We start from the raw sequence: 115,343 nt of genomic DNA, 5'->3' as shown, positions 1-115,343 counted from the left end.
TGCTAAAGCATCTGGTGCGATTGTGGTTACAGTACCCTTGAGTGTGCCGTAATCTGGATAAGGACAAGCCGAAACCTGCATTTGAACTTGTTGATTTGCTTTTACCTTGTCGATATCTTGCGCGGGTACTCTCGCTTTGATTTGCATTGCTGCATCAAGCGGCGCAATCTGAGCGATCGCTTCACTAGGTTGTACAATTTGTCCAGGGTTGCGTAATTTAAACTGCAATAAAATACCGTCGCTTGGGGCGCGAATTACAGTCTTAGTTAATTCATTGTCGGTTTGTTGGAGTTGTTTTTGGGTGGTATCTAGTTGTTTTTGGAATTCTGTGCGCTGCTGAAGTAAGGTTTCTCTTTCCTTTTTCAATGCTGCTAAATCTGCTTCTTTCTTGGCTTGTTCTTGCTGAATACGTGCAGATGCTACCGCTACAGGCGAATCACTGGGATTCAGTGCAGTTTTCACTTTAATTAAGTTGGTTTCAGCAATTGTCAGAGCTTGGTCTTTTTCTTCTAAGCTATTTTTGGCATTAGCTTTGGCTTGTTCTAACTTAGTTTCCGCCGCTTTGACTGCTTGTACTTTTTCTTCTAAGCTATTTTTGGCATTTTCTTGAGCTTGGGCGAGTTTCGCTTGCGCTGAAATCACCCCTTGTTCTTTTTCTTCCAGAAGATTTTTAGTGTTGGCTTTGGTTTGTACTAACTTAGCTTCTGCTTCTTTGACAGCTTGCGCTTTTTCCTCAAATAAATTGAGTGGTACGGCTCCTAGTGCTACTATCGACTGCAAGCGATCGCGTTGTAACTTAGCCATTTGCAAAGCGGCTTCTGCTTCTTGCACAGTAATCTTTAACAACTGATCACGCTGCAATCTATCTTTTTGCTTTTGAGCGATATGCAAGGCGATTTCAGCGGCTTGCACAGTTGATTGCAATAATTTTTCCCCCTGTAAGCGATCGCGTTGCACTCTCGCTAACGCCAAAGCGGCTTCTGTTTCTTGCACAGTGGTAGTTAAAAGTTTTTCTCGCCGTAATCGGTCTTTTTGTAATTTCGCTAAAGTAAAAGCTGTTTGTGCTTGCGTCATTTCCGCAAAAGCTTTAATTCGCTGATCTTGATAGTTGCGTTCAGTACCATTTAACTCTGCTTGCGCCGCGAGAATCGTCCGGTTCATTAGTTCAGTTTGAGCCGCAAGTTGAATGTTAATTTCACTCAGTTGAGCCTCAATTTGACCTAGTTGTAATTTACTCTTTTGAATGTTGGTTTGTAGTTGACTTTTTTGATTTTGCAGCCGCGAATCATCAATGTAGGCGATCGCTTGTCCTTGTTTAACAATCTGACTATCTTTCGCCTCAATTTTCTGCACAGTTCCAGTAATAGCAGACTCAACAACTTTTAGTTCTCCTAATGGTCTAATTGTTGCCGGAACTTTCACTGTGACATTGTACTTGAGTATCGAAGATAAAATCACTCCCAGCACCAAAATAGTGATCATTATGCTCCCAGTAATGTTTACCCATTTACCAATACTGGGGAGAAATTCATTCACATCAAATACAGGGAGTTGTTCTGGATTCAGGTCATTAAAACTATTGTCAGCATAGTTTTCCTGAGCGCGTAAGAAATTCACTGTATTGCACCTTATTTTTGCAATTGATCTATAAGCTGAACCTTGATGCAGTAACTCCAAAATATTTATTTTTTTGCCTTCATCCTCTGTTATTGACAGTTAATTCTGTCTTTGTGTATTTCAAGCATGAGGAAATCGCTATATATTTGGTAATAAATCAAAAGGAATAATTAGACAATTCTGCACTGAGAGCATAGCGAAAAACTCAGAAAATTTCAGCTTTTACCTAGAATGCGATCACTTAAAGTAAGTTTTGCATAAATTCCCTTGATCAAAAGCAGATAACATCATCACAAATAATCCTTTATAATCAGTTATGGGGGAAGAGAAAAGTGTGTGCCAAACAAGCACAGCAATCACTTTTCTCACATCTCTAACGTGGGCAACGCGGAGAGAAAACAGAGGAGAAGACTCAGACTCCCTCAAAGACCTCACTTACGTTGAGCGAGTAATAACTATCTCCTCTCCCCTCTTCTTAATTAAGGCAAAATCATTGCCAAAATTGATTTTCAAGCTAGAAAAAAGCTATTTCTATTTGGCACTATCAAACTGCTCATAACTACAGCGATCGCACAGATGGCTGTGCGGTATCCAGGACTTACGCACAAAGATTAGCTGTTGAGATTGGGTGTAAAGGCTGTGAACATCTATACCCCTACACGCTTCCTCAAACCTTTGATTTTTCGTTTCACTACGTAAATCCTAATATCAAAAATTGGTATTGCATCAATGCGAGATGAGTTCAGATGTTAAACTGCAAAACAAATTTCATCCCTTGATTCTACAAAACCCCAAAATTTCCGCAATTTGGCTTTTGTAATACCGTGATAATTATTCAGCATAAAAATCGCAGATGATCGCCAACTCTGCGCCAGTAACAATTAATTCTAGTCGTTGATCGGATAAATCGCTCAACAACTCTGATAAAAATATTGGATGTGACATGATTGTTAGCCTCACTTACAGTTGGTGGGTTGACCACCTAAGTAACCAACTATAAGCACTGTTTGTCAGGAAATCATAAATCTATAGATAGAAATCAAAACAATAGTTTTACTACTCACAGTAGATATAAAAAAATCTTTTATGTGTTTAGGATATCCTAGTATTTTGCGAGTAAAAATAGTAAATTTTAGTGAATAAGTACAGTTTTTTGGCTTATTCCCATTCAATTAATTCATTATTCTGGATTGTCGATCAGACATCCTATCTCAACCTAGTTAGCTGACAATAGTTGCATTAATACAAAGGCTAAACCGGCACTACCTAAAGGAACGGTTAAATTATCAACACCTAACAAGGAAACAGCTTCTAAACCAGTAGCTGCGATCGCCACAGCCAATGACACCACCCAAATTTGCCAGATATTTCCTTGTACCCCCAGCAAAATCAAACTACTCACCATATAGCTGGCTAACGTCATAGTCAAAGAGCCTTCCCAGCTTTTATTTACCCCAAAAACTTTATACTTATGTTGACCAAAGCGTTGACCTACCAATGCTGCTAAACCATCTCCCCAAGTCATTACCATAATTCCAATCGCCGCATATTGTGGTTGTTGCAAATGCCAAAACCAGGCAACTAAAATACCAAAACTCACAGCATAAAAAAATGTTCCTAAACTTTGGCGACCAACGCTGTTAATCCCCGGCAGAATCGGCAATCTATAAGATAACAAAGTCACAATACTCGCTAAAATCGAAGCTGTAATACCTACTTCAGCCGGGATATCTAGCCACCAAGCCAGCAGTATCACATTGCCAGTACCAATATGAACTATTTTCCTGACTATTTCTGAATCATCAGTAGCAAAGCGACTTACCACCCATGAAAGCAGGAGGATAAGCAACACCCAAACTGCAACTATGGTAATTTGCAGCCACAAAGGTGGAATTGATGTTAAACCAGGAATCAGAATTAACAAGAATGTTACACGCTAGACATTTTTACCCTTATTTCTAATTTATAAGATTTGGGCAACAGGAATGAAACTATTATTTATTTGGCTAATTCGGGGTTACAGAATGTTTATCTCGCCGTTGTTTCCCCCAACTTGTCGCTTTCAGCCAACTTGTTCTATTTACGCCATCCAAGCAATAGAGAGGTTTGGAGTAGTGCGCGGTGGCTGTATGGCAATTTGGCGCATCTTGCGTTGTCATCCATTTCACCCTGGCGGTTATGACCCAGTACCAGAGGTAATACCATCAGTCACGCACGCAGATTGTTGTAATCATACTCTGGTAAATTCCGAGGATGAAACTCAACAAGAAAAGCAAAATCACTAAAAATGTTTTGGAGTCATCCGCAATATCTACAGCATTCCTATTTGATTTGTGAATTTACTGGTAAAGAAAGTCAATAATATATTTTTTCACCAATGATTTAGGATTGCTAGAGATTTTCTTTTCTGTATTTATACTTGAGTATTTCTCCCAGAAATTAGCTGTGAAAAGTACTGATAAAATATAGTTTATCGATGCTTATTTAGTGTAAATACATAAGTTTTATAAGTACTTATAATTCATCGTTCTGAATATAAAAAAGTGAATAATTTTACCAATATTAACTAGACGAATACATGGCAAATCTCTTACTAATAGATTTATGATTCAATTAGTGATAGAAAGCCATGAAAAATTCATTGTTCCCTAATTTACTTACTGCGACAGCTTTATTAGCTGGCTTGTGGGTATCTGCTGCACCAGCAAACGCGGTTAACATTCAAAGCAGAAATGAAGCGCCAGCTGATTTTAAAGATAATATCCAAGACTTCAAAGATTTTGTGGGCAAAGAATCTCGCTACTTATCACCTGAGACAATTGGAGCGCAGAAAGTTGATTTATCTCAACTAACCCTGAAATATGCTCACGATACTAAAGTCTTCTTCATTGGTGAAACTGCTGGTGGTTATCGCAACCGTTTAGATTTTAAAGCAACTTATGGTGATACAGTCACCACGGGAAAAATATTTGGCGATACATCTTGTAGTACCAAAGATAGTGCTTTTCAAAATTTTAAAGATTTCTGTGCAAATCCTAACGATGCTTTAGCTAATAAAACCCAACAAGACAGCCCATTAAAAATTGGTGACTGGGTGAGCTTAGGTCAATTCCAAGCTGGTACTACACTTGATTTCTTATTGCATTCTAATGACATCAATGGAGGTATCTACGGCAAAAACCAACAAGGGCAAACTGTTAAAGGTGTATTTGGGTTAAATGAAGCTACCAATCCAGATGGTTTACAACACGTAATGAGTTATGTGTACAAGAACTTCTTAGTCTTGGGTTATGAAGACTTATGGGGAGGTGGCGACAAAGATTATAATGATGTCGTTTTTGCCATAGATATTGGTTCTAGAAATGCCCATGAATTAACAAAAGGTGTTAGTGTTCCAGAACCTTCTGCAACCTTAGCCTTGGCTGGTATAGGTGCAATTGGTTTACTCAAAACTCGTCGCCGTTCTCTAAAAAAAGCTAACAGCTAGTAGCCTTTTGGATTGTTAACAACTTGATTAATAAGCTTTTGAGGCTTCAATTCGTCACAACCATGTTTCCAATCGTTATAAGTTAATAACTTGATGCCTATATCAAGGGCGCATCTATCAATATCGATTTACAAGCTACAATTTCGTTACTCACTACTGTTTCAGAGTCAGTAAATAACATTTCTGTTCTGAGTTATCAAAAGATACTAAATTTTCTGTGTACTTTTTCAAATATTTTCGTATCTGCCAGTATACAATTCAGGCGATCGCTTCATCAAAGAGAAAGCGATCGCTTCTTTTCATATAGATTAATAGTTGGCTGTTTCAGGCACTATTGAGCCACAAGTATGTCATCCAAATTAACTGTTTTCAAGCTGACTTGTGAAAAATCTACATTACTGAGATCAGTTTTGAACAAAATGGTTTTCTTGAGACTGGTGTAGCTTAAATCTGCTTTGTTCAAGTTGGCTCCAGTGAGATTTGCACCGTTCAGATTTGCTCCTGCTAGGTTAGCACCACTCAGGTTAGCGTAGCTCAAATCTGCACCACTTAAGTCTGCACCACTGAGGTCAGCATTGCATAAATCTGCTAAACGTAGGTCTGATTTCTGTAAAGACGCTTTATGTAAGTCTACGTTACTCAGGTTGGCACGAATTAAGTTAGCAGCTTTTAAGTTTGTCCAAATTAGGTTCGCACCACTAAGATTAGTTCTCCACAGATATGATGCTGCCAAATTTGCTGCAATGAGGTTGGCTCCACTCAGGTTGGAATGAGAGAAGGTAACATTTACCAAGCTGGCGCTATCCAAATTAATCCCAGCTAAACACACCTCACTAAGATTAACTGAATGCAGGCAAATCTGAGTGAAATTTCTCTCTCCTGTCTGATAGCGTCTGAGAAGTTCATCAGCATCCATACAGCCCGCTTTCCAAATGATCATTTATCTAACTTGATGTAGTTGAAATTGGTCAATAACTGTACACCCGAACCGACTTTGCAATTAAAGTCTGAGGCAAAATACTTGAGCGCATTTAATTACCCTCTGTAAAGAAATATAACAAAAACGTTACAAAACTACAATAAGTTCTCAGTTGTTGCTTGATAGTTCCTCTTTATATGAGAGATATAACAGTCCGATTTGATTTTTGAACAAATCTATGTAGGGGCAAACAGCCGTACTCTACAGGAAGCACAAGCCTACGTCCCTACTAGTAGTCTGCCAAGAGAAATTTGCGTGCTGGACAGCAGAGGGGCAGGGGAGTAAGTACCTTCATTCCCCCCTGCTCCCCTGCTCCCCTGCTCCCTTGCTGGGTCTACACGGCAATATTGGGTTGGTGAACTACTACTTCTCAGGATTGTTTATATTTCCGTCAAATTTCTTTAACGCAAACAGCGAATGGCGACTAATAGCCCTCTAGCTTTATTTAATGTCTCTTCATATTCTTTTTCTGGTTCAGAATCAGCTACCAAACCTGCACCAGCTTGAACACTAACGATGTTGTCTCGTAATACCATTGTGCGAATTGCGATCGCACTATTTAATTGTCCTTCAAAATCGTAATAGCCATACACGCCAGAATAAACACCGCGGCGACTCGGTTCTAATTCGTTAATAATTTCCATTGCCCGAATTTTGGGTGCGCCGCTAACAGTCCCTGCGGGGAAGCAAGCTTTGAGTAAATCCCAAGCAGTTTTATTTGGGGCTAATTTACCTACCACATTACTCACGATGTGCATCACATGAGAGTAGCGCTCAACTACCATCAATTCATCAACTTGAACGCTACCGCTTTGACAAACTCGCCCCAAATCATTCCGTCCTAAGTCAACTAGCATGACGTGTTCGGCAATTTCCTTGGGGTTCTGGAGTAAATCTTCGGCAAAGGCCGCATCTGTTTTGGTGGTTTTACCTCGTGGACGTGTGCCTGCAATGGGGCGGACTGTGGCGATAATGCCCTCATCTGGGTCACGTTCGGCTTTCACCATAACTTCGGGACTGGAGCCAATAATTTGCCAATCTTGGAAGTGGAAATAAGCCATGTAAGGCGAAGGATTAATTTGCCGCAGCGAACGGTAAAGGGCAAAAGGGTCGCCTGTGTATTCTGTAGAGAGTCGCTGGGAAATAACAACTTGGAAGATATCACCTGCTTTGATGTAGTCTTTGGCCTTTTGGACGCTGGCGCAGAATTCTGGGCGGGTGAAGTTGCTGGTGTACTCTAATTCGGTGTTTTCTGCTTTTTGATTACCGGGAGGTGTCCATTCCAGGATTGTTTTTTGCGGCGACACTGGTAGAGACAACTTACTGACCAAATTAGTAACGCGATCGCAGGCTGTTTGATACGCTGCTTGTAAATCTACATTCGGGTCACGTAAATCAGAATATGCGATCGCCCAAATTTTCCGCTTTACTTGGTCAAAAATAATTAATTGGTCTACCTGCATCCATAAACCATCGGGGATATTGCGTTCATCTTGGGGATGGACGGGGACACGCGGTTCAATCCAGCGAATCAATTCATAACCCCAAAACCCAAATAATCCTCCAATTCCTGGCGGTAATTGGGGTAATTTGATGGGCTGATAAGGCTCAAGACATTGGGCTAAAGCCGTAAACGGATCACCAGCAAACACAACTTGCGAACCATCTCGGTGTGTTTGGGTTGTTGTTTCTCCTCTGGCTTCTAACACCCACAACGGATCGCAACCGACAAAACTATAGCGTCCGATTTTTTCACCGCCTTCCACCGATTCCAACAAAAAGCTGTAGGGCTGTCCAGCACAAACTTTGTACCATGCAGAGACTGGTGTATCTAAATCTGCTACCCATTCTTGATACACCGGGACAAAGTTACCTTGCGAAGCTAATTGAGAAAAATCAGAGAAATCGGGAAAAATCATAAACTGTTATGGCATGGACGATTGGGGACTGGGCAGGATAAAGATTTCCGCATCAAGGCTAAGGCATGAAATTAATTTCATACTTTACACTTCATACTTTATACTTTTTCTTACCCAGTCCCTGAATTTACCTATGTTCTAGGCATCGTAGGTTTGTTTACCGCTGAACTTGAGTGCTGAGGGGCTGGGGTTTTGGCCAATGCGACGGGGTACGTGACGTACTTTCTCACGGCCTGGGTTAACTTTTTCAGGGAAGACACCATCTGCTGGGTGAATGAAGGTGGTTTCTCCATTAGGCAAAATCCGGTAGATTTTGTAGTCTGTGATTTTGAACTTGCGGAGTTGACCGCCCAAAGCAATGCCGTATTCTTTACGAGCCAAGTAAAGCAAGTTTTCGCCTTGGTTCATAGTAGCAGCGCCACCTGTAGGTAATTCAAATACCTGTGCCTTGGGGCTAGTCCAAGTGATAGCGTACTTTTCTTCCTCTTTTGCTTTGGTGAGCAAACCGCCAGTACTACCAGCGAACAGTGGGGTTTTTCCAGAAAGTGTTTCTGCCATAGAGCATTCTCTCAAGGTTTTTAGGGCATCGTAACACCGCCATTACGATCATATTGCGATCGCGTCATAGTCTGTAACAGTTGTTTGTCATTCGTCATTGGTTATTTGTTATTTTTCATAACTATTGAGAAATGACTATTGACAAATGACTATTTACTCTTCATCTTTGTCCGCTTCTCTTCCTGGCTACCCAAAACAATGGGAATAGTGAAATGAAACTGGCTACCTTGGTCTTTGCCTTTAGACTCTGCCCAAATTTCACCACCCCAACCATTGACAATTTGCCGACAAATTGCTAAACCCAAACCTGTACCGCCAGCGGTACGCCGTAGCGCCCCTTCTTCTTGATAAAAGCGGTCAAATACTACTTCCAAGCGATTTGGCTCAATACCGCGCCCTGTATCCGCCACAGTGACTTCCAGCATCTGAGTGGCATTTTGGATGGCATAAAGGGAAATTTCCCCCTCAGATGGCGTAAATTTGCAGGCGTTGTCGATGAGTTTTGCCAATACTTCCACTAACCAATCACCATCAGCTTTGACTAAGGGCAGGTTATCGGGAATTTCTGCCTTGATTTTGGGAGGATTTTCCATTGTGGGGCGGGTACGAATGCGGCTGAGTGCTAAATCCACACACTCTTGTAAAGTGAGTGATTCGGGGTGCCATTCCACACGGCCGCTTTCTAAGTTAGATAGAGTGAGAAAATCCTGGACTAGTTTCCGCATCCGTTCGGAATCGGTCAGGGCTGTATTTAACATTACCTGCTGTAATTCCAAGGGCATATCCGGTTCGCTGGCGAGGCTTTCTAAGCACACTTGAATGGTAGATAACGGGGTACGCAGTTCATGTCCGGTAATGGCGATTAAGTTGCTGCGGGTACGATCAAGGGCTTCTAGTTGTTGGTTGAGTTCTTCGAGGTTGGCGTAAGCTTCGGCTTGAATTAAAGCGGCTCCGATTTGGGTGGCGATCGCTTTGACCAAATCAAATTCCCCTGGTTGCCACTGGTGGGGTGGTACGCTGCAATAGTGTAATTCAACAATCCCTAGCAGTCGTCCCTGAGATAACACTGGTTCCATCAACCAAGAACGAATACTAAATTTTTTGGCAATTAAGGAAAGGGCTGTGGAAGTACTGATCCGCAAGTCGTTCAGGGTGTCAGCCACACAAACGCCCTCACCTTGCTGCACAACTTCCTGAAATAACAGATTATTATCTAAATCCCAGGTTTGCCCATAAACAGATAAAACGTCAGCCGTCAAAAATTCATGTTCAATCGTGGCTTGGGCTTCTGTAGCTTGAGCGCGGTAAATTAAACAACGACTTGCCCCTAAGTGTTGCCCTAATTCTTGGGCAGCGATTTGCAATACTTCATGGGGATCAAGCGATCGCCTAATTGCCGTACTAATAGAATTAATTAAACGTTCTTTGCGGGCTTGGGCAATAATTGAGCGATAAGCTTTGTGCAATTTATACTGACTAGCTTGCAAATAAGTTACCAATCGCTGCACAAATGGGTCTGTATCGATATCACAAGCAAATTCGGGTTGTCCGATTTGCGAATAAGTTCTTGGCTCCCCAATCCCAAATCGTTGGCGTGCCTCCTTGATTTTTTTTGCTAAGTCTGGTCGATAAACTATAATCCTGTCTAATAACAATTGTGCAGCTTTAATGCTGACTCCTCTCTCCGATGTCCAAACTCCCTCAAACCTGCGTGCTGTATCTATATCGAGGCCTGAACTAAACTCTGGTACTTGTTGATTTTTGGCAATGGAACCCAGGCTTTCTCGACATACCAAGCAAGTAGCATAATTATCAGCAATCACTACTAAGTGCCACTCTTGAGTTAAAGCATCATCTGGTTCAAAGGCAACTTTTTCATAGTATTCTGAGCTATTGGCAAAGTCCGTTTCTGGTGCAGATAAAACGTATATTTGATTACTGCGTTGTGCCAGTCTTTGATACCGATGAGCTTCTTGGCGATAAAAGCGCTCTCGTTGAAAGCTGGCAATTACCAAAGGCCTGTCTAAAGTTGCCGCCAAAACTTGATCTTCCATCGCGTGGGAGAGGGCGGTTAGTGAAGCTTTGAAATATAGCTGGGGCCGCAGGTAAGGAATGAACTGTAGCAGATCACTCAGCACGGAAGTCGAAATGCTCATGAATATTGTTTAAGGAGCCACTTTCACAGAAAAAATCCACGTCACAGCTGCATTGTACAAATTACAATGAACTCTCAAACTAGACCAGACCTTGCATTATGTAAAGAATCCTAAACAGCGCTGTTAAAAGCTAGTCGCAGCAATTTGTTTTCACTCCACGTTGCTAAAAGTCAAAACACTTTTTTTGTGTATTTTTCAGCTTTTACTCTTCAGATGGCAAGTTACTCTGCCTAACTGTCGGAGGAGTGTCTGTAGTTTTCTTGACAAATATCCCGGTCTAGAATGAAGGCAAGACCAATAACGGTTATCAATTCCGTGGGCATCTTAGCGTAGTTAGGCACGGACGTGGCATAGCCATACACTAAAGATGCTTTGGTCTTCACTGAAATGTTGTTTCTTGATCTACATTTTGCCCATTGGGATGATTTAAATCCTCAGCTACTACGCTCAATATACATTCTCGGTCAGATCTGCTCTTTCGTTAACTGAAAGTTTATCAAAACAGAAATCAGGAGTGGTATGGGCGAACGGACGTACCCTGCGGCAAGGGAAAGTCTAGGCTCTTACAGAATCCAAAATTGACTTTTGTGTTCATACGCCCAATAAATCTACTATTTAGTTTTGTTTCAACAGTAGCGTGTCTTTTTCCCAAGAGATTGATTCTGTACGGCAGTTGGCTCAAGTTTGCCCACGGGACTGCCTCTGCCTGAGTTCTGAGTTCTGTATTCTGATTCAATTCTGTAGCTTGGTCTTCAAAATAGAAGAAACAGCGAGTAAAGCGAGAGTATATACCAGGGTTGATTTAATATCAGTAAAAATCCTTTATTATCAGCCTTGACTTTCACCCAAGACAATATAAATTTATAAAGATTTGTTATGTAAATTTTGTCTCATAAGTTTTCCATAACGTCTTTTTTCCATTTCTGAGCAGTATTTTTTTGCTTGGATTTTACTGCTGTTGAATTCATCAAAGTTACTCTAATTACGACAACATAGCCCTGTATACGGAATTTTGGCTGATGACACCGGATTTGCTAATCACCCAAGAAAAAATTTCATTAGACGGAAAGACTTTTATTCCAGCAGAACAGTTACCTATGCCAGAGTGGCCTTGTGTTGTGAGTGAAAGACCACAACCAACGCTGACGGTAAAAGATGATGATTTATTCCTAGTTACAGATACGATAGGGAACATTTCTGGCTGTTCTCTGAATGAAGGCAACCCTAGTATGGGATTGTTTTGTTGTGATACGCGATTTCTCAACCGTCTGGAATTGCAAATTGAAGGGCGATCGCCTATACTCCTGGGCAGCACTGCGGAAAAAGGATTTTCTCTTTCTGTTTTGTGTACTAACCCCAGAATTGACAATCGCCTCAAAGCTGATAACATCGGGATTCGCCGCGAAATTGTCCTCAATGGCGCACTATTTGAAGAAATCGAAGTATCAAACTACAGCACCACTACTGTCAGTTTTGAACTCAGCATTAGCTTTGACGCAGATTTTGTCGATTTGTTTGAAGTGCGAGGTTATGGCCGAGATAATCGAGGTAAACTTCTCCGTTTAGTAGAACCCAAACCCGAAGATAGAACCACCTTGAATGGTGATAGTGGTGGTTCTGTATCACTTCATGCTGAGACCCACAAAGCCGAATTCTTAACATTAGCCTATCAAGGTCTGGATGGCTTAGTGATGGAGTCTCGTATCCAATTTCAGCATCGTCTACCAGATTACTTTAAAGGTTACACGGCCGTATGGCAGTTAGAGTTAGCAACTCATGAAACTCTCAAAATTGGCTACCGCATCAATTTGTTAACTAACAATACCTCTAGTTCTACTGTCAGTGCGGCTTTTACCCTAGGACAGGCCAAAGCCGCAGAATTGATGGAAGAACAAAATTGGGTGCAACAAATTACCCGCATTAGTTCAGATAAAAGTATCCTCAATCACATCATTGACCGCGCGGAACAAGATATGTACTTATTACGCCAGTCCTTTGGCAAGTACAAGACTGTTTCTGCTGGTGTACCTTGGTTTTCAACGTTGTTTGGTCGAGATTCCATCATTACGGCTTCCCAAACATTAATATTAAACTCTCAAATTGCTAAAGAAACCTTGCTGCTACTGGCAGCATACCAAGGTAAAACTGAAGATGAATGGCGCGAAGAAGAACCAGGGAAAATTCTCCACGAATTACGTTTGGGAGAAATGGCTCGTTGCCAAGAAATTCCCCATACACCTTACTACGGTACAGTTGATGCGACACCTTTATGGTTGATGTTGTATGGAGAATACTACATTTGGACTCATGACCACGAAACCTTAGAACAGCTTTGGCCGAATGCTATAGCTGCGATGGATTGGATTGATAGTCATCTGCAAGCAACTGGCTATCTGAGCTACTATCGTAAATCTAAACGTGGTTTAACGAATCAAGGTTGGAAAGATTCAGGTGATTGTATTGTTGATCGTAAGGGAGATTTGGCTAATGGGTCAATTGCCCTGTGTGAAGTCCAAGCTTACGTTTATTCTGCTAAGATTCGTCTAGCTGAAATTGCCAGAATGAAGAAGCGGCTTGATTTAGCAGACCGTTGGCAAGAAGAAGCCAGAAATCTCAAGATGCGTTTTAATCGTGACTTTTGGATAGAAGACCAAGATTTCTGCGCTTTGGCTTTGGATGGTGAAGGTAAACAGGTCGATAGTGTTACATCTAACCCCGGTCATTGTTTACAATTAGGCATCTTTACCCCCGAAAAAGCTTACAGTGTGGCAGAAAGGTTACGCGCACCAGATATGTTTAATGGTTGGGGGATTCGGACTTTAAGCAGTTTATCGCCTGCATATAATCCGATGGGTTATCACATTGGTTCGGTGTGGCCTCATGATAACTCTTTGATTGCGATGGGTTTGCGATCGCTCGGTTTAATCGATCAAGCCTTGGAACTTTTTCAAGGCATCTTCGATATGACGAGTCAGCAGCCATACCAACGTCCACCAGAACTTTTTTGCGGTTACGAACGCAATGGTGACAATGCCCCTGTACAATATCCTGTTGCTTGTTCACCGCAAGCTTGGGCTACTGGTAGTGTATTTCAATTGCTGCAAATGATCGTCAATTTAGTACCAGACGCACAAAATAACTGCTTACGAATTATCGACCCCGCTTTACCAGAGTCGATTAATCAGCTGTCATTTCACAATTTGCGAGTTGGCACGACAATTCTAGATTTAGAATTTGAGCGTTCTGGTAATACTACGGCTTGCCGCGTAGCTAAAAAACGTGGCAATCTCCGGGTAGTTATCGAAGCGTAATCTTTAATAATCAAGTATCAATGATGAAGTATAAAATCTTTCTTCTTAGAGACTTTATACTTTATCTACTATTTTTCGTGATTTTCACTCTTGTGTCCGGGAGAAGCTTCGTAAATAGCATCTAGCTGTTGTCTAGCATCTTCAACGTTAATTGAGCGCATAACTAACAGTGGTTCTTTAATAATATTGCCAGCGCTATCTAACAATTCTGGATGGGGGACTGATTTTTTGGCAGAAAGATAACCTTGATTACCTATTGCAGAAGATCTGACTGGATAATTTCGTTCTCGGTCAAAACTAAACATGACTAGATTGCGAATTAAATTAGCAACCGCGATACAAGCAAGAATCGTAAAAGCAAGAATGTAGAGTAGGTGCAACATAATATGGTTTTCCTCCAGGAGCAGCAAGTTTAAAAACCCTATACTGAAAAGCTTCGCTGATGCTAGGAATCTCAGCGGGTGTAAATGTTTAACGCACTTTTGGTGAGTTTATTATTGATTAATATTGGAAAAATTTATCAAAGGCTATTCAATTTACGGTAGCATAGGATACATTATTTGTTAATAAAAAATTTATTAAGGATTATATAGTATCTATGCGAATCTCGTCATATATCGCTAGAGGCAATTAGTCACTACACTTTAATTTTCTTTTTCTTGGTGGAAACGCATCGCTACCTTCCAGCATTCCGTAACCAATTGATGCCAAGGCATTAAAGTTGTCATATCAATTCCGACTTGTTGATTAGTGGCAGTAAATAGCATTTTTGCTGTATTTAATTCTGCTTGTGCTTGCTTGACTCGTAACAGCAGGTCAGATTGTTCTTGGTGACTCATAAATGAGAGTTGCTCAGTTTCTAAAAGGTTGCGCGATCGCGTAAACCAATATTGAAAGTCTTGTAACAAAGGCTCTAATACAGTTTTTAGCAACTCAGTCCCTGGTAAATTTGAGTCTTGCATAGATCTGAAGGATACTTCTATTTTTCTAATTAATATTAACGTTTTTTACAAAACTTAATATTATTGTATGCTATGTCTTTAGAAAAAAAGTTAAATAAATCTGTCGTTGTAGTTACAAAATTTAAATTTTAACAATCAAGACATAATACCTTTACCCTGGGAAGTTAAGGCTAAAGACTGTAGACAAGAGAAAATGCTATCTGCAAGCTAAGATCAAGTTTCATACTTCAGACTTCAGAGAATGCTAGAGTGCATCCAGTGCAGCTAAAAGTCTGTCAAGCTGAAAGATGACCAGATGTTATATTTGGGTAAGTTTTTCGGCACTTTAACGAATAAATTACTTTTTGCAATCACTTCGCCAATGGTTCAGCAGCCAATGTCGCCTAATCAAGATATACATCAAGCAGAACAACCAGAAAAAATTAAGCTACCCCGTACCAGCGAATCAGAGAATTTAAAAAAGATTCGCCATACAACTTCTCATGTGATGGCAATGGCAGTGCAGAAGCTGTTTCCCAAGGCGCAAGTTACAATTGGCCCCTGGATAGAAAATGGATTTTATTACGACTTCGACAGTCCAGAGCCATTTACTGACAAAGACCTCAAAGCCATTCAAAAAGAGATGGCGAAGATTATCAATCGCAAATTGCCAGTAACTAGAGAAGAAGTCAGTCGGGAAGAAGCCGAACGCCGCATTAAAGAAATCAACGAACCTTATAAGTTAGAAATTCTGGCAGATTTAAAAGAACCCATCACTATTTATCACTTGGGTGATCAATGGTGGGATTTGTGCGCTGGGCCTCATGTCGAAAATACCAAAGATTTGAACCCCAAAGCCATTGATTTAGAAAGTGTTGCGGGTGCATATTGGCGCGGAGATGAAACCAAAGCGCAACTACAGCGTATTTACGGTACTGCGTGGGAAAGTCCAGAACAACTAGCTGAGTACAAACGCCGCAAAGAAGAAGCACTGCGTCGTGACCACCGCAAACTCGGCAAAGAACTGGGATTATTTATCTTTTCTGACTTAGTTGGGCCGGGTTTACCTTTGTGGACTCCCAAAGGTACTTTATTGCGTAATATTTTAGAAGACTTCCTCAAGCAGGAACAACTAAAACGTGGCTATTTGCCTGTAGTCACTCCCCATATTGCCAGAGTGGATTTATTTAAAACCTCCGGCCACTGGCAAAAATATAAGGAAGATATGTTCCCCTTGATGGCCGAGGATGAAGCCGCCGCCGCACTTGAGCAAGGCTTTGTCATGAAGCCGATGAACTGTCCCTTCCACATCCAAATATATAAGAGTGAATTGCGTTCCTATCGGGAACTACCTATGCGCTTGGCAGAATTTGGCACTGTTTACCGCTATGAACAATCAGGAGAATTAGGTGGTTTAACTAGAGTGCGCGGCTTTACTGTGGATGACTCCCACTTGTTTGTCACTCCAGAACAGCTAGACAGCGAATTCCTCAATGTAGTGGATTTGATTTTGTCGGTGTTCAAGAGTCTGCAATTGAAGAACTTCAAAGCTAGACTCAGTTTCCGCGACCCTGCAAGTGATAAATATATCGGTTCTGATGAAGCTTGGGAAAAAGCTCAAGGTGCGATTCGCCGCGCTGTGGAACAGCTAGGAATGGATCATTTTGAAGGTATTGGCGAAGCGGCATTTTACGGGCCAAAACTCGACTTTATCTTCCAAGATGCGTTGGAAAGAGAATGGCAATTAGGAACTGTGCAAGTTGACTACAACTTACCAGAACGCTTTGATTTAGAATACGTCGCTGAAGATGGTTCCCGCAAGCGTCCGGTAATGATTCACCGTGCGCCTTTTGGTTCTCTAGAACGGCTGATTGGCATATTAATTGAAGAGTATGCAGGTGATTTCCCCTTGTGGTTAGCACCTGTGCAGATTCGCTTGCTATCTGTGAGTGATGCACAGCTAGATTTTGCGAAAGCTGTAGTAGCGAAAATGCTGACTTTGGGTATCCGTGCCGAAGTTGACACCAGTGGCGATCGCTTGGGTAAATTAATCCGCAACGCCGAGAAAGATAAAATACCAGTAATGGCAGTGGTAGGTGCAAAAGAAGTTGAAACCAACTCTTTAAGCATCCGTACCCGCGCTTCGGGAGAATTAGGTGCAATTTCTGTAGATGAAGTGATACAGAAATTGCAAGATGCGATCGCTAATTTCGATAACTTCTAACAATTACAAGCCTGGGTGTTACCCAGACTTGTAAACGAAACTGTATTAATTAAAAGGTGATTCGCTCAATTGATAAATATAGCGATCACGCCTAATAAGCTATATATAAGTTATGCTGCAAATTAAGAATAAAATTATCATCCCCGATAGCGAACTCGAAATTAGCGCGATTCGTTCTCAAGGAGCAGGGGGTCAAAATGTCAATAAGGTTGCTACAGCTATCCACTTACGCTTTGACATTGAAGGTTCATCACTACCCGCTTTCTATAAACAGCAACTTCTCAAACTAAACGATCAACGCATAACTCAAGATGGAGTTGTTGTCATCAAGGCTCAAGAACACCGTAGCCAAGAGCAAAACCGGGAAGAAGCTTTGCAACGACTCAAGCAACTCATACTCAGCGCAGTCGTATTGCCCGAAATACGCAAACCAACCAAACCTACTCGCAATTCTCAAAAAAAACGTCTTGACAGTAAAACTAAGCACGGACAAATTAAGTCCTTGAGAAGGCAGATTATTGATTAAAATTTGATGCAACTAAGAGGCTTCTCTATGGCAACTTGAGATGAATTTCTCTTGCGATTTTGGTATAACTAAAGTATAACTATAGGCGATTACAGTCAAAAAACCTATGAAAACTGCTATTTCGCTACCAGATTCAGTTTTTGAAGAAGCAGAAGCACTTGCTGCACAGTTAGGAATATCACGCAGTGAACTTTATACAAAAGCGTTGCAAGCGTATCTGCAAAAGCACAACCGGAATCAAATTCTGAACAAGCTGAACCAAGTTTATTCTCAAGAATCTGCTGAACTAGATTCAGTGTTGGCACAGATGCAATTTATGTCGCTGCCTCAAGAGGATTGGTAATGTATCGGGGTGAAATTTGGTGGGCGAACCTACCTGATCCTGTTGCTTCTGAGCCTGGTTATCGTCGTCCTGTGTTGATAATTCAAGATGATACATTTAATCAAAGCCGGATCAGTACAGTCATAGTTGCTGTTATCACCTCAAATATTCAATTGGCAGCAGCCCCAGGAAATGTATTGTTATCGCGTGAAGCATCAGGCTTACCCAGAGATTCTGTTGTTAATGTATGTCAACTCTTGACTATCGACAAAAGCTTTTTGGTTGAACGAGTTGGAGCATTACCAGACTACTTGCAAGAGGAAGTAGACGAAGGACTAAGAACAATTTTATACCTATAGCCAAGCTTAAAATGCTCGGTTGAGTGCCATAAGTATTGAACAAATCAACCAGTTACATGGGATGCTGGTTGATTGGTTAGGTGAGTTATTTGCAGATGTCTGTTATTTCTTCTGTTACAGTTAATGTCCCTGCTACAACAGCTAATTTGGGGCCGGGTTTTGATTGCATCGGCGCAGCTTTGACGCTTTGTAACCAGTTTAGGTTTACACGCTTAGACGAAGGTGGTTTAACTATTCATGTCACGGGTGCAGAAGCTGAACGAGTGCAAACTGATGAGAGTAATTTACTTTATCAGGCGTTTTTGAAGTTATATCAATATATAGATAAAACACCGCCACCTGTGAAAATTGAGATTGGTTTGGGTGTTCCACTGGCGCGGGGTTTAGGTAGTTCAGCGACGGCAATCGTTGGTGGTTTGGTGGCGGCGAATCAACTTGCGGGTGAACCTCTATCTCAAGTGCAGGTGATGGAAATTGCGATCGCAATGGAAGGACACCCTGATAATGTAGTTCCAGCATTAATCGGTGGATGTCGTCTAGCGGCTACTAGTGAAGCTGGTTGGGAAATTTGTGATGTTCTTTGGCATGAAAGTATTGTGCCTGTTGTGGCGATTCCCAATTTTGAGTTGTCTACCTCAGAAGCACGGCGTGTTTTACCCACTGAGTTTAGTCGGGCAGATGCAATTTTCAATACTGCTCATTTAGGATTATTGTTACGTGGTTTAGAAACTGGTAAGGGAGAATGGTTAAAGGCAGCTTTGCAAGATAAGTTGCATCAGCCTTACCGTAAAGCTTTAATTCCTGGTTACGATGCGGTGAATACGGCGGCGGTGGCTGCTGGTGCATTCGGTATGGTGATTAGTGGTGCAGGGCCGACGCTGTTGGCTTTAGCGGATGTGGCACATTCTCAAGCTGTAGAGTTGGCAATGGCTTCAGCTTGGAAAACCGCAGGTATTGATGCTGTTGTGCGATCGCTTGCTTTAGACACCCAAGGCGCAACCATTTTATAAAACTCTTTTACTCAGCACTTTAACTATGGATCAGATTCAGTCCGAGATAGCAGTACTCAAGTCTCACATTCAAGTTCTTCAGCAAGAACGCGCTGCTCTGACTATTAATAATGAGATATCTGGCGATAATACACCTTCAGCAATTATTGAAGCTTACCGCCGCAAAGCTAGAGAAAATGCTCAACTGTCAGTGGAACTCAAAGGTATAGATGATGCGATCGCTGCTTTGACAAGCCAGATACAACACAAACAAACCCAATTAACTCGTTGGCAAGTTGAATCAAACGAACTGACGATACAGCAGCAACTGGAAGAAGCGAAAAAAGTAGCACAGGTTCATGCCGAACGCGTTAACGAACTAGCAGCAGAATTAGCCAGCGAAATCCGCCAGTTAAAAGCGACTGCTGATTATCTCAGTCCTTTATATTGGCAGGTTTATTACAAACCTTTCATTACCGGATTCAAGACAATCTCTGTTCCCTATGTTCGTTCTGATGGGGAAGTTTGGACAATTGTCAACCGTATTGTTTAGGATTAAACCCAAAATCTTTAGGGTAACATCCCTGCTTCAACTTACTTTTAGTTAAGGAATGTAACGGCGGCTGATGCCGCCGTTTTTGTTGACGTTACAAAAATTTATACCTAGAATGGACTAGCCATGAAATTGGATAAGTATTTATTCCTGTTTATGGTCAAAATCGCAGAATTGATGAGTATATATTCTCATCGATAACCAAAATTTAATTTTCTGGAGATAAATAACGTTTACAAAAGTAACGATTCCTTAATATAATGTAATTAAAAGCGAAAACAAAAAACGATTGTCAGAAGTGATGAATGCTATGGAATTTCCTTGGCTAACTGCCATAATTGCTTTGCCCTTGGTGGCTGCCCTAGCCATCCCCATAATTCCAGATAAAGAAGGAAAAACAGTCCGCTGGTATGGTTTAGGAGTTGCGATCGCGGATTTTGCCTTAATGATTTATGCTTTCTGGCATAACTACGATTTTCAAAGCTCAACTTACCAATTCGTCGAAAAATACTCTTGGGTTCCACAAATCGGTTTAAATTGGTCTGTAGCAGTTGATGGCTTATCGATGCCCCTCATCTTGTTAACAGGCTTAATCAACACATTAGCAATCTTCGCGGCTTGGAAAGTAACCAACAAGCCGCGATTGTTTTATGGGTTGATGTTGGTGATGTACAGCGCCCAGTTGGGTGTATTTCTAGCCCAAGACTTGCTATTGTTCTTCCTCATGTGGGAAATCGAGCTAGTTCCCGTCTACTTGCTGATTTCTATCTGGGGTGGTGCAAAACGTCGTTACGCTGCTACCAAATTTATTTTATATACTGCTGCTGCTTCAATATTTATTCTTGTAGCTGGTTTTGCGATGGCATTCTATGGAGATACCGTCACCTTCGACATGGCATCTCTAGGAATGAAACAATATCCTAAAGCCTTGGAATTATTAGTTTATGCAGGTTTATTGATTGCCTTCGGTGTGAAGTTACCAATCTTCCCCTTGCACACTTGGCTACCTGATGCTCATGGTGAAGCATCTGCACCTGGTTCCATGATTTTGGCTGGTGTGTTGTTGAAGATGGGTGGTTATGCCCTAATTCGCTTCAACATTGAAATGTTGCCTAATGCTCATGTTTACTTCGCTCCAGTTTTAGCAATCTTGGGTGTAGTCAACATTGTTTATGGTGCTTGTTGCGCCTTTGCTCAAACCAACCTCAAACGCCGCTTGGCTTACTCTTCAATTGCCCACATGGGGTTTGTGCTGATTGGTTTAGCTTCTTATACAGAAATTGGTATCAGCGGAGCCATGTTACAGATGGTTTCCCACGGTTTGATTGCTGCTAGTTTATTCTTCCTGTCTGGTGTAACTTACGAACGCACCCACACCTTGATGATGGATAAAATGGGTGGCATTGGTAAGGTAATGCCTAGAACCTTCGCACTGTATACTGCTGGTGCAATGGCTTCTCTCGCCTTACCAGGAATGAGTGGCTTCGTTGGCGAATTGATGGTGTTCCTGGGTATTGCTACCAGTGATGTTTACAGTTCCAGCTTCAAGATTGTAGTTGTGCTACTGTCAGCAGTCGGTGTGATTTTGACACCAATTTACTTACTGTCTATGCTCCGCCAAGTATTCTACGGCAAACAAAGTGAAGAGTTACATTTAGATGCTGTAGTTGCTGATGTTAAACCTCGTGAATTGTTCATCACTGCTTGTCTGCTACTTCCCATCATCGGTATCGGGTTCTATCCCAAACTAGTAACGCAGACTTATGATGTAAAAACAGTAGAAGTAGCTACTCACGCGCGTCAAGTCTTACCAGTTGTGGCTCGTCAACAGCCCACAAGTCTGTACTCCCAAATTTTTACAGCGCCAACCTTGGCTAATGCTCCAGTTGAAAGTTTAGTTAATATTTCAAAGTAAGATTACATCCTAATCAGGGTGCTAAAAATAAATTTTAATTAGAGGGGAATATGGGGGTGATTATCAAATCACCCCTTAAATTTTGGCTAAAAATACTCTACAATTCCCCGCGTCAAAAAATTTAAAACTTTAAATTCCCAGCAGCAACAGCTAAGGCACCCCAAGCAGCAATCAAGGCGACACCTCCTAATGGAGTAATTGCGCCTAAATATTTAATACTAGTTAAGCTCAAGGCGTATAAACTGCCTGAGAAAATAGCAATGCCAATAATAAATAGCCATCCACTAGCAATTAAAGTAGTTGGAGGTGATTCGAGGCGACTGATGAGGAGAGCAACTACTAAAAGTGCTAGAGCATGATACATTTGGTAGCGAGCGCCAGTTTCAAAAATTAACAGCGATCGCTCACTAATATGCTCTCGTAAAGCATGGGAAGCAAAAGCCCCAGCCGCAACTGACAAACCACCTAAAACGGCAGCTACACTCAAAAAAATCTGCGTCATGAGACTTACTTATCAACAGATTTAGACATCAAAATGATATGATACAGCCCCTTCTTCATTGACTTTAAAATTTGCATTGAATTCTTTAGCTTTTTCGTCTAAAAATTCCCGCGCAATAGATGCTGGTAGTTGTGACTGCATTGCAAAGCCTAAGACGGTAACTCTGCCATGATTTTCTTGTAACATTTGATAGAAAATTGATTGTAAGCGATCGCTTACTTGTTGCTGAAGTACTTTTTGTTCACTCTTACTACGACGGTATAAAGATAAACTCAACCAACCACCCAAAACCATTGTCGGTACACCAAAAATAAAACTTTGGCTGGCGGTAGTATCCAGCATATAAAGAGCTTCTTTATTCACAAAATCCTTACCGGAATCTGTATCATCCCCTGATGGAATTGGCTTGAGCATAGTATTTCTTTCACTTACCGCAGAGACAGATAGTGTCAAAAACATGAATCCGAGTGTCAGTAGCCAACCCGCAGCCAATTTTTCAGCAGTCTTCATAACTCGATTTTAAATTGAGGCTTTGCTTGTGATTTTAACCGCACTTTCATCAACGTTCCAGTTTATCAGGGCTTACACACAAAAATTGTCTGTTGAGATGGGGTGTAGGGGTATAAGGAATACCTACACCCTTCCCTAAACCCTTGATTTTTCTTTTTTTGCGTAAGTTTTACACAGATTGAACTTGCAGGCGATCGCGTAAAATTTCTTGAATTAAACTATGTACAGTTTCTTTGCTTAAACTACCATCTACTCGCACAATGCGGGATGGGTGCGCCGCAGCTAACTGGCTATATCCTTGTTGAACACGGTGATGAAAGGCGATGGTTTCTTGTTCAATGCGGTCTAAACCTGCTGCGTCTTTGCGTTTGCGGCTGAGTCCCACTTCAACATCCACATCTAACCAAATAGTCAAATCACTTGTTAAGCCAGATGTTGCAATGTAGTTGAGTTGTTCAATTAAACTCATATTCAAACCCCGACCGTAACCTTGATAGGCAACAGTAGAATCAGTGTAGCGATCGCATAATATATATTTTCCTACTGCTAAGTTGGGCTTAAGTTCTTGTTCAACGTGTTGGGCGCGGTCAGCCGCATATAATAAAAGTTCAGTCACATCTGCAACTGGTTTATCTTCAGACTTCTCCAGCAATAAACGCCGCAAATGCGAACCTAACTCTGTTCCCCCTGGTTCACGAGTAACAACTACCGAAATTCCCAAACTTTCTAACCACTGACCACAAAGCTGCATTTGTGTTGTTTTGCCGCAGCCTTCCACCCCTTCAAATACAATTAATTTGCCACTCATGCTGGTTTACTTATGTCCTTTGTCCTGCGTCACTGGTAAGATTTAATTACGAATTTGTATTAGTTATTTTGGCAATTTTTAGATAACGCCCATAAAAAGAGCAAGATCATTCAACCCCTGAAACAGAATGAATGAACCTTGAATTGCGATCGCAGCATTTTCCCCTCTATATTTAACTAGTTCTTCATCCATACCATCTTCGATTAAAACGGTGGCGATCGCATCAATCCAGGTATGAAACAACGCTTCAGAGTTATTGTGCAACTCATCACCCACTGAACCTAGTAAAAAATTGCCGAGCAAAAGGTTTCCTGTCCACTCTCATAAAATTCACTTAGGAGTGCATTATGCCACGCAAGTTTGGAGAAATTGCTTTTACACCTGAAGTTCAAGCCGCGCAGTTACAACGGGGTTCACGGCAAACCTATGAACGCTATATTGCTAATGGCCCTGCTAACGATTCAATTACTCCACAAATTGCGGAATTTATTGCTCATCTTGATGGATTTTATTTGGGAACAGTTAGTTCTAATGGCTATCCTTACATTCAGTTTCGCGGTGGAGCGCCAGGCTTTCTCAGAGTACTGAATGAAAAAACTTTGGGTTTTGCTGACTTTTCTGGAAATGTGCAGTACATCACAGTGGGTAATTTATCAGGAGAAGCAAAAGCATTTCTGTTCTTAATGGATTACCGTCATCGCAAACGTCTTAAAGTTTGGGGAACAGCTGAATATATTGAAGGTGATGCAGCTTTAATTGAGCAACTGCGTATCCCTAACTACCCAGCAGAAATTGAAAGAGTAATTTTGTTTCATGTTGAAGCTGTGAGTGAGAATTGTCCCCAGCACATTCCCATTCGCTATTCAGTGAATGAGGTAGAAGCAATGATGACTCCTTTAAAAGCGCGAATTACGGAGTTAGAGAAATTGTTAAGCGATCGCAATTCTCCATCAGTCTGATAGCAAAAACCAAGCTAAACGCAATTTTAATTTTTTTTGCCAATATGAAAAGCTGAGATATATGAAAGTTGTAGACTTCCACCAAAGTCATTATTTATTATTTGACTTAATTCAGCAAATAAGATTTTTTTGGTGTCTGCATCTAATTGTATATATGGTGAATAGGTATTGAGTAGGGTTAAATATTCATCGGTACTATACACTACATCAGAAGTAACTTGCCCAAATTGTATATCTTTAAATTTCCCTGAATCAATCACTATACTCCCGAATCCCTTGAATATTTCTTGTTGAGTTTCCCAACTTTCATAACGGTCAAGAGATGGAGCGTGTTTTTGATAAACTTCAGATAATCTTTGGTAAACTGCATAACTAGGTTGTAATTCTTTATTCCAAAATAAAAGTAAATGACCATTATCTTTTAAAATATTTGCAGCCTTGGGATATCCTACTTCTGCTGGTATCCAGTGAAAGGAACTTGCAGCTAAAACAGCATCAAACTGCTCAGGTTGTAAATTCCATTCTTCAAAAGATGAGTTTTGAATTTCCACATTTGGATAAAGTTGACAATTTTGTTTAGCTAACTCAAAAAAATCTGGATTTGGTTCTAAACAGAGCATTGAATAACCTAATTGAGCAAATGAAGTTGTTGCTGTTCCAGGGCCACATCCTACTTCTAAAATTTTGGCATCTGGAGATAATTGAGCAGCCTTAATAACTTGTTCAATAAAATTTTGTGGATAGCGCGGTCTGGCTTTGTTATAAGCTGCTGCTGCTGGAGAATACCAGTTTTTTCGTACTTCCAGGTCTTTATTTGAAAAACTGGCTATTGTTTGTTTGAAGTTTTCCATAGTTCCCACTAATAGTAATAATACAATCAGCAATTTAAATTATTCAGTATATAATAATAAATTCAACTAATTACTGAAATTTTCCTAAAAACTTCAGTATAGCTTGAGTAACTACTTCTGTTGATTCAATTAAAAAACCATGACCGCCATCTTCAATTACTTGCAGTTCAGCTAAAGGAATATTTTGAGCAAGTTTTTGAGAAAATGTTACGGGAGTGAGTATATCTTGTTTACCGACCATAACTAAAGTTGGACAATGAATATTTTGCATTCTATCGGTTGTGTCATGGTTAATAATTGCTCGGCTTTGATGGTAGATTCCATTTGCTGTAGGCGTAAAAGGATAGTTAATTACCCATTCAATTAGTTGGTCTACTATTTCTGGTATAGCATAAAAATTATCAGTAAATATCCAAGGTAATATGAGTTTCTCATATAGTTTTAAGTCTATTTTTGTAGCAACATCACCCCAGCTTTCAACTAGTTGATTAAATCGCTCATTACCTTTAGCTAAAGAAGCAAGTAAAACTAAACTCTTAGCTTTTTCAGGATACAGCAATGCTAATTCTTGGGCAATTTGACCACCCATTGAATGACCTATGATGTGTGCTTGCTTTATACCCAGAACATCCAGTAGTGCTGAGGTATCTGTCGCCATTTGCTGAGTGCTATAAGGGCTGTTGGGAATAGAACTTTGCCCAATACCTCGATTATCAAAACGAATAACTTGATAGTGCGAAACTAAATGTGGTAATAATAGCGACCAATAAGAGCGATCGCACATAAAACCAGCAATCAATAACAAAGGTTCGCCACTACCTTTAACTTCGTAAAATATGTCAATTTCGTTAACGTGAACTTTGGGCATTACTAATTCATCATAATCTGGTTTACAGCAGCTTCAAAAACTTGAAATCTGCTTTAAGTTATTTTCCCAGATAATTGCATCTGATGAAATTGCAAATTTTCTAATCTTCACGAATTTACACGCATTAACCCAAAAAATGTATAAGATTTAGCATCAAATTAAAACACGTACTTTTCCTCAACTTTGTTTAGTTTTGAAAATCCTCAATCTTAAATTTATGAACCTTCCGCAGAAATAATGAAAACTGGGAATTACGAGATTTTACGGAAGACTTACGTAGAAAAAACAGGCTAGTTTAAGTGAAAAGAAGTAAGTAATATCAACAACTTAAAATTCAGCGTTCAGCCCAGGTAAATCAGATTGTGCAGAATACAAAAACTACAGATCAATAAATAGATCGGCTAAGTTTTTGCTTACTAATTTTCCCAGTTTATTAATCAAAAAGGAGGTAATAGTGATCAAAGCTGTTGAATATTCCACCCTCAAACCTTACCTGGCATCTCATATTAATGCTGACTTAGATGCACAAAGCATTTTAACTTATCCCATCTCCCAAAAAACCTTAGCAATTGAAGCCAATAGCTATTATTTTGGGCATCCAGAATGGGCAAAAAACTACTTTGAAGCTTGTCATCGTAACGATATATTTAAGTCTCGCTGGCAAGCAGCTACAGGTAGTTGGGATAACAAAATTGTGGTAGACATCGGTTGTGGCCCTGGTAATCTCTTTGCCACACTAGGAGGAAAGCCGAAATTACTAATTGGTGTAGATGTGAGTTATGGCGGGCTGGAAATGGCGCAAAGTCTTGGCTATACACCTGTATTAGCAGATGCTCACAATCTTCCTTTTATTTCTGGTTTTGCTGATATTGTGGCGGTCAATGCGACATTACATCATTGTGATCAAATGGATGTAGTTTTAGCAGAAGCAGCACGTTTAGTTCGTCCTGGTGGGATATTAATCACAGATCACGACCCTCATCGCAGTGCTTGGAATTTCCAAGGGTTAGGGATGTGGTTATGGCAGTTGCGTCTGGGACTTTATCGGCTAATTAAACGAGGTGGACACGCTTCAGCCGCAGAACAAAGTTGGGGATTAGCAACTGAGGTTCATCATCGACCGGGAGATGGAGTCACATCAGAACTTTTTCACACTATTCTGGAGCCACTCGGTTTTAGTGTGAAAACTTATCCTCACAACCATCAGCTGGGTACAGAAACTTTTCAAGGTAATTATGGCCAGTCTGAATTGAAGTATCGCTTTGCTCAATTATTGTCAGGGATTAATCCTAATTCATCACAAGCAGCCCTATCGTTGATGTGTGTTGCGACGCGACATACTGAGTCGAAATACTAATCCCTAGTCTCTAACCTCTAGCCGCTTCTTCTTGTTTGCCTTTTTTAAATAACCAAGTTGCGAGTATGGCAAGGGTAATTCCGGCAATTATAAAACAAGGTACATAGCCAAAATTATCTACCACTCTCCCAAATACGGCTGCACCAATTCCCTGACCAATAAATAAGTTAAAAGCAAATAACGATACTGCTGTACCCCGCGCTTCTGGTGTAAGTTCGGTGGCTTGGGTTTGCAGGGTGCTGTGCATCATATAAAAAGCCAATCCCATCAGGGTGCTAAAGGGAATAAATAATAACCAATTGTGCAGTAATGCGATCGCTAAAAAGCAAACGCACATTAACCAGCCACCAACTCCCATCAGTCCAATTTCACCTAGCCGCTGCACTAACCACTTAACGCTGCGGCTATAAATTAATCCACCCAAACCAAAACTACTTAACATAAACCCAATGGTTACATAAGGTAAGCCGTATCTATCGCGGAGAAATGCACCAATGTAGGCAAATGCGCCCATCAAGCAAAAGCCTTCAATAAATACCGCGATAATCACCGTTCGGGCAGTTGGTTGAGTTAGTAATTGGTAATATGGCTTAAATGTTGCCAGACTGAATCGCTCTGTAGAACGATTTCCATCTTTAAAATGACGCGTTCCCCGCCATAGTAACCCAGCGATCGCTAAAGAAACAATCCCGAATAATAAAAAGATATCGCGCCAGCTAATATACTCGCCAAATATCCCGCCCAAACTACCACCAAGAATTTGACCTAGTACCAGCGCACTCAAATATTTACCAATGGCGGCTTGACGTTCTGTATATGGGAAATTGTCACCGATATAAGCTAATGTTACAGGAATAATCCCGGCGGCAAACATCCCTGTAAGAAACCGCAGTAAGGTAAGTAAGGCAATATTCGAGACAAACGCACAAAGGGCTGTACCTACGGCAAAGGCTGTTAAGGCGGCGGTAATCACTTTTAATTTACCGATGCGATCGCCCAACGGGCCGTAAACTAACTGAAATAATCCATAGGGAATTGTATACGCTGAGACAATTACCGCCGCACTACCAACACCAACATTAAATTCGTTAGCAATAATATGCAGTAATGGATCAATCACCCGCACATCGGCAATCACCATAAAAGCAGCCGCACCCAACAGTCCTAAAGAGACAGGTGTCTTACCTGTTTGCCCTATTGCTAACCTACCCACTTAGTTCTCCTGTGTAAAAAGTGCTGGGTAAAGTGAGTTAGATAAACCTCTCCACACCTCTAGCCGATTCGGGTAGAGGTGTGGAGAGGGGTTTTTCAATCCTTCGCACTTACATTAATGTTGTATTCAAAACTACTCAGCGATTTCATAAAGATTTAATGTGTAACTGTATTTGCTGATTGGTTAAACAACAAATTTCGAGATTTTTCCACATCTAAAGCTTGATTTTTGAATGCTTCGGCTTTCTCGTAAGCCCGAATTGTTGCAGGACGAGCTTTAATTGCTTCAAACCAGCGCTGAATATTGGGAAAATCTTCTAATTTTTGACCTTGGCGTTCATGAGGCACAATCCAAGGATAAGCAGCGATATCTGCAATGGAATAATCACCAGCAATGAATTCTCTATCTGTCAGTTGCTTGTTTAATACTGCATATAAGCGCCCCGTTTCGTTGACATAGCGGTTAATTGCATATTCAATTTTTTCAGGAGCATAGTTGCTAAAGTGGTGATTCTGTCCCGCCATTGGCCCCAAACCCCCCATTTGCCAAAACAACCATTGCAGTACTTCTACCCGTTTTCTGAGTTCAGCAGGAATTAATTTCCCGGTTTTTTCGGCTAAATACAACAAAATTGCTCCAGATTCAAAAACTGAGACTGGCGCACCCCCACCTACTGGTTCATGGTCAACGATCGCCGGGATACGATTGTTAGGAGAAATCTTGAGAAAGTCTGGTTGAAATTGCTCTCCTGCGCCAATATTAATAGGCACAATTTTGTAAGGTAATTCAGCCTCTTCCAGAAACATCGTGATTTTATGACCGTTGGGCGTTGTCCAATAGTAAAGTTCAATCATGATTTGATTCTCCTGGGTTATTGGTCATTGGTGCAACGTGCAACTTTTTCTCAAACCTAACCCCCAACCCCTTCCCTGGTAGGGAAGGGGAGTAAGATTCAAAGCCTCTCTCCGTTTTGGAGAGGGGTTTTAAGAATAAGTTGCACATCGTATGAAGTCAGAATTATGAAATTTCAAACCTCATATTTTTTCTAACCTTGATATGGATTACCAACTTTATCTACAAATACGTTGTAAGAAAATGGTAAGCGGCCGGGATTTAAGCGAGGTTCTGCGGCATAACCTACAGGAACGATAACAGCGATCGCTAAATTTGGATCATCTGTTGCACCAATTACTTCTTTAACTTTGTCTTCAATCCAGCCATTCATAAAGCAGGTGGATAAGCCCAAGCTTTCGGCTGCTAATACTAAATGGGTAGAAGCAATAATGGCATCTTTGATGGCATATTCCCGGCGTTTGTCTCCTAAACCAGCTTGGAATTGTGGAATAGAATTTCTAAAGTAGTTGACTGTGCCTTCATTCCAAGCTCCAGTTTGCAATCCCTGGTCTAAAATAGGAGTCAAATCTTGTTCCCCAGCACTGGAATCAGCTGCGAACACAAAAGTTACAGGTGCTTCGATAACTTGTTTCTGATTCCAAGATGCTGCGGCTAAGGCTGCTTTTTGCGCTTCATCTTGTACCAGAATAATCCGCCAGTCTTGGATGTTAAAGCTGCTGGGTGCTGCTACAGTTAACTCTACTAGTTGTTTGAGTAATTCTGGCTCGATGGGATCTGTTTTAAAAGTTTTGATAGAACGACGCTGAAGAATAGCGGTAGGTACATCAAGAGCTTTTGTTTGAGTGATTGGATTCATGCGATTTCCCCTGAAAGGTAGGTTACAGGCATTATATATTTGGCTACCTGCTGACTAGCAGATTTAACTATTGATAAATATTTGGCTATTCGATGTGAACACTTATCGTTGGGAGAAGGCAGGAGTAAGACATCGGTAAATGATAAAAATGAGACATCAAAAGACTTTTAACTCTGTTACCTGCTATATTACTCAGCACTAAATTGACCGAATTACGCCACCATCAACCCGCACAGCCGCACCATTAGTTGCCGAAGCAAGGGGACTGGAAAGGTAAGCTACGAGTGTGGCAACTTCTTCGTTAGTTGCAAAGCGTTGGATAAGAGAACTTGGACGAACTTTTTGAAAAAATTCCGCCTCAACTTCGCTGGCGCTGATTCCCTTTTCGTTTCCCATTTGGGTGATAAATTCTTCAACGCCTTCTGAACGGGTTGGCCCTGGAAGCACGGAATTTACTGTGACTGCTGTACCGACAGTCATTTCTGCTAAACCTCGTGCTAGGGAAATTTGAGCCGTTTTAGTCACACCGTAATGAATCATTTCTACGGGGATTTGAAAACCAGATTCGCTAGAGATAAAAATTATTCGTCCCCAGTTTTGCTCTAGCATTTTTTGCAGATATTTGCGACTCAAACGAACTCCGCTGAGTAGGTTCACTTCCAATATATGCAGCCAATCTTCGTCAGTAATCTCGAAAAATCCTTTCGGCTCGTAGATTCCCAGATTGTTGATGAGAATATCAATTTGAGGAACCTGAGCAACAATTTGCTCAATGCCTGCTTTGGTCGCTAAATCGGCAACAATACCTGTAACTTTCGCGTCAGGATTGGTACGTTTGATTTTATCAACTGCTTGGGTAACTCGTTGTTCTGTGCGACCATTGACAATTACTGATGCACCTTCTTGTGCTAAAGTTTGGGCGATCGCCAAACCAATACCTGTGGTCGAACCACTCACTAAAGCCGATTTATTTTCTAATTTCAAGTCCATATCGTTTCACAAATGATTTAGGACTGCTATATAGCCAGGAGCATTCAAATGAGGACAGAAACAGTAATGTGTTTACCTTCTGCCTCCTGCCTGAGTTTAGTATAATTTTCAACTAGCTTGTTTAAGCTTCAGGGTGAGCAAATGCCCACCCATAGCTATTACTGCTGTGAAATATGCTGTGCTAAAGTCTTAGTTAATGTAGATTTTGGCACTGCGCCGACAACCGTATCCACTTGCCGCCCACCCTTAAATATCATAAGTGTAGGTATAGTGCGAATTCCGTAATGGCTGGCGACAGTGGGATTTTGATCTGTGTTCACCTTCACTACTTTTACCTGTCCTTCGTATTCGGTGGCAACTTCATCAACAACTGGCCCGACCATTCGACAAGGGCCGCACCAAGGGGCCCAAAAATCTACTAAAACTGGTACCTCACTGTCTAAAACTTCTGGCTTGAAAGTGGCTTCTGTGACATTTGTAACAGATGACATAGTTGCCTTCCTGTTTTAATTCGTTTATTCGATTTTATCGAATAATTAAAATATACGCTAGTTCAAGAGATAATACAAGTATGAGATTTTTATATCACCCAGACAAAAAAGATATATCACTATCAGCGGTATTGTATGCGTTAGGCGACCCAGTGCGGCTAGAGATTGTGCGGTTGTTAGCAACCAAAGGGGAGCAATGCTGTGCCGATTTTGATTTTGCAATCGCCAAGTCTACCATGTCCAACCACTTTAAGATTTTGAGAGAATCGGGTGTAGTCTTGACTCATAAAGAAGGAACCCAGCACATTAATCAATTGCGGCGCGAAGATTTGCAAATGCTATTTCCTGGTTTATTAGAAGCAGTATTGCGATCGGCACAACCGTTGTTTTTGTGTCAAAAGTCAATGGTTAATAGTCAATAGTCAATGGTCAATGGTCAATAGTCATTTGTGTTTCTCCCCTGCACCCTGCCCTGTTTCCCCTTCCTCCTCAGCCTATGTCATCATAGTTAAGGTGAACACACTCTGGAGATAAGACCACGGTTTACGCACGCCCTTTAGCACGGTTAATCGAACAGTTGCAACGTCTGCCAGGAGTAGGCCCCAAATCAGCCCAGCGACTGGCTTTGCACATTTTGAAGCGACCAGAAGCAGAAGTAGAGGCTCTGGCGCAAGCGTTGGTTGACGCAAAAAAACAAATAGGCTTGTGTTCAGTCTGTTTTCACTTATCTGCGGAGCCAGTTTGTGAAATCTGCCGAAATCCTAACCGCGACAATCAAACTATTTGCGTTGTAGCTGATTCGCGGGATGTGATTGCGCTGGAAAAAACCCGCGAATATAAAGGTAAATATCACGTTTTAGGTGGAGTGATTTCCCCAATGGATGGAATCGGCCCAGAACAGTTGAATCTCCAACCTTTGGTGCGGCGGGTAGGCCAGCAAAAACCCCAGGAAGTGATTTTAGCAATCAGTCCGAGTATAGAAGGGGAAACCACCACACTGTATATTGGTCAACTACTTAAACCCTTTACAAAGGTGACACGGATTGCCTTTGGTTTACCTGTGGGTGGAGATTTAGAATACGCCGACGAAGTAACTTTGGCTAGAGCCTTAGAAGGACGGCGAGAGTTAGATTAATTTTTCGGCTCAGATTGAAACTTCATTTGACTCAGGACTCATGCAACTGGCACACCTATTTTCTGGTAAAAGAGTCAATGGTCAAAAATCAAGGTTTTTTCGGACTATTGACCATTGACAGCCTAAACGACAAAAATATAACACTTGTGTAAGTCTCATAACTATTGACTATTACCTAAAAGTTGATTCCAGGCTGTAACTACTCGTTGTAACTTTGTGGATAGGTTATTTTGTGAAATATCGTTATATTGCACTGTACCTACTCTGCTGCTCAGAGTGTAAGTAATATAATCTGCGGCATTGGCGGGTGCTGGATAACTCACATTTCTAAATTCCCATTTGGTGCGTTGTAGCAATTGTTCAAATTGTTGCACCTGTTGGCGAGAAACACGGCGTACACTGCGTTCCGAATCATTAGCATCACCGATGCGTACACGAATCAAACTCCCGTCATTAAGTAAGACTGTTTCGTAAGTTCTCCCAGCAAAACCACCGCTAGAGATTTGACGGAATACTACACCTTGATCTAAAGGTGGTGGTAATTCACTCTGCGGGATAGATACAAGCTTAGAGGTATCATCTGTCGCTTGGTTGTTGTTAATTTCACTCCAAGCTTTAATGACTAGTTGTAAATTTTGCGGTAGGTTATTTTGTGCAATATCGTTGTATTGCACTGTACCCTGACGGCTGGTGAGAGTGTAAGTAATATAATCGGCTGCGCCAGTGGGTGCTGGATAATTCACATTTCTAAATTCTCCTCTGGTGCGTTGTAGCAATTGTTCAAATTGTTGCACTTGTTGGCGAGAAACACGGCGCACACTGCGTTCCGAATCGTTAGCATCACCAATGCGTACGCGAATCAAAGTCCCATCATTACGTAATACAGTTTCGTAAGTTCTCCCAGCAAAACCACCGCTAGAGATTTGGCGGAATACTACACCTTGATCTAAAGGTGGTGGTAATTCACTCTGCGGGATGGGTAGAGGTTTGTTTGTATTTGTTGAATTCTGATCTTTAGCCAGCTTGATGCGCGCACCATCGCTATCTGATAAGAACACCCAGCGTTGATTTGCTGCACCTACGGTTACTTGCCAACCAGAGACGAGAATGGGATCACAAGGATAGGGAGGAGTAGAGCGATCGCAACCATCTGACCAATCTGTTGCTTTAAAATTTATAATAGATAGCGATCGCGCTGATAATCCTGAAACTTCTTGCGCTTGTTGTAAAACTGCTTCTCGAACTTTTCTTGGTAATTCGTTTTGTGATGAATTATTTGACGAAGCTAAACGTAAAGAACGCCCATTATTATTAGTATGATAAGTCCACTTTTGTCTACCATTAGATACTACGACTAGCCAACCAGGAACTAATGCTTGGGTACAAAATTCCTTTGGTTGCGGTAGTTCTAAACAACCATTACGCCAAGTCTTTTGACTATAATTAACAATTTGCAATTCTCCCCTAGATGTTCCAACTCTGCTGGCTAAATCTCTTAGCACCGCATTAGTGACTGACGGTGGTAAGCGATTTGGTTTACTTTTATCTGCGTAAACTTCATTAGTAGTTGCAGGTAGAAAGTTTGTTGGGTTAGCTATGGCACTTTTGATCAGGGTTAACCCACTAGCAATAGACAAAATACTAGTCAAAACTAAGGCGGTAAAAATTCGGGCTTGATTGGTTGTTTGCGGATTTTTTAGCATAGGTTTCATCAATAAAATGCCTCTATTCGTCAATATTTAAGGCATTAAAAACTGAGATATAGTAATTAATGACAAAAAATATACAGTCCCAAAATTCTATGTAGTTGGGATTCTTCAAAAATCTGTCTTGTGAAGCAGATATGAAGAGAGACGCTAGTATACAGATGGTTTGTTCCTATATTTTTACCAAAAATTAACAATCTTAAAAATATGTTTAAAAATAAATATTTAATAGTTCAGACTTAGTTAAGCACTCACTGCTTGATTTTCAATTAATTGACTATGATAAATATCAAACCTAATAGTAGTTGCTGCCCAGTTTTTTAAATCAGGCGCTAACCAAACTAGCTGGCTCAGAACTTCATTATTAACCCACAGTACTATAGGAAAATGCAAATTTTTGCGAAACTCATCTCGCATGAGATTTGTACTGATCAGCATTTGCGGTATTGCTACAACAGATTCTAAACCATGCACCATCAAAGCTTGAGGTTGCGAAATACCGATAGTATTTGTGATGGTTGTATAAAGTGTTTCATCTGTAGGCATTAATCTCATTTCTTGAATTGCTACAGATGACAATTCTTGTAAAAGTTTTAGTATCTGCTGTTGTTTAGCAATAGAGTCGCAACAGGCTAATATCAAAGAAAATTCTCCCCCTGCAACCTTAATCGCCCTTGCTAACCTCTCGGCCGCTGCGAGATTATTGCCTAAATCTTCTGGTGAGTTATTAGGAATATTCATTACATACCTTGCACTTGCTCTTCAAGAGGGCTTATTTATATAGTGAAGTTACTTGTTTATTTGTTACTTATATTACAGTTGTTGCGATGACAATTGGGATAAGTTTTCTTATTGTAATAAATAGCATAATCCTAAATGTCCAATATTAGGTAAATAAGTCAAGATTTGTATACATAGAATTTATCTAACTTTGTGTAACTATAACTACAATGCTATTGAAGTAACAGAAATAGGTAAATACAAAGATTAATGGCACTAAAAAAATCTGAGATCCTTGTGAAGGATGGGTATAAGGGTATAGGAGTGTAAGGGAAAACTGTTATATGTTAAGTCTTTGGCTATTAAATTTTGCGTAGCAGATGTCTAAGCAACTTCTACCCAGATATAGCAGTCATTTTTCCATGTTTTCTTTTGTCTGTAACCAAATATGAAAAAATTTGTTAAGTGGTGTGTTGAGTTATTTGCCTGGAATCTGTATCACAACCGGAAACAAGCTTTTTTCGCCGTTATAGTTATTCTCAGCACGATCGCTACAGTCTTGCTTTCGTTCCCGATTGCGGCGCAAAATCTGCCGACGCGTTCAGAATTAAGGGGCGTATGGTTAACAAATATTGATAGTGAGGTGTTGTTTGAACGTAACCGTCTGAAGAATGCTTTGCAGCGGCTGGATGAATTAAACTTTAATACAGTTTATCCGGCGGTATGGAATTGGGGATACACATTATATCCCAGCAAAGTAGCTGCTAAAGTAATTGGGCGATCGCTTGATCCGACACCAGGGTTACAAGGACGCGATATGCTCAAAGAAATTGTTGATGAGGGACATAAACAAGGCTTAACGGTAATTCCCTGGTTTGAATTTGGGTTTATGGCTCCCGCAGATTCTTTATTAGCTAAAAATCGCCCCCAATGGCTGACAAGCCGCAGCAATGGCACAAAAATTGTCAAAGAAGGTATACATGATAGAGTTTGGTTAAATCCCTTCCACCCAGATGTCCAAAAATTTATCCAAGATTTAATCGTGGAAATTGTCCGTAACTACGACATTGATGGGATTCAATTTGATGACCATTTCGGCTTGCCTTCAGAGTTAGGCTACGATGCTTATACAGTTGCACTTTATAAAAAAGACCATCGGGGAAAAGCACCATCGAAAAATCCCAAAGATCCTGAATGGGTGCGTTGGCGGGCGAATAAAATCACCGACTTTATGAAGCGGGTGTTCACAGCTATTAAAACTACAAAAAAGAACTGTTTAGTTTCTGTTGCGCCTAATCCTCAGCGTTTTTCTTACGAATACTTTTTAGCTGACTGGCAAAAATGGGAACGTCTGGGACTTGTGGAAGAATTGGTGTTGCAAATATATCGAGATGACTTGAATGTGTTTATCAAAGAATTAGAGTATCCAGAAGTGAAAACTGCACGCAGTCATATTCCTGTAAGTATTGGAATTATAACTGGGTTAAAGAACAAATCAATTCCATTTGCCCAAATTCAAAATCAGGTGCAGAAAGTCCGCGATCGCAACTTTGCTGGTGTCTCCTTCTTTTTCTACGAAAGTCTGTGGAATCTCAGCCAAGAATCAGCCTCAGTGCGCCAAGCCAGCTTACAGAAGATGTTCCCCACACCAGCAAATTATCCAAATTTATTGGCGGGCTGGAAACCGTAAACAAGGCAGTCTAAACTAAGTCCGCCTACTCGGACTCACACACAATCATATCGTGTCCGGTAAAAGACTTATCATCAAGATCGCAGGGGTAAGAAGAGTGTTGTCTTTCTGCACAGATATGCTGAATCATAACTAATTTGCCGGACATGATATCAAGTGTAGGGAGTCGCATTAATTCAGCGAAAAAGATTAAATTATCCCAATTTGAAAAATGATGGCGACAAATGGATTTCTGAACAGCTTACCAGTAAACGCTTTCTCAATCCACAATCCAAAATGGTATTAGATATCTTCGTTATTAAATAGTTCTAATAAGCCAATCGTCCCAACAAAAAAAGTATAAACCCCATAATTTAATGGTATTTTCTTCTTTGAATGTGCATAAAAAACTGCGATTCCTGCTTCTAAGAAATGGATAATGAGCGCAAATCTTTCTGTTGCCAAGATAATATTTAAACTAGGCAGTGTGAATATCTTGTTTAAAGGTATATAAAGATTTGCTAATTCTAAGCCAAGTGCGCCACTAATCAAACAAATAGATATAAGTTTTATTGTCAAAAATATCCTAGGTGATAAACTTTTATAAATCATCTCTACAGCTAAAAAACTTGACATTGATTAAGTTTAGCTAGTTTCAGCGCAGAATTTAGCAATTTTAAGAAGTTATAGGTGAATATTTAGCCTCAAGATGCTGTAACAATGCTACCCAAATGCTTGAGGATTTTTAAAACTCCAGATAAATTATTCAGGTACTGAGATCGCGTAGCAAACAGATCGGAAGTAGCATACTGTTTATCCAAAGTTTTGACAAACAAGAAGCTGCTACCGTTAGCTATCATACCGTACAGAGGTTGTTGTGATTTGGAATGACTTGCCATGTAAGCTAATGTTTGAGGAATCGCTAGTTCTACATCAAAGGTTGTCTTTTTTGACTCAATTAGGACAATCCATAATGTACCTTGCAAAACTAAAATATCAATTCTTCCCCGTAAAATCTCATCATTATCTCCCTGTGCTTCAATCTCAACAGATACCTCTGTTTGAAATCTGTAGGGTGCTTGGTAGAAAAGAGCCAGTTCAAGTAATGGTGACAGAACAACCATTTTGATAGTTTCTTCTAAAAGACTTCCATAGGAGATTTGATAGAGATAATTTTGTCGAACTTGCTCTAATCTCGCCTGCTCTGTTTCACTTAATTCAGGTAAATCAGCCCTCCATTCGGTAAAAAATTGATTATCCTTACTTAGAGTTAACCCCAGTTTCTCTTCGACTTGGCGAAGGGTCGTAATTTTTTCTGCAATGGCTAAACTCGTAGTCATAGTGGAATTTGCGCTAGTTGCCTATTATTAGGATAAGTTAATTGCTCTCACCTGCATGAATACTCAAACAAGCTCCAATTCCCCAGATATTTATTCTATTTTGAGCCAAACTCAACGCCTGCGAGTTAGCGATGGAGAGATTAAGCCCATTTTAGATGGTTGTATCCATACTTCAAAGTTACTCATACTTATTTGGTCACAGTTGGGAGATTTTGATAATTTAGAATACGCTTGGTGGCTGCAAAGAGAAAAAAAACAGATCGAAGCTAGAGGAATTACAATTCGTGCTATTGGTATTGGCGATCGCAATTCAGGGATCAAATTTTGCAAATATACAGGCTTCCCTCAAGAATGTTTGTTTGTAGATGCAAATGCTGAAATTCATCGGCTTTTAAAGCTTTATCGCGGGTTGTCTATACAGTTTCCTTTGCTATCAAATTCACAAAAAGCTTGGCTGAACTTATTGCTAATGTGCGCTGGGGTGGGTAGTCCGGGAACGCTGAAGGAAGTTTTTCGAGGTTATAAAGGTGATAAAAAAGCTCCGCAGTTAATTGCTGATGAGGAAGTTGTGAAGGGTACACCTTTACCACCAATTAAAGGTTCGTTTTTCAAAGCGGCTGGAGGAAAAGGTTTCCAGCGTCCATTTGAACTAGCAACCCTACGCTTGCGAAACATGACCGAAGTTTTGAGTAACTGGAATATTTATGTACCAGATTCATCTTATTTGACACAACGCGGCGGAACTTTTCTATTTGATGTGCAAGGAAAATTAATTTATGAACATCGCGATCGCTCTATTTTGGGTTTTGCGGAAAGTATGAGCAACCCTTTATCTTTTCTGTACGAGTAGTTTACTCTGACTACTTTACTTGTTGGAATTCCTTGAAGCATCAGGGCGAAAGCATCTTAGTTACTAATAAAAACTAAAAGAAATTCAAAATGATTACGATGGCAAAGTTAATTTAGCCGACCCTACTCGCTTGATTTTGGTACGCGAACTACAATAAGGAGTTGAACTGCATATAGCAGTTGTTTAGCACGTTTTATGAGATTGAGAGATAAAGAAATATTTACTTAATTTGGGCAGTTCAGCAAAAAAGTGGTATTGTAATTCTTGTTAACTACGGTAAATCGGTCGATTTAAAGTAGTTAAAGATTGATGATTACAGATATACCTGCCTAAACTCCTAAAAATTGTGAGCAAGGAGTCAATTGTGGTCAATTCTTTAAAAGAACACCGCTTTACGCACAAACATACATATCCTACTGATAAGATATTGGCGATCGCAGCTTCTCTTGTAGGACTGCTCGCTTCTAGTTGCAGTCAACAAACAGCCACCAATATCTCAGCTAAATCAGATACCGCCTCAAACACGGTGACTACCAAAATTACAGAGAAAAATAATGTTATTCGCTTGGGATATCAAAAAGGCGGGATTATTCCCCTAGCGCGTCAAAGAGGTGAGCTAGAGCGTCAATTAACAACACAAAATATTAAAGTTGAATGGAGTGGGCCATTTGACCGATGTGCGACGCTTTTAAGTTCTCTCAATGGTAATCGGGCTGATATTGGCGGCTGTGGTGATATTCCTACCCTTTCTGGAATCGCTGCGGGACAACCTCTTTGTATTGGTTCCGTCCAGCGTCCGAGTCCCGATTCTTTAAGTAACGCCATCTTAGTGCGGGGTAATTCTGCTATTCGTAAACCGGCTGATTTAATAGGTAAAAAAGTTGCAGTTAACCAAGGTGGTGCAGGCGAATATCTATTATTAAAAGTTTTGGAAAAAGAAAAGATTCCCAAAGAAAAAGTCCAGCGAGTTTACCTATCACCAAATGACGCTGCACCAGCTTTATATCAAGGTTCTGTTGATGCTTGGGCAGTTTGGGAACCGTATATTTCTCTTGCAGAATTAGAACATAAAGCTAGAAGAATTACTACTACACATCCTGCACCTACTTACAGTATTTTGGTTGTTCGTGGTGATGCAGCAAAAGAAAATCCTGTAGCCGTGAAAGCTGCTCTGACTGCTTTGAGTGAGGATGGTGAATGGCTAAATCAAAATACTAATGCAGCATCAGATTTTTTGGTCAAAGAGTTAAAACTTTCTGATGTTGTAGCCAAGCAAGTTACTAAAAATCGTGGCCCTGAATCTTACGTATTTCCGAATAGTGAAGATGTCGCCAAACTTCAGAAAACCGCTGACTGGTTACTAGAACAAAAAATTATTCCACAACGGGTAGATGTTGCTACAGCAGTGTGTCCGTTGGGAACTACTGCTTCTAGGTAGGAAAAAGAGCAGGGGGGTAGAGGGGAGCAGAGGGGCAGAGGAGCAGGGGGGCAGGGGAGTAAAAAACTATTGACCATTGACTATTGACCAATGACAAACGAGGTTTAATATGTCTGTTGAATTTATTGGCATGATTGGTACGCGAGATGCGTCGGAATTACATAGCCCTACCGTATCAATTACGGGGGGAAGCATAGACTTAAACTATGTGCGTAACTTTGCCAAAGTCCATGAAGATGGTGGCTTTGACCGAGTGCTGGTTGGTTATAGCTCTACAGGCCCGGATGGTTTTAATGTTGTTAGTTATGTGGCTGCTGCAACCGAAAGGCTTAAGTTTTTACTTGCACACAGACCGGGTTTTGTGTCTCCTACTTTAGCCGCACGCAAATTAGCTACATTAGATCACTTTAGCAATGGTCGTGTTGCTGTACATATCATTACTGGCGGGAGCGATGCTGAACAACAGCGTGATGGTGACTGGCTCGATCATGATACTCGCTATCGTCGAACTGATGAATATCTTGATGTTGTGCGACGAGTTTGGACGAGTACAGAACCTTTTGATTATGCAGGGGAATTTTACCAATTCAAAGGGGCATTTTCCGACGTTAAACCCATACAGCAACCACATATTCCCATATATTTCGGCGGTGCTTCTGGTGCGGCTGTGGGTGTAGGGGCAAAACACAGTAATGTCTATGCTTTCTGGGGAGAACCCATCGCGGCGATTAAACAACGCATCGCCGAGGTAAAAGCCGCAGCACCGCCAGGAAAAGATTTACGGTTTAGTATTTCCTTGCGTCCGATTTTGGGCGAAACCGAAGCAAAAGCCTGGGAAAAAGCCCATTATATTCTTTCACGGATCAATAAAACTCGTGCAGAAGCAGGTATTCAATTATCTCCTGATGCTGCACGACCTGAAGCTGTTGGTTCTTTGCGGTTGCTGGATTTTGCTAAGGAAAGGGAAATTCACGATAAGCGTTTATGGACACCGATCGCAGCTGCTACTGGTGCGCGTGGTAATACTACTGCTTTAGTAGGGACTCCAGAACAGGTAGCAGAGTCATTATTTGATTACTACCAAGCGGGAGTCACAACAATATTAATTCGTGGTTTTGACCCAGTAGAAGATGCGATCGCCTACGGTCGAGATGTGATTCCTTTGGTACGTCAAGAAGTCCAACGACAAGAACGACAAACAGCAATCGTAGCTTGAGAAATCCCCAACTATGCCCCACACAACACTTCTTGAACCTTTACAAGCAGACCAATGGTTTGTAGATAGTCCTGATTTGCGTGAGTTTGTGGCGATCGCGCAAGAAATTAGCTCACGCACAACTCATCACCGCGCCGAAACCCTCAATGCTTTAGAGCCGCACTTTGCAGCACTGCTGAAAAAAAAGAATTGGCTACCCAAACCTTTTGACCAACCAAATCCTGACAGTGGTTTAGGCGGAGGAATTGGACAATGGTTGTTATATCGTTCCCAGGAGCGATCTCTAACTATCTTCAGTTTGGTGATTCCTCCTAATGCAATCACGCCTGTCCACGATCATTTATCTTGGGGACTTGTCGGTTTATATCAAGGTAAACAGGAAGAAACCGTATATCGTCGTCTCGATAGCGGCGAATTAGAGAAACAAGCCCAGTTGAAAGCAGTAGGAACCTATCAAGTAAAAACTGGGGATATTTATCATTTATTACCTCCAGACAACGATATTCACTCTGTCAAAGCGACTACTGTCTTTGCTCCATCCATTTCAATTCATGTTATGGGGAATGATACTGGTAGCATTTGGCGAAATCATTATCATCCCGAACAAAATAGCGTGCGGTCTTTTCGTTCTGGATATTCTAATGTACCTGTGAAATAAGAAAGAGAAAATCATGCCAAATTTTACTAGACCCCAACAGCCAGTCTTTGAACGGGTGGAAGAAGAACGCCTTTATCGCAAACAACGCCTGGCTGCTGCATTTAGGCTATTTGGTCGTTTTGGCTTCAGTGAAGGAATAGCTGGCCATATTACCGCTCGCGACCCTGAATTTACCGACCATTTTTGGGTGAATCCCTTGGGTAAGTATTTTGGTCACATCCGTGTTTCTGACTTGCTTTTAGTTGATAGAGAAGGGGAAGTTGTCAAAGGTGATGCGCCCGTGAATCGCGCCGCCTTTGCGATTCATTCCCAGGTACATGAAGCGCGACCCGATATAGTTGCAGCGGCTCATGCTCATTCGCTGCATGGCAAATCTTGGTCGAGTTTGGGTCGTCTGCTTGACCCTTTAACCCAAGATGCTTGTGCTTTTTATCAAGACCATGTTTTATTTAATGACTACAAAGGAGTGGTTTTAGATACTTCTGAAGGTAGGAGAATTGCTGAAACCTTGGGAGATAAAAAAGCTGTCATCCTCAGAAATCATGGCTTTTTGACTGTGGGACAAACAGTGGACGAGGCTGCTTTTTGGTACATTTCCTTTGAGCGATCGGCTCAAGCTCAGTTGTTGGCAGAAGCGGCTGGTAAACCACTGCCAATTGATCATGAAACGGCGGCTTTCACTCATGGTCAAGTGGGAACACATTCGGGCGGTTGGTTTAGTTTTCAGCCTCTCTATGACCGGATTGTGAGGGAAGAACCAGATTTGTTGGAATAGTTGCGAATACCTTTTTTAACGCAGAGGCACGCGGAGGTTGGCGCGAAGGTACGCGGAGATGTTATTAGAAAATTTGTCTTTTTTTATACTTAAGAGTCGACGTGTTTACTAATTGGTTACGGCAGAATTTTATCTTGCCTCTGGGGTGTTTGTTAGTAGCAACAACGGCTTGCTCAGAGGTTAAGTCTACCAGTCCAACAACGATCGCAGTAAATCCTAGTCCATCTGAAGTGGGAGTATCGAATACAACTCAATTACGGGTTGCTAAGTACAAAGGTGGCTGGGATTTAAATTTAAAGTTAGCTGGACTAGATGATTTTCCATACCAAACTCAATTTACTGAGTTTACTGGCGGTAATTTGATGGTACAAGCCATCAATGCTGGTGCAATTGATTTGGCTTCAGCTAGTGAAATTCCGCCGATTTTTGCGATTGAATCGAAAGCATCTGTCAAAATTATCGCTACTCTTAAAGGGCCAACGGTTGGTCAAGTTGTACTTATACCCAAAAATTCAACAGCCAAAACCATCGCTGATCTCAAGGGTAAGAAAGTCGGTTACGTTAAAGCTACAACCGCCCACTACTTTTTAATTAAGATGTTGGAAAAAGCCGGGCTGACGATGAAGGATATCAATGCAGTTCCTTTATCCATACCTGATGGACTTTCGGCTTTTCGGAAAGGCGAACTGGATGCTTGGGCTACCTACGGTTACTCTATCCCCCAAGCGCAAAAAGAAGGGGCGCGAGTGTTGGAATCTGCCAAAGATATTTTAAGCGGTAACTTTGTGATTATTGCTTCGCCGAATGCGCTCGCTGATTCCCAAAAAAAAGTGGCGATCGCTGATTTCTTATGTCGTTTGCAAAAATCCCAAAACTGGCGCGAATCTAACCTCAAGCAATGGTCTAAGACCTATGCAACTAACATTAATGTCGATGAAGGTATTGTTTATCAAGATGCCCAGCAAGGTCTAAAACAGCGTCGTCAAGAATTACTCCCGGTTTCTGACGCAGCTATAACTTCTCAACAAAAGGTTGCTGACACATTTTTCCAAGCGGGTGTAATTCCCGCAAAAGTTGATGTCAAACAACTCTGGGACAGCAGTTTTAACGAAGATATCGCTAAATGCCAGTAGAACTAGGGCGTAGGAAGGGGTATAGGGGAAAGAATGAACAGAAATTATTTCTCCCTTGAACCCTGACACTCTACACCCTTACCCCCTCCCAATCCAGGAGTCAAAAGCCAAATGTCAAAACCACCTGTGTTAGAAGCATCCGCCACCGCAACAACAAAATTCTTACCCAATCTATTTGAGCTTGTAGATTCTCTGGCTGCGGATTTTGCCACCCGCGCCGCCACCCACGACCGCGATAGTTCCTTTCCCTTGGAAAACTTTGATGTCCTGCACAAAGCAAAATTATTAAGTCTGACTATACCAGTAGAATTTGGTGGGCTGGCTGTAGGATATACCACAGCCTGTAAGGTGATTGAAAAGATAGCCAGTGGAGATGCTTCTACGGCCTTGGTGTTGACAATGCACTACTTACAACACGCAAACGCCGCCCGACACCGACGCTGGCATCCGGCTGTTTATGAAAAATTGTGTCGGGAATCTGTGGAAGGGATTGCTTTGCTAAATGCTGCCCGTGTCGAACCAGAATTAGGTACACCAGCCAGAGGTGGATTACCTGCAACGATCGCCAAACGCACACCAGATGGTTGGTCAATCACTGGTCACAAACAATACACTACGGGCAGTCCGATTTTACGTTACTTCGTAGTTTGGGCGCGAACAGATGACGATGAACCCCAAGTCGGGAGTTTTTTAGTTCCCCGTGACATTCCAGGGGTGAAGATTGTAGAAACTTGGGATCATTTAGGAATGCGGGCAACAGGCAGCTATGACCTAATTTTAGCAGATGTCTGCATTCCCCCAGAGTACGCCTTAGATGTCCGTCCGGCAAAGGCTTGGTCACAACCCGATCCCTTGATGCTGGCAGCTGGTAGTTTACTGTTAAGTGCGTTGTATCAAGGGGTAGCAACAGCCGCACGAGATTGGTTGGTTGAATATTTGAATGAGCGATCGCCTACTAATTTAGGCGCAAGTTTGGCAACTTTACCCAATTTTCAAACCGCCGTTGGTGAAATCGAAGCATTACTATACGCCAACCATCGATTAATTTACAGTCTGGCAGCAGATATTGATAGAGGGGAACACCATGCGAATGTGAATTTGTCAGCACAAACAGTTAAATATTTGGCTACAGGTAATGCTATTAAGGCTGTAGAAATTGGGTTACAACTAATAGGAAATCCTGGTTTATCTAAAAAAATACTCTAGAAAGACATTATCGAGATGTGCTGTGTAGCCGAATTCATACACCCCAAAATGATGTAATTTGTTCGGCTTTAGGAAGGTCAGCATTAAGCATAACAGCAGGTGATAGGTGACAGAGTTATTTTATTGTCTATTAAATCTCTAATGATTTTCAAGAGAACTCCTGCACAAATAATTGAACAATCGGAATATATATTTTTCTGCGTTCTTCTTTGCGCCTTTGCGCCTTTGCGTGAGCTTTTAAATAATATTGTCAGCGACACCAAAGTATTTACGTAAGAGATCTAATAAAAACTTATTTTTGCACATCCTAAAAATATGTTTCATGGAATCGAAAGAGAATTACTAAATGGAGAATCAGGGTTACTGGCTCAATACTCTCAGCCTCCCCCTGAAAGTGAATTATTAGCGACGCAAAAACATGATATTTGGGAATTACCACCACAACTATCTACTCATTGTGAACCTGTTCCACAACAGGAGATAAAACAGTTGAGTTTTTTTAGCCAACTAAAAAGTTTTTATCTCAAAGCGATCGCTAATAAAAAAGCGAAAAGAGTTCTTGAATTATTGATTCTGAAAAACCAACATGACAACAACGACTGATATTGATTTTGCCGCACGGGAGGCGTTGCGCCTACTCGGCCCTGACCCTGAAAATTGGGTGTTTGATCAGCCAGGCATTGACCATAATGTCACGATAGTCGGTGGTAGTGGCAGTGGTAGCACTTTCGCATTTGCTTTGCGGCGTGCTGGTATTGGTGGTGTGACAGTCATTGACGAGGCTGAAGACGAAGCCCATGCAGGTGTATGGCTCACACGGGCGCGAATGAAAAAGCTCCGCACACCGAAAAACCTGCCAGGGCCAGAACTAGGCATTCCCGCACTTTCGTTTCAGGCTTGGTACGAAGCACGACACGGTGCAGAAGCATACGTCGCAATCGACCGCATTCCGCGAGTCTTATGGGCTGAATATCTCAGTTGGTATCGGCATTTCTTGAACATTCCAGTGAGATATCAGACGAAGTTGATACGCATTGAGCCGGATGTCGGTTTCTTGCGGCTACATCTGGAAGTGAACGGTGTCAAACAAGTAGAAACCACACGCAAGATTATCTTCGCCAATGGTGTAGCTGGTACTGGTGGCGCAAATATCCCGCCTGTACTAGCATCTCTACCACGCCACCTCTATGCACATACGTCCGAGCTAATTAACTTCAGTGAGTTGCGCGGTAAAACTGTAGCAGTTTTGGGTGCGGCGGCTTCGGCTTTTGATGCAGCAGGTGTGGCGCTAGAATCAGGTGCTAAGGCAGTACATCTGTTTGCCCGGCGATCGCAAATTGCATCTCTACCTGTGATTCGTGTGCGGGGTTATCCTGGCGCTTACTACAACTATGCTCAACTACCTGATGCTGCTCGTTGGTTTCAAGCTTGGCGGTTTAATCAAGTTGGCTCGACACCACCACCAGATGCTATTGCGCGGGTAACTGCTTTTTCTAACTTCCACCTACATTTATCTGCCCCGTGGAAATCTGCTCACAACCAAAACGATCGCATTGTGGCGCAAGTGAATGATGATGTGTTGGAGTTCGATTTTGCGATCGCTGGGACTGGCTATTTTGTTGACCCAACTAAGCGCCCAGAGCTTGCCGATTTTGCTCATCATATTGCCCTTTGGCGCGATCGCTATGAACCTCCAACAGAGCAGCATAACGAGCAACTCAGTACATACCCTTATCTTGGTAGCGCCCACGAATACCAAGAAAAAGTCCCTGGTACGGCTCCTTATCTCAAGGATATTCATGTTTTCAATCCGGCTGGTTTCGTCAGCTTTGGTCTACCTATCGGTGATGTCCCCAGCATCCGCCGGGATGTACCAGCCATAGTAGAACGTATCAGCCATGACTTATTCTTTGCCGATTGGTCACAACACGAAGCCCGGATTACTAGTGACAATGTTGCACCAGACTTCGAGTCATCACTGTATGCAGATGCAGTCTGGAAACAGCCAGTGAAGGCGGGAGTCAGTTAAATCTGCATAGCGTTTGTAATTCTCACAACAGGTATGAACTATGAGCCTAAATAACCAAGTTATAGATAAACCCCTTGCTTACGGCTTACCATCGGTAGAAGCTAATCTCAGCTATCTTTTACCAATGGCAGAAAAGCCTGTCAACTACACCTATGAACCACCATCAGGGGTTCCCCGCACCAACAGTACTTTCCACACTTATCCGGTAACTATTCATAATGCGCGTTCTATCTCAGACAAAATCTCCCTAGATGAAGAAGGTTTTGCTTTTATTGCCCACAATACACAAGTCCGCGACTTTTATGACGAAGACGAAATCCGCCACATCTATTACCCAGAAGCGGAGCAATTATTAAAGCAACTGACGGGTGCAACTCAAGTAGTGATATTTGATCACACTCTACGTAATGCTGCTCAATCAAAGCTTGGTGAGAACAACATTAAAGAACCTGCCAAGCGCGTACACAACGATTTTACTGCCACATCTGGCTATACAAGGGCTTATTGGGAGTTGGCAGCGCGGGGTATAGAAGACATTGATGGGCTATTACAACAACGGTTTGCCATTATCAATGTTTGGCGAGGCATTGCTAACACCATTCAAGAATCACCATTGGCGGTGTGTGATGCTCAAAGCATTGCACCAAAAGACCTTGTAGCTGGAGATTTAGTGTATCGCGATCGCATTGGTGAAACTTACGCAGTTACTTATAACCCAGAACACCAATGGTTCTACTTTCCCCAAATGCAGAGAAACGAGGTACTTTTTATCAAATGCTTCGACTCTGCGGAAGACGGACGCGCACGTTTCGCCGCCCATACAGCTTTTGCAGATCCCAGCAATCCTTTAGATGCAACACCTAGGGAAAGTATAGAGTTGCGGACATTCGTTTTTTATCCTGATTAAGTTTCACTGAAATTTCTTAACAATCTATACTACGGTAAATTGATAGATTTAAAGTAGAATAGACTTAGTGACAAATGTTTCTTTGGATTTAATCAAAACTTGCCAAAGAAAGCTGTCGAATACCAACATTCACCCATAGATCAAACTTTGGAGAATAGACATGGGCTACAAGCATATTGAAGTCAAACCAACTTCTGGTTTCACTGGTGCTGAAATCAGCGGCGTGGATCTTTCAACTCATCTGCACGATGATGTAGTTGCCGAAATTCGCAAAGCACTATTGAAGTGGAAAGTCGTATTCTTTCGCAACCAAAATATAGATCATGCGGCACAAGTCGCCTTTACATCTCGTTTCGGCGAAGTGACTTATGCACATCCCCATGAAGATGAGCCGATAGAAGGCTTTTCCCAAATCTTACCAATTGACCGCAGTCGCTTTGAGCGTCGCAACGGTCTACGGCGTACCAGCTATGAAAGCCGTTGGCATACTGATGTGACTGCGGTTGTTAACCCTCCTGCGGGTTCAATTTTGCGGGCGGTGAATGTTCCCAGCTTTGGTGGTGACACACAGTGGACTAACTTGGTAGCAGCTTATGAAGGTTTGTCTGCACCCTTACGCGCCCTAGCAGATGGATTGAAAGCCGAGCATAGATTTAATGCACGTTTGCGGATACCCAGCAATAGCAAATATGCCCAACGGATTGCAGCTAATCCACAGGTTTCGATTCACCCAGTAGTGCGGGTTCATCCTGAGACTGGTGAACGCGCACTATTTGTGAATCCTGGCTTCACCTCCCACATTCTGGATGTATCGCCCCAAGAAAGCGAACTACTTCTGGAGTTGTTCTTCAACCAAATCACTAAACCTGCTTACACCACCCGCTTCCGTTGGAACAATGGTGATATTGCATTCTGGGACAACCGCGCTACTTCCCATTTAGCACCCCAGGATTTAGATCATATAGAAGTTGAGCGCGTACTCTATCGCACCACCATTACAGGCGATGTTCCTGTTGGGCCCGATGGTTTTAAATCGCAAGTGGTTGAAGGTGAGCCATTAACAAGTGATTTACCAACAGTCCTGAAGCAAAAAGCTGAGAAGGTGTTAGCAGAACCAGCGCTAAACTAAGCAATAAATCCAAGCGATCGCCCAAAATAATCACGTTTAAAATACGGCAGACTTAAGTTTGCCGTATTTTAATTTATTCAAGAGAGACGTTGAAAGCTTTGCAGTAATTCTTGTCCTACACCCCTTAAAAGAATCCTCTCTGCGGCAAGGGAGTACCATTGATCTCATAGTCTCCAATTGCACGCGCCTTAAAGTGATTGGGATTGTGTGAGGACAAAGTACGAGCATTGCGCCAGTGACGATCATAGTTTGAGCTTTTCTTCGTTGTCGAAGCCCCACCAACTTCAAATAGTAAAGTAGCCGAACGTAATGCCAAATCATCAACAATCAATTTGGCTTTAGCTGCATTCAAAGAAGTTTCTAACGCTACAGCCGTCTCTGCCTCTTCGCCTTGGGCTTTAGCCGCAGGCAGGCGATCAAGTCCATCCGCCGCAGCTAAAACGATCGCTTCCGCAGCAAAAGCATTAGCCGCAATTTGTCCGACGGTTTGCTGCAAGATGGGATCATCTGCTGCTTGCTCAGATACGGCATGGTAAAAAGTTCGAGGACGGTTATGGACGAGGGTTGTAGCATCACGCAGCACGCTACGAATAATACCAGCGTTAATAGCAGTCAAGAATAATTGCGGGATGATATTGTATGGCAGATTATCTTTGTCTGTGTCTGTCTCAAAAAACACTTCACTTGCCTCAACACGGACATTAGTAAAGTTAGTTGTTCCTGTGCCTGTAAGCCTCTGCCCAAAGCCATCCCAATCGTCTATAAGCTCAATGCCCTCGCGGTTGGTCGGAATAAGAATAAATGCCGTTGTGCCATCTGGTACTAGTACACGCACAAAAATCAAGTCTGCATAAAGGCTGCCTGTGCTGTAATACTTCGTGCCATTCAGACGATAGCCGTCGCCATCGGGCGTTAATTTTGTATTCACGACTTGACCACCGCCAGCCCGTTTAACTTCTAATTCGGTGGAAGCGAGTCCAATAATTGCCCCATCAGCCACGGCTTTGAGCCAACGGCGATTCCTTGAAGTGCGTTCTGAACGCAAAATTCGCTCTGTGACAGAAAAATGATTCCGCACAATGTGAGCAACGTTAGGATCAGCATCGCCTAACTTAATCACCACCTCGAATAATTCCCGCGCCGTGCTACCACCGCCACCTTCAGCAACGGGGATTCGCAATGCACCCAACCGGGAACGCCGAATTAATTCAACCACATCAAAAGGCAAGATGCGATCGCGATCGCGTTCACTTGCTCCCAAAGCAATAAAATCAAACAATGCTTGCAATTCGGGAGAATTGGCAGTAACAGGAGATGAAAATTTGAAGGTGGAATCTATAATTTTTTCTTCGAGTTGGGTCATGGTTTTTCTCTCTAGTATTTTAAAAATGGCTGTCTTTAGCTGACAAACGCGCTCGTTGTTTGGAAAAAGCGGTTAGCCGGACGCGCCAGTCCGAGATTTTCCCGTAAGGTTGCCCCTTCGTACTCGGTGCGGAAAATCCCGCGTTGTTGGAGTTCTGGCACAACCTTGTCAACGAAATCATTCAAACCTTCCGGCAGATAAGGGAACATAATGTTGAAACCGTCCGAGCCTTCCTCAAATAGCCATTGCTCCATCTCATCGGCAATGGTTTGAGGTGTGCCAACAAAAGCCAACCCGCCATAACTACCAACACGTTGCGCCAGTTGCCGAATGGTTAGATTTTCACGCTGCGCTAAGGCTATGACTCTTTCCCGTGAAGAGTGACCAGCGTTGGTTGGAGGAATTTCTGGTAAAGGGCCATCAGGGTCAAAACCGGAAACATCATAGCCCAGCGCACCATTTAAGCTGGCAATACCACTGTCATAATGTACGAGGCTATCTAAATAAACGCGCTTGGCTTGTGCTTCGGCGACGGTTTCCCCAACCACAACTAAAGCACCGGGAAGAATTTTTATACTATCTGGGTCACGTCCAATTGCTTTCCCCCGTCCTTTGATGTCTGCAAATAAAGCTTTGCCAGCCTCCAGATTACCAGCTGGTGCAAACACAGCCTCGGCGGTTTCGGCGGCTAATTGCCGTCCTGCTTCGGATGCGCCCGCTTGAACAATTACAGGCCAGCCTTGGACGGGTCTAGCAATGTTTAATGGCCCCCGCACTGAGAGATATTTTCCCTGATGATTCAGAACGTGAAGTTTATCGGGTTCAAAATAAATCCCGGCTTCTACATCCCGAATGAACGCATCGTCAGCAAAGGAATCCCAAAGACCTGTAACAACATCATAAAATTCTCTCGCTCGGCGGTAGCGTTCATTATGCTCTATCTCTTCTTCTAAACCAAAGTTGAGTGCTGCGTCTGGATTAGCTGTAGTAACAACATTCCAGCCAGCGCGACCACCACTGATATGGTCGAGAGAAGCAAAGCGGCGAGCGATGTGGAAAGGCGCGTCATAAGTTGTGGAAGCTGTAGCTACTAGACCGATGTGTTCGGTGACAGTAGAGAGGGCAGAAAGCAGGGTAAATGGCTCAAAGGAAGTCACCGTATGACTGCGTTTGAGGGCGTTAATGGGCATATTCAGCACTGCTAAGTGATCCGCCATGAAGAATGCGTCAAACTTGCCTGCTTCGAGTTTTTGGATAAATCGTTTTAGTGCTGGGAAGTTGAAATTAGCGTCAGGTATAGCCCCAGGATAACGCCAAGCACCTGTATGGATGCTGACTGGGCGCATAAAGGCACCTAATTTTAATTGCTTCGTTCTGCTCATTATCCCTCCGTTGTTATGTGTTAAAATGCACAACTCTCTATGTAGAAACTCAATCCCTCAGTGCAGGATGAGATACATTAATGATTAATTTGTATAAATAATTTGTTATTTGGGAAATGAATCTTTTCTCAAGAATAAATCGCATAAGTACTTCAAACAGAACCAGAGGTTTTGACGTTTCTGCACAGATTACCTGGAAATGATATGAGGAGTAGGAAAAGATTTTTGGATTCAATCTAAAATCTAAAATTATTAGCTCCTATTTTTTTTCGCGGTGGCGATCGCTTCACTTTCTTCTGTTAACGCTCTTACTCTTGGTATAATCTCCGCAGCAAAACGCTCCATTTCTGTAGCGAAAGGTTGAAATTGCAGCATGAAAGTATCAATTCCTACTTTGGTAAATTCAGCAATGCGCTGGGCTACGGTTTCATAACTCCCAACCAAACCAGCCGCAGTCCCGCCATTGCTACCTACACCTGGGTATTTCGCCATATTTTTGAACATGACCACTTCAGAATCTACGCCTTTGAGTAGTTCTGTGCGATCGTCTTGTGCAAGTACCATTGCTCTTAAGTTCTGATACTCTGCTTCGGCTTCTGCGTCTGTCAGTCGAGCAATTACAAAGGCTGACATTGCGAAGCCTATAGGTTGAGAACGAGAGTGAGCTTTTTGCCGCACTTGAGCGATTGTTTCGCGGATAACTTCTATCGGACGACCATTTAAAAAGAATGTGTGCGCTTCTTTTGCAGCGAGTTCTTGCGCTGGTTCTGACTCTCCTCCTACATACACACGCGGATGGGGTTTAGCGACAGGTGGAGGATTCAACTTCAAATCATTGATGTGAAAATAGTCGCCGTGGAAGTTGACTGTTTCTCCACTCCACAAAGCTTTGACAACCCTAATCCATTCATCAGAATAGCGATAACGTTCGTCGTGAGGCAAAAAATTGATCCCTGGTTTTTCCATTTCTGGCCTAAACCAAGCACTAACTAAATTAATTGCAAAACGTCCTTGGCTAATTGCATCAATGCCTAACGCCATCTTGGCTAAGATGGCAGGATGAAACAGTAAAGGTTTGACAGCAGCAATAATCTCGATAGTTTCTGTGGCTTCTGCAAGGGCGGCGGCGGTTGTCCAAGTTTCTAGCTGGTCAAGTTCTTGATTTCTGGGATTGATAATGTGTTGCGCTATTAAAGTTTTCGTAAATCCGCATCTTTGCGCTAACCGAATTAAATTCTTGGCTCGTGAGTAACTAGCATCACGAGGTTCAAGGGGATGGTTCATTACGCCGCAGTTGCCGTAAACGGGAATCCATATCCCATAGCGTGGTTCAGACATAGCTTTCTAGAACCTTTGTAGGCGGTACTAAAATTTAATTTTGTACCTGTAATTATTATACGGTAAACCTACCAATTTATCGTATAATAATATGAGATTGGCATAGATGAGGAAAAAAAACAAGAGGATATTGCAATTTTGTATAGTTCATGACAATTGGAGGTAAAAGTGTCAGAACCACGCTACGGGATTTGGTCGCCAGTTGGAGGTAACTTTGGCCCATTGAATACGCCGGATGAGCCGATTGATGCTAGCTATGAGCGCACGCGATCGCTAGTATTAGAAGCAGAACGTTTAGGATATGTCACAACCTTAGTTGCCCAGCACATTGCCAACCCCCGCAGTTTAGATTTAGAACAATTAGAAACTTGGACAGCTTGTGCAGCCTTAGCAGAAGCCACAGAAACTATCGAAATTATCGCTGCAATTAAACCTTTATTATTTCACCCAGCAGTATTAGCCAAGATGGCTTTAGGTATTGATGCAATTAGTCAAGGACGTTTTGCCATTAACTTAATTAGTGCTTGGTTCCGTCCAGAAATGGAGCGTACTAATATTCCCTTTCCGCTTCACGATGAACGTTATCGCTATTCAGGAGAATGGTTACAAGTAGTAAGAGCCTTGTGGAGTGGAGAAAAGGTTAACTTTGAGGGTGAATATTTCAAAATTCAAGATTTAAATTTTCGACCCTTTCCTGTTGCTCAACCTTATCCGCAGATTTATCTTGGCGGCGCATCAGAGCCAGCGCAGATATTAGCAGCACAACAAGCTGATGTTTACTTCATCAACGGTCAACCAATTGCAGATGTTCGCAAAGTAATTCAACAAGTTCTCAGCCGTCCCCGTTCCTTACCCCAACCCGTGCGTTTTGGTTTGTCAGCTTTTGTCATTGCGCGTCCCACCGATGAAGAAGCACAAGCAGAACTAGAACGACTGATGGCACTGCAAAAGCTAGAAGAACAATATAAATTAAGTGTTGCCAAAGGCGTTGACAAAGAAGCGGTTATGTTTCAACTCTTCGCTAAAAATCCTGCTGTTGGGGGAAATGGTGGTACAGCCGCAGGTTTAGTTGGCAGTTATGATAAAGTCGCCACTCGCGTTGCAGCTTTTGTTGATGCAGGTATCGATACTTTTATGCTGCAATTTAATCCCTTTGTGCAGGAGATGACACGTTTTGCCGAAGAAATTATGCCGCGGGTGCGACACTTGCAAAAAGTTGCTTAGGAATTTCTCAGCAGACAAAAGTAACAAGATTAACTTGCAATACGTAATGTTTGATAAACTAATAGTTAGGGTATCATACTATCTGTAATTCGTTGTATGTAAAGTGATGTGCAACTTATTTTTGCAACCCCTCTCCAAACCTCTCACGCCAGTTGCTACAACGGGGGGAACCCCCGCAAAGCACTGGCTCCCCGAAGCGGAGAGAGGCTTTGAATCTTGCACCCCTTCCCTCGTAGGGAAGGGGTTGGGGGTTAGGTTTGAGATAAATTTGCACACGGCGTTACGTACTCTTTGTGTATGTTATGCAGACTCTATTTTCTGCATAATTAGTCCGACAAAACAGCACTCATCACAAACAAATCAGCGGCTACTGCTAAGGCAATATCAAAAAGGAGAAAGAAATTGCTCACAGAAAATGAACTACAACTAAATGCTGACGTGCTGGTGATTGGTGGTGGCCCTGCCGCAGCATGGGCAGCATGGTCAGCAGCATCTCAAGGTGTCAAAGTCATCATTGTTGATAAAGGTTTTCTGGGTACAAGTGGTGCTGCTGCGGCGAGTGGTAATGGCATCATGGCTCCTTCTCCAGAGAACTGGGAAAAAGTTGTCTCGGAGCGTTTTCGTGTAGGAAAAGGCCTCGCTAACTTGCGTTGGATAGAGCGTGTAGTTGAAAAAACTTGGCTGAGTTTGCCTTTATTGGAAGATTGGGGTTATCGTTTCCCAAAAGAAAATGGGGAATCTGTGCGTCAGAGTTATTATGGCCCAGAATATATGCGGGTAATGCGGAAAAACCTGCTGCGTTCTGGAGTGCAAATTCTCGACCAAAGCCCGGCTCTAGAGCTTTTAGTGGCTGAAGATGGTTCTGTGGCTGGGGCAAGAGGTGTACAGAGACAACATCATCGTTTTTATACAGTTCGTGCGGGTGCTGTAGTATTGGCGAATGGCGGCTGTGCATTCTTAAGTAAAGCATTAGGTTGCAATACTAATACAGGTGATGGAATGCTAATGGCGGTAGAAGCTGGTGGAGAACTCTCCAGTATGGAAGCTTCTAATCACTATGCAATTTCGACTGCTTTTAATGCCACTGTCACACGGGGTGTTCCTTTTGGTTGGGCAAGTTATAGCGATGAAGAGGGTAATGACCTTGGTGGTTATATCAATGGTCGTCGTGATCCTGCATTCCTTCCAAATGCCCTGATGAAAGGCTCTGTTTATGCTCGTTTAGATAGAGCTACACCGGAAGTCAAAGCTGTGATTGAAAAGTCTCATTTCATCGCTTTTCTACCTTATAAAAAAGCTGGGATTGATCCCTATACAGAACGAGTACCTGTCACATTGCTTTTAGAAGGGACAGTCCGGGGTACAGGTGGTGTTCGGATTATCGATGATAGTTGCGCGACAAAAGTACCTGGACTATATGCGGCTGGGGATGCGGCATCGCGGGAATTTTTAGCTGGTTTAGCTTCTGGTGGTGGTGGCCCCAATGCGGCTTGGGCAATCTCTACAGGGCAGTGGGCAGGAGAAGGGGCGGCTAAGTTTGCTAAGAATTTGGGCGCACGTGCAAATGAAAGAACTGCACGTGCAGCGGGACAAGTGGGAATGCGATCGCACTCCTCCACGTCTGCAACATTCGATAACGAGGCAATTGTGCGCGGTGTGCAAGCTGAAATGTTCCCATTGGAGAAAAACTACTTGCGTTCGGAACAGAAACTTCTAGACTCCCTCGCCAAATTAGAAACGCTGTGGCAACAAGTACAAGGTAATCCCAAACAGGATAGCGTACGCGATATCGAATTTTCTCGGCGTGCGGTTGCTCTGACTGCTGTCGCCAGATGGGCATATTTTAGTGCCTTACATCGCACAGAAACCCGCAGCGAACACATTCGTATAGACTATCCCCAGACCGATACCCATCAGCGTTATTATCAAGCCACAGGCGGCTTAGATAAGCTTTGGGTAAGACGCGATTGGATTACGGATGCGCCTGCTACGCCAGCAGTAGAAACCATTCAAGCCACACCCGTTGTATCAAAGTTGTAGCCAAAATAAAATCATGATTGAGCTTGTCAGCCATAAACTCTGTATTAATTGCAATCTGTGTGTTCAAGTTTGTCCGACTAATGTCTTTGATGCAGTCCCTAACCAACCACCTGTAATTGCTCGCAAAGAAGACTGTCAAACTTGTTTTATGTGTGAGGCATATTGTCCGGCGGATGCGCTTTATGTTGCACCCCAATCTCACACTGAAATTGCAGTCAATGAGGATGATTTAATTGAAAGTGGCATTATGGGTGAGTATCGTAAGATATTGGGTTGGGGATATGGCAGAAAAAATAATAGTGAATTAGATACGGCGCATAAACTACGCCAACTGCCGCGCCCTTATCAAAGTTAATAGCTATGTCAGTAAGTTGGGTTGAACGAAGTACAACCCAACTTATTATTATATTTAACTGAAAAGCTTATTAAGAAACATAATACGGTAGGTTTGTTAAACTATTGTAAATCTAAAATTTTTCAGCACAATTGATAGTTGCTCCTCATAAAAAGTTGGCAGGAGAAGTTGCGAAATATGCAATTAATCGGAACTAAAAAGTCTCAAAATTATCTTGATATAGCTAGGTCTTTAGCAAAGGAATTTGCGGAAACTGCTGTAGAGCGAGATGCAAAAGGGGGAACACCAAAATATGAACGCGATCGCCTGCGCCAAAGCAACTTGCTAAAATTGATCGTACCGACAGAGTACGGTGGTTTAGGAGAAAGCTGGATTACCGTTCTTAGGATTACCCGTGAGTTTGCCAAGGTTGATAGTTCTATTGCTCACGTCTTTTCTTACCACCATCTAGGTGTAGTAGTTCCTCACATATTTGGTTCAACAGAGCAGAAACAGCGATATTATGCAGAAACTATTGACAACAATTGGTTTTGGTGCAATGCCCTCAACCCTTTAGATAAAAGAACGACGCTGACACCAGAAAATAATTATTTCCGTCTTAACGGCATTAAAAGCTTTTGCTCTGGCTCCCAAGATTCGGATATATTACCAATCACTGCTACTGATCAAGAAACTGGTGAATTGAAAATTCTGGCAATTCCTACCCAACGCCAAGGTGTGACTGTTCATGATGATTGGGATAATATGGGGCAACGTCAAACAGACAGCGGTACTGTGACATTTGAAAATGTGCTGGTATACCCAGACGAAATTCTGGGTATTAGAGATAAACCCAGCCAACCCTTCACCACTATTCGCGCCTGTTTAACTCAATTGAATCTCGCTAATATCTATTTGGGAATTGCCCAAGGAGCATTTGAAGCAGCTAAAACCTATACTGGCACTAATACAAAACCTTGGCTGACATCAGGTGTAGAGAGTGCCACCCAAGATCCTTATATCCTCCAACACTATGGCAATATATGGGTTGATCTGCAAGCAGCTACTTGTCTACTTGACCAGGCGGGAGAATTATTACAACAAGCTTGGGATCAGGAATGGTCACTCACCGCAGAACAACGGGGAGAATGTGCGCTGTTTATTGCTACTACCAAAGTTGTCGCCACTAGAGTTGGTTTAGACATCACCAACCGCATCTTTGAAGTTATGGGCGCACGCGCTACTAATGCCAAATATGGTTTTGACCGTTATTGGCGGAATCTCCGCACATTCACTCTCCATGATCCAGTTGATTATAAAATCCGAGACATAGGAAATTGGGCGTTAAACGATGAACTACCAAAACCTAACTTTTACTCTTAGAGGTTGTTGGCAAAAAGGAAATGCGATCGCTCATCAATCGCAAAGAATATATAATTAGCACTTCAAGGGGAAAATGCTCAATTTGAGGCAAAATCGGTTCAAGCTTGTGATTTTTGATTGTGATGGAGTCTTGGTGGATAGTGAACCAATCGTCAATCGCATTTTTGCACAAACGCTCACCGAAGCTGGATTTCCGATTACCTATGCAGAAGTAACTCAAAAATTTATAGGCAAATCCCTACAAACCTGTTTAGAGATTATTGAGGAATCTTATAATAAACCCTTGCCGAAAAACTTTGTCGAACGTTGCAAGGAACGAGAAATAGCCGCATTGCAGCAAGAATTAACAGCAGTTTCCAGTATTACCGAAGTATTAGAGCAAATGACATTACCAAAATGTGTGGCATCAAATAGCAGCCACCGTCATATTCAACTGGTGTTAAATTTAACAGGAATTTTGCATCAATTTGACGGTAGGTTATACAGCGCCCATGATGTTTCGCGCCCCAAACCTTTTCCCGATGTGTATCTCCATGCAGCCGAGCAAATGAACACAAATCCAGAACATTGTGTTGTGATTGAAGACTCTGTAACAGGTGTGCAAGCAGGATACGCAGCAGGGATGACGGTTTTTGGTTATGCCCAACATAGTGATCGCACTGCGCTGACTGCGGCTGGAGCTAAGATAGTTTTTCATGATATGCAGCAGCTTTCTCAACTGATATCCGAATATTAATATTTGGTTATCTAAACACTACAATTCTCTAGGATTTGGTCGCCAGCGTAAAATGTAAGCTTCTAAAACACGCACTCCCCAATCAAGGAAAACGCTAATGGATGCCAAAATTACCAATATTGCCCAAGCTTGATCAACATTTAAAGTTCCCTGGGCTGACATTAATAAATAACCTAAACCCCGTGTTGAACCGATATATTCAGCAACTAACGCCCCAACTAAAGCCATACCCAAACTTGTGCGAATTCCGGCAATTACCCAACTCAAAACTGAAGGTAAAACAACCACATACAACATCTGCCAACGATTTGCACCCATAACTTGAAAAGCCGAAACCAACTCGCGTTCAATACTTTGGAGTCCCTGATAAGTTGTAAAAAATATGGGGAAAAAAGCGGCTAAAGCTGCTAATAATACTTTTGAGAGCAATCCAATGCCGAACCAGACAATAAAAAAGGGAGCTAAAGCAATCCGAGGTAGAGAATTAAATATCTGAACATAGGGAAGCGTGATTTTTGCTCCTGATGGCGAATAAGCGAGGATAATTCCCAGACTCACACCGCCAGTCATTGCTAAAGCTAGTCCAGTCATCGCCTCTTGAAATGTCACAAAGATATGTTGAAATATACTCCCGCTAGACAATAATTTCCATACCTCTTGAACAATTGCACTCGGCTTACCAACCAATGCTGGTTCAATAAACTGCGGAATGTTAAATGCTCCTGTCCCAATTTCCCACACGAGCAAAATTACCGCCAGAGGTGTGAGTTGTATAGCTAGTTGTTGTAAGCGTTGCCAACCTTGAATTTGATGGGGTTGAAAACTGGGTGTTTTTGGCTGTTTATTGGTAGCAGAGAGCGTGGATTGTTCGAGAGGGAAAATTTTATGGCGGGTAGTTTTCATTTTATGTTTTAAAGAGTGCGAAGCCTCGGTCTTGTTGTTGTAATACTTGTGTGGTTAACTCTGACCACATCTCACGCTGGATTTGCTGAAATCTCGGATCGGTACGAATGGCAATCGCAGATCGTTCTGTGGGTAAATCAATCTTAAATTCCTTGACAATTCTGCCAGGACGCGCGCTCAGGAGAAATACCCGCTGAGAAAGAGCGATCGCTTCATCCAAGTCATGAGTTACCAAAACAAAGGTGCATCCGGTATCACGCCATAATCGCAGAAATTCATCTTGTAACAGAGCGCGTGTTTGAGCATCTAAACTACTTAACGGCTCATCCAGTAACACCACATCTGGTTGATAAATCAGCGTGCGAATTAGTAATACACGCTGCTGCATTCCGCCTGATAATTCTCTAGGAAAACTATTTTCAAATCCCGACAACCCATATTTTTCGAGCATTGTCAAGGCTTTTTTCCTTCTTTCAGTTCGAGATATACCTCGAATTTCTAGAGGTGCGGTGACATTATCTATAACTGTCCGCCAGGGTAACAAAGTTTGCTTTTGGAACAAGTAGCCAATTTCTTTGATTCCGCTGGTGTTAAAACTACCATTGACATCTGTACCCGGACTAGTTAAACCCGCAATCACATTTAATAAGGTACTTTTACCGCAACCACTAGGGCCAATTAAGCTAACAAACTCACCACGATTAATAGTCAAGCTAACATTCTGTAGTGCGTCAATGCGCTTATTTTTACTCCAATAAGAAATGCCGAGATTTTGAGTAGTGATTGTCGGGACTGACATATTACGTTGCTCCTTAAGCTCGATGACCGGCAAATTTATCAAATACCCCTTCAGCATAAGGAACCATTTTCTTAATAATTCCCGTATCAAAAAATACTTTTTGGTCAGCCAAATAAGCAGCTTCACTGATAGAGGCATTTTTCGGCACTGAGCGTTTGAGTTCGGTATTCAGACCTGTAAGGATAGCGTCTAAATTTTGACTATCAAAACGTTTACCGACTACTTTGAGAATGTCTTCTGGTGCAGTTTGGTGCATATATGTAAAAGTGCGATTGACAACTTCAACTAATCTTTTAATAGCTTCCGGCTTTTCGGAAGCAACGCGCTCATGACTAAGCCAAGCACGAGTCATCGCCTCATTAGCACCAAAATACTTTTTATGCACATCTGGATCTAAAGCATTGAGTAATTGAAAGACTGTGCCTTCTTTGATTAATTTATGGAGGTCAGGCGCACCGGCGATCGCTGCATCTACTTGCTTTGTTTTCAGCAATGTATAAGTAGATGCTGTTGTACTTTGAACATATTCCACATCTTGATCATTCAAACCATTTTGCCGCAGATATTTGACGAATACTGCCCAACTCCAAGTGCCAATTTCACCCGCGGAAATTTTTCTACCTTTGAGGTCAGCAACACTCTTAATTTGAGAGCGCAAATCAGAACGAACAATTAAGGAAGTATCAACAAGATTACGACGATTGGCAACGACATTTAACGGCACTCCCTTCAAGCGAGAAAGATAAACGTGCAGAGGTGCTTGGGCGCTAAAATCAATTTCTCCTGCAATCAACGCATCTCGCATTTTGGCGCTACTTTGAAAAGTAATGACTTCAGCATTCAAACCAGCGGCATTAAAATAACCTAAATCCTGGGGAATCCAAACATCAATTGAGTTAATACCACTTACAGCCCCCAATTTAATGCTGATAGTTTCTTGATTAGCAGCAGGTTTAGTTATGTTATTACAGGCTTGTGTAACTAGAGCGGTTGTGACTCCTAAAGAAGCATATTTTAAAAAGTCTCTACGTGTGTGCATTTGCTTATTCAAGATTTATTTAAATTACAAGCAAGTAATATTAATGTGGGAATTTGGATTTAAGGCGTTGCTGAATTAGGGGATAAAATCTTAGGTAATCAAATCAGGATTTACGCAACTGGCAGATATATTTTCTGGTACAAGAGTCAATGGCCAAAAATTAAGGTTTTTTTGGACTATTGACCATTGACTATTGACAGCCTAAACGAAAAAAATCTGACACTTGCGTAAGCCCTAAATTAGTCTTACTTTTCACTCAGCAATTTTCGCAGTTGTTCAATTAGCTGCAATAACTCGGTTATCAACAATCTGCTGGAAAGTTGCATCAGGTTGAATCAGTCCCCACTTCACCATCCAGTTGTAGGTGCGGTGGAAATCAGTTTCCGAGTATGGTGCTGGGTCACTGTAGCGCAGGCGGTTGCGCCGGAAGTCTGATGGTTCGAGTTTGACAATCTCTTCCGATACGTCATCAATCAGATATTTTGTATAGCGGATAGGGTCTGTTTGCAAATCTTGAACAGCGCGACGAATAGCTTTATTAATCGCCTCGAAACTTTCTTCGTCTAGGTCGGGACTAGCAATTTCTAGACCGACATAGTGAGCCTCAGCGATAATCTTGTAGCCCAGTTTTTCGGCAACTGTAATCCAGGGTTCCATGACTGCAACTGCATCAACTAGCCCATCACGCAAAGCTACAAAGCGGTTGAATTGTTTATGTTGTCCACCGCCTTCGATGTGTACTACTTTAATCTCCTCTGGAGCCAAGAAGCCTTCAAGAGTTTGGATCGCGATGTAGTGAGAACCGTGGTGAAAGTTCACACCAACTGGTACGTTAGCTAGGTCTTGGGGGATGTTGTAGGGTGAATCTGGACGGACGATAATTGCTTGGCTGGCGATCGCCGCCCGCTTGGCTATCACCTGTCCACCACGGGAACTGTCGTATGTCCGGCGTACTTGTCCCCACTCACACGCGCGGTAAAGGGTGCTTTGTCCTTGTTCAAATAAAGAAGGGCCGCCAAAAGAACTTACTTGGCGATGATCGTCAATTAGGGTGATATTGGCTGGGCGATCGCCATAGTTGCGTTTGACAAACTCTATCTCTATTCCTAAGTCAGCAAAATATCCTTGATCACGAGCTACGTGGTAAGGCAAAGAGAACACCGTCCCACTAATCTCGGTGGTAATCTTCTTGAGTGCCAAATTTGTGTTACTCAAGGTTTATCTCCCTATTTTGTATAAGTAAGGTTTATTCTCCGGTAAATACACGTATTTGGTCAAGATTAAAAATATTTATTTACAGTATCAACTGGAGTCTCAAAAGCGATCGCACTGCTCAATACTTTAATTATTCGCCACTTGATGTTTCCCCAAGTGGATTAACCGCCCCATTTGGGGTAATTGCTGGATGAACAGTATCGAACCAATAATACAAACTACACCGCCAGCAATCAGTGTATTCGGAGCATTAAAGTAATATGCCGAAGTGCCTGCAAGCAAGTTACCGAAAGGCGACATCCCCATAAAGCACATAGCATAGAAGCTCATCACCCTACCCCGTTTGCTATCTTCCACAATAAATTGCAGCACCGTATTACTAGCAGCTACCTGAAGGGTAGAACTCCAACCAACTAAAACTAAAGCTAATTGAGAAATCCAAAAAACTTGAGATAAAGAGAAAAATATAAAGCCAATCCCCATAATTGCTGGAGAAAAGGCAATTAAACGCTCTAAACCTGCCACCTTTTCCCGGAAACTCAGATAAACACAGGCAAACACTGAACCCATTGCGGCTGCGGCTGTGAGAAAACCCAAGGTTTCTGCTCCTCCACGTAGAACTTCGACTGCAAAGATGGGTAGCAGTGTTGTATATGACATCCCGACTAAGCTGGCTACTGCGAGTAATGACAAAATAGACCGCACAGGCAAGAAATGATAAGCATATTGAAACCCTTCTTTCAATTTCTGCCAAGGATTAGTCATCTGTATTTCTACTGTTTTAGATGTAATCTGCATTGCAGATATCGCCCAAATAGCCACAATATAGCTGAGAGTATCATACAAAAAGCAATAACCTGCGCCAAACTTGGCAATAAAAATACCACCAAGGGCAGGGCCAATTAGCCTCGCAGTATGAAGAAAAGCTGCATTGAGGGCGATCGCATTTGCCATAAGTTCACGACTGACCATATCACTAACAAAGGCGTGACGTACAGGCACATCTAACCCTTTCAACAAACCTAACAATGTACTAAAAGCCAGCAATGTCCAGAAATTTGCCCAGCCGAGAAATGTCATCACCGTCAAAATTACAGATAGGGAAATTCCCACAATCTGAAGTAGCAGCAACAGGTGATGGCGGTTGTAGCGATCGGCTAAAATACCGGAAATTGGCGCTAGGGCAAATACTGGTAATTGTCCAAAAAATCCTGCTAATCCTAATAATAAAGCCGAATCAGTTAATCGATAAATCAGCCAGAGAATCGCTACTTGCGTCATGAAACTGCCAGTCATCGACCAAGCTTGTCCAGCAAAATAAAGGCGATAATTACGCGATCGCAAAGCAGGTAGATCAAGATTCAACTTAAATCTATATTTAGATAATAATTTCATTAATTTATAGCAAATTGACTAGAAAAACACTCTGCGTTACTCTGCGCTAACCTCCTCACACCTTTGCGTTTAAAAAAGGAAACAGGAAGAAACAAGACAATAGCCCAATTCCTTCCTAGCCCAAAGGTTGAGAAATTCCTCAATTCCCAAAAATTACACTGTCACCAATTCCCGATTTGCTACTAACGACTCAGGCTTGACCCAAATCTGATCTAAACCACCACTCCGCAGGCGATATTGCTGATTGGGGTCTTGTTGTGGATAATCTATGCGTTTGTGCATCCCTCTAGTTTCTTGGCGTTGCAAACCACTGTTGTACATCCAGCGTGCAGTCGCTACCATTGCTGCCGCTTCCCGCGATCGCACAATTTGACTATCATCTGGTGTATGACTATGGCGGATTTCTTGCCATAGGTGATCTAATCTGTCTAAAGATGCACTTAACCCTGCATCACTACGGAAAAGGTTGCGGTCATAAGGGAAAACTTCAGCTTGGGTTGCGGCGATCGCTTCATCGACTGAGAATTTATCATGACCTTCACCACGCAATCCCGCCGCACCAACGCCTTGGACACTGCGCTGAGAGGCTTGTTCTCCTAAACTAATTGCATAGTTAGCCGCAGATTGTCCCGACCAATAACCAGAAGACATTGCCCAAGCTGCATTATGACTACCACCACCTGTAAAACCACCACAGATTAATTCCCGTGTGGCTGCATCTCCCGCCGCATACAATCCAATGACTGAGGTAGCACAAGTGTAGTCAGCAATGCGAATTCCCCCAGTACCTCGGACAGTTCCTTCTAAACGTAAAGTTATGGGGAATCGTTGAGTAAAAGGGTCAATACCAGCGCGATCGAAGACAACAAAGAAGTTCGGTTGAGAGGCTCGCATCCAAGCTTTTGTCTCTTCATCCATATTTTGGTCGAGACGTGCATACACAGGCTGATTTAGCAATGTTTTGGCAATAACAGAGCGACCACGTTTAGAACCTGCACCTTCAATTACTGTGCCATCTTCATAAGTGAAAGAAGCCCAATCATAATATCGAGTCTTGGTGACAGAAGAAAACGCTGGAGAAATTGCGTAAGCATTAGAAAATTCCATTCCAGAGAAGTCAGCACCCGCCTCAGCTGCCATTAAATAACCATCTCCAGTCAGGACATTACAACCCAGAGCCTTACTCAAGAAAGCACAGCCACCGGTGGCAATGACGACTGCACCGGCTTTAACTGTCCAAGATGTGCCAGATTGACGATTAATTCCCTTAGCCCCAGCTACAGCGCCTTCTGCATCTACGAGCAATTCTAAAGCAGGGCTGTGGTCTAGAATTTTCACCCCTGCTTGTTTAATCCGTTTCCGCATGAACCGCATATACTCTGGCCCTTGCAAGGAACGGCGGATAACTTGGCCATTAGCATCAACACTGAAACGATAACCCTCATCTGCAAGAGAATTAATGTTGTCGTAGGTGCGATCTAATACCCTCGTCATCCAGTGCCGATCTGCTAAAAAGCCTCCCATTGCTTCCCGACTGGCCATTGCTGCTTCCCGTTGTTCTGGCTCTGGTGGAATATACCAAACACCATTGCCAGATGCGGCGGCTGCACCACTTGTACCGCAGTAACCTTTGTCTACTAATACAACTTTTGCACCATTGCTGGCTGCACTCCAAGCAGCCCAAGTCCCAGCCGGGCCACCGCCAATCACTAATACATCGGCGGTTAAATTAATCTGAGAAGCATCTTGATTGATACTATTCATGAAATTGACTCCTATACGAGTAGAAAAGGGGAAAGATGGAACTTCCCCAAAGATGTGAGATGAAAACTGGGTAAACCTTTTAGGGATTTGCCCATCTTTAAATCTCAAAATCCGACCTCAACAATTTCTGATTAGCAAGAAACTGCTCTGTGGAACTTATGAGTTTCAATCCTGCCGCTGTCAAAGGTTCGGTGGGACAATGGTCTAACGGATAGGATTTTTTAACGAGATTTGAGAAAACTCGAAAGACTTATTTGTCAGGTCACACGAGGTTTTTCGATAAAATACTAATTATTGACCGATTTAGTAGGATTTAATTTAGCAGTATTACATTACACCCCAGAAAATTCAAGTCCTTAGCGAATTAAATATATGGAAATCTAATTATGTGTACTACGAATACTTAGAAAAGCTAAATAGGATAGATCTTTTGCTGGACAAGATTATTCGTCACGCGATCGCACCCACACATACTAATCTCGATATAGAGGTATCAAATTATGGCTCATGCTTGCTGTGGCCCTGGTTATGCTTCCCCAGAAGCAGCTATCCAGGCAGAAAAGGAAAAAGTGCTTTATGTAATTGCCGTGTATACAGGTACAGGCATTGAACAACCAGATTATTTAGCGACTGTAGACGTTGATCCGCAATCTCCAACCTACTCCCAAGTAATTCATCGTTTACCCGTGCCTTATATTGGTGATGAGTTACATCATTTTGGTTGGAATGCTTGTAGTTCTTGTCATGGTGATGCCAGTAAATCCCGCCGATTTAGTGTAATTCCTGGACAAAAATCTAGTCGAATTTACATTGTTGATACAGCACAGACCAAAGCACCAAAACTCTATAAAGTTATTGAACCAGAAGAAATTAAAGCAAAAACCAACTTAACTGCACCTCATACAGTACATTGCCTAGCCGATGGTCATGTGATGATCTCAATGTTAGGTGACAGCGAAGGTAACGGCCCTGGTGGTTTTTTGTTACTAGATGAAAATTTTGACATTGCTGGACGCTGGGAACATCAAGCCGAGGGTATGCGGTTTAACTATGACTTTTGGTATCAGCCCCGTCATAATGTCATGGTTAGTAGTGAGTGGGCTGCACCCAAAACATATTACCCAGGCTTTGACCTCAACGATGTCACATCAGGTAACTATGGACAGCAGATACATTTTTGGGATTGGTCAACTCACGAAATTATTCAAACTGTTGACTTAGGAGAAGAAGGTTTAATTCCCTTAGAACTACGCTTTCATCATAATCCTGATAGCACACATGGATTTGTGGCCGCCGCACTCAGCAGTAATGTTTGGCATTGGCACAAGTCTAATGGCCATTGGCAAGTAGAAAAAGTTCTGGACATACCATCAATAGAAATAGAAGGCTGGCCGATACCTGTGCCATCTTTAATTACTGATATCTTAATTTCTCTGGACGATCGCTATATTTATTTCTCCAATTGGCTGCATGGAGATATTCGTCAATACGATATTAGCGATCCTGCTCATCCTCGTTTAACTGGTCAGGTTTGGTGTGGTGGTTTGCAAGGGTTAAGTAGCGAAGTCCAAGGCCATAAATTAGCTGGTGGCCCGCAGATGCTACAGCTGAGTTTGGATGGTAAACGGCTTTATGTCACTAATTCCCTATTTAGCAGTTGGGATAATCAGTTTTACCCTGATTTGTCGAAAAGTGGCTCATATTTATTGCAGATTGATTGCGACACTGAAAATGGCGGTATGAAAATTAACGAAGATTTTTACGTTGACTTTGGTAAAGAACCTGCTGGCCCTGCTCGCGCTCATGAAATTCGCTATCCAGGCGGTGATTGTACTTCCGATATTTGGTTGTGATAGTTGATAGGTTACAGCTAATCAGCTGTTAAGCACCTAGTTTGCAGTTTAGACCGCAGGGGAGCAGAGGTGCAGAGGAGAGGGTTTAAGTCATTTATTGATTTATTCAATAGTGCAGCTTAAATGCTGATTGGCTTAGGGAATAGAAATGCCTCGTTGGTGGAGAGGCTACATCAGGACTGATGCACATAGGTTATTTGTGAGGATTTGGTCTAAGGGCGTAGGGGTTGTAAATACTCTACCCCTTATTTAAACTCTTGATTTTTTGAAAATTATATGACATCATGCTTAACACAATACAAACTACATTAATCCGATAGATTTTATGTAGTTAATTTCCGCTAGTGGCGATTTCTGATTTTGCTGACGATTTATTAGGTGGTTTGATCAGAAAGCCGTTCATGCTTAGTGTTGAATTTGAGCAACATCACGCATGATGAATTTTCCTCCTAGTTAAACATTTGCATTCCAACCATTTGTCCACCTTAAGAAAAGTTTGTTTGGAGAATTTTGTATGGCAGCTATAGCGTTGAGCGTATCTACTGTTAAACCTCTGGGCGATCGCGTTTTCATCAAGGTTAGTGAGTCCGAAGAGAAAACATCTGGAGGTATTTTTCTCCCTGATAGTGCTAAAGAAAAGCCCCAGGTGGGTGAAATTGTTGCGGTCGGCCCTGGTAAACGCAACGACGATGGCACTCATCAAACTATTGATATTGCTATTGGCGATAAGGTTCTTTACTCCAAGTATGCTGGCACTGACATCAAGTTAGGTACAGAGGAGTATGTCCTCTTGTCTGAAAAGGACATCTTGGCAATTGTTTCCTAGTCGATAGACCTGATTTATTCATCATTCTGACTCCGCAACAGTGAATGACGAATAACCCATGACACTCGCAAATGATTAACTGACAAACTTACACAGAGAATTGAGATCACTATGGCTAAACGCATCATTTACAACGAAAATGCTCGTCGTGCTTTGGAAAAAGGCATTGATATTCTGGCTGAAGCAGTAGCAGTTACCCTTGGCCCGAAAGGTCGTAACGTTGTTTTAGAAAAGAAGTTTGGCGCTCCGCAAATTGTCAATGATGGAGTCACCATCGCTAAAGAGATTGAATTAGAAGATCACGTTGAAAACACAGGTGTAGCCCTAATTCGTCAAGCAGCATCTAAAACCAATGATGCTGCTGGAGATGGGACGACAACGGCAACTGTTTTGGCTCACGCTATTGTCAAAGAAGGATTGCGGAATGTAGCGGCTGGTGCCAATGCCATTGAAATCAAGCGTGGTATTGACAAAGCCACAGTTTTTCTCGTGGACAAGATTAAAGAACACGCGCGTCCTGTAGAAGACTCAAAAGCGATCGCTCAAGTTGCTGCCATCTCTGCCGGTAACGATGAAGTTGTGGGCGCTTTGATTGCCGAAGCCCTAGATAAGGTTGGTCGGGAAGGAGTGATATCTCTAGAAGAAGGCAAGTCAGTCACCACCGAACTAGAAGTTACAGAAGGGTTGAACTTCGACAAGGGTTATATTTCTCCCTATTTTGCCACCGATGCCGAACGGTTAGAAGCAGTGCTAGATGAGCCTTTCTTGCTGTTAACTGATAAAAAAATCGCCTTGGTGCAAGACCTCGTACCCGTACTTGAGCAAGTAGCCCGTGCTGGTCGTCCTTTGGTAATTATTGCCGAAGATATTGAAAAAGAAGCTCTCGCAACCTTAGTTGTTAACCGTTTACGTGGCGTACTAAATGTAGCGGCTGTCAAAGCACCTGGATTTGGCGATCGCCGCAAAGCTATCCTAGAAGATATTGCGGTTCTCACAGGTGGGCAGTTAATTACCGAAGATGCTGGTCTGAGACTGGATGCGACTAAACTTGATCAACTCGGTAAAGCTCGCCGCATCACCATCACCAAAGATAGCACCACCCTCGTAGCTGAAGGTAACGAACAAGCTGTGAAGGCACGGGTAGAGCAAATCCGCCGCCAAATCGAAGAAACAGAATCTTCTTACGATAAAGAAAAACTACAAGAACGTTTAGCCAAACTGGCCGGCGGGGTTGCAGTTGTAAAAGTAGGTGCTGCCACTGAAACCGAACTCAAAGACCGCAAGCTACGTCTAGAAGATGCCATTAACGCCACAAAAGCTGCTGTAGAAGAAGGCATTGTTCCCGGTGGTGGTACAACACTCGCACATCTAGCTCCTGAATTAGAAAGCTGGGCGAAGTCTACCCTGGTGAATGAAGAATTAACAGGAGCATTGATTGTGTCTCGCGCCTTAGCTGCACCTCTCAAGCGGATTGCTGAGAATGCAGGTCAAAATGGTGCGGTAATTGCCGAACGAGTCAAAGAGAAAGACTTCAATGTAGGTTACGACGCAACTACCGGCGAGTTTGTCGATTTGTTTGCAGCGGGTATTGTTGACCCTGCTAAAGTAACTCGTTCGGCCGTGCAGAATGCTGCGTCAATTGCTGGGATGGTACTAACCACCGAAGCCATTGTAGTTGACAAGCCAGAACCCAAAGATGCTGCGCCTGCTGCACCCGGTGGCGGTTTAGGTGGCGACTTCGATTACTAATCATTCATCGAAATTAACTGCGCGATTTTTCGCCTATTTGCTCAATCTCAAGAGGTGATCACGACATCTGAATGATCACCTCTTTTTTTGATGTTGAGTAGTCGTTTTTATTCAGCTAATTTAACGTGAGTTTGACAGATTTAAAAAACCCCTCTCCAAACCTCTCCCCTGCAAGGACAGAGGCTTTAAAAGCGTAATTTCTCGTTGATATCTCATATATACTCCCCTTTCCGCGTCGGAGCGAAAAGTTGAGCCAGTGCGTTGGACGGGTTCCCCGGCATAAAGCAACTGGCGTTGCGCGTCCGGGTTTCCCGGCGCAAAACTTTTCAAGACACAGGGGTTGGGGGAGAGGTCAAAAAATCACATTAATTTCACTTTTCCAAAGATAAGCCACTTGTTTCGCCAGCTATCCAACGGCTCACTACTGGTAATTGTGCAGAAAACCATAGCGCACCTAAGATAAACAAACTGCCACAAACAATCAAGGCATTCGTCGCACCAAAGTTATGTGCTAAAGTTCCGGCTAAAAGATTGCCAAAGGGCATTGTACCTACCATTGCTAGGGCATAAAAACTCATTACTCTTCCACGCTTATCTTCGGCAACTAAGGTCTGGATAATCATATTACTACTTGTAATGTTGAGAATAGAAAAGCAGCCAACAAACACAAGTACGATTATCGATAGCCAAACTTGACGCGAGAGTGAGAAAGATATCAAACTCATTCCAATTAAAACTTGAGCGATGATAATCAAACGGTCTAAGCCTACAATGCCTCGTCTGACGCTTAAATAGACACAAGCAAAAAACGACCCAATCGGTGCTGAAGTGCTGAGGTGAGCCATTGTTGTTGCATCTCCATTGAGAATCTTAGCTGCAAAAACAGGCATAAGTGCGACATGAGACATCCCAACTAAACCATGTAACGCTAACATCAACAAAATTGCTCTAATCGGTTGAAATTTGGAGACATATTCAAAGCCCTCTCGCATTTTCTGGAGAGTATCACCCAGGTTAGTCATAGTCTGCATCGGTCTAACTTTCAGCCGCATTGCCAATAGGGTAAAAATTGCTGGGATGTAGCTGAGAGTATCGTAGAGAAAACAATATTTCACCCCTAGAGTTGCAATTAAAATCCCACCCATAGCTGGCCCCAATACCAGAGAAGAGCTTAACATGACGGAATTTAAAGCGATCGCATTGCTCCAATCAGCGCGATCATCTACGGTTTCGGTAACGATTGTATGACGCACTGGCATATCTAATCCCTTGAGAAAACCGTTGAGAACACTCAGGATTAATAGGATGGGAAAGGTAATCCAATTCGTAAAGGTCAGAATTGTTAAAGCCAAGGACACACTAATTCCCAACATCTGCACCAGCATTAACAAGTCACGACGACTCCAGCGATCAGACAATACGCCCGAAAAGGGAATCACTAACAACGTAGGCAAAAATTGTATAAACCCGGCAACTCCTAACAACCAAGCAGATTTAGTCAAATCGTATACTAACCAAGGAATAGTCAACTGCTGGGTCATAAATGTCCCAGACATTGATAGTAACTGTCCCCCGAAAAATAGACGAAAATTCCGCCAACGAAAGGCGGGTAGATGGTGGTAAATGGCCTTACTGATGCGATCGCCTAGTTGTCCCTGCCAAATTTTCATAGGGGAAACTTCGATATGTTTTACTAACTATTAGATTAACTAACAGTTATTATATGATCATTGCTGATTTGCCTGAACTTAGAGGTGATTGTTCGACTAAGCGCAAAATTTCGTAAGTTCGCAGTACATTGAGGGCTAAAGGTGTTCAAAACCCTTAGCCCTATACCCAGTCTCAAATTTGGGCGTAAATCCTATTTAGTTTGATGTAGTTTCGTCAGAAAGTGTCGTGATAATTTCTGACAATTGCCGATCGCGATCGCGTTCTTCTGGTGTTTCCTGCCCTAAAGAAGTATCTTTCACTAAACGATAAACATCAGCTGCACCATAAAATATGCGTTCAGTCAAACCTAATTCTTTGAAGGTTTCGGCAATCTCCTCCATTTCCCCAACCCAACGATGTGCTTTTGGTGTCATAGATGGAATGGAACGAGCAAGTATATGAGCAAGTTCCGGCTGACTACTAGATACTTCACTCCATAGTTCTTCATCTAAGCCTAAGCGATGGGCAGCAATTAATAATTCTGTACTAATTGCTGTTAGTCCTTTGGTGAGGGCGGCATAAGACATCTTCAAACCCGAAGCTTGACCAATTCCATCGCCAATGACCCGGATATCTAAGCCATAATTACTTAGTTGTTGAAATTCCACGGCTTGTTTGCCAGAAGCATAGATGCGCGTGCGTCCGGGAACTCTGGGAGGTGGGCCGATGATGGAAGCATCGACGAAAGTTGCTCCAGATGATTCGATGATTTGAGCGATAGTTTTTACCTTTTGGGGTGCGTAGACGCTTTGCGGCTTGTCGTCAGACATCGCATTACCATCAACATAAAGAATCTGTTTCCCTACATTACTTATCACCGCAGCTACTTGCTGGGCTACCTCTGCGGCGGCGGCGGGAACCAAAACGGATAACACTATATCAGATTCAATTACCAACTGTGTAAGAGAACCCACATCCTCTATATTCGCGGCGGCGGCTAACTGGCGAGTTCTTTGGCTGCGATTTTCTAAGGCTGCAATCGTCCTTAATCCATTTTGGTTTAAAACAGATGCGATCGCTTGTCCCATATCACCAGGACTTAAAATACCGACTGTTTGAATTGGCATAAAAAGCTTGATAATGCTTTATATTCAGCTTTTAACTGATTTTGGTGATGAGTTATTGAATAAAATACGGTATATCGATATAATTATCGTATTTAATTATTAATTAGAAACTTATCACAATTCATTAGTCGAACGCAAGGTGAAATGAATAATATTTTTCCCAATTAAATGCGTGTTAAAATCTACCACCAATTCTGACAATACATGGTGAAAAAGATCATTTTGTTCCTTATAGCTATACAGTCATACGTTTCACTTTAAGTTTGATACAAATAGACCGCAGGGGGCAGGGGGCAGGGGGAAAGAATGAAAAACCCATAAATTTGTATCATTTTTTTCGGGAAATGGTATCAGACTATAATCAAGCATTGCGCCAAGCTTTAGTAAGGCGCAAAAAAACAAATTTATGTAACTATTAAAGTATGCTTGATTAAGCAAGGTGTAATTAAGAACAATTAATAATTTTTTGTTGCTTTAATGGCAACATTATCAACACACCATTAGGTCTACAATATGCGTCCCTAATTGGTTCATTTTGTTTGATAGAGTGATGCTGTGTCGAATGCTCTCCATTTTATGTCCCAGGTATTGCTCCCTCAATCGCTTCACCTAGATTTACCCCTGACTGCTCTTGCGCCTATGCAGGATGTCACAAATCTCTGGTTTATGAAGGTCATTAATCAGTACGGCAGTCCTGACTACTTTTTTACCGAATATTTCCGCGTCAATGAAACCTCACGACTCAACCCTAGCATTCTGGCATCAATCACCGAAAACGATACTAGTCGCCCTGTTTTCGCTCAAATGATGGGTGAAAGCATTCCTCATTTAGTCAAAACAGCACAAGAACTCTGCGGTTATAATATTGCGGGAGTTGACTTGAATATGGGCTGTCCCGCACCGAGAATTTACCGCAAAAAAGCTGGGGGTGGATTGCTGCTTTCACCCGAAAAAGTGGATCGAATTCTGGGTGAATTGCGGCAAGCAGTTAATGATCGACCTTTTACCGTCAAGATGCGTTTAGGTTTTGAAAATACCGATACTTTTTACCAAATTCTAGATTTAATCAATCGCCACAACATAGATTTGCTGAGTTTACATGGTCGCACAGTTCTAGATCGATACCACGGGCGAGTGAATTATGATTTGATTGCCGAAGCCGTCAGACGAGTTAATTGTCCAGTGCTGGCTAACGGAAATATCTACTCGGCGGCACAAGCACTATCGGTGCTGGCTCAAACAGGTGCGGCTGGTGTGATGGTGGGACGCTGGGCAATTGGAAATCCTTGGATTTTTGAGCAAATTCGGCAAGCTTTGCGCTTGGAAGCGATCGCACCTGTTCCTTTAATCGAGGTACGCAAATACATCGATCGTTTATGGCAAACCCCAGCAGCGCCAAATATCCCAGAGCGTGCGCGTGTAGGATACCTCAAAATGTTCCTCAACTATATCGCCTTGAGTGTTGACTCTGAAGGTGTTTTCTTGCGGCTGATGCGACAGACTCAGACTCAGGCAGAACTGTTTAATTTATGCGATCGCTTTCTTGTTGTTGATACTACGCAAACTTTTGCTCTAGCGCCTTATTCTGGTGTGTAATTATGACTGCTACAGTTGACTCTAAATCATTCTTGAGTGCGATCGCCTTTGGCATTGGCGCAGCAATTATCAGCCCACTAGAAATTTCTTGCCTCCATCCACGGATGGGTAGGGGTACAAAATTGAGTTTGGAGTGAAATCCCTGTGTTCGAGTCAGTGCAACCTTTCGGAGCTACAATCAATTAAAATATTGTTAGCATTTAAGTGAAAGTGCCAAACGATTCTGCAATTTTTATGACTGTAACACCCCAGACAGAGAAAGATAAATTACAGGCAAGTACTAGTATAGAGATAAATCAAGAAATAGCAGCAGAAAAAATTCTCTGTCCTCATTGTCTGCGTACTGCTACAAATGGGATTAAATGTAAAGGTATTTGTGTCGCTGATAGTGATTATTAGAGCCTATTGATAATTAAAAATTTGGCTATTTTTTTATATTAATTTTTAAGTTAACAAGTGTTTTTCAACGCAGAGGAATCAAGAGGTAAACGCAAAGTTACGCGGAGTTTTTAGTGGCGGGGGCTAATTAATTTAGTTCACGCCACTAAAAATTTTTTGAAGATTCTTCAGACTTCAGGTTAATCACCCAATGCCTAAACGCCCAGCTAAACCGGGAGTTAAGGGCAGAAGAGTGGCAATCATTAAGAATAGTGCCAAAAGACCTAAAGCGGCTCTGGCATCATCGGGTTCGCTGATTTCGTTTAGGCTGGGGCGTTCTAAGTCTCTTTGTAAAAACACAATGACAATTGCCCAGTACATCGCCAAGGTATTACCAAGCGAAACTAATGCCAACAAAATTAAAGTGGCAAATGTGGCTCTTCTGGCAGTTTTGCGCCCATAAATGGCTTGGACGATGCGTCCACCATCTAGAGAACCGGCTGGCATCAGGTTTAACGCAGTGATTACTAACCCCAGCCAACCAATGATGACTAAAGGATGGACGTTGACTAAGGGTGATTGTAAAGCTGAACCGAGGACTACTCGCGCCAAGCTGCCGACTAAAATAGAACCTTGGAAAAACTGATTAGGTAATTGAAATAAACTGCCTGGGTGGGAAAGTAATAACCCCGCAATCAACATGATTAAAGAGACGATACCGCCAGCGGCTGGCCCTGCCAAAGTAATATCGAATAATGCAGTACGGTTGGGCAAGAGAGATTCAAAGCGGGTAATTGAACCAAAGGAGCCAATCTGCACAGCAGGTAAAAAGAATGGCCAGCTAAGACGGACTTGGTAACGCCGCGCAATTACCCAATGACCGATTTCGTGGGCAATTAAAATTACAAATATGCCGAGGCCAATGGGTAAGGCTTGGGTGAAGCGTGCTGGGGTGGCAAATAAATCGAAGTTTAAGAGTAACCCGGCAGTTTCTAAACATGTAGCCAGAGTGGCAATGAGCAAAATTCCGGCAAAGGCTTTTTGCCCTGTTGTAGTGGGACGGGGATCGTTACGGCTGGGTAATACAATCACCACAGGTTTACCGTCTGTGTTTTCGACTAAAAACAGGCGATATTGTTCACCCAGGCGATCGCGTAACTTCTCACTGAGGCGGTTGTGAACCTCTTGGGGTTCGCCGCGCAGATTACCTTTAAAGATAGCGCCGTCTTGATAGGCGATCGCTTCTGTGGCGAAAAATGTATCAATGCCAAAAATGCTTCTAATGGCGCTTAAATCTGCTTCGGGAATTGATAAAACTTCTTTGAGTTCGCCGTTGGCTGCTGTTTGGGCAGCATTACCTTCTGCGGAGGAATTAGCTGCAAGCCTTTCTGTTGCTCGTTGCTTGAGAATGGCATCTTGCCCAGCCGCCCGTAGTTGTCTACCAAGGTAGATATATAATCCCGCAGAAGCTACCACCAACAACAATATGCCGACTATGTTGAGGTAAATTCCCGCAGCAAACAAACCAAAGAATAGCAGCCAGGGAGACATTAACACCACTGACTGCAACCAGGCTAAGATTCCCAGTTTTCCAAAAGGTCTGGCGCGATAAAAGCCCCAGCCTAAGATGCCGAAAGCTACTAATAAAATTGTCCCAATTATAGGAGTTTCTGAGGAAGCAAACATTTCCAAACCCTTAGCTGTGAACGATCAAGCCTGAGTTGGTCAGGTGTGAAAAGCAGGAGGCAGGAGGCAGGGGGCAGAAGGCAGAAGTATGGCAAAAAAGTATGACTATTCATGTCATTCATGCTTTCTGTCTGACTCTTTATGCTTCTTGCTATACATTTAATGTATAACGCCACCTGTTTTTCGCCCAAATCACTTATAGGGTGATAGAAAAGTTTTAGTAGGGAGACAATGTGTAATTTCTAGGTATTACACATTGTCTCCCTACGCCCTCCGAGCCTTCAGACTTCTAAGATTCTCGTCCGGTTGCCCAGGTGTCACGCCATTTGACTGTGCCTTCTTTGGCGACTACCCAACGGCGGGGTGTGGTGTTTTCGCGTAGGGGCGATCGCCCTTCGCGCCAGAGGGCATATTTATAACTAATCAATTTGCCTGCACTTTCATCAAAGGGAATCTCGGCAAACCAAGTATTGGCGTTGATATATTCTAGGGGATAAGCTTTGCTAATATCCCAATTGCCTAATTCTGGGCAGTCGCCTGTAACAACTATGGTTTCACCAAGTTGGGTATTTACGCCATTTAATTGCACCCGAATGATGGTTTGTCCTTTGATTCTTTCGCCAACGTGGCTGATGACAATTACTCCCCGTTCTTCTATGTGCAGGTCGTAAATTTTGCCGTCTTTGACTTCGTATTTATTGCGTGTTACCACACAAGTGTGTTCGCCGTCGGGTAGTTCTGTTTCGATTTCTGGCAATGTGACTTCGCCACCTCGGTTGAGGGCGACAAAGCACAGGGAATCACGATAGCGGCGGACATAGCAATAAACATCGGGGGTAATGTATTTTTGCCAATGGCTACCCATTGAGATAGCCGGGTTCAACCGTCGTAAGCCAGACAGTAAGCGGAGGTAACGATAAATTTCTGTGTCGTTATCCCATTTTTCCATCATGGGGCGGTTGTAGGGGTCATTACCGCCATCGGTATCGTTATGGAGATACTGTTCTGTACCGTAATAAATACAGGGGATACCACGGGATGTCATAATTAAGGCGATCGCCACTCTCAACATCGCTGGGTCTGGGTTGAGCGATTGAAAGCGCGGCATATCGTGGTTATCGATGAAGGTGATTAACTCCGTTGCACTGTTGTAGTGATAGTCTTCATCGAAAATGTATTGAATGGTGTGAAACCCATTTTCGGAACCTTGGGCGAGGGCAGCGCGAATGGCTACGCACAAGCCAAAGTCTAGCATTGTCATGCCGGAATTATTGGCAAATTCCAAAGAGCGATCGTCGGTGGGGCCGCTATAAATCCATTCGCCAAAAATAAATACATCTGGTCTGTGATTGTACATATCACCTGTGAATTCTTGCCAAAACCAGATGGGCATGTGTTTCACAGTGTCTACCCGTAGCGCATCTACACCTCTATCTAGCCATTGCTTAATGGCTGATTTGATGTATTCCCGATATTCACTGTTATTTTCATTGAAGGTGGCTAAACCAGCTAATTCACAGTTTTGGACTTGCCAATCATCTTCCCAGTTCTGCACTTCACCATAATGGTGATACCAGTTATTAACGTCGTTATTGAAGTCGGCGATTTTTACACCGTCGTCATACAATTCACCTTTGCTACCGCTAGTATCTGGGGTACTGTGGTTACAAACAATATCCAGCACCAGTTTCATGTTGCGTTTGTGCAACTCTTCAATTAAGCGGTCAAATGTTGTATTTTTAGTTTCTTGGGTTTCATTTAACGAAGGGTTTTCGTCTTTAGCAATATACCGGGGATTTATACGTTTAAAGTCTTTTGTCCAATAGCCATGAATGGCTGCATTTCCCACAAATAATTCTTCTACTTGTTCAAATAAAGGAGTTAACCAAACAGCGGTAACTCCCATATTTTTGAGATAGTCTAATTTCTCTATAACACCTTGCAAATCGCCACCCCAGTATTTACCCCAGTCTTGTCCGCTGGGATCATACAATTCTGGGTTAATGCCTTCACTATTTTCGGGGTCGCCATCATGAAAGCGATCGACAACGATAAAGTAAATCGTTTCTTGGCGAAATTCAATATCTCTGGTGTAGAGAAACTCTAGATTAAGCTCTGTATCTGATGGTGGCGTTTGAATCAGCGCTTCTACTTCGGCTGTGGCTGAATCTACTGTGTATTGGTCTGGTGAGAACTGGGATGGAGGTGTTTGCACCATAAGATTTAAATTGGGATTTAAATAATTTCTATGTGTTGCTTTGCACTTCGGTATTATGCCATCCTGCTATTGGTAAAGAAAATCTATCGAGAGCTAGTTTATTTTCTATCATTAGATATAGTTCTCTTGCTAGAGGTCAAAAAATCGATGTTCTAGCAGTTCATATATAGAGATTTTGTCATCAAAATTAAATTAATCCTAAGAAATTGGCTCTTGGTATAATATTATGTTGCATACATTGTCAAGGTTATGTGATACAAAGCAAATCAAATTGATGTGTTTTAGTGCATCAAATATCAGGATGACAAACCCTGTTTGCTGCATTCAGATCTTTGTTTGATGATGAGAGAATTTATAGAACTGTTAAAAAAAATTATAAATTGATTTTTTATGGTAATCATTAGCAGTAGATGAATTAGGAAATTCAACTGTTAAAACAAAAGAGTTTTCATGAAAGCTAAGTTTATCAAGACTAATTAATCTAAGTGATGGGTGAATTGTCCAAATTTATAGCAAAATTTTGCTGTTTTTTGCGGACATATTGCTAATTATTTTTGGATGTCTCATTTGGAGGATGAAAAAAGCTAAGGGGATTAATTAAATACAAATGAATATGAATTGAAGGGAAATTTTAATCAAACTAGTAAGCAATCAACAAGGGTAGCAATTATGAGTAAATATGATAATGTTTTTAACTCACAAAAAACATTAGCCGAGTCTTTAACACCAGAAGAAGCTGTAGCAGCGATCGCAGTGGTAACGGCGATCGCAGATGCTTCGATTGAAGAAGTAGATCCCGAAGGTTTAGCAGGTATCCTCTGGGAATTTGAGGTTTTTGAAGAATATTCCGAAGATGAAATGATCGAAATCGTCGATAAACTCATCTATATAGCAGAATCACAAGGGTTGAGTCCGTTGTTTAACACGGCAAATGAATCTCTCCCTGAAGATTTAGTCTTAGATGGTTTTGCGGCTGGGGTAGTTGCACTTTTAGATGAAGAAGAATTAATTGTTCCTCACAATAAACAGCCTTTCTTAAAAAGGTTACAAACAGCATTAGACCTTGAAGATGAAGAAGCCGATGAAATTGTCAAAGAAATAATTGCGGCTTTTCAAGCAGGGGAAAATGAAGCAGATTTTGATGATGAAGATGACACAATTACTGTAGAAGACTATCTCGAAGATGTCTATGAATCTCCTTTAGGCAATTTTACAGTTTCGATTCCTGTTGATCCAACACAAGGAGGTAAGATTCAAACACAAGAAGGAGTAGTGGGTTTTTCTGATGACTTTGGGACTTTGTTACGGATTGATTATTATCCTATCCCTCCAGAGCAGTTAGAAGAATTAGAATCTGAGGGACAGGAGGAATATTTAAAAAATATCGTAGTAGATAAATATGTCCCCCAAGCAATTTTTACGAATGTGTCAGATGCTCAAATCAAGTATAGTGAGTATTTAGAAGACATTTTTGCGGGTGCATATTACGCCTTAGTTGATATGCCTAAAGGTTCAACCATGTCTCAACAAGGAAATAACGGTACTGCTACTAGATTGGATGCTTACCGTGGATTGCTGGCTTTTATTAATGGAGAGTTTTTATATATAGTTAGCAATCAACGCAGCTTTTTATATGGCGAAATACCAAATGATATCGCCGAAGAAGCTGAGTATATTAAGGATAATATTTTGTCTTTTGTGGAGACGATGGAGTTTAGCTAATCTCTAGAGTTTATTCATCTTCTAACATCTTTAATAGCTGTGCCTCAGTTAACTGGGTAATTCCTAAAGCCTGGGCTTTGTCTAATTTAGAACCAGCATCTTCTCCTACTACCAAATAATCTGTTTTTTTACTGACAGAATCTGTAACTTTACCGCCAGCTTTTTGGATGATTGCTTTAGCTTCATCGCGCTTTAAGGTGGGTAATGTGCCTGTCACCACAAAAGTTTTGCCGACAAACTTTTGATTACTATCACTAACAGTTATATTTTCTGCGGCGACAAATTGTAAATTGGCTGTTTTTAAGCGTTCAATTAAAGCTTGATTAGCATCAATATGAAACCACTGATAAACAGATTGGGCGATTTCTGCACCAATGCCATAAATACCTGCAATGTCTGATTGTTTGGCTGCTTCTAATTTCTCAACGGCGGGATATTTTTCGGTGATGAGTTGAGCATTGACACTGCCAACATGACGAATGCCTAAACCATACAATACCCTATGCCAAGGTTGATTTTTTGATTGGGCGATCGCTTCTACTAATTTCTGTGCCGATTTTTCCCCCATTCTTTCTAAACTCAGCAATTGTGCTTCTGTCAAATCATACAAATCAGCTACAGAATGCACCAAGCCTTTATCTACCAATTGATGCACTAATTTTTCACCCACGCCTTTTATATCTAAAGCATCCCGGCTGACCCAATGTTCAATGGAACCTTTGAGAATAGCTGCACAAGAAGCATTGACGCAACGAGTCACGGCTTCTCCTGATTCTCTCACCACTTCTTGATCGCAAACAGGGCAGTGGCTAGGCATAACAAAGGGTTCCGTGTCAGCCGGACGCAGTTCTTTAATTACCCGCACCACTTCGGGAATAATTTCCCCAGCTTTGCGAACAATCACAGTATCACCGATGCGGATGTCTAATTGGGCAATGCGATCGCTATTATGTAAAGTAGCGCGAGAAACTGTTGTCCCCGCCAATTGTACCGGGCGCATCTCTGCTAAAGGTGTTAACGCCCCAGTTCTACCCACATTCACCGCGATATTTTCCACACGGGTGGGTGCTTCCTCGGCTGGATACTTCAACGCCACCGCCCAGCGCGGGAATTTTTGGGTAAACCCTAACTGTTCTTGCAGTTTAAAAGCATTGAGTTTGACCACTACACCATCGGTCATGTAGGGTAAATTCAATCTTTCCGTATCCCAGTATTTGTAGTATTGTGCCACTTCTGGCAAAGACTCACACAGTTGATGGTTGGGATTTACCCGAAAACCCATTTTTTGTAATAATTCCAAGGCTTCCCATTGGGTATTGGCAATACTCGCATCATCCATCCCCGGAATATGCAGAGTGTAAGCAAAGAAATCTAACCGTCGCCGCGCCACAATGCGAGAATCTAACTGTCTGAGTGTACCTGCGGCGGCGTTGCGGGGGTTCGCAAATAACTGTTCGCCTGCTTTTTGCCGTTCTTCGTTGATTTGCTTAAACACTTCCAACGGTAAAAATGCTTCACCGCGCACTTCTATTCTTTCTATCGGTTCTATCCCATCAAAGTTTAAGCGCAAAGGAATAGAACGAATTGTTCGCACATTTTGGGTAATTTCTTCACCCGTAACCCCATCACCTCTAGTTGCACCCCTAACTAGCACACCATCTTGATAAGTCAGCGCCAAAGCCGAACCATCAATTTTCAATTCCGAGACATATTTTACCGCGTCGGTTGTCGGGAGTTGTCGCCGCCAACGTTGATCCCAAGCTTGCAACTCATCAATATTAAAAGCATTCTCCAAGCTGTACAGGGGGATATTGTGGCGTACCGAGGTAAAGTGTGTGGCGGATTCTTTCACCCACCCGCTGAGTGGGACTGTCGGGTGTAACTAATTCTGGATTCTGAGTTTCTAACTGTTGCAATTCGCGGTATAGCTGGTCATAGACGGTATCTTCCATGATGGGTGCGTCTAAAACATAATAGGCGTAACTAGCTTGTTGCAAAAGCTGGCGTAATTCTTCTATGCGTTTGAGTTGAGGCTGAGTCTGGATCATTATACTTATGGAACGATACTAAGCAAATATAATTTTATTTGTTGGGATAATTCTAGGTTAATCTTCTTGGGTATCAAAAGGCATGAGCAAGAAGGAATAGGCGATCGCATCCCGTCACCCAATATTAACATTTGTTAAAAAAATGCCCATAAATAGACCTGCTGCATAAATTCTGATTCTGCCAACTAAACAAATAACTTTGCTATAACTCTTTGCGCCTCTGCGTGAGATAAATATTTCTTATTTACCACACATACAATCAGCCTCATGAATAAAAAACCCATCATTATTGCTCATCGCGGCGCTAGTGGCTATCGCCCAGAACATACTTTAGCCGCTTACGAATTAGCAATTAACTTTGGTGCAGACTACATTGAACCAGATTTAGTTTCAACTCAAGACGGTGTTTTAATTGCTCGTCACGAAAACGAAATTTCAGAAACCACTAATGTTGCAAAACATCCTGAATTTGCTCAACGGCGCACAACTAAAATTATCGATGGTGAAATCAAAACTGGCTGGTTTACAGAAGACTTTACACTAGCCGAAATCAAAACATTACGCGCCAAAGAAAGAATCCCTCAATTACGTCGGCAAAATACTGTTTATGATGATTTATGGGAAATTCCGACATTACAAGAAATTATTGATTTAGCCAAAAATTATAGTAAACAATTGGGGCGCGATATTGGGATTTATCCTGAAACAAAGCATCCTACTTATTTTAGAAATATAAATTTAGCTTTAGAAGAACCTTTACTTAAAACCTTACAAGCTAACGGTTATCACGAAAAAAACTCACCAATTTTTATTCAATCTTTTGAAGTGAGTAACTTACAATGTTTATCCCAAAAAACTCATTTACCTTTAGTGCAGTTAATCAATCTTACTGGTCAACCGTATGATTTTGTTGTTAGTGGTGATATTCGCACCTATACGGATTTAGTGACAAAATCAGGGTTAGAAGAAATTGCTAAATACGCCCAAGCAATTGGCATTCACAAAGATATTTTAGTTCCTAGAGATCATAAAAATAAATTGCGATCGCCCACATCTGTGCTACAAAATGCCCATGCTGTTGGTTTACAGGTACATATCTGGACTTTTCGCAACGAAGACAGCTTTTTACCTCTAGACTGTCAAGGTAATCCCCAAGGAGAATATGAACTATTTTTTAGTTTAGGCGTTGATGGCGTATTTAGTGACTTTTCTGATACTGCTTTAAATGTGCGCGATCGCTTTACATCAATTGATATTTCTTAATAGTTCCATCTAAAAAAAGCTAAAAAGCCAAAATTATACTTAAGGCTACTACTAAAGGTATGAGAAATATTATAAATCCATAATTATCTAGTCTCAATCCCTCCATCACTAGAGATGGTTTCCAAAGAATTAACTACTGCATCCCAAATCAAGGTAATTATGGTAACTAAATTAGAAGCATTTAAATCACCTCGATTTATAGGTAAACCTCTTTTAGCAGACATTGAGTTTTTTGACTCCCTAGAAAAAGTTGATCAATTTGCGACTGATGCTGGTATCAAACTTTATGTCACTAGTTCTACTCGCTTACAAGGTGGCGTAGTCTCAGGCGCAATTGTCCGTCCCGCTAGTCGGTCAAATCATTTAATCGGTCATGGCATTGATATGAATGTTTCCCTAGGAGATAAGCTATTTAACAGTGACGCTCTCGACAAAAGCAACTTAAAAAATCTGCCACAAGCAATTCAAAACTTTATTCAAAGCATCCGTAATGATCCGATGCTACGATGGGGAGGAGATTTTACCCCCGCAGATTCAGTTCATATTGATGATGGGTTAAATGTCAGAGATGCTGCTACTTGGGATGCCAAATTTCCTATTATCCAATCAGAAATGAGAGCTTTATCTCAACCTAATTCTGTTTCTGGACAGCCAAGAATTTTATTTCTGACTGAGCCACCCATGCAAGGAGATGATGTAATTGCTGTGCAGAAAGCTCTCATCCAAAAAGGATTTAATCTTAAAGCCGATGGAATATTTGGTGCTGCTACAGATAATGCTGTGACAGCTTTTCAAAACAAGCAAGGTTTAACACCAGATGGTATTGTCGGGCCAGGTACACGCAAAGCATTAGGATTGTGATCTGAAAGGAGGGAGAAAGCAGGAGGCAGAAGGCAGTAGGTAAAATTACACAATATCCTAATCTTTCTGACTAAAGCGATCGTTTCTTGCTGAATACACAATTTAATGGTTGTTGTAGAGACGTTGTATGCAACGTCTCTACTTCTCTTTGTATTTACAAATTAACTTTAGTAAGCAAATTTATTTGCTTCCGCAAATCGGCTGTTAATCTCATCCCAGTTAACAACATTCCACCATGCTGTTAAATAATCAGCGCGGCGGTTTTGATAGTTGAGATAATAGGCATGTTCCCAGACATCATTACCGAGAATGGGATATTTACCTTCACTAATGGGATTATCTTGATTAGCTGTGGTTGCAATTTCTAGCTTGCCATTTTTGTTACGAACTAACCAAACCCAACCACTACCAAAACGTGCAGCACCAGCCTCGTTAAATTGCTTTTTAAAGGCTGCAAAATTACCAAAATTTTGATTAATTGCAGTAGCTATTTCTCCTGTTGGTTCTCCGCCTCCCTCCGGCTTCATAATTTTCCAAAACATTGAGTGGTTAACATGACCACCACCATTATTGCGGACTGTTGTACGGATATCTGCCGGAACTTTGCCAAGTTTGCGTAACAGTTCTTCAACAGGTTTGTTTTTCAGTTCTGGGTGTTTGTCTAAAGCAGCATTCAAGTTTTTCACATAAGCTGCATGGTGCTTATCGTGATGAAACTGCATTGTTTTCGCATCAATGTGTGGTTCTAATGCTTCGTAAGCATAAGGTAAAGGTGGTAGTTCAATTACGCCTGTAGTGCTTGGTGCTTGACTAACAGGTGATTTATCAGCCAACGCCAAAGAATCTAATGCAAAACTACCTGCACCTGCACCCAGTAAAAATAAGAAATGTCTGCGGTTAAGAGTCATAAGAATTTTTTACAGCAAATCTACGCAATTTGTTGTCAATTTTTATTGTCATAGATTTAGGCTACAAAAAATCATCTTTATGGCTTAAACACAAAAATAAATATAGTTAAATTTAGGTTAAATACTACCAGGGTCTACACCCAAAGCTTTTAATCTCTCGGCTAGTAATACCAATTTGAAAAATGATTGCGACAAATGGATTTCTGAACAGCTTACCAGTAAACCCTTTATCAATCCAAAATCCAAAATCTAAAATCCAAAATGGTATAATTTGGCGTGTTCATCACCAGTCAGTCAAATACTACCTGCTTGGTCACACCAGCGCAACCAAGTGTTATTTCTCCCTTCAAATTCTCCAGTCCACAAGGTAACGCCTAAACCAATGTCTTCTAACCAATTATTTGTAGTTTGAACTAATGGGATTTATTTGATTAACTTTTATATTTAATTCTTTCTCAATACTTAAAATTTATATGAATTATTATGCAATAAGCAATAAATGAATTGATTTTAGGACGGGAAAAACCCGCCCTAAAGGTTAACTAAAATTAACCGAAATGTTTGATAATTGCGTCGGCAAATTCAGAACATTTGAGAGGTTCTACAGGTGGTTCGAGTAACCGTGCCAAATCGTAAGTAACTTGACTATTGGCGATCGCATCTCCTAAACCTTTCTTAACTAAGTCGGCGGCTTCTTGCCAACCCAGATATTCCAACATCATCACGCCAGACAAAATCACTGAACCAGGGTTAATTTTGTCTAAGCCTGCGTGCTTGGGTGCGGTACCGTGAGTTGCTTCAAAAACGGCGCAAGCATCGCCAATATTCGCGCCTGGCCCCATACCTAAACCACCAACAATGGCGGCGGCTGCATCCGACAAGTAATCGCCGTTGAGGTTCATTGTCGCCAGAATTGAATATTCATCTGGTCTGGTTTGGATTTGTTGAAAAATACTGTCAGCAATCCGGTCATTGACCATGACTTTATCTTTCCACTTGCCATTGCCGTGGCTATCCCAAATTGAGTTAAGAACTGTTTCCACTTCCTTGACAATTTGTTCTTTTTTCTCTTGGGTGAGGGCATCAAAACCAGGGTCAATTTGACGGGCGTTGTCTTCAAGGGAAAGATTCGGATTTTTCTCCTTGTTGCTTAAAATCCAAGATTCCCGTTCGGTGACTGTCTCTTGACGAAACTCAGTGGTGGCGAGTTCATAACCCCAATCGCGGAAAGCGCCTTCGGTGTACTTCATGATGTTACCCTTATGCACCAGCGTTACCTGTTGCTTTTGTTTGGGTAAAGTCAAGGCGTGTTTGATGGCGCGACGTACTAGACGCTGAGAACCTGTTTTGCTGATGGGTTTAATCCCGATCCCGGCATCGAGGGGAATTTGCTTTTTACCGTGTTCTGGGGTGGCGGGGATGAGTTCTTTGTTGAGGATGGAAATTAAGCGTGAACCAATTTCACTACCTTGTTTCCATTCAATTCCCAAATATATATCTTCGGTATTTTCTCGATAAACAATTACATCCAGTTTTTCAGGGTTTTTGTGGGGTGAAGGCGTACCCGCATAGTAACGGCAAGGACGCACGCAAGCATACAAGTCAAAAATTTGACGTAGTGCTACGTTTAACGAACGAATCCCACCACCCACTGGAGTGGTCAATGGGCCTTTAATAGCCACACCGTATTCTTTAATCGCCGTGAGAGTATCTTCGGGCAAATACTGGTAAGTGCCGTATAAATCACAAGCTTCATCACCAGCGTAAACCTTAAACCAACTAATCTGGCGTTTACCCTGATACGCTTTAGCTACTGCCGCATCTAGTACCTTTTGGGTAGCAGGCCAGATATCAATACCTGTTCCATCGCCTCGAATAAACGGGATAATTGGATTGTCAGGCACAATCGGCTCACCATTTTTAAAGGTGATTTTTGATCCACTTGTTGGGGGGGTAATCTTGTTGTACATAGTTTAAACACTCCACAAAAACATAAAAAGTATGAAGTATGAAGTATGAAGTATGAAGTATGAAGTATGAAGTGTCAAATATAAATTTCACCTTCAGCCTTAATCCTTCATCTTGCCTAGGTTCTAGCCTCTATTTCCTAGCTTCTAGTCGTTAAATATGCAGATTTTCCCCCTATTCCCTTTGTATAGCATTTCGGGATTTCAGCGAAACTGTCGCAATTTTGTACGATCAAAAATAGTAAACTACTTTTCGCTATCAGTGTTTCATCATCAAGAATCCACGATAGCGATCGCTTGTTCACTGACCGCTAACACGAGTAATGGCATGACAGACCCAATGATTGTATCAGGCACTGCTAATGACATCGACTCCCTCCGACAACGCTTAATCGCTGGATCTCTTCAAGTCCAACAACAAATCATCCCACAGTTAGCCGACTTAGGTAATCAGGGATTAGAAGTGTTGATGGAATTTTTGCTGAAACGTCGTGAGTCCCCAGCAACTTGGATTGATGGTAAAGCTTACCAAGTCCTTTACAACTCTGATGCACCAAACGCCAGAGAATTTCTCCAAACAAATTTTCCTGAAGGCATTGTACCTCTAAAATCAGAGGCAGGGATCAATTACAAACCTTTACAACAGTTACTTGCTGCTCAAGACTTCCAAGCAGCCGATCGCATGACTATTGAGAAAATGTGCGAAGTAGCAGGGCCAACGGCTGTCAAACGCAAATGGCTGTATTTTACGGAAGTTGACAATTTCCCTGTAACTGACTTACATACCATTAATAATTTGTGGTTAGTTCATTCGGAAGGGAAATTTGGCTTTGCAGTACAGCGCGAAATTTGGTTAAGCCTCGGAAAAAATTGGGATAATTTCTGGCCGAAAATTGCCTGGAAAGATGGTAATAATTGGACACGTTATCCTAATAGCTTTATTTGGGATTTGAGTGCGCCAAAAGGTCATTTACCTTTATCAAATCAACTGCGGGGAGTGCGTGTAATTGCATCTTTATTTGCTCATCCGGCGTGGACGAATAAAGCATGAAGTGTGAAGTGTGAAGAATGAAATTAGTAGCACCGTAAAATTAAATTATGCGGAATAACATCAAACGCGAATTTTACGTCATTATTGAACGGGATGAAGATGGCTATTATGTCGGAGAAGTCCCGCAGCTAAGAGGATGCTATAGCCAAGGAGAAACAATTGATGAGTTAATGGTCAATATTAAAGAGGTCATTGAACTATGTTTAGAAACAGAAACAGATGACGCAATCTCAGAATTTATAGGTGTTCAAAAAGTAGTAATCTAATGCCAAAACTACCCAGCCTAACTGGTAAAACAGTGATTAAGGCACTAGAAAAATTTGGATTCCAAGAGGTGCGTCAAAAAGGCAGTCATGTACAAATGGAACATGAAGATGGACGCTTAGTTACTATTCCTGTTCATGCTGGTAAAACGATTGGCAGAGGATTGCTACGAAAAATACTACGAGATGCCGAACTTACCAGGGAGGAGTTTATCGCATTGCTCTAATGAAAAAATAGGGTAATATGCCTAACAATTACACATTCACAATATCAAATTAAATAATGGCAAAAGTACGTCTTGAAGAAATTAAACGTCGGTTTAATAACGTCACCGCCATCGAAGATATTACTTTTGAAATTCCCGATGGCGAATTTTGGGTGTTAGTTGGGCCTTCTGGTTGCGGGAAATCGACAATTTTACGGACGATCGCGGGTTTAGAAACTGCCACTTCTGGCAAACTATTTATAGGCGATCGCTTAATGAATAACATCCCCGCCAGACAGCGCGATGTGGCGATGGTGTTTCAAAACTATGCCCTTTATCCGCACATGACGGTGGCGGAAAATATCGCCTTTGGGTTGCAGATGCGGAAGGTGGATGCGAAACTCATTCAGGAAAGGGTGGGGACGGTGGCGCGATCGCTTTCTTTAGAACATCTTTTGGAGAGGAAGCCCAAACAACTTTCTGGTGGACAGCAACAACGGGTAGCATTAGGGAGAGCGATCGCCCGTGAACCTCAAGTATTTTTATTAGATGAACCTTTATCTAATTTAGATGCTCAATTGCGTGATGACACCAGAGCCGAATTAAAACAACTTCATCAAGAGTTGGGAATTACTACGGTTTATGTTACCCACGACCAAGTTGAAGCGATGACCTTGGCTGATAAAATTGTCGTGCTGAATCGTGGGAGAATTCAACAAATTGGCGAACCCCAAAGCATTTACGCGCTTCCAGCTAATCAAATGGTGGCAACTTTTTTAGGCAATCCACCAATGAATATTTTGTCAGCAAAATATACCAATGATGGCTTTGATGCTAGTGGACAATTAATTGCAGTTCCCGAACTTATAAAGGAAAAATTACAACTGCATCCAGGGCAGAATTATGATTTGGGTATTCGTCCAGAACATATTTCTATTAACAATAACTCACCACTCAGCGAGAAGTTGCGTGCGGGGGTTCCCCCCGTTGAGCAAACTTCGGTGACTCAACACTCACCACTCACCACTCAGCACGCTGCTCAACTCCCGCTACCGCTAACAGCACTTTCGGTAGAAGTGAAGGTGGTTGAGCCTTTGGGGAGAGAAACTTTAATTAGAGCAAGTTTACCTGGTTCGACAGTGTTATTGAATGTGCAGATTGGTGGAAATGTCAGGGTGAATGTGGGCGATCGCTTATCTGTACAATTAGATTTAACTCAGTTATTCGTATTTGATTCTATTACTGGAGATAGAATATGGCCTGAGTCATAAAATTAAGTATTGGGTAAATTACGCTGCTGCCACTTCTCAGTTTCACAAGCAGTTTGATCATGCCAAATTCTACAACTAATTACGGGATATAAATAGAGAAATGCTACTCCAATAATCACAAAAAACCAAGCAAAACGAATAGCCCAAGTTTTTAGTTTAAATGGTTTTTTATACATGAATACTCTAGATTAGTTTCGCATCCTTGGTCAGCTATATTTTTTATTGAGTCACAACTTCCATCTTGGTAATGATTGATTCTTTTTTAGTTTTGCCGCATGGTTCAGCACTTTGACAATCACTTACCGATTCAATTGTGTAAGACGCACGGACTTTTTTGTTTAAAAATTTCGCCGATTCTGCACAAATTTCAAAGGATGCACCTACCTGATGTTCAATTCCTTGTTCATCAGTTAATGTGGCATAACACAATAAATCACCGTTGATTAGTTCTTTTACTGTACCAATAGTTGGTAAAGCTTTTGTCGATGTTTCTGGGTTTTCGGATGGCGAAACCTCTGTTGTGGAAGTTGCTTCAGGAGATGCAGTAACTGTTGAGCTTGGGCTAGGACTCTGCGTAATTTCAGATTTAGTTGTCGGGGTTTCTTGGCTAACTTCTGTAGAGGAATTAGTACAACCGCTATTCCAAATTAGACAAATAATTAATCCACTGATGAAGCTAGGTTTGTTCATAGTTAGAGTTTATTTATAAAGTACAAGTAGGATGTGTTACGGTTGTGCAAGGATTTGGTAATGTTCAATAATTAATTTTGAAAGCATGAATGCCCACAATAGTAATATTCTTACCTCCTGCCTTCTGCCTCTAAGGTGTTAAAACTAAACTTCCCGATTCCACAACTCCTAGTGCATTGGGTTTGCCAAAGCGCCAATGTTGTTGATATTTGTTGAGAAAGTTTTGACCAATAATACCTTCTACACCAGGGAGCTTAAGGATATTACTTTGTTCAACAATAACAGCATCAATTTCAGTTACTTGATGTTGCTGAATTTGCAACTTAGTCAATTTAATTTTTTTGACTGTTTCCCTTCCGCCAAAACCAAAGATTTCTGATGTTTGGGCGTTGCGATCGTCAATGCCTAATTTTTGAGCTACAGATTTGGAAACAGCTATTGTATAGGCTCCTGTATCCACAACAAAAGTAAAAGGCCCTTGACCGTTAATATAAACCTGAGCAGTTAAAATACCAAAGCTTCCTTTAAGGGGGATAGCATCAGCAACAAAGTTGGAAGGTGGTAAAAGTTGCAATTGTTGTTTTTTAGGATTGAGGACAACATCGAATTTACTTAAAAAATCCAGTCCTAAAACTCCAGAGATATCTTTTGGTAGTGCGTATGTAGGTAATTCTAAACCCTGAATTCCAGAAACAGTGGCAGAATTTACGCCTAAAACTGGTAAAGCATGAACCTTAACATCTAGATTTTTGAAGTTATTGCCAATGACTGGTTTATATTCCAAAAGTCCATTCGGCACAGGTTTGCTTTTAAGCCCTAGCTGTTGAGCAATTTGAGTATTAATAATTGTCTGTCCACTACCTGTATCTAATATAAAAGTTTGAGTTTGTCTACCAACGCGGACAGGAATTCTAAAAATAGAACTTTCTCCATTAAAGTTAAGTTTTACCTTGGCTTGTCCTTGGCTAGTAGATTGAGGAAGTTTCACACCAACGGCTTCCATAAAAGCCGCGACGCGATCAAAAGCATCAGGACGAAATTCTTCATTTGACCCTAGAGTCAGAATTTGCAAAGCACACTTTGTAGCAATAGCTTCTGATTCTGTTTGATCAATTGGCTGTTGATGAGAAATTTTAGCTTCAGCGCATTGTGAGACTTCTTGTAAAAGTTGTTGACCAAGGCTTGAATTAGCTAGTTTACTGTTAATTTGACCAACAGCAGATGTCGGTATCAATGGGGAAAAACTGCTGAAAAAAATGCCTGCCATAAATATATGAGAAAGCAGGCTTTTGCATCGGGGAGAATTTTTGTTTGTTGGAGTCTGGTATTTTTCCCACCGACGCTGAATGAGAGTTTGCATAAAAACAGTAATGATAGTTAGTTAACACACTGTTTTAACTGGTACTTAGCTAAATCGCCAGGTGCAAATGCTCCATTTTCTGTAATTATGGCTGTGATTAACTCGGCTGGGGTGACATCAAAAGCTGGGTTGTAAAATTCCACACCTTCTGGGGTGAGTCTTGTGTCCCCAACTTGGTAAATTTCCTCTGGGTGACGTTCTTCAATGGGGATGAGACTACCATTAGCTAAGGCAAAATCAACGGTAGAAAACGGTGCCGCAACAAAGAAGGGTATATTATGGGCTTTGGCAACGATCGCTAAACTATAGGTACCAATTTTATTGGCTGTGTCACCATTCGCCGCAATGCGATCAGCCCCCACAACTACAGCATGAATCAAACCCCGCTGCATACAATGGGCGGCCATGTTATCGGTAATCAAAGTCACAGGTATATTTTCTTGCACACATTCCCAAGCGGTGAGTTTTGCACCTTGTAACCGAGGACGGGTTTCGTCGGCAAATAAACGTTCTAAGCGCCCTTCGCGCCAAGCAGAACGCACCACACCCAAGGCTGTACCGTAACCCGCAGTTGCTAACGCGCCAGCATTACAGTGAGTCAGTAAAGTGAGTTTTTCGGGTGTTTTAGGCAACACCGTTAAACCATGATCACCCATTGCCTGACACGTTTGCAAATCTTCCGCATTAATGACTTGGGCTGTGTGAAATAAAACTTCTTTGATATCTTCGACGCTTCCTTCAGTGGCGTGGGCAGTATTTAACATCCGGCTAATTGCCCAGAATAAGTTTACCGCCGTGGGACGAGTCTCTCGTAATAATTGGGCGACTTTTTCTAATTTATTTAAGAATTCAGTGCGTTCGCTGGTGATAATTTCTCTGGCCCCAAGATACATACCATAGGCCGCAGCCACACCAATTGCTGGCGCACCCCGCACAATCATGGTTTTAATCGCCAGCGCCATATCTTCACTGCGGTGAATTTCGACAAAGGCGTACTCATTAGGTAAACGGGTTTGGTCAATGAGTGAGACTGAATCGTTGTGCCAAATAACCGGATAAACTTGGTTTGCAGAATTTGTCATAAAAGAAGTTAGCTTGAGAAAGTGAAGTAGGCGATCGCAAAGGTGTGAAAATTTAAAGACTGCGATGTTGACAGTCAATTATTAACATTACCAAGCATGATGAAACGCCGAAAGATTTTAAACACAGCTGCTTTAGCCACAGCCACGGCTGCTACCCTAGCGGCTTGTAGTCGTAGCACTACATCTCCCGGAGTGCAAGCTGGACTCCCAACTGTTCGCTGGCGTATGGCCACTAGTTGGACTAAAAGTTTGGGGACTTTTATTGGTGCAAAAGTAGTTGCAGAGCGTGTTAAGCAAATGACTAACGGTCGTTTTACAATTACCCCCTTCGCCGCTGGTGAGTTAGTCCCAGGACTGCAAGTTTTAGATGCTGTCCAAGCCGGAACTGTAGAATGTGGTCACACAGCCAGTTATTATTACATTGGTAAAAGTCCGGTTTTAGCTTTCGCTACCTCTGTACCCTTTGGTTTAAATGCCCAACAGCAAAATGCTTGGTTATATCATGGCGGTGGCTTAGAAGCGATTCAGAAAATCTACGCCAGTTTTAACATTATTAATTTTCCCGCTGGTAACACTGGGGCGCAGATGGGGGGATGGTTTAAAAGAGAAATTAAAACTTTAGACGACCTCAAAGGTTTAAAAATGCGAATTCCCGGCTTAGGCGGACAAGTAATGTCGCGTTTGGGTGTGAATGTACAAGTTTTACCAGGAGGCGAAATTTATTTGTCACTTGACCGGGGTGCAATTGATGCGGCTGAGTGGGTAGGCCCTTACGATGACGAGAAACTGGGTTTAAATAAAGCTGCGAAATATTATTACTATCCAGGTTGGTGGGAACCAGGGCCATCTTTGGATGTATTAGTAAATCTGAATGCTTGGAACAAGTTACCCAAAGAGTATCAAGAAATCTTCAAGACAGCCACTTTTGAAGCCAATATGAATATGCTCACTGAGTACGATACTTTGAATGGTGCAGCACTTGCGAGATTGATTGCTGGCGGTACACAACTCACTCCCTATAGCCAAGATATATTACAAGCTGCACAGCGAATTGCTATTGAGATATATGAAGAAAATGCCAGTAAAGATCCCAACTTTAAACAAGTTTACGAACAGTGGAAAAACTTTCGCCAACAAGTTTATAACTGGAATCGTGTGAATGAATTGAGTTACGCCAATTTTGTCACTTCTACTAATAGCAAGTAATAGTTTCCCCACACGCAGCTGTGCTTTGTGTGGGGATATAAGTTTGCTGTTGAGTGCAGTTATTTATCTGGGTGGCGATCGCCCAAAAAATAGTCAATCAAAGCAGTTTATTTGTATTAGGATGAAGATACATCAGTTCTATACCCATGATTTATCCCCATTTTTCTAGGTGGGCAATGCTGTTAGTTCCAAAAGAGCCAATTTTGATGTTATCAGCATTGTCCACCAGAAGATTATTTATTGAGCATCACATTAAAAAATTCTTTAGTAATACCAAAATAGTGCGTTGAACACTGAGGTCAAGATTTAGCTCACGCAAGTGACAAAATAAATATGAGTATTATTCTTGCCGAATACAATCTCATCAAAGTTCTTTATGATGACATAAATACCTGTATTTACCGTGCGTTTAAAGAATCTGCACAAATATCAGTAATCATCAAAACTTTTAAAACTGCTTATCCTACAATCGAGCAAATCACTCGCATTCGATACGAGTATCAAATACTGCAATCTTTGGCAATAGCAGGAGTGATTCAACCTCTCGCTTTAGAAAGTACACAAAACGGACTAGCGCTGATATTAGAAGATTTTCCTGGCGAAATACTTCAGGATTTTATTAACACAAACACTTTAGAATTACACAATTTTTTACAAATAGCAATTCACTTAGCCTTAACACTATCTCAGTTACATCAAAATCAAATTATTCATCAAGATATCCAACCTCGTAATCTTTTAATTAATCCTAATACTAATCAAATCAAAATTATAGATTTTAGTAGTGCTTCACGCCTATATCAAGAAACTCAGACAGTGAATCATCTCAATTTGCTAGAAGGTAGTCTTGCTTATATGTCCCCAGAGCAAACTGGGAGAATGAACCGTTCAATAGACTATCGCACTGATTTGTACTCTTTAGGTGTGACATTATATCAAATTTTGCTTGGCAAACTGCCTTTTGAGGTAAATGACCCCTTAGAAATAATTCATTCTCATATTGCTAAAATTCCCATACCACCTCAAGCCTTAAATGCTCAAATTCCTCCAGCAGTTTCTCATATTATTATGAAATTATTAGCTAAAACTGCCGAGGAAAGATATCAAAGTTCCTTGGGTTTAAAAGCTGACTTGGAATTATGTTTAAACCAGCTACAAGCAACTGGTAAAATTGAGAATTTTGTTGTTGGTCAACTTGATTTATCTAGTCAATTGCTGATACCACAAAAACTTTATGGGCGAAAGCAAGAAGTTGCTCAATTGATAAATATCTTTGAGCGAGTTAGTTCAGGTACAACTGAATTAATGTTAGTTAGCGGTTATTCGGGAATTGGTAAATCTTCTTTAGTTAATGAAGTTTATAAACCCATTATTCGCCAGAATGGTTATTTTATTTATGGGAAGTTTGACCAGTATAAACGCCATATACCTTATGCGGCATTGATTCAAGCTATTCAAGAATTAATCCGCCAGATATTAACAGAAAGTACTGAAAAAATAACCAACTGGAAAAGCAAAATCTTATCAGCAGTTGGTGTTCACGGTCAAGTGATTATTGATGTGATTCCTGATGTCGAAAAAATTATCGGGACTCAGCCTGAAATCCCAGCATTAGGAATTAATGAATCGCAAAACCGCTTTAATAGATTATTTCAACAATTGATTGATGTATTTTCGCAAGCAGAACATCCACTAGTAATTTTTTTGGATGACTTACAATGGGCAGATGTAGCATCTCTCAAGTTAATTCAAATACTGATGAGTGACAGAGAGAGTCAATATTTATTATTAATAGGTGCATATCGTGATAATGAAGTGAGTCCGACTCATCCCTTAATCTTAACTATAGAGGAAATACAAAAAATTGGGATAAATGTCAATCATATTGTGCTTCAGCCTTTAGAAATTTGGCATATCCAACAATTAGTTAGTGATACACTTAAAAGTCACACAGAAGAGTCACTAGAAATAGCTAATTTAATCTTTAATAAAACCCAAGGTAATCCATTTTTTGTTACCCAACTGCTCAAATCTCTTTATCAAGAAAACTTATTGTTTTTTGATTTTAATACAGCATCTTGGCAGTGGAATCTTGCCCTGATCAAAAATATTGAGATTACCGATAATGTCATTGAATTGATGGTCAATCAAATTCAAAAATTATCACCTACTACCCAAAGAATTTTGCAATTAGCTGCTTGTATCGGCAATAAATTTAATTTAGATGTTTTGAGTATTGTTAACCAAAAATCATGGACAGCAACAGCAGCGGAACTTTGGGAGGCTTTACAAGCAGGGTTGATTTTACCTTTAGATGCGTCTTATAAAATACCTCTAGTTTTGAATGAACAGCCAGAAGCAAAATTACTAACAGACTCGTTACAGCAACCAATTACCTACAAGTTTTTACATGACCGTGTACAGCAAGCATCTTATTTGCTAATTCCTGATGTGGAAAAAAAAGCTACGCATTTCCAAATTGGTCGATTACTTTTACAACAAACATCACGAGAAGAACAAAAAGAACATATTTTTTCTTTAGTAAATCACTTAAATTATGGTATCGATTTACTAACCTCAGATTCAGCAAAATATGAGTTGATTGAACTCAATCTAATTGCAGGTAAAAAAGCGAAAGCCGCTGCCGCGTATGAGTCTGCTGTGCGTTATTGCAATATAGCTTTGAGCTTATTAACAACTGTCAGTTGGCATCAGCAATATGAATTAACATTAAACTTATATCAAGAAGCAGCAGAAGCGGCATTTTTAGACGGTGACTTTGAGCAAATGGAGTTATTAGCTGAAGTAGTATTACAACAAGCTAAAACGCAACTGGAAAAAGTGAAGATTTATGAGTTACGCATCAAAAGTTGTGAAGTCCAAAGAAAACTAATTGCAGCAGTAAAGCTTGGTTTAGAAGTTTTGGAAATGTTAGGAGTAACACTCAACCAAGCACCGACTGAGTTAGATATTCAGCAAGCTATTCAAGAAACTACAACTTATTTAGCAGGTCAAGGAATAGAAGATTTAATTAATTCGCCTTCAATGACAGATGCTCACAAACGAGCAGCAATGAGACTAATAGCAAGTTTAGTACCTGCTGCTTATCAATCTGCACCTGCATTATTTATTTTGATGGCTTGTCAACAAGTAAACTTATCTATTCAGTATGGAAATACACCGTTTTCAGCGAGTGGTTTTGCTGATTTTGGTGTAGTTTTGAGTGGTTTATCACAAGATATTGAAGCGGTTTATCAAATTGGCAAATTAGCTTTAAGCTTATTAGAATGCTTAGATGCTTATGAAGTGAGAAGCCAAGTTTTATTTAAAGTTGGCACTTTTATAATTCATTGGAAACATCATGCGAGAGAGGCTTTACCACTTTTAGAAGATGCTTACTTGAGTGGATTAGAAGCTGGGGATTTAGTACATACAGGTTATTCAGCCGCTAATAAGTGTCAATATGCCTACTGGAGTGGTGGGGAATTAACCAACCTAGAACAGGAAATGGCAAAATATGGTAAGGCGATCGCGCAAATTCATCAAGAGACTGCCCTAAAATGGCATCAAGTCTTTCACCAAGCAGTTTTGAATTTAATTGGATTATCAGCAGAACCTTGCCTTTTAATTGGTGAAGCTTACAACGAAGAGCAACTGTTACCATTCCACATCCAATCAAATGAGCGCACAATTATTCATTATGTATTCCTCAATAAATTAGTTCTCTGTTATCTATTTGGTGACTTTGCTCAAGCTGTGGAAAATGCCAGCAAAGCCGAACAATATTTAGATGGGGTAACAGGGTGGTTAAATGTGCCATTATTTTATTTCTATGATTCTTTAGCACAACTGGCCATCTATCCATCAGTTTCATCTACACATCAAAAACTGCTGCTAGATAAAGTGCAAACTAATCAAGCAAAAATGCGGAAATGGGCAGATCATGCACCGATGAATTTTCAGCATAAGTATGAGCTGGTTGAGGCAGAAAAAGCCCGCATCCTTGGTCAATATTGGCAAGCAATGGCAAATTATGACAAAGCTATTGCTGGGGCTAAAGCACAAGGATATATCCAAGAAGAGGCTCTCGCCAATGAACTAGCCGCAAAGTTTTATTTTGCCAGTGGTAGAGAAAAAGTCGCCCAGATATATCTTACAGATGCTTACTATGGATATAGTAACTGGGGTGCGATCGCCAAGCTGAGAGATTTGGAAGCTAAATATCCCCAAATTGTCGGACGACTGTCGGAACGTCAAACGCTAAATTTAGACAAAAATCAGCTGATGCACTCGATAAATCACAATATGAGTGGAGCTTTTGATTTAGCCACAGTCATGAAAGCCTCCCAAGCTCTTTCTGGGGAAATTGTTTTAGACAAACTACTAGCTAAATTGATGCACATTTTGCTAGAAAATGCTGGAGCAGAAACAGGGTATTTAATTTTAGCTAAAGCCGATAATTTATTTATTGAAGCATCGGGTAGGTTTGGTCAAACTGAAATCAATGTGCGACAGTCAACTCCGGTAGAATCTAGCCAGAATTTGCCAATATCGCTAATTAATTATGTGCAGAGATCGCGGGAAAATGTTGTTCTCAACGATGCTACTTCTGAGGGCGTATTTACAACAGATAATTATATTGTCTTGCATCAACCAAAATCTATTTTATGTAGCCCGATTGTGAATCAGGGTAATTTGGTTGGTATTCTTTACTTAGAAAATAAATTAATTGCTGGGGCATTTACACCAGCAAGATTAGAAGTTTTACAACTTTTATCATCACAAGCAGCAATTTCTTTAGAAAATGCCCGGCTCTATCATGATTTAGCAGAATATAATCGGACATTAGAAACAAAAGTTAAAGAACGCACTTTAGAATTACAAGCAAGAAACTTACAACTACAACAAGAAATTCAAGAACGTCAAAAAGCCGAAGAAGTCGCCGCCGATGCTAACCGCGCCAAGAGCGAATTTCTGGCGAATATGAGTCACGAACTACGTACACCACTAAATGGAATTTTAGGTTATACACAAATATTTAAAACAGATGACTCTTTGAGTAGTCAACAACGGAATGGTGTAAACATTATTCATCAGTGTGGTGAACATCTTTTAACATTGATTAATGATATTTTAGATATTTCTAAAATTGAAGCTCGGAAAATGGAGCTAGAGTTGAAAAAATTTAATTTTTCAGCATTTTTAGAAGGGGTTATAGAAATTTGTCGGCTACGTGTAGAAACTAAAGGGATAGGTTTAGTTTACCAACCCCTTGGCTATCTACCTGAGTTAATTTGTGGTGATGAAAAACGCTTACGGCAAGTTTTAATTAATTTATTAAGCAATGCCGTAAAATTTACAAAAAAAGGTAGTATAACTTTTAAAGTCGGCTCTATAAATCAGGACGGAGACTGGATATTAGATATAGATAAACTTGCTGCTCAATCTCCACAGTTGAAAATTCGCTTTTTAGTAGAAGATACAGGAATTGGCATTGCTCAGGAGCAATTAGAAGACATATTTTTGCCATTTAAACAAGTGGGTGAGGATAGTTTAAAAACGGAAGGAACCGGACTAGGTTTAACAATTAGCAGTCAATTGGTGCAGATGATGGGTGGCAAATTATTTGTTAAAAGTGAACTAGGCAAAGGCAGTATTTTTTGGCTAGATTTAGAATTACCAGAGGTTGAACAACTGAGCAATGTTGATATTAATGAACTAAATATTATTGGTGTTGCTGGAGCTAAACGCAAAATTTTAGTTGTGGATGATAAGTGGGAAAATCGCTCAGTTTTGGTCAATATTTTAGAGCCTTTAGGGTTTGAAGTTTTGGCGGCTAGTGATGGCTTAGACTGTTTGCAGAAAATACCTGAATTTCAGCCAGACTTGATTTTAATGGATTTAGTGATGACAGGAATGGATGGTTTTGAAGCTACCCGTCGCCTGAGATTGTTACCAAATTTTCCGGAAATAGTCGTAATTGCCGTATCCGCAAGTGTGTTTGAGTTTAATCAACAAGAAAGTCGAAAAGTTGGGTGTGATGATTTTCTCCCCAAACCTATCCAAAAAGCCGAACTTTTAGAAAAGTTACAAGTTCACTTAGGATTGGAATGGGTATATGAAGACAAGGTAAGAAAGATGAAGGATAAACAAAAAAGTTCAATTTATCCTTTACACTTGACATCTCAGGCTGCGATTGTGCCTCCTCCCGCAGACGAACTGGCAATTTTGCTAGATTTGGCTATGCGGGGTGACTTAAGAAGTATTGCGGAACAATCGCTCAAACTAGAAGAACGGGATGAGGAGTTACAACCTTTTGCTACTCGTTTATATCAACTAGCAAAAGGTTTTAAAGGGAAACAAATATTGGAGTTTCTCCAAAAGTGTTCTGAGGCTTTATGAAAAATGATTTTAATAAATCGGGTGTCATTTTAATTGTTGATGACACTCCCATTAATTTAGAAATGCTGTTTGATTTTTTAGGTAAAGCTGGATTTACAGTATTAATTGCTGAAGACGGCGAAAGTGCGATCGCCATAGCAGAATATGGTAAACCAGACTTAGTTTTGTTAGATATCCTCATGCCGGGAATCGACGGTTTTGAAACTTGTCGTCGTCTGAAAGCCAAGGAAGCAACTCAAGATATTCCTGTGATTTTTATGACAGCACTTTCAGAAACTGTGGATAAAGTCAAAGGCTTTGAACTGGGTGCAGTAGATTATCTCACCAAACCACTCCAACACCAAGAAGTATTAGCCAGAATTCAACTACATCTCAAGTTGCGAACCCTTACCAAAACCCTGCAAGAGCAAAATTTGCGTTTGGAAACCGAAATTGCCGAACGTTTACAAGTTGAAGAAAAAATCCGCGAACAAGCAGCTTTGTTAGATGTTACTAGCGATGCAATTATCGTTAAAGATTTTGATAATCAAATTTGTTTTTGGAACCAAGGCGCTGAACATTTGTATGGCTGGAAAGCTGTAGAAGTCATGGGAGAGAATGTCAATCAGCTTTTGTATACGCCAGAAACTTTATCGCAAATACAAAATATTTATGCAAGTATAACTGAGTCTGGCTTTTGGCAAGGAGAATTAAAACAAGTTAACAAACAAGGACAGGATGTGATTGTGGCTAGTCGTTGGACATTAATGTGCGATCGCCATAACCAACCAACATCAATTTTGACTGTTAATACTGATATTACCGAAAAAAAACATTTAGAAAGTCAAATTCTCCGCGCTCAACGTCTAGAAAGCATCGGTACACTAGCCAGCGGTATCGCTCACGACTTGAACAATATTCTGACTCCAATTTTGACCGCTGCACAACTGCTACAACTCAAAATGCCCAACACTAACGAGCGCAATCAGCAGATGTTGAAAACCATCGAAGCTAATTCTAAACGTGGAGCTGCTTTAGTCAAGCAAGTTTTGCAGTTTGCGCGGGGAGTGGACGGTCAGCGTAGCATTGTGCAAGTCAGCCATCTATGCTCCGAAATCCAGCAAATTGTCCAAGAGACTTTTCCCAAATCAATTGAATTCACACACAACATTCAGCCAGGACTTTGGGCTGTGATTGGCGATGCAACACATCTTCATCAACTGCTGATGAACTTAGTAGTTAACGCCCGTGATGCCATGCCTAGAGGGGGTAATATTAAAATCTCCGCGGAAAATCTCTTAATAGATGAACAGTATGCGCGCATGAATCTGGATGCGCGTGTCGGCGCTTATATTGTAGTAACTATTGCAGATACAGGTATGGGGATGCGGTCAGAGATTATTGATAGAATTTTTGAACCGTTTTTCACCACCAAAGAAATTGGTAAAGGTACGGGATTAGGTCTGTCTACTGTTAGAGGTATAATTCAAAGTCATGGCGGTTTTGTGAATGTGGCTAGTCACGTTGGCAGAGGTACAGAATTTAAAGTTTTCTTGCCAGCAGTGGAAGTAGCAAATACCCTACTAGGGGAAGACTTAGAATTGCTCAAAGGTAACGGAGAATTAATATTAGTAGTTGATGATGAAAGTGGAATTTTAGAAACCACCAAAATTTCTTTAGAAACTTACAACTACAGAGTATTAACAGCTAGTAATGGTATTGAAGCGATCGCTCTTTATGCTCAACACGAAGACGAAATTAGCCTTGTGTTGATGGATATGATGATGCCATCAATGGATGGCGCTACTGCTATTAGTACGATGCAAAAAATGAATTCTCAAGTCAAGGTGATTGCTGTTAGTGGTTTGACAGCCAGTAGTAAATTAACCAAAATGCCTGGAGTGAAACAATTTATTCCTAAGCCATATACAACAAAAGATTTGTTGCAGACCTTACATAGCATTCTTGTACAGTCATCTCGAAACCCAGAGAGTGTGGCTAAATAGTAGATAAAATAGCAGGGAATAGAGAAAGGGGAACAGGGTTGAAAGCTTTTTAAACCCCACCCTGCCACAGCTACGCTTTGTCTCCCTTTGTGTGAACGGGGAGAGGTTGGGGTGTCTCATATCAGCAGCCTCCTCTGCGTGGGATAAATCAATACTTGCATGGATGTTAACTGCTCAAAGAAGGTAAGAAACTCACAATTTGCGGGAAGACAATAATTAACAATACAACTAACAATTGCAGCAGAATAAATGGTACTACACCGCGATAAATATCAGATGTAGTCACTTCTGGGGGTGCAACACCACGGAGATAAAATAAAGCAAAGCCAAAAGGTGGTGTTAAAAACGAAGTTTGCAGATTTGCTCCCAGCACTACACCATACCAAACTAAATCGATGCCTAATTGCTGGGCAACAGGCACAAATAAAGGTATGACAATAAAGGCAATCTCAAAAAAGTCAATAAAGAAACCGAGGATAAACACCACCATCATACTGACGGCTAAAAAGCCAACTTTGCCACCAGGAAGATTGGCGAGGACATCAAACATAAATTGATCGCCGTTTAATCCCCGAAATACTAAGCTGAAAGCTGTAGAACCAAATAAAATAAACACCACCATACTGGTGATTCGCAAAGTGGTATCACAGACTTGACGCAGAGATGATAAAGTGAGATTACCGTTAGCAGCAGCCAAAGCGATCGCACCTACACAACCAACGGCACCGGCTTCTGTCGGGGTAGCAATACCAAAAAAGATACTTCCTAACACCAGTAAAATCACTACCAAAGGCGGCAACATCACCTGTATTACCCTTTTCCCCAATGCTTTACCGCCAATTTCCCGCACTTCTGCTGGTAAAGCTGGCGCGGCATCTGGCTGCAAAAATGCCACAATTAGCACATGAAGCGCAAAGGCACTGGCCATCATCAAGCCGGGAATCACCGAACCAATAAATAAATTCCCTACAGACACACCAAGTTGGTCGCCTAAAACTACCAAAACCACACTCGGCGGAATAATTTGCCCTAAAGTACCTGATGCCGCAATGACACCAGTGGCTAATTGTTTGTTATAGCCGTAGCGCAACATAATTGGCAGGGAAATCAAACCCATCGCTACTACTGTGGCAGCAACTACACCCGTAGTAGCCGCCAGCAAAGCTCCCACCAACACCACCGCTAAGGCTAGTCCTCCACGCAACCGTCCCAACATAATCCCCATCGTTTCTAAAAGCCGTTCCGCTATGCCAGATTTCTCTAGCATTGACCCTAGAAAGATAAAGTAAGGGATAGCTAAAAGGGTGTAATTAGCCATAATGCCAAATATCCGCTGTGGCATGGCAGTGAGAAATATCGGGTCAAAGACACCCAAGCTAATTCCCAATAAGCCAAATACAATGGCCACACCACCGAGTGAAAATGCTACAGGATATCCCAAGGATAACAACACCAAAGCACCCGCAAACATTATTGGCCCTAGCCACTCATAAGCCAGTGTCATGTTGTTCCTCCTCTGCTTCTAGTCTGCCTTGGATAATTGCCCAGTTTTTAATTGCCTGAGAAATTCCCTGAAAAATCAGCAATACAAAGGCGACAATAATCATCGCTTTGATTGGGTAACGTGGTAAACCACCAGGATCAGGTGAACTTTCCTGAATCTGCCAAGAAGCAATGATTGTATCCCATGAAAAAACTATCACCATCACGCAGAAGGGAATCAGGAAAAATATTGTACCTACTAAATCTGCAATGGCTTTGCGCCGACGTTGCCAATTACTATAAAAAATATCTACACGGACGTGTTCGTTGTGCTTGAGAGTGTAAGCGGCTCCTAGCAAAAAAACTAAATCAAAAATATACCATTGAGCTTCGATATAAGCGTTGGAGGTGAGGTTGCTACCAGTAAATCGCCCCAAATATCGCCCGACAACATTCCATACCCCCAGTATGACCATGACTAATATGAGCCAACTGGTAAATCGACCGATAACTTCAGTACAGGTATCAATAATTTTTGAGATTTTTAAGAGTTTTTCCAATGGTGGTATTACCTCTGTCGTGAAAATGGGGTGTAGGGGCTAAGGGAAAGAGTTTTTTATGTTTGGCTTTAAGATTTTCTCATAAATCGCTGATTTGAAAGTGCTGAGTAATATATTTTCCCCTGCCCCCTGCCCCCTGCCTCCTGCCCCCTGCCTCCTGCCTTCTAACTCGATTGTCGCCAGTGGGTGGGGGCTTCGACATCATCAGGTAGACGGGTTGTGCGATCGCCTACTGCCATGCCAATCTGTTGTGAGTCTAAATTTTTCACCCCTGTGAGAATTGCGCCTTCTAATTTGACATCACACAGGTTTGTCCCAAATAAATTTGCGCCGATGAGGTTGGCTTGAGACAAGTTAGCTTCATATAAAACTGCTCTATTCAAGTTGGCTCCCATCAGGTTTGCTTGATATAAATCAGCTTCTGTCAAACTCGCTTCGGTGAGGTTGGCAAAGAAAACTTCTGTTTGCTGGAGTTTGGCAGCGTTTAAATTTGCCCCAGACAAGTTAGCACCATTCAAGTTCGCTCCTTGTAGGTTAGCGCCAATCAGTCCAGCTAAATGCAAATTTGCTTTACCCAACTTTGCCCCTTGTAAGTTAGCCAAAAATAACTTTGCACCAGAAAGGTCAGCAACTTTTAATGTTGCTTGTTGTAAATTAGCTTTATACAAATTTGCCCCTTGTAAGTTGGCTGTACGCAGACTTGCGCTTTGAAGATTTGCTGCACGCAAGTTTGCCCCTTGCAAATTAGCCCGATTCAAGTTTGCCCCTTGTAAGTTGGCTTCTCGCAAGTTGGCTTTTTGTAAATTAGTTTCATAAAGAATTGACCGCACCAGTTTTGCATTGTGGAGGTTGACTCCAGAGAGGTTAGAACCGCGCAAATCTGAGCCGGAAAGGTCTGCACCGCGTAAATCTGCCCTTTCTAAATTGGCTCCTAGTAAGTCTGCTCGCCGAATATCGATGCTGCGTAAATCTAATTTTTGACTTTCTAATTCTAATAACGAATTACGTCTCCCAATAATTGTCAGTGCGGCTTGCACATCCCGACGGATTTTAGGTGCTTCTTCACTGTTGTGGCGTTCTCCGTGCTTTGTTGTCAGCACTCTGCTTTTTGGTTTGCCCCAATATATCGGCTGTGCATCTTCTTCTTTGAAGAGTTCGGCTTCTGTGGGAATACCTGTATTTTCCCGCACAAAAGCCGCAAGGATTTCCATGATTGTCCAATGTTCTTTGGGAAAGTCCTGGGCGATGCGTTCTAAAACATAAATTGCCCCGATGCGCGTTTCGATTCTTTCATGACCTAGCTGCGTAATAGCAGCCATAAATCTGTCTGCAATCAATCTATCTTGGGAAATTTGAGCATTTTGCATACTCAGTTCGACATTCTTTTCCGAGGCGATCGCATTTTTCTGCATTGCCTCTGTCCGTTTACCTGCATAATAAGCATTAATCATTACTGCTAATCCTAAAAACATGATGGCAGTAGTGGTTAATGCTTGGGTTCTATATTGTATTTGCTGCGGAATTGATAACTCTTTTTTATTGGAGGCAGCAAAAACAATTATATTCAGTGCGATCGCTAATATAACTGTCGTACCTATCAACCAACGCAACATTTTGTCTGTCTTATTTGCAGACATAGGAATAATATTCCTCACAATACAGAATTATTACTTAGAGGTTGGGACGAGTATAACATTTCGCTAAAATTTTGAATATGCAGTTACGGATTTTTATTGATAGTACTTTCATGACTTTAAGTTGTCTTTGTAATGATATTTTGACAACTTAGTATTTAATAATTAATATTTTCTTAATATTTACTATTTTTTCACCCTGATCAGTAGCGGCACAAAGGCTTGAGTGTCAGTAAATTAATAGTAATGTCGACAAAACATTCCTATATTCAGCATTTATCATCTCTTATCCGGAAAATTTCGCCTCTCGGAAATTAGCTCCATCCAGGATGGCATCTTGCAGATTAGTTTGAAACAAATTGGCGAGATAAAAATTAGCCTTGACCAAATTTGCTTTTGCTAGGTTTGCTTGAGATAAATTAGCTGCACTGATAATTGCTCCGGAAAGGTTAGTACCAACAAGATTAGCCTCAGATAAATTAGCTGCGCTTAAAATTGCACCGCTGAGGTTGGCACCAGCGAGGTTAGCTCCCGATAAATTAACTTGATAGAGGTTAGCACCAGCAAGGTTTGCGCCACTGAGATTTGCTCCTCTTAAGTCTGTATAGCTTAAATCAATTTGTGCCGATTCTAAAGATTTTTGAGTGTCTCTTCTAATAATCACATTCAAAGCTGCTTGAATATCTGGGTGAATCTCCTCGTGAGCCTTATGAGGAGAGCTTTCCCGCACAAAGGCGGCGAGAATTTCTATTATTTCCCCGTGATGTTGGCAATTATAAGTTGCTAATCTTTCTAATTCTAGAATTCCCTGTAATCTTATATCTACTGTTTGATCATGTAGCTTTTCGACTGCCACTCTTAAACATTTTTTGATGCTGCCTTGAGAGATATAATGCTGATTATCTTGACCGTAAACTATCCCCAGGATGATATTTAAAAATAAATTCTTATTAATTGAATAGTTTTTTTCCCGATGTCCAAAATTGTTGATGTATGTAAACATTTTAAAGATTTCAAGAAGATAATGTTGTGTTTTATTGTCCAAAAACTATAAATATTTCGTCATTCGTAAATATAATGATTATTTCAAGCTAATAGTGAAAAAATATCACTATGTCTAAAGAAAGAAATTCAAGTAAATACTTTAAAAATTACTAGTATTTATCAGTGAAAATACTTTGTATAGTGTTTGCTATTTTAGTAAAAGACAAATTTATCTGCGTTTACTGCATTTATCTGGATAGTCTAGAACAAGCAGTTTATACCTATTAATCGGCTGTTGATAATTTTTCCATAGTTCACAAGATGAGAACATCCGCATCTAAGTATTTATTCAAAAATTAGTAATTTAAGGGGATGGCCGCAGGTGGAGGGATCTGAATCTAGGCTGACTAAACCTTTATCCAAAAAGTATTGAATTTAGTGCGATCGCACAATTGAAGGATACAATCGCTCAGGGGTAATTTTGTACCGCACCGAAGTTGGAAACGCTATAAGTATCTAAATATATAGAATAGTTAGCTTATGTTAAAACGCAGTTTTATTGTAGCAATATTGATGTCTATTTTGGCATTTGTCAGTATCAGTAACATACCAACTGCTGCATTTTTTCTTAAATGTCTTAACTGTCCGCTGACTTATCTTAAATAGCTTAAATAATTAGTTCTTAAATGTCTTAACTGTCCTTACATACAGATTGAATTATTAATTTCTATTGAATTTAAAGATGATATGACTTATACGCAAACTAGAACTCAAACATTTATTTTATCTATATCTTATTTCTTCTCTCCACTCTCTATCTGTAATACAGTGTTTCCACTTGTTATACCATTTCACGAAAAAAATGAGACAAATTTATGGGTTTTTCATTCTTTCCCCCTGCCCCCTGTTCCCTGCGGTCTATTTGTATCAAACTTAAAGTGAAACGGTATTAATCATGGACTACTACAACAGATTTCCGGGTTCTATAGGGAATTTCTTCAATGGGTAAGTTATCGTTATCGAGGTCATCGTAAATTAGCCGCAAATGTTTTTCGCCCAGATGATGAAGTATCTTACCGTTGTATTTACTTGCATCTGCGCCTAAACCTTGGATGCGAATTAAGCCATTAAATACTGTTGCTCTGGCTAGATAAATTACTGGGTCATCACGGAAGGGGACATTGACGGTAGTGGTAGCGGTGAGATGCGCCATACCTCTTTCGTCCATTTCTTTACCTAACGCGATCGCTGTTTTTTCTAATCCACGAATGGCCACGATCGCTGCGGCAACGGCCATTGTAATATCTGTACCATCATCAGCGACAATTTGGCGGGTAGAGAGAAACTCATAATTCTCTTCTCCTAAATCACGGCGTAGGCGTTGATGGACAATGTTTCGGGGATTGAAGTGTGTCAGTGCGCCGACAATTGCTCCACAAGCTGCACGAGGTTCGCGCCACAAAGATTCTTGGGTTTTGCCGTAGATGAGTTGTTCTTCTAAATCTAACCGGCCGACATGGGTTTTTAAATCTATAGCCGCGAGGATAAAAGACTGGGGATTACCTGCATAAATTTGGGTGCGCCAAGTTTCATCTAATTGATGGGCAATGGTTACATGGGCTAAGGTTGCACCATCATCTGTACCACCACCTGTGGGGAAAAACGTCTCTGTTTTTAATTCGCCAATTTCTGAGAGAGTAGCAAACCGGGAAGCAATGATATCACGATAGGTTCTGGTTGACTCTCCTTGGTGAATGCGATCGCCACAGTTAGTATAGGCCAATGTGGTGATCACACTGGGCAAGCTCAAATCTGCTGCACAAGCTTTTAAATCAGAAATACTCGCCCCGGCAAATTGTAATTCATCCCGGAGTATTTGCAGCCCATTCACCAGGGTATAGCGATCGCTGACAATCTCATTTAAATAGATATTTTTGGCACTATCTTCCTGCCCAAAGGTAGCAGATAGTTCCCAAAACTTATTAATTCTGGCACTCGCTAAAGATGAATCAAATGCGGAAGACATAGTATTTGACGGTAGAAACTGGGTAAAAAATAAAGCAAAAGAAGAAAGGTAAAATCACTATACCTTTTATCTTTTGCTATCAGGCTAACCTTTGTCGTGGAAAAAATTTTCTTAACCTACATCATCATGGGCAAAACGGTTGAAGAGGAAGTCTAAGGCATAGTTACGCAGCTTGTAATATTGTGGATCTTCCATGATGCGGGCGCGATCGCGGGGACGAGAAAAGGGAATTTCCATGACTTCGCCAATTTTGGCATGGGGGCCATTGGTCATCATCACTAATTTATCTGCTAAAAACAGCGCTTCATCAATGTCGTGGGTAATCATTAACACTGTGCAGCGATTATCGTTCCAAATTTTTAGCAATTCTTCTTGTAATTCTTCTTTGGTAATCGCATCTAACGCCCCGAAAGGTTCATCTAAAATTAGCACTTTCGGGCGAATTGCCAAAGCCCGCGCAATAGAAACTCGCTGTCTCATACCGCCAGACATTTGCATGGGCTTTTTGTCCATCGCGTCAGCCAGCCCCACCATTGCCAAGTTTTCCCGCACAATAGCCCTTTTCTCGGCTTCCATTTTGTTGGGATAAACTGCATTCACTGCTAAGTAAATATTTTCAAATGCAGTCCGCCAAGGTAACAGTGCATAGTTTTGAAACACAACCATCCGGTCTGGGCCTGGTTTGGTGATGGGTTGACCTTCGAGTAACACTTGCCCAGTTGTCGGAAAGTTAAAACCAGATACCATATTTAGCAGCGTAGATTTGCCGCAGCCAGAGTGACCAATGACGCAAATAAATTCACCCTGGTTAACGTTGAGGTTCACACCATCAAGCACAGTGAAGGGGCCTTTCTTGGTGGGATAAACTTTGCTAACGTCTCTGATTTCGAGAAAATGTCTGCTATTGTCGGTCAGAGTTGGTAATGGTCTTCTGGAGGTGTCGGTGACGGTGGACAAATTGCGGTTTTGCATGGCGGTGGGTGAAGTGTGAAGTGTGTTGGCTGGAACTGGACTTTTCATAGCATCAGGAAAACCTCTCTCCAAACTTCTCTCCTGCGAAGAGAGAGGCTTTGATTTCTCCCCCTTCCCTCAAAGGGAAGGGGGTTGGGGGGTTAGGTTTGTTCGTGAACTTGATGTTGAATTTTTGAGATGCGCGAATGAGCCTTTTATCTTCATTAATGAAGTTTTGAGCTTGGTAAATGAACTTTGAAGCTTTATTCATGAAGTTCAGATACTCTTTAATAGAGTGTTTAATATTCATTAATGAAGTTCGGAAGCTCATTAATGGAGTTCAGAAGCTTATTAATGAGGTTTAGATATTCATTAATGAAGTTCCAATACTCATTAAAGGAGTTTTAAGACTCATTAATGAGTCTCAAATACTCAACCGTCAGTTATGCAACTCTTCTCGTGGGTGAATCAAGAATGACTTCCGCAATAGAAAAGTCGCGTTTAATATCCAAGCTGTTGAGATAGGCGATCGGATCATCAGCATTAAAGGGAGTACCATCAAATAATTGAATGGGTTGGCGAGTGTAGCTGATATCTAAACCTAATTCCCTGGCGGCGGTACTAAAAACGCGCACCCGACAAACTCGTTCGACAACTTCTACCCAATTTCTGGGGAAGGGAGCATCACCCCAACGTGCCAACTGAGTCATAATCCAAATTTGTTCTGTGCGGCTGGGGCGGTTAATTGCAGACTCAGAGTAAAACTGGTGATGGGCGTAGTCGCGTAGGGGGTGGTCTATGTCACAAACCAAGCTATCCGGGTCTTCCAGTTGGATGTACTCTAAATCAGTGCTGACGTAATCTCTCCCCGCCACAATTTTTCTAACTTCTTCGACGTTTTGGGGATCTGCACAGTATTGGCAAGCTTCTAACAAAGCTTTGGTTAAGGCAATGTGAGTGTTAGGATACTTTTCTGCCCAATCTTCCCGCACACCGAGAACTTTACCGGGGTGTCCTAACCAAACTTCTAAGTCTGTGGCGATGGTAAAGCCGACATTTTCCACGGCGGCGCGATAATTCCAAGGTTCACCGACGCAATAACCGTCAATACTTTTGTTTTGCAAGTCAGCGACCATCTGGGCGGGTGGAATAATGTGCATATCCACATCCGTATCTGGGTCAATACCACCAGCCGCCAACCAATAACGTAGCAACATATTGTGCATGGAGGCGGGATGGACTACGCCCATTGTGTGGCGTTGTTCGCGGGTGCGGAGTAAGTAATTTTTGAAGTCAGATAAGGTGCGGACACCTTCATCATAAAAGCGTTTGGCTAAGGTGATGGCGTTACCGTTGCGGGTCATGGTGAGGGCGGTAACTACAGGTAAAGGTTGGTTTTTATAACCGCCCAAAGTTAGCCACATAGGCATCCCGGAAGGCATTTGGGCTGCATCTAAATAACCGCCAGTGATGCCGTCAACAATACCCCGCCAGCTGGTTTCCCGGACTAAGTTAACTTCATCTAAGCCATGCTTGGCAAAGAAACCTTTTTCTTTAGCTACAGCTAGAGGGGCGCAAGCAGTGAGGGGTAAAAAGCCAATTTCTAAGTTAACTTTTTCTAAACCATGACGGGCAACATCCGCTGTTTTCCGCGCCCGCAATTTCTTAATGCGTTTTTGCTGGTTGAGGAAGTAAATCATTTCACTCCGCAAGCTGTAGTAGCTGGGATGTTCCACAACTTCCATACGTTTGCGGGGTCTGGGGATATCAACTTCTAAGATGTCGCCAATTTTCGATTCGGGGCCGTTGGTCAACATGACAATTCTGTCAGACAACAGCACTGCTTCATCTACGTCATGAGTCACCATTACGGCTGTGACTTCATTTTCTTCGCAGATTTGCATTAACTGTTCTTGTAAGTTACCCCGTGTTAGAGCATCCAACGCACCAAAGGGTTCATCTAACAGTAATAGTTTAGGACGGATTGCCAAAGCCCGTGCGATCGCCACCCGTTGTTTTTGTCCACCAGATAACATTCCTGGTTGCTTGTCGGCGTGGGGACGCAAACCAACCATATCTATATGTTTTTCAACAATCGCCTTGCGTTCATCTGCGGGTAAACCATTCATCACTGAGTCTACCGCCAAGGCAATATTTTCTCTCACAGTCCGCCAAGGCAATAACGAATAATTTTGAAATACCACCATCCGGTCTGGCCCTGGTTTGGTGATTTTCTGCCCTTGTAGCGTCACAATACCTTCAGTGGGCAAATCCAAACCCGCAATCATATTTAATAATGTGGATTTACCGCAACCAGAGTGACCGATTAAAGAAATGAATTCGCCTTTTTTAATTTCCAGGTCAATACCTTTTAAAGCAATATATTGACCGCCGCCAGTTAAATTAAATACCTTATCAATTTGATCAACAGCAACGAATACTGACATGGCTTTAAAGTATGAAGTGTGAAGTATGAAATGTGAAATAGAGAGTGATGATTAGGGAGAGGGAGAGATAGAGGAATAAATTATTCTTTCCTCCTGCCTCCTGCCCTCTGCCTCCTGCCTTCTTACTTTTGTTCTGCTGGTAAAATCAGGTTTTGTAACCAAGCCATGAATTTATCGAGAAGTAAACCAACGACACCGATATAAACTAGCGCCAAAATTACTTCACTGACGTTGTTATTTTGGTAAGCATCCCAGATAAAGAAGCCGATACCGACAATCCCAGACATAACGATTTCTGCCGCGATAATCGCTAACCAAGCCAAACCGATCGCAATTCTTAAGCCAGTGAAAATGTAAGGTAAAGCAGAGGGAATCAAAATGTTGAGGAAGTATTCTTTGCGGCTGAGTTGCAGAACTTTGGCAACGTTGTTGTAATCTTGGGGAATTTGGGTAACACCGACCGCAGTGTTAATTAAAATTGGCCAAATTGCGGTGATGAAAATTACGAATAATGCGGCTGGTTCGTTTTGACGCAGTGCTGCTAAAGAAATGGGAACCCAAGCCAGAGGAGGGACAGTTCTGAGTAGTTGAAATAGTGGGTCTAAAGCCTTAGACATGGTTTGATTCACACCAATCAAAACACCTACGCCAATACCCACAATTGCCGCTAAAGTGTAACTAATGGCGACCCGTTGCAAACTAGCTAAAATCTGCCAAAACAGTCCTTTGTCGATACCGCCTTTGTCATAAAAAGGATACAAAATTAAAATCCAGGTATCCTGGATGACTTGAATTGGCCCTGGTAATGTTGCGCCAGGAATCCAAGCAAATAATTGCCAAACTACGAGAAATATTAAAAGTGCGATCGCAGGCGGTACAAGATTCGGAATTTGTTTCTGTATCTGTGAAATAAAACTGTTATCTAACCTTGGACTAGCTGCTCTTTTTT

Annotated in this window: 97 protein-coding genes and 1 pseudogene (2 of these 98 cut by a window edge); 47 read left to right on the top strand and 51 right to left on the bottom strand. The window is 41.6% G+C overall.

Annotation, left to right across the window (positions count from 1 at the left end; all coding sequences use genetic code 11):
• Both AC504W_RS25805 and AC504W_RS25800 read right to left on the bottom strand, forming a co-directional pair.
• Positions 1-1,617: the 5' portion of a beta-barrel domain-containing protein gene (locus tag AC504W_RS25805; RefSeq protein ID WP_494875072.1), read on the bottom strand. 204 nt of this gene lie to the left of the window's left edge; 1,617 of the gene's 1,821 nt are visible here — the first part of the coding sequence; the start codon lies at positions 1,615-1,617; its stop codon lies off the left edge, out of view.
• 1,216 nt (positions 1,618-2,833) lie between these two features.
• On the bottom strand, positions 2,834-3,541 hold the full coding sequence (locus tag AC504W_RS25800; RefSeq protein ID WP_494875071.1) for a diacylglycerol/polyprenol kinase family protein: 708 nt from the start codon (positions 3,539-3,541) through the stop codon (positions 2,834-2,836).
• A gap of 61 nt (positions 3,542-3,602) precedes the next feature.
• Between AC504W_RS25800 and yidD the strand changes: the two genes are divergently transcribed.
• The gene (gene yidD, locus AC504W_RS25795; RefSeq protein ID WP_494875070.1) at positions 3,603-3,902 is read left to right on the top strand and encodes a membrane protein insertion efficiency factor YidD; all 300 of its coding nucleotides are present in this window, start codon (positions 3,603-3,605) and stop codon (positions 3,900-3,902) included.
• A 344-nt stretch (positions 3,903-4,246) separates the two neighbouring features.
• Positions 4,247-5,104 carry a DUF4114 domain-containing protein gene (locus AC504W_RS25790; protein WP_494875069.1) on the top strand — a complete coding sequence of 286 codons (858 nt, stop codon included), beginning with the start codon at positions 4,247-4,249 and terminating at the stop codon, positions 5,102-5,104.
• A 331-nt stretch (positions 5,105-5,435) separates the two neighbouring features.
• Here AC504W_RS25790 and AC504W_RS25785 read toward each other — a convergent pair whose 3' ends face one another.
• The 4 genes from AC504W_RS25785 to AC504W_RS25770 all read right to left on the bottom strand — a co-directional run bounded on the left by AC504W_RS25785 (position 5,436) and on the right by AC504W_RS25770 (position 10,716).
• A complete protein-coding gene (locus AC504W_RS25785; RefSeq protein WP_494875068.1) occupies positions 5,436-6,044 on the bottom strand; it encodes a pentapeptide repeat-containing protein in 609 nt (202 codons plus the stop codon).
• Between the two features lie 440 nt (positions 6,045-6,484).
• A complete protein-coding gene (gene trpE, locus AC504W_RS25780) occupies positions 6,485-8,002 on the bottom strand; it encodes an anthranilate synthase component I (RefSeq protein ID WP_494879475.1) in 1,518 nt (505 codons plus the stop codon).
• 138 nt (positions 8,003-8,140) lie between these two features.
• Positions 8,141-8,560, bottom strand: a complete 420-nt coding sequence (locus AC504W_RS25775; RefSeq protein ID WP_096581185.1) for a photosystem I reaction center subunit II PsaD — start codon at positions 8,558-8,560, stop codon at positions 8,141-8,143.
• A gap of 149 nt (positions 8,561-8,709) precedes the next feature.
• Positions 8,710-10,716, bottom strand: a complete 2,007-nt coding sequence (locus AC504W_RS25770; RefSeq protein ID WP_494875067.1) for a DICT sensory domain-containing protein — start codon at positions 10,714-10,716, stop codon at positions 8,710-8,712.
• Between the two features lie 1,019 nt (positions 10,717-11,735).
• Between AC504W_RS25770 and AC504W_RS25765 the strand changes: the two genes are divergently transcribed.
• On the top strand, positions 11,736-14,027 hold the full coding sequence (locus tag AC504W_RS25765; protein ID WP_494875066.1) for an amylo-alpha-1,6-glucosidase: 2,292 nt from the start codon (positions 11,736-11,738) through the stop codon (positions 14,025-14,027).
• 68 nt (positions 14,028-14,095) lie between these two features.
• Here the strand turns inward: AC504W_RS25765 and AC504W_RS25760 are convergent, their stop codons facing one another.
• Both AC504W_RS25760 and AC504W_RS25755 read right to left on the bottom strand, forming a co-directional pair.
• Positions 14,096-14,410 (bottom strand): DUF2973 domain-containing protein, encoded by a 315-nt coding sequence (locus tag AC504W_RS25760; protein ID WP_494875065.1) that lies wholly within the window; start codon positions 14,408-14,410, stop codon positions 14,096-14,098.
• 261 nt (positions 14,411-14,671) lie between these two features.
• Positions 14,672-14,989, bottom strand: coding sequence for a DUF2605 domain-containing protein (locus AC504W_RS25755; RefSeq protein WP_096581177.1), 318 nt, complete (start codon positions 14,987-14,989; stop codon positions 14,672-14,674).
• A 361-nt stretch (positions 14,990-15,350) separates the two neighbouring features.
• On the opposite strand from AC504W_RS25755, the gene thrS reads away from it, so the two are divergent.
• The 7 genes from thrS to AC504W_RS25720 all read left to right on the top strand — a co-directional run bounded on the left by thrS (position 15,351) and on the right by AC504W_RS25720 (position 21,856).
• The gene (thrS, locus tag AC504W_RS25750; RefSeq protein WP_494875064.1) at positions 15,351-17,192 is read left to right on the top strand and encodes a threonine--tRNA ligase; all 1,842 of its coding nucleotides are present in this window, start codon (positions 15,351-15,353) and stop codon (positions 17,190-17,192) included.
• A 112-nt stretch (positions 17,193-17,304) separates the two neighbouring features.
• Positions 17,305-17,718: an alternative ribosome rescue aminoacyl-tRNA hydrolase ArfB gene (gene arfB / locus AC504W_RS25745; RefSeq protein WP_494875063.1), complete on the top strand. Its 414-nt coding sequence runs from the start codon at positions 17,305-17,307 to the stop codon at positions 17,716-17,718.
• Positions 17,719-17,824: 106 nt separating this feature from the next.
• On the top strand, positions 17,825-18,061 hold the full coding sequence (locus AC504W_RS25740) for a hypothetical protein (protein ID WP_494875062.1): 237 nt from the start codon (positions 17,825-17,827) through the stop codon (positions 18,059-18,061).
• Positions 18,061-18,399 carry a type II toxin-antitoxin system PemK/MazF family toxin gene (locus AC504W_RS25735; protein ID WP_494875061.1) on the top strand — a complete coding sequence of 113 codons (339 nt, stop codon included), beginning with the start codon at positions 18,061-18,063 and terminating at the stop codon, positions 18,397-18,399. The genes AC504W_RS25740 and AC504W_RS25735 overlap by 1 nt, the downstream gene beginning before the upstream one ends.
• Before the next feature lie 95 nt (positions 18,400-18,494).
• Entirely contained in the window at positions 18,495-19,409 is a 915-nt protein-coding gene (thrB, locus tag AC504W_RS25730; RefSeq protein ID WP_494875060.1) for a homoserine kinase, read from the top strand.
• A gap of 25 nt (positions 19,410-19,434) precedes the next feature.
• Positions 19,435-19,941 carry a hypothetical protein gene (locus tag AC504W_RS25725; RefSeq protein WP_494875059.1) on the top strand — a complete coding sequence of 169 codons (507 nt, stop codon included), beginning with the start codon at positions 19,435-19,437 and terminating at the stop codon, positions 19,939-19,941.
• 301 nt (positions 19,942-20,242) lie between these two features.
• Positions 20,243-21,856, top strand: coding sequence for an NAD(P)H-quinone oxidoreductase subunit 4 (locus AC504W_RS25720; protein WP_494875058.1), 1,614 nt, complete (start codon positions 20,243-20,245; stop codon positions 21,854-21,856).
• 121 nt (positions 21,857-21,977) lie between these two features.
• Here the strand turns inward: AC504W_RS25720 and AC504W_RS25715 are convergent, their stop codons facing one another.
• From AC504W_RS25715 to AC504W_RS25700, 4 genes are all read right to left on the bottom strand, one after another.
• On the bottom strand, positions 21,978-22,358 hold the full coding sequence (locus tag AC504W_RS25715) for a DUF423 domain-containing protein (protein ID WP_494875057.1): 381 nt from the start codon (positions 22,356-22,358) through the stop codon (positions 21,978-21,980).
• Between the two features lie 21 nt (positions 22,359-22,379).
• Positions 22,380-22,868 carry a hypothetical protein gene (locus AC504W_RS25710; protein WP_494875056.1) on the bottom strand — a complete coding sequence of 163 codons (489 nt, stop codon included), beginning with the start codon at positions 22,866-22,868 and terminating at the stop codon, positions 22,380-22,382.
• Positions 22,869-23,037: 169 nt separating this feature from the next.
• Positions 23,038-23,676 (bottom strand): dTMP kinase, encoded by a 639-nt coding sequence (gene tmk / locus AC504W_RS25705; RefSeq protein ID WP_494875055.1) that lies wholly within the window; start codon positions 23,674-23,676, stop codon positions 23,038-23,040.
• 78 nt (positions 23,677-23,754) lie between these two features.
• Positions 23,755-23,979, bottom strand: a complete 225-nt coding sequence (locus AC504W_RS25700) for a hypothetical protein (protein WP_494875054.1) — start codon at positions 23,977-23,979, stop codon at positions 23,755-23,757.
• Between the two features lie 44 nt (positions 23,980-24,023).
• Between AC504W_RS25700 and AC504W_RS25695 the strand changes: the two genes are divergently transcribed.
• A complete protein-coding gene (locus AC504W_RS25695; protein ID WP_494875053.1) occupies positions 24,024-24,635 on the top strand; it encodes a pyridoxamine 5'-phosphate oxidase family protein in 612 nt (203 codons plus the stop codon).
• Positions 24,636-24,661: 26 nt separating this feature from the next.
• Here the strand turns inward: AC504W_RS25695 and AC504W_RS25690 are convergent, their stop codons facing one another.
• Both AC504W_RS25690 and AC504W_RS25685 read right to left on the bottom strand, forming a co-directional pair.
• Complete coding sequence (locus tag AC504W_RS25690) at positions 24,662-25,486, bottom strand: class I SAM-dependent methyltransferase (protein WP_494878767.1); 825 nt, start codon at positions 25,484-25,486, stop codon at positions 24,662-24,664.
• A gap of 70 nt (positions 25,487-25,556) precedes the next feature.
• Positions 25,557-26,354: an alpha/beta fold hydrolase gene (locus AC504W_RS25685; RefSeq protein ID WP_494875052.1), complete on the bottom strand. Its 798-nt coding sequence runs from the start codon at positions 26,352-26,354 to the stop codon at positions 25,557-25,559.
• 454 nt (positions 26,355-26,808) lie between these two features.
• Here AC504W_RS25685 and AC504W_RS25680 point away from each other — a divergent pair, with 454 nt between their 5' ends.
• Positions 26,809-27,711, top strand: coding sequence for a class I SAM-dependent methyltransferase (locus tag AC504W_RS25680; RefSeq protein ID WP_494875051.1), 903 nt, complete (start codon positions 26,809-26,811; stop codon positions 27,709-27,711).
• Between the two features lie 10 nt (positions 27,712-27,721).
• Here the strand turns inward: AC504W_RS25680 and AC504W_RS25675 are convergent, their stop codons facing one another.
• From AC504W_RS25675 to trxA, 5 genes are all read right to left on the bottom strand, one after another.
• The gene (locus AC504W_RS25675) at positions 27,722-28,924 is read right to left on the bottom strand and encodes an MFS transporter (protein ID WP_494875050.1); all 1,203 of its coding nucleotides are present in this window, start codon (positions 28,922-28,924) and stop codon (positions 27,722-27,724) included.
• A gap of 155 nt (positions 28,925-29,079) precedes the next feature.
• Positions 29,080-29,778, bottom strand: coding sequence for a glutathione binding-like protein (locus AC504W_RS25670; RefSeq protein ID WP_494875049.1), 699 nt, complete (start codon positions 29,776-29,778; stop codon positions 29,080-29,082).
• Between the two features lie 191 nt (positions 29,779-29,969).
• Positions 29,970-30,635 (bottom strand): nitroreductase family protein, encoded by a 666-nt coding sequence (locus AC504W_RS25665; protein ID WP_494875048.1) that lies wholly within the window; start codon positions 30,633-30,635, stop codon positions 29,970-29,972.
• Between the two features lie 198 nt (positions 30,636-30,833).
• A complete protein-coding gene (locus AC504W_RS25660; RefSeq protein WP_494875047.1) occupies positions 30,834-31,625 on the bottom strand; it encodes an SDR family NAD(P)-dependent oxidoreductase in 792 nt (263 codons plus the stop codon).
• A gap of 158 nt (positions 31,626-31,783) precedes the next feature.
• Positions 31,784-32,116, bottom strand: a complete 333-nt coding sequence (trxA, locus tag AC504W_RS25655) for a thioredoxin (RefSeq protein ID WP_096581138.1) — start codon at positions 32,114-32,116, stop codon at positions 31,784-31,786.
• 80 nt (positions 32,117-32,196) lie between these two features.
• Between trxA and AC504W_RS25650 the strand changes: the two genes are divergently transcribed.
• Positions 32,197-32,538, top strand: a complete 342-nt coding sequence (locus AC504W_RS25650) for an ArsR/SmtB family transcription factor (protein WP_103124076.1) — start codon at positions 32,197-32,199, stop codon at positions 32,536-32,538.
• Between the two features lie 155 nt (positions 32,539-32,693).
• A complete protein-coding gene (recR, locus tag AC504W_RS25645; protein WP_245894836.1) occupies positions 32,694-33,251 on the top strand; it encodes a recombination mediator RecR in 558 nt (185 codons plus the stop codon).
• Between the two features lie 161 nt (positions 33,252-33,412).
• Here the strand turns inward: recR and AC504W_RS25640 are convergent, their stop codons facing one another.
• Together AC504W_RS25640 and AC504W_RS25635 are read right to left on the bottom strand one after the other, a co-directional pair.
• Positions 33,413-34,963 carry a DUF8738 domain-containing protein gene (locus tag AC504W_RS25640; protein ID WP_494879472.1) on the bottom strand — a complete coding sequence of 517 codons (1,551 nt, stop codon included), beginning with the start codon at positions 34,961-34,963 and terminating at the stop codon, positions 33,413-33,415.
• A 237-nt stretch (positions 34,964-35,200) separates the two neighbouring features.
• A complete protein-coding gene (locus tag AC504W_RS25635; RefSeq protein ID WP_494875044.1) occupies positions 35,201-35,698 on the bottom strand; it encodes a hypothetical protein in 498 nt (165 codons plus the stop codon).
• A gap of 427 nt (positions 35,699-36,125) precedes the next feature.
• Here AC504W_RS25635 and AC504W_RS25630 point away from each other — a divergent pair, with 427 nt between their 5' ends.
• Positions 36,126-37,367, top strand: a complete 1,242-nt coding sequence (locus AC504W_RS25630) for a glycoside hydrolase family 10-like protein (RefSeq protein WP_494875043.1) — start codon at positions 36,126-36,128, stop codon at positions 37,365-37,367.
• Between the two features lie 282 nt (positions 37,368-37,649).
• On the opposite strand, the gene AC504W_RS25625 is transcribed toward AC504W_RS25630, so the two are convergent.
• Positions 37,650-37,982 carry a hypothetical protein gene (locus AC504W_RS25625; RefSeq protein ID WP_494875042.1) on the bottom strand — a complete coding sequence of 111 codons (333 nt, stop codon included), beginning with the start codon at positions 37,980-37,982 and terminating at the stop codon, positions 37,650-37,652.
• A 68-nt stretch (positions 37,983-38,050) separates the two neighbouring features.
• Positions 38,051-38,686, bottom strand: a complete 636-nt coding sequence (locus tag AC504W_RS25620; protein ID WP_494875041.1) for a type I restriction endonuclease — start codon at positions 38,684-38,686, stop codon at positions 38,051-38,053.
• A gap of 55 nt (positions 38,687-38,741) precedes the next feature.
• Here AC504W_RS25620 and AC504W_RS25615 point away from each other — a divergent pair, with 55 nt between their 5' ends.
• The 11 genes from AC504W_RS25615 to AC504W_RS25565 all read left to right on the top strand — a co-directional run bounded on the left by AC504W_RS25615 (position 38,742) and on the right by AC504W_RS25565 (position 50,027).
• Positions 38,742-39,536 (top strand): peroxiredoxin-like family protein, encoded by a 795-nt coding sequence (locus tag AC504W_RS25615; RefSeq protein ID WP_494875040.1) that lies wholly within the window; start codon positions 38,742-38,744, stop codon positions 39,534-39,536.
• Between the two features lie 364 nt (positions 39,537-39,900).
• The gene (locus AC504W_RS25610) at positions 39,901-40,974 is read left to right on the top strand and encodes an aliphatic sulfonate ABC transporter substrate-binding protein (RefSeq protein ID WP_494875039.1); all 1,074 of its coding nucleotides are present in this window, start codon (positions 39,901-39,903) and stop codon (positions 40,972-40,974) included.
• 109 nt (positions 40,975-41,083) lie between these two features.
• Complete coding sequence (locus tag AC504W_RS25605) at positions 41,084-42,190, top strand: LLM class flavin-dependent oxidoreductase (protein ID WP_494875038.1); 1,107 nt, start codon at positions 41,084-41,086, stop codon at positions 42,188-42,190.
• 13 nt (positions 42,191-42,203) lie between these two features.
• Positions 42,204-42,848: a cysteine dioxygenase family protein gene (locus AC504W_RS25600; protein WP_494875037.1), complete on the top strand. Its 645-nt coding sequence runs from the start codon at positions 42,204-42,206 to the stop codon at positions 42,846-42,848.
• A 13-nt stretch (positions 42,849-42,861) separates the two neighbouring features.
• Positions 42,862-43,623 carry a class II aldolase/adducin family protein gene (locus AC504W_RS25595; RefSeq protein WP_494875036.1) on the top strand — a complete coding sequence of 254 codons (762 nt, stop codon included), beginning with the start codon at positions 42,862-42,864 and terminating at the stop codon, positions 43,621-43,623.
• A gap of 101 nt (positions 43,624-43,724) precedes the next feature.
• The gene (locus tag AC504W_RS25590; RefSeq protein ID WP_494875035.1) at positions 43,725-44,756 is read left to right on the top strand and encodes an ABC transporter substrate-binding protein; all 1,032 of its coding nucleotides are present in this window, start codon (positions 43,725-43,727) and stop codon (positions 44,754-44,756) included.
• Positions 44,757-44,867: 111 nt separating this feature from the next.
• Positions 44,868-45,962 (top strand): acyl-CoA dehydrogenase family protein, encoded by a 1,095-nt coding sequence (locus AC504W_RS25585; protein ID WP_494875034.1) that lies wholly within the window; start codon positions 44,868-44,870, stop codon positions 45,960-45,962.
• 315 nt (positions 45,963-46,277) lie between these two features.
• Positions 46,278-46,565: a hypothetical protein gene (locus AC504W_RS25580; RefSeq protein WP_494875033.1), complete on the top strand. Its 288-nt coding sequence runs from the start codon at positions 46,278-46,280 to the stop codon at positions 46,563-46,565.
• Positions 46,549-47,991, top strand: a complete 1,443-nt coding sequence (locus AC504W_RS25575; protein WP_494875032.1) for an NAD(P)-binding domain-containing protein — start codon at positions 46,549-46,551, stop codon at positions 47,989-47,991. The genes AC504W_RS25580 and AC504W_RS25575 overlap by 17 nt, the downstream gene beginning before the upstream one ends.
• Before the next feature lie 40 nt (positions 47,992-48,031).
• Positions 48,032-48,898 carry a CmcJ/NvfI family oxidoreductase gene (locus AC504W_RS25570; protein WP_494875031.1) on the top strand — a complete coding sequence of 289 codons (867 nt, stop codon included), beginning with the start codon at positions 48,032-48,034 and terminating at the stop codon, positions 48,896-48,898.
• Positions 48,899-49,058: 160 nt separating this feature from the next.
• A complete protein-coding gene (locus tag AC504W_RS25565; protein ID WP_494875030.1) occupies positions 49,059-50,027 on the top strand; it encodes a TauD/TfdA dioxygenase family protein in 969 nt (322 codons plus the stop codon).
• A gap of 124 nt (positions 50,028-50,151) precedes the next feature.
• Here AC504W_RS25565 and AC504W_RS25560 read toward each other — a convergent pair whose 3' ends face one another.
• From AC504W_RS25560 to AC504W_RS25550, 3 genes are all read right to left on the bottom strand, one after another.
• Positions 50,152-51,390, bottom strand: coding sequence for an acyl-CoA dehydrogenase family protein (locus AC504W_RS25560; protein ID WP_494875029.1), 1,239 nt, complete (start codon positions 51,388-51,390; stop codon positions 50,152-50,154).
• Positions 51,391-51,425: 35 nt separating this feature from the next.
• Positions 51,426-52,772: an LLM class flavin-dependent oxidoreductase gene (locus tag AC504W_RS25555; RefSeq protein ID WP_494875028.1), complete on the bottom strand. Its 1,347-nt coding sequence runs from the start codon at positions 52,770-52,772 to the stop codon at positions 51,426-51,428.
• Between the two features lie 252 nt (positions 52,773-53,024).
• Positions 53,025-54,110 (bottom strand): LLM class flavin-dependent oxidoreductase, encoded by a 1,086-nt coding sequence (locus AC504W_RS25550; protein ID WP_494875027.1) that lies wholly within the window; start codon positions 54,108-54,110, stop codon positions 53,025-53,027.
• Between the two features lie 168 nt (positions 54,111-54,278).
• On the opposite strand from AC504W_RS25550, the gene AC504W_RS25545 reads away from it, so the two are divergent.
• The 5 genes from AC504W_RS25545 to AC504W_RS25525 all read left to right on the top strand — a co-directional run bounded on the left by AC504W_RS25545 (position 54,279) and on the right by AC504W_RS25525 (position 59,827).
• On the top strand, positions 54,279-55,334 hold the full coding sequence (locus AC504W_RS25545) for an LLM class flavin-dependent oxidoreductase (RefSeq protein WP_494875026.1): 1,056 nt from the start codon (positions 54,279-54,281) through the stop codon (positions 55,332-55,334).
• A 402-nt stretch (positions 55,335-55,736) separates the two neighbouring features.
• Complete coding sequence (locus AC504W_RS25540) at positions 55,737-57,374, top strand: FAD-dependent oxidoreductase (protein WP_494875025.1); 1,638 nt, start codon at positions 55,737-55,739, stop codon at positions 57,372-57,374.
• Between the two features lie 13 nt (positions 57,375-57,387).
• Positions 57,388-57,729: a 4Fe-4S binding protein gene (locus AC504W_RS25535; RefSeq protein WP_190710328.1), complete on the top strand. Its 342-nt coding sequence runs from the start codon at positions 57,388-57,390 to the stop codon at positions 57,727-57,729.
• Positions 57,730-57,906: 177 nt separating this feature from the next.
• Positions 57,907-59,091, top strand: coding sequence for an acyl-CoA dehydrogenase family protein (locus tag AC504W_RS25530; RefSeq protein WP_494875024.1), 1,185 nt, complete (start codon positions 57,907-57,909; stop codon positions 59,089-59,091).
• Between the two features lie 73 nt (positions 59,092-59,164).
• Entirely contained in the window at positions 59,165-59,827 is a 663-nt protein-coding gene (locus tag AC504W_RS25525) for an HAD family hydrolase (RefSeq protein ID WP_494875023.1), read from the top strand.
• Positions 59,828-59,845: 18 nt separating this feature from the next.
• Here the strand turns inward: AC504W_RS25525 and AC504W_RS25520 are convergent, their stop codons facing one another.
• The 6 genes from AC504W_RS25520 to AC504W_RS25495 all read right to left on the bottom strand — a co-directional run bounded on the left by AC504W_RS25520 (position 59,846) and on the right by AC504W_RS25495 (position 66,942).
• Entirely contained in the window at positions 59,846-60,730 is an 885-nt protein-coding gene (locus AC504W_RS25520; protein ID WP_494875022.1) for an ABC transporter permease, read from the bottom strand.
• Between the two features lies 1 nt (position 60,731).
• Positions 60,732-61,529, bottom strand: a complete 798-nt coding sequence (locus tag AC504W_RS25515) for an ABC transporter ATP-binding protein (RefSeq protein ID WP_494875021.1) — start codon at positions 61,527-61,529, stop codon at positions 60,732-60,734.
• Between the two features lie 13 nt (positions 61,530-61,542).
• A complete protein-coding gene (locus AC504W_RS25510; RefSeq protein ID WP_494875020.1) occupies positions 61,543-62,568 on the bottom strand; it encodes an ABC transporter substrate-binding protein in 1,026 nt (341 codons plus the stop codon).
• Between the two features lie 276 nt (positions 62,569-62,844).
• Positions 62,845-63,783, bottom strand: a complete 939-nt coding sequence (locus AC504W_RS25505; RefSeq protein WP_494875019.1) for an ABC transporter substrate-binding protein — start codon at positions 63,781-63,783, stop codon at positions 62,845-62,847.
• Between the two features lie 126 nt (positions 63,784-63,909).
• Positions 63,910-65,178 (bottom strand): MFS transporter, encoded by a 1,269-nt coding sequence (locus AC504W_RS25500; protein ID WP_494875018.1) that lies wholly within the window; start codon positions 65,176-65,178, stop codon positions 63,910-63,912.
• Between the two features lie 153 nt (positions 65,179-65,331).
• Positions 65,332-66,942 carry an FAD-dependent oxidoreductase gene (locus AC504W_RS25495; protein WP_494875017.1) on the bottom strand — a complete coding sequence of 537 codons (1,611 nt, stop codon included), beginning with the start codon at positions 66,940-66,942 and terminating at the stop codon, positions 65,332-65,334.
• A gap of 500 nt (positions 66,943-67,442) precedes the next feature.
• On the opposite strand from AC504W_RS25495, the gene AC504W_RS25490 reads away from it, so the two are divergent.
• From AC504W_RS25490 to groL, 3 genes are all read left to right on the top strand, one after another.
• A complete protein-coding gene (locus AC504W_RS25490) occupies positions 67,443-68,795 on the top strand; it encodes a selenium-binding family protein (protein ID WP_494875016.1) in 1,353 nt (450 codons plus the stop codon).
• A gap of 514 nt (positions 68,796-69,309) precedes the next feature.
• Positions 69,310-69,621, top strand: coding sequence for a co-chaperone GroES (groES, locus tag AC504W_RS25485; protein ID WP_494875015.1), 312 nt, complete (start codon positions 69,310-69,312; stop codon positions 69,619-69,621).
• A gap of 111 nt (positions 69,622-69,732) precedes the next feature.
• On the top strand, positions 69,733-71,370 hold the full coding sequence (groL, locus tag AC504W_RS25480; RefSeq protein ID WP_494875014.1) for a chaperonin GroEL: 1,638 nt from the start codon (positions 69,733-69,735) through the stop codon (positions 71,368-71,370).
• 371 nt (positions 71,371-71,741) lie between these two features.
• Here the strand turns inward: groL and AC504W_RS25475 are convergent, their stop codons facing one another.
• Both AC504W_RS25475 and AC504W_RS25470 read right to left on the bottom strand, forming a co-directional pair.
• Complete coding sequence (locus AC504W_RS25475) at positions 71,742-73,040, bottom strand: MFS transporter (protein ID WP_494875013.1); 1,299 nt, start codon at positions 73,038-73,040, stop codon at positions 71,742-71,744.
• Positions 73,041-73,235: 195 nt separating this feature from the next.
• On the bottom strand, positions 73,236-74,147 hold the full coding sequence (locus AC504W_RS25470; protein ID WP_494875012.1) for an NAD(P)-dependent oxidoreductase: 912 nt from the start codon (positions 74,145-74,147) through the stop codon (positions 73,236-73,238).
• Positions 74,148-74,723: 576 nt separating this feature from the next.
• Between AC504W_RS25470 and AC504W_RS25465 the strand changes: the two genes are divergently transcribed.
• The 3 genes from AC504W_RS25465 (at position 74,724) to AC504W_RS25455 (ending at position 76,142) form a co-directional block, all read left to right on the top strand.
• Positions 74,724-75,743 (top strand): tRNA-dihydrouridine synthase family protein, encoded by a 1,020-nt coding sequence (locus AC504W_RS25465; protein ID WP_494875011.1) that lies wholly within the window; start codon positions 74,724-74,726, stop codon positions 75,741-75,743.
• 2 nt (positions 75,744-75,745) lie between these two features.
• The gene (locus tag AC504W_RS25460; RefSeq protein WP_494875010.1) at positions 75,746-75,880 is read left to right on the top strand and encodes a hypothetical protein; all 135 of its coding nucleotides are present in this window, start codon (positions 75,746-75,748) and stop codon (positions 75,878-75,880) included.
• Positions 75,881-75,977: 97 nt separating this feature from the next.
• Positions 75,978-76,142, top strand: coding sequence for a DUF8639 family protein (locus AC504W_RS25455; protein ID WP_494878765.1), 165 nt, complete (start codon positions 75,978-75,980; stop codon positions 76,140-76,142).
• A 183-nt stretch (positions 76,143-76,325) separates the two neighbouring features.
• Here AC504W_RS25455 and AC504W_RS25450 read toward each other — a convergent pair whose 3' ends face one another.
• Both AC504W_RS25450 and AC504W_RS25445 read right to left on the bottom strand, forming a co-directional pair.
• Positions 76,326-77,807, bottom strand: coding sequence for a site-2 protease family protein (locus AC504W_RS25450; RefSeq protein WP_494875009.1), 1,482 nt, complete (start codon positions 77,805-77,807; stop codon positions 76,326-76,328).
• Between the two features lie 289 nt (positions 77,808-78,096).
• Positions 78,097-80,025 (bottom strand): alpha-amylase family glycosyl hydrolase, encoded by a 1,929-nt coding sequence (locus AC504W_RS25445; RefSeq protein ID WP_494875008.1) that lies wholly within the window; start codon positions 80,023-80,025, stop codon positions 78,097-78,099.
• Positions 80,026-80,694: 669 nt separating this feature from the next.
• Here AC504W_RS25445 and AC504W_RS25440 point away from each other — a divergent pair.
• Positions 80,695-81,747, top strand: a complete 1,053-nt coding sequence (locus tag AC504W_RS25440) for a tellurite resistance TerB family protein (RefSeq protein WP_494875007.1) — start codon at positions 80,695-80,697, stop codon at positions 81,745-81,747.
• A gap of 10 nt (positions 81,748-81,757) precedes the next feature.
• Here the strand turns inward: AC504W_RS25440 and ligA are convergent.
• Positions 81,758-83,795: pseudogene (gene ligA, locus AC504W_RS25435) on the bottom strand (NAD-dependent DNA ligase LigA).
• Between the two features lie 267 nt (positions 83,796-84,062).
• Between ligA and AC504W_RS25430 the strand changes: the two are divergent.
• Together AC504W_RS25430 and AC504W_RS25425 are read left to right on the top strand one after the other, a co-directional pair.
• Entirely contained in the window at positions 84,063-85,058 is a 996-nt protein-coding gene (locus tag AC504W_RS25430; RefSeq protein WP_494875005.1) for a glycerophosphodiester phosphodiesterase, read from the top strand.
• A 114-nt stretch (positions 85,059-85,172) separates the two neighbouring features.
• Entirely contained in the window at positions 85,173-85,919 is a 747-nt protein-coding gene (locus AC504W_RS25425) for a peptidoglycan-binding domain-containing protein (RefSeq protein WP_494875004.1), read from the top strand.
• A gap of 167 nt (positions 85,920-86,086) precedes the next feature.
• Here AC504W_RS25425 and AC504W_RS25420 read toward each other — a convergent pair whose 3' ends face one another.
• Both AC504W_RS25420 and AC504W_RS25415 read right to left on the bottom strand, forming a co-directional pair.
• Positions 86,087-86,827, bottom strand: coding sequence for a superoxide dismutase (locus tag AC504W_RS25420; RefSeq protein WP_494875003.1), 741 nt, complete (start codon positions 86,825-86,827; stop codon positions 86,087-86,089).
• 548 nt (positions 86,828-87,375) lie between these two features.
• A complete protein-coding gene (locus AC504W_RS25415) occupies positions 87,376-88,797 on the bottom strand; it encodes an NADP-dependent isocitrate dehydrogenase (RefSeq protein ID WP_494875002.1) in 1,422 nt (473 codons plus the stop codon).
• 325 nt (positions 88,798-89,122) lie between these two features.
• On the opposite strand from AC504W_RS25415, the gene AC504W_RS25410 reads away from it, so the two are divergent.
• From AC504W_RS25410 to AC504W_RS25395, 4 genes are read left to right on the top strand one after another with little or no spacing between them, the layout of a single operon-like run.
• Entirely contained in the window at positions 89,123-89,845 is a 723-nt protein-coding gene (locus AC504W_RS25410) for a GUN4 N-terminal ARM-like repeat domain-containing protein (protein ID WP_494878763.1), read from the top strand.
• A 47-nt stretch (positions 89,846-89,892) separates the two neighbouring features.
• A complete protein-coding gene (locus AC504W_RS25405) occupies positions 89,893-90,111 on the top strand; it encodes a type II toxin-antitoxin system HicB family antitoxin (RefSeq protein ID WP_494875001.1) in 219 nt (72 codons plus the stop codon).
• The gene (locus tag AC504W_RS25400) at positions 90,111-90,335 is read left to right on the top strand and encodes a type II toxin-antitoxin system HicA family toxin (RefSeq protein ID WP_494875000.1); all 225 of its coding nucleotides are present in this window, start codon (positions 90,111-90,113) and stop codon (positions 90,333-90,335) included. The genes AC504W_RS25405 and AC504W_RS25400 overlap by 1 nt, the downstream gene beginning before the upstream one ends.
• A gap of 56 nt (positions 90,336-90,391) precedes the next feature.
• Positions 90,392-91,585, top strand: a complete 1,194-nt coding sequence (locus AC504W_RS25395; RefSeq protein WP_494874999.1) for an ABC transporter ATP-binding protein — start codon at positions 90,392-90,394, stop codon at positions 91,583-91,585.
• 2 nt (positions 91,586-91,587) lie between these two features.
• Here the strand turns inward: AC504W_RS25395 and AC504W_RS25390 are convergent, their stop codons facing one another.
• From AC504W_RS25390 to mtnA, 4 genes are all read right to left on the bottom strand, one after another.
• A complete protein-coding gene (locus AC504W_RS25390) occupies positions 91,588-91,761 on the bottom strand; it encodes a hypothetical protein (RefSeq protein WP_494874998.1) in 174 nt (57 codons plus the stop codon).
• Positions 91,762-91,804: 43 nt separating this feature from the next.
• The gene (locus AC504W_RS25385; protein WP_494874997.1) at positions 91,805-92,275 is read right to left on the bottom strand and encodes a hypothetical protein; all 471 of its coding nucleotides are present in this window, start codon (positions 92,273-92,275) and stop codon (positions 91,805-91,807) included.
• Positions 92,276-92,405: 130 nt separating this feature from the next.
• Complete coding sequence (locus tag AC504W_RS25380; protein WP_494874996.1) at positions 92,406-93,542, bottom strand: retroviral-like aspartic protease family protein; 1,137 nt, start codon at positions 93,540-93,542, stop codon at positions 92,406-92,408.
• 110 nt (positions 93,543-93,652) lie between these two features.
• Positions 93,653-94,717, bottom strand: coding sequence for an S-methyl-5-thioribose-1-phosphate isomerase (mtnA, locus tag AC504W_RS25375; protein ID WP_494874995.1), 1,065 nt, complete (start codon positions 94,715-94,717; stop codon positions 93,653-93,655).
• A gap of 99 nt (positions 94,718-94,816) precedes the next feature.
• On the opposite strand from mtnA, the gene AC504W_RS25370 reads away from it, so the two are divergent.
• From AC504W_RS25370 to AC504W_RS25360, 3 genes are all read left to right on the top strand, one after another.
• Positions 94,817-95,923, top strand: a complete 1,107-nt coding sequence (locus tag AC504W_RS25370; RefSeq protein WP_494878761.1) for a TRAP transporter substrate-binding protein — start codon at positions 94,817-94,819, stop codon at positions 95,921-95,923.
• 333 nt (positions 95,924-96,256) lie between these two features.
• On the top strand, positions 96,257-102,325 hold the full coding sequence (locus tag AC504W_RS25365) for a hybrid sensor histidine kinase/response regulator (protein WP_494874994.1): 6,069 nt from the start codon (positions 96,257-96,259) through the stop codon (positions 102,323-102,325).
• Entirely contained in the window at positions 102,322-104,310 is a 1,989-nt protein-coding gene (locus AC504W_RS25360) for an ATP-binding response regulator (protein WP_494874993.1), read from the top strand. The genes AC504W_RS25365 and AC504W_RS25360 overlap by 4 nt, the downstream gene beginning before the upstream one ends.
• A gap of 166 nt (positions 104,311-104,476) precedes the next feature.
• Here AC504W_RS25360 and AC504W_RS25355 read toward each other — a convergent pair whose 3' ends face one another.
• The 8 genes from AC504W_RS25355 to ntrB form a co-directional block, all read right to left on the bottom strand.
• On the bottom strand, positions 104,477-105,814 hold the full coding sequence (locus tag AC504W_RS25355) for a TRAP transporter large permease (protein ID WP_494874992.1): 1,338 nt from the start codon (positions 105,812-105,814) through the stop codon (positions 104,477-104,479).
• A complete protein-coding gene (locus AC504W_RS25350) occupies positions 105,798-106,352 on the bottom strand; it encodes a TRAP transporter small permease subunit (RefSeq protein WP_494874991.1) in 555 nt (184 codons plus the stop codon). The genes AC504W_RS25355 and AC504W_RS25350 overlap by 17 nt, the downstream gene beginning before the upstream one ends.
• Before the next feature lie 164 nt (positions 106,353-106,516).
• Positions 106,517-107,989, bottom strand: coding sequence for a pentapeptide repeat-containing protein (locus tag AC504W_RS25345; protein ID WP_494874990.1), 1,473 nt, complete (start codon positions 107,987-107,989; stop codon positions 106,517-106,519).
• Positions 107,990-108,272: 283 nt separating this feature from the next.
• The gene (locus AC504W_RS25340; protein ID WP_494874989.1) at positions 108,273-108,989 is read right to left on the bottom strand and encodes a pentapeptide repeat-containing protein; all 717 of its coding nucleotides are present in this window, start codon (positions 108,987-108,989) and stop codon (positions 108,273-108,275) included.
• Between the two features lie 930 nt (positions 108,990-109,919).
• Complete coding sequence (locus tag AC504W_RS25335) at positions 109,920-110,996, bottom strand: hypothetical protein (protein ID WP_494874988.1); 1,077 nt, start codon at positions 110,994-110,996, stop codon at positions 109,920-109,922.
• Between the two features lie 111 nt (positions 110,997-111,107).
• Positions 111,108-111,968, bottom strand: coding sequence for a nitrate ABC transporter ATP-binding protein (locus tag AC504W_RS25330; protein WP_096585359.1), 861 nt, complete (start codon positions 111,966-111,968; stop codon positions 111,108-111,110).
• A gap of 422 nt (positions 111,969-112,390) precedes the next feature.
• Positions 112,391-114,394, bottom strand: a complete 2,004-nt coding sequence (locus AC504W_RS25325; protein ID WP_494874987.1) for an ABC transporter ATP-binding/substrate-binding protein — start codon at positions 114,392-114,394, stop codon at positions 112,391-112,393.
• A 122-nt stretch (positions 114,395-114,516) separates the two neighbouring features.
• Positions 114,517-115,343 carry the 3' portion of a nitrate ABC transporter permease gene (gene ntrB, locus AC504W_RS25320; RefSeq protein ID WP_096581038.1) on the bottom strand. It continues 13 nt past the right edge of the window, so the window shows 827 of its 840 coding nt (coding positions 14-840); the start codon falls outside the window, past its right edge; its stop codon occupies positions 114,517-114,519.

The sequence above is a fragment of the Nostoc sp. C96 genome, from assembly GCF_059384975.1.
This window is presented reverse-complemented; position numbering and strand designations above follow the sequence as displayed.

What these genes read in the sequence shown, in the direction of transcription:
- yidD (WP_494875070.1), top strand. Translation starts at nt 3,603, where the DNA reads ATGAAACTATTATTTATTTGGCTAATTCGGGGTTACAGAATGTTTATC.
- AC504W_RS25790 (WP_494875069.1), top strand. Translation starts at nt 4,247, where the DNA reads ATGAAAAATTCATTGTTCCCTAATTTACTTACTGCGACAGCTTTATTA.
- AC504W_RS25785 (WP_494875068.1), bottom strand. Translation starts at nt 6,044, where the DNA reads ATGATCATTTGGAAAGCGGGCTGTATGGATGCTGATGAACTTCTCAGA.
- trpE (WP_494879475.1), bottom strand. Translation starts at nt 8,002, where the DNA reads ATGATTTTTCCCGATTTCTCTGATTTTTCTCAATTAGCTTCGCAAGGT.
- AC504W_RS25775 (WP_096581185.1), bottom strand. Translation starts at nt 8,560, where the DNA reads ATGGCAGAAACACTTTCTGGAAAAACCCCACTGTTCGCTGGTAGTACT.
- AC504W_RS25770 (WP_494875067.1), bottom strand. Translation starts at nt 10,716, where the DNA reads ATGAGCATTTCGACTTCCGTGCTGAGTGATCTGCTACAGTTCATTCCT.
- AC504W_RS25765 (WP_494875066.1), top strand. Translation starts at nt 11,736, where the DNA reads ATGACACCGGATTTGCTAATCACCCAAGAAAAAATTTCATTAGACGGA.
- AC504W_RS25760 (WP_494875065.1), bottom strand. Translation starts at nt 14,410, where the DNA reads ATGTTGCACCTACTCTACATTCTTGCTTTTACGATTCTTGCTTGTATC.
- AC504W_RS25755 (WP_096581177.1), bottom strand. Translation starts at nt 14,989, where the DNA reads ATGCAAGACTCAAATTTACCAGGGACTGAGTTGCTAAAAACTGTATTA.
- thrS (WP_494875064.1), top strand. Translation starts at nt 15,351, where the DNA reads ATGGTTCAGCAGCCAATGTCGCCTAATCAAGATATACATCAAGCAGAA.
- arfB (WP_494875063.1), top strand. Translation starts at nt 17,305, where the DNA reads ATGCTGCAAATTAAGAATAAAATTATCATCCCCGATAGCGAACTCGAA.
- AC504W_RS25740 (WP_494875062.1), top strand. Translation starts at nt 17,825, where the DNA reads ATGAAAACTGCTATTTCGCTACCAGATTCAGTTTTTGAAGAAGCAGAA.
- AC504W_RS25735 (WP_494875061.1), top strand. Translation starts at nt 18,061, where the DNA reads ATGTATCGGGGTGAAATTTGGTGGGCGAACCTACCTGATCCTGTTGCT.
- thrB (WP_494875060.1), top strand. Translation starts at nt 18,495, where the DNA reads ATGTCTGTTATTTCTTCTGTTACAGTTAATGTCCCTGCTACAACAGCT.
- AC504W_RS25725 (WP_494875059.1), top strand. Translation starts at nt 19,435, where the DNA reads ATGGATCAGATTCAGTCCGAGATAGCAGTACTCAAGTCTCACATTCAA.
- AC504W_RS25720 (WP_494875058.1), top strand. Translation starts at nt 20,243, where the DNA reads ATGAATGCTATGGAATTTCCTTGGCTAACTGCCATAATTGCTTTGCCC.
- AC504W_RS25715 (WP_494875057.1), bottom strand. Translation starts at nt 22,358, where the DNA reads ATGACGCAGATTTTTTTGAGTGTAGCTGCCGTTTTAGGTGGTTTGTCA.
- AC504W_RS25710 (WP_494875056.1), bottom strand. Translation starts at nt 22,868, where the DNA reads ATGAAGACTGCTGAAAAATTGGCTGCGGGTTGGCTACTGACACTCGGA.
- tmk (WP_494875055.1), bottom strand. Translation starts at nt 23,676, where the DNA reads ATGAGTGGCAAATTAATTGTATTTGAAGGGGTGGAAGGCTGCGGCAAA.
- AC504W_RS25695 (WP_494875053.1), top strand. Translation starts at nt 24,024, where the DNA reads ATGCCACGCAAGTTTGGAGAAATTGCTTTTACACCTGAAGTTCAAGCC.
- AC504W_RS25690 (WP_494878767.1), bottom strand. Translation starts at nt 25,486, where the DNA reads ATGGAAAACTTCAAACAAACAATAGCCAGTTTTTCAAATAAAGACCTG.
- AC504W_RS25685 (WP_494875052.1), bottom strand. Translation starts at nt 26,354, where the DNA reads ATGCCCAAAGTTCACGTTAACGAAATTGACATATTTTACGAAGTTAAA.
- AC504W_RS25670 (WP_494875049.1), bottom strand. Translation starts at nt 29,778, where the DNA reads ATGATTGAACTTTACTATTGGACAACGCCCAACGGTCATAAAATCACG.
- AC504W_RS25665 (WP_494875048.1), bottom strand. Translation starts at nt 30,635, where the DNA reads ATGAATCCAATCACTCAAACAAAAGCTCTTGATGTACCTACCGCTATT.
- AC504W_RS25660 (WP_494875047.1), bottom strand. Translation starts at nt 31,625, where the DNA reads ATGGACTTGAAATTAGAAAATAAATCGGCTTTAGTGAGTGGTTCGACC.
- trxA (WP_096581138.1), bottom strand. Translation starts at nt 32,116, where the DNA reads ATGTCATCTGTTACAAATGTCACAGAAGCCACTTTCAAGCCAGAAGTT.
- AC504W_RS25650 (WP_103124076.1), top strand. Translation starts at nt 32,197, where the DNA reads ATGAGATTTTTATATCACCCAGACAAAAAAGATATATCACTATCAGCG.
- AC504W_RS25640 (WP_494879472.1), bottom strand. Translation starts at nt 34,963, where the DNA reads ATGAAACCTATGCTAAAAAATCCGCAAACAACCAATCAAGCCCGAATT.
- AC504W_RS25635 (WP_494875044.1), bottom strand. Translation starts at nt 35,698, where the DNA reads ATGAATATTCCTAATAACTCACCAGAAGATTTAGGCAATAATCTCGCA.
- AC504W_RS25630 (WP_494875043.1), top strand. Translation starts at nt 36,126, where the DNA reads ATGAAAAAATTTGTTAAGTGGTGTGTTGAGTTATTTGCCTGGAATCTG.
- AC504W_RS25625 (WP_494875042.1), bottom strand. Translation starts at nt 37,982, where the DNA reads ATGTCAAGTTTTTTAGCTGTAGAGATGATTTATAAAAGTTTATCACCT.
- AC504W_RS25620 (WP_494875041.1), bottom strand. Translation starts at nt 38,686, where the DNA reads ATGACTACGAGTTTAGCCATTGCAGAAAAAATTACGACCCTTCGCCAA.
- AC504W_RS25615 (WP_494875040.1), top strand. Translation starts at nt 38,742, where the DNA reads ATGAATACTCAAACAAGCTCCAATTCCCCAGATATTTATTCTATTTTG.
- AC504W_RS25605 (WP_494875038.1), top strand. Translation starts at nt 41,084, where the DNA reads ATGTCTGTTGAATTTATTGGCATGATTGGTACGCGAGATGCGTCGGAA.
- AC504W_RS25600 (WP_494875037.1), top strand. Translation starts at nt 42,204, where the DNA reads ATGCCCCACACAACACTTCTTGAACCTTTACAAGCAGACCAATGGTTT.
- AC504W_RS25595 (WP_494875036.1), top strand. Translation starts at nt 42,862, where the DNA reads ATGCCAAATTTTACTAGACCCCAACAGCCAGTCTTTGAACGGGTGGAA.
- AC504W_RS25585 (WP_494875034.1), top strand. Translation starts at nt 44,868, where the DNA reads ATGTCAAAACCACCTGTGTTAGAAGCATCCGCCACCGCAACAACAAAA.
- AC504W_RS25580 (WP_494875033.1), top strand. Translation starts at nt 46,278, where the DNA reads ATGTTTCATGGAATCGAAAGAGAATTACTAAATGGAGAATCAGGGTTA.
- AC504W_RS25575 (WP_494875032.1), top strand. Translation starts at nt 46,549, where the DNA reads ATGACAACAACGACTGATATTGATTTTGCCGCACGGGAGGCGTTGCGC.
- AC504W_RS25570 (WP_494875031.1), top strand. Translation starts at nt 48,032, where the DNA reads ATGAGCCTAAATAACCAAGTTATAGATAAACCCCTTGCTTACGGCTTA.
- AC504W_RS25565 (WP_494875030.1), top strand. Translation starts at nt 49,059, where the DNA reads ATGGGCTACAAGCATATTGAAGTCAAACCAACTTCTGGTTTCACTGGT.
- AC504W_RS25560 (WP_494875029.1), bottom strand. Translation starts at nt 51,390, where the DNA reads ATGACCCAACTCGAAGAAAAAATTATAGATTCCACCTTCAAATTTTCA.
- AC504W_RS25555 (WP_494875028.1), bottom strand. Translation starts at nt 52,772, where the DNA reads ATGAGCAGAACGAAGCAATTAAAATTAGGTGCCTTTATGCGCCCAGTC.
- AC504W_RS25550 (WP_494875027.1), bottom strand. Translation starts at nt 54,110, where the DNA reads ATGTCTGAACCACGCTATGGGATATGGATTCCCGTTTACGGCAACTGC.
- AC504W_RS25535 (WP_190710328.1), top strand. Translation starts at nt 57,388, where the DNA reads ATGATTGAGCTTGTCAGCCATAAACTCTGTATTAATTGCAATCTGTGT.
- AC504W_RS25530 (WP_494875024.1), top strand. Translation starts at nt 57,907, where the DNA reads ATGCAATTAATCGGAACTAAAAAGTCTCAAAATTATCTTGATATAGCT.
- AC504W_RS25525 (WP_494875023.1), top strand. Translation starts at nt 59,165, where the DNA reads ATGCTCAATTTGAGGCAAAATCGGTTCAAGCTTGTGATTTTTGATTGT.
- AC504W_RS25520 (WP_494875022.1), bottom strand. Translation starts at nt 60,730, where the DNA reads ATGAAAACTACCCGCCATAAAATTTTCCCTCTCGAACAATCCACGCTC.
- AC504W_RS25515 (WP_494875021.1), bottom strand. Translation starts at nt 61,529, where the DNA reads ATGTCAGTCCCGACAATCACTACTCAAAATCTCGGCATTTCTTATTGG.
- AC504W_RS25510 (WP_494875020.1), bottom strand. Translation starts at nt 62,568, where the DNA reads ATGCACACACGTAGAGACTTTTTAAAATATGCTTCTTTAGGAGTCACA.
- AC504W_RS25500 (WP_494875018.1), bottom strand. Translation starts at nt 65,178, where the DNA reads ATGAAATTATTATCTAAATATAGATTTAAGTTGAATCTTGATCTACCT.
- AC504W_RS25495 (WP_494875017.1), bottom strand. Translation starts at nt 66,942, where the DNA reads ATGAATAGTATCAATCAAGATGCTTCTCAGATTAATTTAACCGCCGAT.
- AC504W_RS25490 (WP_494875016.1), top strand. Translation starts at nt 67,443, where the DNA reads ATGGCTCATGCTTGCTGTGGCCCTGGTTATGCTTCCCCAGAAGCAGCT.
- groES (WP_494875015.1), top strand. Translation starts at nt 69,310, where the DNA reads ATGGCAGCTATAGCGTTGAGCGTATCTACTGTTAAACCTCTGGGCGAT.
- groL (WP_494875014.1), top strand. Translation starts at nt 69,733, where the DNA reads ATGGCTAAACGCATCATTTACAACGAAAATGCTCGTCGTGCTTTGGAA.
- AC504W_RS25475 (WP_494875013.1), bottom strand. Translation starts at nt 73,040, where the DNA reads ATGAAAATTTGGCAGGGACAACTAGGCGATCGCATCAGTAAGGCCATT.
- AC504W_RS25470 (WP_494875012.1), bottom strand. Translation starts at nt 74,147, where the DNA reads ATGCCAATTCAAACAGTCGGTATTTTAAGTCCTGGTGATATGGGACAA.
- AC504W_RS25465 (WP_494875011.1), top strand. Translation starts at nt 74,724, where the DNA reads ATGTCCCAGGTATTGCTCCCTCAATCGCTTCACCTAGATTTACCCCTG.
- AC504W_RS25460 (WP_494875010.1), top strand. Translation starts at nt 75,746, where the DNA reads ATGACTGCTACAGTTGACTCTAAATCATTCTTGAGTGCGATCGCCTTT.
- AC504W_RS25455 (WP_494878765.1), top strand. Translation starts at nt 75,978, where the DNA reads ATGACTGTAACACCCCAGACAGAGAAAGATAAATTACAGGCAAGTACT.
- AC504W_RS25450 (WP_494875009.1), bottom strand. Translation starts at nt 77,807, where the DNA reads ATGTTTGCTTCCTCAGAAACTCCTATAATTGGGACAATTTTATTAGTA.
- AC504W_RS25445 (WP_494875008.1), bottom strand. Translation starts at nt 80,025, where the DNA reads ATGGTGCAAACACCTCCATCCCAGTTCTCACCAGACCAATACACAGTA.
- AC504W_RS25440 (WP_494875007.1), top strand. Translation starts at nt 80,695, where the DNA reads ATGAGTAAATATGATAATGTTTTTAACTCACAAAAAACATTAGCCGAG.
- AC504W_RS25430 (WP_494875005.1), top strand. Translation starts at nt 84,063, where the DNA reads ATGAATAAAAAACCCATCATTATTGCTCATCGCGGCGCTAGTGGCTAT.
- AC504W_RS25425 (WP_494875004.1), top strand. Translation starts at nt 85,173, where the DNA reads ATGGTTTCCAAAGAATTAACTACTGCATCCCAAATCAAGGTAATTATG.
- AC504W_RS25420 (WP_494875003.1), bottom strand. Translation starts at nt 86,827, where the DNA reads ATGACTCTTAACCGCAGACATTTCTTATTTTTACTGGGTGCAGGTGCA.
- AC504W_RS25415 (WP_494875002.1), bottom strand. Translation starts at nt 88,797, where the DNA reads ATGTACAACAAGATTACCCCCCCAACAAGTGGATCAAAAATCACCTTT.
- AC504W_RS25410 (WP_494878763.1), top strand. Translation starts at nt 89,123, where the DNA reads ATGACAGACCCAATGATTGTATCAGGCACTGCTAATGACATCGACTCC.
- AC504W_RS25405 (WP_494875001.1), top strand. Translation starts at nt 89,893, where the DNA reads ATGCGGAATAACATCAAACGCGAATTTTACGTCATTATTGAACGGGAT.
- AC504W_RS25400 (WP_494875000.1), top strand. Translation starts at nt 90,111, where the DNA reads ATGCCAAAACTACCCAGCCTAACTGGTAAAACAGTGATTAAGGCACTA.
- AC504W_RS25395 (WP_494874999.1), top strand. Translation starts at nt 90,392, where the DNA reads ATGGCAAAAGTACGTCTTGAAGAAATTAAACGTCGGTTTAATAACGTC.
- AC504W_RS25390 (WP_494874998.1), bottom strand. Translation starts at nt 91,761, where the DNA reads ATGTATAAAAAACCATTTAAACTAAAAACTTGGGCTATTCGTTTTGCT.
- AC504W_RS25385 (WP_494874997.1), bottom strand. Translation starts at nt 92,275, where the DNA reads ATGAACAAACCTAGCTTCATCAGTGGATTAATTATTTGTCTAATTTGG.
- AC504W_RS25380 (WP_494874996.1), bottom strand. Translation starts at nt 93,542, where the DNA reads ATGGCAGGCATTTTTTTCAGCAGTTTTTCCCCATTGATACCGACATCT.
- mtnA (WP_494874995.1), bottom strand. Translation starts at nt 94,717, where the DNA reads ATGACAAATTCTGCAAACCAAGTTTATCCGGTTATTTGGCACAACGAT.
- AC504W_RS25370 (WP_494878761.1), top strand. Translation starts at nt 94,817, where the DNA reads ATGAAACGCCGAAAGATTTTAAACACAGCTGCTTTAGCCACAGCCACG.
- AC504W_RS25365 (WP_494874994.1), top strand. Translation starts at nt 96,257, where the DNA reads ATGAGTATTATTCTTGCCGAATACAATCTCATCAAAGTTCTTTATGAT.
- AC504W_RS25360 (WP_494874993.1), top strand. Translation starts at nt 102,322, where the DNA reads ATGAAAAATGATTTTAATAAATCGGGTGTCATTTTAATTGTTGATGAC.
- AC504W_RS25355 (WP_494874992.1), bottom strand. Translation starts at nt 105,814, where the DNA reads ATGACACTGGCTTATGAGTGGCTAGGGCCAATAATGTTTGCGGGTGCT.
- AC504W_RS25345 (WP_494874990.1), bottom strand. Translation starts at nt 107,989, where the DNA reads ATGTCTGCAAATAAGACAGACAAAATGTTGCGTTGGTTGATAGGTACG.
- AC504W_RS25340 (WP_494874989.1), bottom strand. Translation starts at nt 108,989, where the DNA reads ATGTTTACATACATCAACAATTTTGGACATCGGGAAAAAAACTATTCA.
- AC504W_RS25335 (WP_494874988.1), bottom strand. Translation starts at nt 110,996, where the DNA reads ATGTCTTCCGCATTTGATTCATCTTTAGCGAGTGCCAGAATTAATAAG.
- AC504W_RS25330 (WP_096585359.1), bottom strand. Translation starts at nt 111,968, where the DNA reads ATGCAAAACCGCAATTTGTCCACCGTCACCGACACCTCCAGAAGACCA.
- AC504W_RS25325 (WP_494874987.1), bottom strand. Translation starts at nt 114,394, where the DNA reads ATGTCAGTATTCGTTGCTGTTGATCAAATTGATAAGGTATTTAATTTA.